We start from the raw sequence: 115,343 nt of genomic DNA, 5'->3' as shown, positions 1-115,343 counted from the left end.
GTAATTTTCGCCCTTTTCGGCATCAATTAAACCTGGCATACCCACACTACAACCAATTAGTTGTTTGTTGTCAATTCCTTCTGTTTGTAAAATGGCTTGGATTTGGGTATGGAGAAGCGCAAAAAAGTCAGTTCTACTTTTAGAAATGGGTAAAGCGATGGTTTTTACATCAAATATGAAGTTATAGTTGTTATCTAAAACGGCTATTTTGGTATGAAATAATTCAATGTCAATACAAAGGATCAGGATTTTTTTATCCTTTAGTCCATATAAATCAGGTTTTCTCCCACCCATCGATACCCCCAAGCCCTTTTTCTCTATCCATCCTTCCTCCATCAAGCTGATGATCAACTTCAAAACACTTGGTGTACTCATATCCATGAGTTCGCATAAGGTAGAAACAGAAGCGGCTCCCAGCTTAAAAAGATGTTTGATCAACCTGTGTTTGGAAACGATCTGCTTATCATTTGCATCCTTTATTATGTCATTTAATAGGTTAAGATTCATGGGTTTGATTATTCAAATTCATTAAATATAGAGAACTTATGTTAAAATTTTATGAAAGTTTTTTTAATGCATAAAAAAATGAATTATCTTTTGTCTTTGTCCTAATTTCTTATTAACATTATTCTACTAAGTGTATAATTTACATAACCAAAAGGATGAATAACCAACATCTGCAAATCAGCACTTATTAAACCTAAATACCAACCTACCACCACATTGTAGGTTTATTCCTATCTAAACAAAATGAAAACTAAACAAGAACCACAAAAAGAACAAAACTCCAGAAGAGATTTTATCAAAAAATCTGCAATCGCTCTCGCTACATTTAGCATTGTACCTCGGCATGTGCTGGGCGGGCAAGGTTTTTTAGCACCAAGCGACAAATTGACCAAAGCTGTAATCGGCGTAGGCGGAATGGGTAGAGGCCACTTTGGCTACGAAGGCACACAGGTAGTGGCCATTTGCGATGTAGATAGGAACCACCTGCAACAAGCCGCTGCCATGTTAGACAAAGGCGTAAAAACATTTAGCGATTATAGAGAACTGATTAAACTTCCAGAGGTAGACATTGTGCACATTGCCACCCCGCCACACTGGCACGGTATTATGGCTGTTGATGCTGCCAATGCAGGCAAAGACATTTGGTGCGAAAAACCAATGACCCATACCATTGGCGAAGGTAAACGAGTGGTAGAAGCTGTTAAGCAGCATGGTAGTATGTTTAGGTTAAATACTTGGTTCAGGTTTAAAGATACCTTTTACGGGATGGGCACAACCGTTAAACCAATTAAGAAATTGGTAGACAGTGGCATGTTGGGTTGGCCTTTAAAAGTGACCGTAAGCAAGCATACAGGTTACGATTGGAAATTCTATTGGGTTGGAAAAGACAACTTAGAGCCTCAACCCGTACCACCCGAATTAGATTATAACGCATGGCTTGGTCCAGCGCCTTATAAACCTTACAATGCACATCGGGTTCACGGAACCTTTAGGGGGTATTGGGATTATGACGGAGGCGGATTAAGCGATATGGGCCAACATTATATCGATCCTATCCAATATTTTTTGGGTAAAGATGATACCAGTCCAATCTCTGTAGAAATAGATGCACCTCAACAACATCCCGATGCCGTTGGAATTTGGCGAAGGATTACCTATACCTATGCCGATGGCTGTCAGATTATATTGGATGGCGAAGGAAAAGACACCAATGTGCCTTACATAGAAGGACCAAAAGGTAAACTATATCCAGGTTTCAAGTCTGATATTCCAGATCTTGAGCGTAAGTTGGCGCAATTCCCAGATCCCGATCCAGAGATTATCGAGTTCTCAGAATCTGTAAGAACCAGAAAAAAGTTTGCGCTTAACGAAGAGAATGGCCATCGTTCTTGCAACATTGTCAATATTGGGCTGGCGGCATTAAGATTGGGAAGATCATTAAAGTTTGATCCCGTAAAACAAGAGTTTATAAACGATGAAGCGGCAAACAAACTGATCAATCCAGTAATGCGTGCCCCATTTACCATTTAAGTTGTCCTATTAAAATTTCAAATCATCATGATAAAAAAAATACGTTTGATACTGTTGGCAGTGATCATGCTCTCCAATACATTTGTTGCAAACAGAGCTATTGCCCAAGATAAAAAAGACGAACGAACCACCACCACCCGTATTGCAGATTTACTAGCGCAATTGCCAGCCAGAAATGCAGCCCAACTAGAGCGCAATATGAAGGAAGTTGCCCAACTGGGTGAAGAAGGCTATGTAACGCTGATCAGTGGACTGAGTGCTCCCGGAAAAGGAAACAATGCCCTGATTGAATATGCTGTGAGTGGCTTTACCGCTTTTGCTACCAAAAATGATCAACAAGCCTCCAAAAATATGGCCATTAGTGCATACTGCAAGGCGCTAGCCAAAGTTTCCAATCAACAAAACAAGGCCTTTATCATCAGCCAGTTCGACCTGATAGGAAATGACAATGCGGTAGCTTGTTTAGAAAGTTATTTAACCAATGAGCAATTGGCCGACGAGTCTTCGAGGGCCTTGGCTAAAATTGGAACCCCTACGGCCGTAACCGCATTAATAAATGGCTTAGGTAAAGCCAATGGAAAAGCTAAAATGGCTATTGTTGAAGCATTAGGACACAGCAACTCAAAAGCGGCAGCCATTGCAATTTTACCCTTGGCAACCAGTGCAGACAAAGATTTAACAAAAGTAAGTTTATATGCATTGGCAAATATTGCAGATGCATCTGCAAACGATGTATTGATAAAAGCTGCTGAACAAGCAGGTTATCAATACGAGCAAACCAATGCTTTGGCTGCCTTATTAATTTATGCCGAAAAAAGAGTTGCAAGCGACAAAGCGGGTGTAGAAAAGATTGCCAAAACCATTCTCGAAAAGGCAACAGCCGATAACCAGACAGATCAACGCATTGCCGCATTAAAGCTGATTGCTCATACACAAACCGATCAACAGATTTTGTTGGCAGCCATGAGCGATAAACAATTTAAATACCGAGCTGCAGCCGTAAAATTTGCTGCCTTAGGTTTAACTGATGCCAATAGTGCGTTATGGGTGAAGAAATTAAAAACAGTTGATGCCCCAACTCAAGTGGCCATCTTAGATTTACTGGCTAATAGCAAAGCCAAATCGGCATTGCCAGAAGTATTGAAATTGGTAAAAACCGAAGATCCGCAAGTAAAACTAGCAGCCATTAACGCAGCAGTAAAAATAGGGCAAGAGGCCTCATTAGACGAACTGTTAAAATTAATGGACAAAGGAGATGTTGCACACATTACAGCCATTGCCAACGGCATCCTTCGCATGAAGGGAGAAGGTGTAACAGCTAAAGTTGCCACCTATATCCCTAAAGCAACACCTGAGGTGCAGGTAGCACTGATCAATATTTTGGCGGCTCGTGCCGCAAGCGCACAAAAAGACATTATTTATACCTCGCTCAATAGCAAAAACGCTGAAGTCAAAAAAGCGGCTTTTCTTTCATTGAAAGACATTGCTACGCCAGCACAAAAAACGCAGCTTTTCGATCTTTTAAAAACTACTACAGCGCCTAACGAGTTGAGCGATGTACAAAATGCTATCATTGCTTCAGTAAAAGGAAGCACAAATGCTGATGCACAAGCTGAAGAAATATTACAGCAAATGAGCGCAGCAACTGCCGATAAAAAATTGCTGTTTTATAAAATATTGGCTAGTATCGGAGGTCAAAAATCATTAAAAGCCGTGGCGAATGCCTATGCTACAGGAGATGATGCCACTAAAAAAGCAAGCATCGAAGCCTTATCTGCATGGACTGATGCGAGTTCGACTGAAGAGTTGATTAAAATTGCCCGTAGCACCAACAATGCCGAATTTTTAAATCAAGCCCTTAAAGGTTACCTGTATTTGGTTAAAAATGCCAATTATGCAGCCGAACAACGTTTGCTGTTGCTCCGCAATGCAATGGCCGTAGCCAAAGCCCCAATGCAACAACAAACCATCTTGAAAGATGCAGAACAGGCCAAATGTTTCAATGCCATTGTATTTGCTGGCCAGTATTTGGATAATCCAACCTTACAACAAGCTGCTGCCAATGCGGTAATGAACATTACCATGGCAGGAACTTACAATGGCGATATTGTAAAAGGTCTGTTAAATAAAACGATCAATGTGATCACTGGTGGCGATGCAGGTTACGAGAAAGAAGGCATGCGCAAGTACATCTCAGACATGAAGGCAGGAGAAGGATTTGTACAAGTATTTAATGGCAAAGACCTAACGGGATGGAAAGGTTTAGTGGCCGATCCGATCAAAAGAGCCAAAATGGATCCGAAAACATTAGCAGATGCACAAACAAAAGCTGATGCCGAGGCACAAGATAGTTGGAAGGTAATTAATGGCGAACTGCAATTTCAGAGCCATGGCAACAACCTGGTTACCACAAAAAAATATGGTGATTTTGAAATGTTGGTAGACTGGAAAATTATTGACGACAAAAAAGGAGAAGGCGATGCTGGTATTTACCTTCGTGGTACACCACAAGTACAAATCTGGGATCTTGCCCGCACTAAAGTAGGTGCTCAGGTAGGTTCTGGTGGTTTGTACAACAACCAAGCTAATGAGAGCAAACCACTTAAAGTGGCCGATAATAAATTAGATGAATGGAATACTTTCAGAATTCTGATGAAAGGGGATCGTGTTACTGTTTATTTGAACGGTCAATTGGTGACCGATAATGTAATCCTTGAAAATTATTGGGACAGGAGTCTACCTATTTTTGCCGAAGAGCAGATCGAGTTACAAGCACATGGATCGCCAGTAGCTTATCGCGATATTTACATCAGAGAAATTCCACGTCCGAAACCTTTTGAGTTGAGTGCAGAAGAGAAAAAAGAAGGCTATAAAGTTTTATTTGACGGTACCAACATGCACAGCTGGACAGGAAATACCACCGATTATGTGATCGAAGATGGTAACATCGCCATCAGACCTCAACCTGGTAAGGGTTCTGGAGGTAACTTGTTTACCAAAGAAGAATTTAGTGATTTTATTTACCGTTTTGAATTTCAACTTACCCCTGGTGCTAACAATGGATTGGGTATAAGGGCACCTTTAGAAGGCGATGCTGCTTATGTAGGTATGGAACTACAGATCTTAGACAATGATGCGCCAATTTATAAAGACCTTCATGTGTACCAATACCATGGCTCTATTTATGGCACCATTGCAGCCAAAAGAGGCTTCTTAAAACCTGTTGGCGAGTGGAATTACCAAGAAGTAATTGCAAAAGGGCCTAAAATAAAAGTGATCTTAAATGGAACTGTAATTTTAGATGGCGATATTACACCGTTTAAAAAGGATGGAACGCCAGATAAGCAGCAGCATCCGGGGCTACTTAGAGACAGTGGGCACATCGGTTTTCTTGGCCATGGTTCGCCAGTTCAGTTCCGCAACATCAGAATCAAAGACCTGAGCACAAAAGAAACGGGTGCCAAAACAGCAAATGATAAAAAATAGGGTTAAACGGAATAAAACAACAAGTTAAATGACAACTGAAGGTAAAGAACCAACAACCAATAATTCGAGAAGAAAATTTATTCAAACAACGGCACTTGCAGCAGCAGGATTTATGATCGTTCCCCGACATGTATTGGGAGGGAAAGGATTTTTAGCGCCAAGCGATCGCCTGCAACTGGCCGGTATTGGTGCCGGTGGAAAAGGGGAGAGCGACATTGCCAGCATTGTGAAGGGTGGTAGAACAGATGTAGCCTTTTTATGCGATGTTGATGACAGGAGGGCAGCTAATTCTATTAAAAACTTCCCAAAAGCAAAATATTATAAAGATTACCGCGAATTGTTAGATAAAGAAGCCAAAAACATTGATGCTGTAACGGTGTCTACACCCGATCATACCCATGCACAAATTGCCATGGCGGCGATGCAATTAGGCAAACATGTATACGTGCAAAAGCCATTAACGCACGATATTTACGAAGCAAGAATGTTAACCGAAGCTGCAAAACGCTACAAAGTTGTCACGCAAATGGGCAACCAAGGTGCTTCTGGCGATGGTGTGCGAAGGCTACAAGAGTGGTATGATGCGGGTAAAATTGGAAAAGTACATACGGTTTACTGCTGGACAAATCGCCCAGTTTGGCCACAGGGAATTGCCTGGCCAACTGCCAAAGCCGAAGTGCCAAAGGAGCTCGATTGGGATCTCTGGTTGGGTAGTGCACCTTATAAAGATTACATCGATAAAATGGTTCCTTTCAACTGGCGTGGCTGGTGGGATTATGGTACTGGAGCCATCGGCGATATGGGGTGTCATTTGGTAGAACCTCCATTTAGGGTGTTAGGCCTCGATACCCCAATTAGTGTAGAATGTAGTGTGGGCAGCGTTTATGTAGATGAATTTAAACGGGCTTATTTGCCCGAAAGCTGTCCGCCATCAAGTCATGTAACGATGACTTTTGCTAAAACTGAAAAGACAAAACACGACATACAGGTACACTGGATGGATGGAGGTATTAAGCCCGAAAGACCAGAAGAGCTGGGGCCAAATGAAAAATTTGGTGACAATGGAGTGTTATTTATCGGTACAAAAGGCAAAATGCTCTGCGAAACCTATGGTAAAAACCCAAAACTCTTGCCTTTATCACTAAACGAATCAGATCGTACTAAAATCAGTATTCCACGTATAGTTAACCAAGAAGAAGGTCATTATACACAGTTTGCCGAAGCGGCAATTGCGGGTTATGGTAAAATGGAGCTCAGCTCGCCATTTGAGATTGCCGGACCATTAACGGAAACTTTGTTGATTGCCAATTTAGCCATTAGAGGAATTGATGTGCAGCGCAAAGATGCAGCTGGTAAAATCAGTTACCCAGGCAGAGACATCAAAATGCTTTGGGACAAAGTGAACATGAAAGTGACCAATTTTGACGAAGTGAACCAATTTGTGAAAAGAACCTATCGCCAGGGTTGGACTTTAGGCGTTTAATAAGCAATGTCAATAGAAAATAAAAACTTAAGGGTATTGGTAGTAGGCTGTGGCAATATGGGTTCATCTCATGCAATGGCCTACCATACCTTAGATGGATTTGAAATATGTGGCCTGGTTTCTACCGGAAAAAGTAAAGAATTGCTTAATCAAAAATTAGGTACACAATATACTTTGTATAGCGACTTTTACGAAGCTTTAGCAACAACCAAACCTGATGCTGTTTGTATTTCTACTTATCCTGATACTCACGAAGCTTACGCTGTTAAAGCCTTTGAAAGTGGCTGTCATGTATTTATAGAAAAGCCATTGGCAGATAGTGTAGAGGGAGCTATTAGGGTAGCCGAAGCCGCAAAAAAGGCCAATAAGAAACTGTTAGTAGGCTATATTCTCCGGTATCACCCTTCGTGGGAGAAATTTACCGAGCTGGCCCAACAAATGGGTAAACCATTGGTCATGCGCATGAACCTGAACCAGCAAAGCCATGGCCGCAAATGGACCATCCACCGCAATTTGATGAAGAGCCTAAGCCCAATTGTAGATTGTGCGGTACATTACATCGATATCATGTGCCAAATGACCCGTTCAAAACCGATACAGGTAAGTGCCATTGGTGCCAGGTTAACAGACGAGATCCCAGAATGGAATTATAATTACGGGCAATTGCAGATCGGTTTTGAAGATGGCTCTATAGGTTGGTACGAAGCGGGTTGGGGGCCAATGGTAAGCGATAATGCCTTTTTTATCAAAGATGTTTTCGGCCCTAAAGGTTCGGTGTCTATCATGGCCAAACAGGCCAGTACCCAAGGCAATTCAGACAATATTGATGCGCATACAAAAACCGAATCTATTAAAGTTCACCATGCCGCGTTAGATGCCGATGATGAATTTAGCAAAGCTGACGAATGGATCGACCTAACAGACGAACCCAACCATCAAGAGCTATGCAGCCGTGAGCAACGGTATTTCTTGAAAGCGATTAGAGAAGATATCAACCTTGATGAAGCAACCGAAGATGCCGTAAATAGTCTTAAAATTGCATTTGCCTGCGATGAATCGGTGAAGAAAGGAGAAGTTGTGAAGTTACATTGATCAGATTTGAGTTTTCTAAAAAAAAAATGGCCTATTTATTTCAGTATTGATTGGATGTTTTTAGGGTAAGTAGAGCAGAATTTTTCAATGAAAACAATAATGTGAGGATAAAGCTTATTGAATATCAATAGGATATAATTTAATCTCACGAAATTTAAGTTTAATTTGCTTTTATACATTGAGGATTCTATCTTTGCCGCAAGTAAAAGGCTTAGTTCTTTAACTAAAAGGATCAAAAGTTGTATGTTTTACCAGATTAAAATCGTATCTTTGCAGTCCTTCAAAAGGTGATACCAATTTTCGGGGTGTAGCGTAGCCCGGTATCGCGCCTGCTTTGGGAGCAGGAGGTCGTAGGTTCGAATCCTGCCACCCCGACAAAAGTTAATCCACTTTTAAAACAGGGTTAAAAAAAGATCGATACCAAGTTCGGGATGTAGCGTAGCCCGGTATCGCGCCTGCTTTGGGAGCAGGAGGTCGTAGGTTCGAATCCTGCCATCCCGACTTCAGAGGGCAAAGTGAATTTATTTTCATTTTGCCTTTTTTTATTTCTCAATAATATAGAGAAATTTAAATCTACCGATGATCTTCTAATTTACCGTTATGCTAGCGATGGTGGTCGATTTGTGGAAATCCATATCTGAGGACTTTACTGTTGTTCATGATGCATCTTCAAATTTTCTAAGAGGAAGGAACCCTTCGCTCCACCAGTAATGGGGACATCTTGATTTAGCTCAATGAGAATAACAAACTTGCAGCCCCAGATAATGTTATTAAGTGATAGTCGGTTTTTTGGCAATTATTTGGTAATTTCAAGTTATGTATTAACCCCTCTAGTTCTAAGCACATGATTGGTATTTTCCATTCCTTCCCTTCTATTAGCGACCTTAAAAGAAATTTTCTTTTTTTTGAAGAACTGCAAACATCGGAAGCATTTCTAAAAGGCAATCTTGAACAACTCATTCGCTTTACTGGAAGCAGGGGAGAGGACAATGAATATCTTAACCGATTTTTGTGCGATATCGAATACCTGTTTGAGCTTGGAGTAATTAGTGCAAACGAAGACATCGAAACAAGAATACTCCCCGAGTATGGCGGATTCAACAATAATATAATCAATTTATACCTTGGGATGGGAAAAAGAAAGGTAGACAAAAATCTCATGGAATTCTATAAAAATGTCAAGAGCATAAAGGATGTTTTCGGGATAGAGATCATTGGACGTTCCAATTTTAACCAAATCCTAGCTCCTAGTTGGGATGGAAGCGAAAAATTTCCGCTTGAAGATTTTCTGTCTAATAGAACCTCTCTTCATTCGATTTTGGATTTCATCAATCATTTCTCAAGCCTATACTCCAGATATGCAACAGTTTTTTTGAATAAGAAATTTGATGATAAAGTCTATTCGCCGCTCGTTACAACCGATAGTGCTCCCAGGAAAATAAATCTAAGCTATTTGCATGACAGATGGGACGATGATTCCAGAAATCAACGCCTTATAAAAGTCATCATCGATAAGCTGCCCGTTCCTGACGACTCGACTAGTTGGGAACAATTGATAGACTTTAAGAACGACCGCCATTCTTTCGGGGCGTCGCTCGCACTGAGGAACTGGATTAACGAAATGGCTAGGAGCGATCTCAAGCTGTATGAGATCACAGACAAGCTCGAGGATCTGCTCTATAGGTACCAGGAGAATCTAGCCATTCACAAAATCAGATACAGGTCTGGACTATTTGAATCAATTGTCCTTCCTACTGCAGAATTTCTGGAGGACATGGCAAGCTTTAAGCCAAGCAAGGCAACCAAGGCTGTAATTGAACTGCACAAAAGGCAATATTATGCGCTAGAAGACGAACTCAAGCTTCCCGGCAGAGAGATTGCCTATATCCAGAAGGCGAATGATTTTTTCTGTAGGTCATAATTATTTTCAATAGAAGTACTCAATTATTATAGGAAAAGATGTGTTTCCTGATCTTTAAAAGCAATGACCATAATCCCCTCAACTCCATTTTAAGATGTTGAACTTATGCCACAGGATCATTAAAGATATGGCCTCCATGCTCTGAAAGCCTTTAGGCGAGCTAAACTCATTAGCGTTGACATCCTTTATTTGATTACGCTTTGAAGAATTGATAATGACTTCGCTTATCAATCTTTTAGAGCAATTGATAGGTACAAAGCCGATTGCAGCTCATGCAACCGGCTTTGTGTGAAGTGTAAAATAAAATTGATGTAAACGTTTATCTTTTTACCTGACTATTCGGCTTATAGGCGCTATACCATTTACCCAACGTAGTGAGGTTACCAAATTGGTCTACCAATGCCGATGGCCATAACCTAGCGCTTGTAGGAGAGCCAGAGAACCAAGAGTAACGCTCAACAAAAGGTAAGGCTTCTAATTTGGGCAGTAGGCGCTGCATAAAGGCTAAAACCATTTCTGGTGTATAAGGATTATCGCTCATTACCTTAGCCCCATCAGAAACAGTGGCGAATTCAGTAATCCAGATGGGTTTGCGGTATTTGTCATACAGATCTTGTAGTACTTTTACAAAGGCCACATCGTCTGTGCCTACGTACATGTGTACCGGAATAAAATCAACACGTTTACCTTGTGCAATGGCTTGATCCAAAAAATCGTAGCTCCATTGTCTAGTAGGCCAAGAAGTTACCGGGCTGCCCAATGGCAAACCTACAGTTTCCAATTGTGGCCATAAGGCCAATGCTTCGGCAACAGTCATGTTAGCTTGGTCGGCAAGGTCGGGCTCATTAAATGTCAACACATATTTGGCTTTTCCTTGTTCTTTGAGCTGTTTGGCCTGTAAAATATTGGGATCGGTTACCGTAGTTTTTCCCCAGAACATTGGAGCAAACTCACAGTTTTGAGGCGCCAGCTCTACCGGAACATTTAAGCCCCAGGTATAAAACCAATGGCTCTGTAGATTAATGGTATTGCCCCACCAGGTGCCATTTGTGGTATTGGTGCTAAAAGCCGCACCTTTTTTGCCGGTGGCTACAAAAGTACTTACTTTGGCTTTTGTAGGGACATATTCATTGCTTTTGGCACAGCTTAAAGTGAGCATGATACCACTTAAAAATAATAATCTTGAAAATTTCATATCTATGGAATCTAGCTGGGTTTAACGTTTGTATCCTTTAACAATAAGCGAATAAACATCCCGCCAGTTGGCCGAAGCTCTTGAGGCAGGAATCGTTTCATAATGGGTAACCGTCATTTCATTTTCTGAAATCGCCGTAATTTCATATTCAATTACATTGCTACAACCCCTATAAAAGAAAAAGAAGGCTCCATCATTTAATTTGAGGTAATGTTTTCCATTTCTGATCTCCATAGACCAGCTCTGCACCGGACTTTTGGGCGTATAATTGATCGTAAGGTCTCCACCATCAGCTTTTGGATTGGTGGCTACGCCCCAAACGGCATTCAGTTCTTTTAATCGGAATTGGGTAACGCCATCAATGGTGCCACCATGTACGTAAGAGGTATTGTTGTTGATGTAGGTACATTCTCTACCATTGAGCTTAAAGTTCATTTCATCATCGTACACGCCCTTGTTGGTTCTGGCCAACTTGTTCCATGGGGTGTTCGAACTGCTATTGATCAATCTCACATGCCCATCAACCAATGAATCCAATACCCAAGTTTTTCCGTTCGTGGCACTTGCACCACCAGTTAATAGGTTATACACCGGATCTAGACTTACATTATCTTGGTCTAAGGTAAGCTTGGTTGTTTTTTGTACTGCAGTAACGCCATTAAAAACGGTTAAAGCAATGGTGTAATCTCCTTTAAAAGGATATTTGGCAATTACGGTATCGCCAACAGCTTTTTCACTATTGCCCAAATCCCATTTGGCGGTGGCAGTTTGCCCCTTTTTACCGTTGATAAATCGATACACATTTTGAACATCTGTTTTTTGTACAATGATCTGAACATCGTCTACCGCAAATGGCTCACTTAAAGAGGGTGTGTCTTTGCTGCAAGAACCTAGCAATGTGGCCATCAGTGTGAAATATAATATATTTTTCATTTTCTTTAATTTTAGTTGAACACTTAATAACCTTTGTTTTGTACCAATGTGCGGTTAGAAACAATGATCTCTTGATCTGGTATAGGCAATAGTCCGTTGGCAGCAGCATTGAATTTACTGATGAATGGTTCGCCACGGTTAATGTCTATTTTGCTTTGTGCATAGGCATTGCCACGGCGCATTAAGTCCCAATAACGTACACCTTCCAATGCCAATTCCAAGTTACGTTCGTCGTAAATGGCATCTAGGCTTACTGCTGGACTAACGTAATCTGTTGGTCTAGGTCTTTTGGCCACCTTATCAAAATATTGTTGTGCCTTACCTGCGCTGCCTCCATGTAGCAATTGTAGTTCGGCAGCCATTAACAAGATATCCGAAAAGCGGATGGCGATAAAGTGGTTAGGGTAGTTCAGTGCCACATTTCCTTTTGAAGAGTTGTTTACTTTTAAAGCCGCCCATTTATTTGGAAATATCTTCGAATCTTGATAACCTGGGGTATAAGAAACAGATTGTGCCTGTGGAAGGATAAAAGTGATTGCCCTACGTGCATCATTAGCTTGAAATTTATTGTAAAACTCAGCATCAACAGGGGCAAAAGACCAGCCTGCTGCATATATGGAAGCAGCTGAAGGATCTCTCATAGACCATAACATGGTAGAAAGATTGCCATTGGCTTCTTCTCTATAGCTAAAGTTACCGCTGTAGGCCAAACTTGAATACTGGATCTCGAATACAGATTCTTTGTTGTTAAAATTGTATGGTGGAGTATTCACAAAAGCATCAGCAAAATTTGGTAATAAATCGTGTCCACTACTGTTGATCAAAGTTTCAGAAATCTCCAATATTTTAGTTGCTGGTACACCCGGAAGTTCTGGTTTGTTGTAATAACCAGTGTAATACAACCAAGCACGCATCATTAAACCTCTTGCCGCATCTGAAGTAGCCCTGCCCAATTCGGTTGTAGGCATGCTTTTGTAAGAAGGCAGTACTGCAATGGCATCCGTAAGATCTTGGGCAATTTGTTTGTAAACTTCTTCTGGACTACTTTGTTTTTGGTTGTACTCTGAAGAAGAAATGGTTTTTGTTAATAGCGGTACATTTCCAAAAAGTCTAACCAGGTCGAAGTAATAATAGGCCCTTAAAAACTTGGTTTCAGCGGTAAACCTATTTCTAAGTTCAGGCGAATCGAAGGTAGCAGCTGGCATCTTTTCTAACAAAAGGTTACAACGGTAAATCCCTGTATAGTATTTGTACCAAAATGCTTTTGGGGCAAGGTCATCTACACGGATTTGTCCTCTGTCTATTCGTAATGTGCCGGGAATATCTGTCGCATTTGCCCCTCCGGTAAAACAGTTATCGCCCAGTACTTCGCTGACCAGCTGAAATGGGATGTTCTGGTTTTGGGGAGCATCCCAAAGCAATACATTGTAAGCAGCGGTTAGGCCTTGTAAACAATCCTTTTGATCTTTATAAAAATTGGTTTCTACATCGCTGGTAATTGGATATAGGTCAATTTTTTTGGTGCAGGATACAGATATCAGTGTCAGTAGTCCTGCAATTAAACTCATTTTAGTATATATCGTTTTCATGTGTTTTTAAAATTAAAATCCAACAGTTGCACCAAAAATGAATGTTCTTGGTTGTGGGTAGTTTCCACGGTCAATACCTAATCCCAATGCGCTACCAGAAACTTCAGGGTCAAAACCGGTATACTTGGTCAATACGAAAAGGTTGGTGCCTGTAGCGTATAACCTTAGGGTTTTAACCTTAATCTTTTCTAAGTTTCTGATGGTATAGCCCAATGAAAGATTTTTCAAGCGCAGGTAACTGCCATCTTCCAAGAAGAAATCTGAAGGTTTGGAGAAGTTACCGTTCAGGTCGCCTGTAGAAACCCTAGGGAAAGTATTTGAAGTGCCTTCGCCATGCCACCTGTTCATTACCGAAGTAGGGTAGTTGGCAGTTGGTAAATCCCACCTGTGTAGGCTGTTGAATATTTTGTTGCCCGCTAAACCACTGAAAAAGATATTGAAATCGAAGTTTTTCCAGTTCATGCTTAAATTGAAGCCATAATTGTATTTAGGGTGTGGACTACCTACATTAGAACGGTCTAAATTGTCGATTTTGCCATCTCCATTCAGGTCTTCATACCTGAAATCTCCAGGTACAGCATTCGGTTGGATCAAGTTGCCATCTTTTCCTTTGTAATTATTCACTTCACTTTGGGTTTGGAAAATGCCCTTCGTTTTGTACAGCCAGAAGTAACCGATTGGTTGTCCTGCTTCCATACGGGTCACATCTGTCATCTGGTTACTTGCAGAGCTTCCGGTAATAAAGCCATTGGCATTACCTACATAAGTTACCTCGTTTTTGTTATAGGCACCGTTTACATTGAGGTTTACAGACAGTTCGCCAAACTTTTTGTGGTAACCTAAGGAGAGTTCGATACCCTTGTTGCTTACATTACCTGCATTGCCCACTGGTGCGCCGTTACCCACATAAAGTGGGATAGGAATGGTAACCAATAGGTCTTTTGTCTTTTTGTTGTAGAGTTCTAATGTGGCACTGAAATGCTCCATAAATTCCATATCGATACCGATATTGGATTGCTCGGAGGTTTCCCATTTTAGGTCTGGGTTGGCTACTGCATTAGGCGATGCCCCTACAAATTGTGTATTTGGGCCGAAATAGTAGTTTCTGGCATAGGTGTTAATGGTAGATACAAAGCGATAATCGCCAATGTTGTCGTTACCTGTTCTACCCCAACTGGCCCTTAATTTTAAGAAGTTGATCCAGTTGGTATTTTTTAGGAAATCTTCTTTTTTAACATTCCATCCGGCAGAAAATGAAGGGAAGTACCCAAATTTGTTTTTAGGCCCGAAACGGAAAGAACCATCTGCCCTAAAAATAGCACTGGCCATGTATTTGCCATCGTAATCATAATTGGCTCTGGCAAAATAAGAAAGAAATGCACTGTGGAAAGCACCGCCTGAAGCAGCAGCACTAAGGTTGTCTTTGGCTAAGTCAAGATAGGCAAAATCGGGGTTGTCGTATAACAATCCATTTTTTGAACCAGATAGGTTACTCCCTTTGCCTGTATTTAATGTATTACCGATCAATGCAGAAAAAGTATTTTTTTGAAGGGTTTTGGTATAGGTTAGCGTATTTTCAAAATTAAGGTATTTGTTTTCTGCTGATGATTTACTCGCACCCGAAGCCAGAGTGAAATTGGTAGCATTGAGGTAATAAATTGGGGTGTAACCATTGGCTACATCATATTGTAGGGTATAACCCAATGTACTGCGTAGTTTCAGGTCTTTTAAAATGTTCAATTCGCCAAAGGCATTCACATTAAAGCGTGAATAACCTGAGGTACCATTGCTGTAATAGGTTCTCGCAACTGGGTTCACTACTTCTTGCGATACATATCTAGAGATGGCAAAAGTTCCATCATCGTTCATTACCCGGGTAACTGGATCCATGTTAATGGCACTTAATATCGGGCCAGCATTGCCACTATTGGTGGTAATGGAAGCTCTTTTTACGTTGGTAAAGTTGAGGTTAACGCCAGTAGTTAAAAAGCCATCTAAATGTTTTTGTTCTGTATTGATACGGCCTGTATATCTTTCGAAGTTTGATTTTCCTTTGGCCAATGTGCCATCTTGGTTAAAATAAGAAAAGGAAGTATTGTAGGTCGATTTATCCGATCCACCCGAAAAAGAAACCTGATGACTTTGCACTGGCGCATTTTTATAAGATACTTCTCTTTGCCAGTCTGTTCCTTTACCCATTTTGATAATTTCATCTTCAGCAAAGGGCAGGGGTAGGTTAGAATTGAAATAGGCCTCATTCTGGATTCTTGCATATTGGGTAGCGTCTAACACATCAATGTATTTGCGTACATTCTGCATGCCATAATAATATTCGTAATCTATTCTGGGTTTACCGGCAATTCCTTTTTTGGTAGTGATGATGATGACACCATTGGCACCACGTGCCCCATAAATGGCCGCTGATGCGGCATCTTTAAGCACATCCATCGTTTCTACATCTCTTGGATTTAACGATTCGATATCTCCAACAGGGTAACCATCTACAATAAAAAGTGGATCGTTAGAACCATTGGTACCTATACCTCTAATCCTGATGCTTACACCAGCACCTGGTTGTCCACTATTCATCATTACTGTAACCCCTGCAACTTTGCCCTGTAGGGCCTGATCGGCTCGCATGAGCCCCGGAACTTCAAGGTCTTTCTTGCTAAGGGATGAAATGGCTCCCGTTACCAGGCTTTTCTTTTGTGTACCGTAACCTACTACCACTACACTGTTCAATAGCGATACGTTTGGACTAAGCAATACTTCCATTTCTCCACTTTTGGAGATTTGTTGCTCTTTTTCTGTATAACCTATACTTTTGAAAAGGAGTACGGTTGTATTGCTGTTAACAATGAGTTGAAATTTACCATCCTTATCTGTTGATACAGCAATGTTGGGACTTCCCTTTACCTGAACGGTTACCCCAGGGATAGGAAGGTTGTCTTCCATGCCCTTTACTTGCCCTTTTATGGTTTGATTTTGCTGCGCAGCAAGCTGTTCAGAAAAGCAACATAAACACAGGGCCAGCACAAGTAGGGCACTTAAGTTTTTAAGTTTTTTCTTCATCATACGGTTTATATAAATGGTTAATAAAATAGTTTGGCGACTGTTAGCACAGTCATTAGGTTTGTTTATTTTAATTTAAATCCTAAGGCTTTGATGTAGCCTTCATTTTGTTGGTTGTTTTCAAATTTGATGAGCTCCAGATAATCTTTTAGGGCTTTTTTGATCTTCGGTCGGTCAATTTTTAACTCTCGCATCTGTTTATAGCTGTTTCTAGGGCTTTCGGCATAGGCGATAATGAGGTTATAATTTTCTGGCATTTTAACCGAAGCGATATTCTTAGGGCTATCCATTTTTTTATAAGGCCAGAAGTGCCAACCGATCTGATGTTCGTCTAAAAGGCTACGGAACTTGAAGATCCATTCGTCTGTATTTTCGCCCGTTTCTCCGGCATAGATGGGGGCATTGTATTTATCCCTGAAGTCTAAAAAACGCTGGATGCTGCCTTTTACGGGTTGGTCTTTGTACAGGTGAAAGGTGTACACCACATTAGGATCTATCGGGGTATTGAACACACTAAAATTGGTATTCCATTGTGCACCACCCAGAAAAAGAATGTGGTTCTGATCTACCGATCTAATTTCTTTAGTCAGTTCTTTATAAAATGGTACCAACAGGTGGTTCAACGAATCTTTGTTGAAATAGTGGGCAATGGGTTCGTTTAAAAGGTCGTAGCCCAAAATAATAGGTTCATTGCTGTATTTACGGGCAATACTTTTCCAAATGTCTTTGGTCAATTTGCGGGCATCTTCACTCTCAAAAAGGAAAGGATAACCATAACTATCGTCAATATTGTCGCCTGTTTGCCCAGCTGGTGCACAGTGCATGTCTAAAATGACATAGATGTTCTCTTTTTTACACCAATTGATCACTTTGTCTAACAGTTGAAAGCCACGTGAAGCATCGTTTTGCCCCAAATAATCCTCATTGGTAAAAAGGCGGTAGTTAAAAGGCACCCTTATCGAATTAACCCCAATATTTTTAAGGTATTTGATATCCGCATGAGTAATGTAATTGTCCAAAAAGCGATCCCAAAAGAGTTTGGCTTCTGATGGGCCTATCAGTTGGGCAAAAGTCTCGTGAATGAGCTTTGGCGAATTGGTGTTCTGAAACTTGAACATGTAACCTTCTGGTACCAACCAATTGCCCAGATTGGTGCCTTTGATCAAGAAAGGTTTGCCATCTGTTCCAATAATATCCCGTCCCTTTACTTTCATGAATTTTGATTCTTGGGCCATGATTTGCCCTGTCGCACACCAGATACATGCGATGATTAAGCCTATTTTCTTCATTCTTACTTAAATTTTTGTTGCATTTGTTGGTAATAGTCCTTGAGGATAAAAAAGGCCTTTTTCTTGTTGCCGTTGTGGTCTATCAGTCCTTTGTTGTTCCACCCATCCTGATAAGTTGGGTTGTTTCTTCTCGGCGATCTAAAATCGGCCAATATCCATGGAGAGATTCCCGAATAATTGGCGGGCATGCGTTTGAGCATGTCTACCTGTTCTTTGTAGTACCATTCTTGAAACTCTTCCGACCATAGGGTATGGTCATCGGCATGGAAGCCACCAACGGCCTCAGCACCTGTTTCGCTAATAAAAAGAGGTTTGTTGTATTTGGTTGTCCAATTGGCGGTTCTACAGCTTTCTGGCGTACCACCATACCAGCCTAAGTATTGATTAAAGGCTACAATGTCTACAAATTCTCCCAATGGGTCGTCAATAGATCTCATATTTTCTTTAGAGTGGTAATTGACTTCTAAGGCAGCAGACACCAATCTTGAAGGGTCTTTTTTGCGGGCATAATTTAACAACGAATGCATAAAATTAGTACGTACCGTACTTACTGGTGTTTCGTTGCCTACCGACCAAACAATTACACTGGCTCTATTGTGGTCACGGGTAATCATGTCGGCTAACTGTTGTTCTGCTTTTTGAAGTACTTCTTTACTGCTAAAGTCTATGGTCCAATACACCGGTATTTCAGACCAAACCACCAATCCAAGCGAGTCGGCAAGTCTGGTCATTCGCTCATCATGTGGGTAATGTGCCAAACGGACCATGTTACAGCCCAATTCTTTGGCCCAGCCCAATAATTGTCTGGCATCTTCATCGCTATAGGCACGTCTGCCTTCTTGAGGTATTTCGGCATGAATACTAATGCCCCTAAGAAAGAGTTGTTTACCATTTAAAAGCAGTTTTGGCCCTTGGGTTTCTATGTTTCTGAAACCGATGCGCTCGCTTATCGTCTCTGTTGCGGTTTTTAAGGTAACGGTATAAAGTTTGGGGTTTTCTGTAGACCACGGCGTAAACTTAGTCATGGTAAAGTTGATTTCGGCTCTATTTCCAGAAATTGGGAATGTTTTTTTTAATTTAAGCTCAGGAATTTCAACGCTTACCGTTTTTTGGATCGATGGACCTTTAAGGTTAACAAAACCTTGTACTACCGTAGCCGATTTGGGCTGAAGTTGCACTACATAATCACTGATATAGTTTGCTGTCAGCTCAATCAGCTTTACATCACGGTTAATGCCACCATAATTCCACCAATCGGTATTGAGTGTGGGTACCTCATTGGCATAACGTTTATTGTCTACTTTAACCACCAAGAAATTATCTTTTGCTTTCAATACCGAATCTGGGATCTCGAAATTAAAAGGAGTGAAGCCCCCTTTATGGCTGCCCAATTTTTTGCCATTGAGATACACATGGCTGCTGTAGTTTACCGCACCAAAATACAGGTAAAGTTTATTTGAAGTTTGGTCTTTCACATAATCGAACGATTTTTTATACCATACCGTTCCTTCGTAGTAAAGGAATTTTGGATCTTGTGAATTCCAATCGCCCGGAACATTAAGGGTGTTCCGTTCGATATAACCATGTTCCTTTCGGTCCATTTTATTGGCAGGTTTATCTGTATTCCAATAAGCCTCTTTATCGGTTTCAGCACGTTCTTTGTAGCGGTAATCGTAAAAGCCGGTTTCATAGGCATCAATAATGTATTGCCATTTTCCATTAAGGCTGGTTACTTTGCGAGCATCAACATTGGTAATTAAATCAGTCTGTGCCTGTGCCTGCTGTAGTATACAACAGCACCATAACACTGCAATAAAAAGTTTGCGGAATAAATAGTACATAAAGGTTGGGTTGATCTATTTGGTTTTAACTAAGGCAAATCTATAGGATAGAAATTCAATGTGCAAATAAAAAATAACATAAAATACTGATATACATGTAGTTATGATTGTTTTAATACGCTTTGATCTCCATAAAAAAAGAAGCTTTATGCCTGTAAATGTGGCACAAAGCTTCTTTTACCGATAGGGGTGAATTTTTTTTAATACACTTTAAAAAGAGGTCGTTTTTTGTGCTTTTTTCTCTATTACGAGCTTGCTCCAGCCCATTTCGCCAGCACTTTTGAGTTCTTTTTTCTTTTCTTTGATGATTTTTTTGATCTTGTCGCTGAAAGTCCAGCAGGTACCCTGGCGTAAAGAGAGCATTTCGGAGAGTTTATAAGAGGAGATTTCTCCTTTGGTAGTGTATACCAGAAACACCATATAAAAGGCCTTATTGATGGGGATTTTAGTGTTTTGGAAGATGGTATTCATGATGACAGATTCCTGATAGTTACAGGTAGAACAGCGCCTGCTATAGGCCACACGACCTTTATAATAATGGGTACCCCCACATTTATCACACTGGTAACCATCATTCCATTTCAGTTCAGATAAAAATTTGAAACAGGCAATGTCATCAGGATAGGTTTTGCTAAATTCTTCAAAATTGACATTTTTAGATAGTACCCGAGCCTGTGTAACCACTTCGATATTGGTTTGCAAGGTTTGGTTGTCTTCGGCAAGTAGGGCATTCATCCGTTTGATCTCTTCGGCTTGTGCATTGAGCAGCTCATTCTGTTGCAGCAACTCTTCATTTTGTTTCTCTATAATATCAGATTTATGCAATACCTCTTTGGTTCTTTCAAATACCTTTTTTTCTAGGTCTTTGTTAATGTTGTCTTTTAATTCTTGACTGATCTTCATCTGTTGGATCATCTGCTGCTGGGCATTGTCCTTCTTTTTCTTCATTACCCTTACTTTATCGCCAATAGCAAACGAGAGGAAGAGCATTTCAATAATGAAACAGAAACTTAGGATATAGAAATTGGCTGGGCCAAAGGGTAAATTTACCGACAATACGGTTTGGAGTATCCTAACGGTTACCCCTAATAAAAGGAAAGAATAACCAGCCACAAAAAAACGGGCATAGGGGTAGCCCTTTCTCCAGATATGCCAGCCAGCATAATAACACACCAGTAAGGGCAGTATTTCGATGTATTTATAATTGAAGAAATGTTCATCAACCAACAAACAGTACAGAAAAAATAGTACTCTTAAGCTAATCACAGCAATCATCAGCTTATTCAATAAAGGTACCCTTGATTTGACCTGCAAAAACTCTCTCGTAAATAACAGAGAAGCACTGGTAGCAAAGAAAAGGGCAACGCCAAAGGCAATTTCATTCCATTCTGGAGCATTGGGCCAAAGGTATTGATAGGCAATTCCGTTAGAGCTCATCTCGAACATGGCAATGCTGATGTTGTAAAGAATGTAATAAAGGTATTGCACCTGCCTTACCGCAAAAAACATCATCAGGTTATAAAAACTAAAGATCAAGATCATTCCATAAAAAATGCCGAATAGTAGGTATTCTTTAAGGCCGTATTCAATGAAAGAACTGATTGGTTTAAGCGCCATCATTACATTGGCAGGTTGTTCAGATTTGATGGAGAAATAGTAAACATGGTCGCCAATAAAATTTCTATTGAGTTTAATGGTGAAGTTTTTATGCTTATAAAGACGATCCTTAAAAAGATATTTAGAACCACCCATAATCTGTTTGTACTGATGGTTGCCAATAGGTTCGTAAAAGGCAATGCTATCTATGCTCTGGTCGTAAAATTCGATTACTCTTGCTTCATCATCTATATGTTGATTACTTACTTTGATGCGAAACCAATAAGTGCTTTTTTCATTGTCATTTTTTGGAACAAACACCTTACTGGGTTTAAAGCGCTTGTTAAAAGCAGGAGCACTTACATCCGAAATGTTAAAATGTCCTGGAGGGTCTTCTAAGAATTCTATTTCGCCATAGCTGAGGATATATTTGCTGGTATGTTGGTCAATGCTAACTGATTTTTGTGCCTTCAGATTGATGCTAACAACCGAACACAAAATAAATAGGCACAGTTTCAAAAGAAGATCAAGTTTGACACAAATTTTCATGGTGTTTTGCAGTAAGCGGGTTATACAGTAAAGCATAATCCATAGGGAGATGGAACAGTCAAAAAGACTAATCGCCGTAAATATAATTTTTTATCAGGTATTTGTACCTATAAATAGAATTATGGCAATGCATATAATGTTGGAGCAGTCCCAGTCCAGCGCTTAAAAGCTCTTGTAAATGCGCTGAGCTCATTGTAACCAAGCATATATGATATTTCTTTTAGTTGATGCTCTCCAGATTCGAGGTATGTTAAGGCCAATTGTTTTCTGGCCTGATCTGCTATAAACTGGAAACTTGTTCCTTCATCTTCTAGTTTTCTTTGTAAAGTGCGTACGCTTAAATTAAAATTCCCTGCAATATCTTTTACTGATGGTATACCTAGATAAGATTTTGTCAAAAGCTGCTGGTAAACCACAGTTCCAAGTTTAGCTAACGGTGGTGCAGTGAGCTCATTAATTTGTTGGAGCAATACTTTTTGCATTGCATAATTACCAGTGATGATAGTTTCATGCCAATAGCTAATATCAAATTGGATAACATAAGATGAACCAATTGTTGGCTCGCAGCGCAATACCCGTTCATATTCTTGTTTGTTGCTAATGGCGGAGGCATAGGTTATTTCTTGAGGTTTTACTTTTTTTAACAACAGGCCGTCCAATTCGTGAATGGTAAAAGCCATAAAAAAATCTATGTTTTGTTTCAACACAAACTCGGTCTGTTTTACTTCTTCATGCAGATGGAAAATGACGCTAAACGCAAGGTCTTCTTTAATCACCTCCATACTGAACAGATCGGTGATCAAGTGTATGAATGTGGCTGCTTGAGTTATTGCTTCGCCTACAGTGCTACTTGTTTTAATGAGCTCGCCAACAGCACCTAATGCGGCAAGTTGCATAGATTCGCCAAAGTGGAGACCAAATAAGGGGTCTTTACTAATCTGCACAGCATTGAGCCATAGATCATTCATTTGTTTTGGTGTAAAACAGGTAGTTTTTCCTTCCAGTACTGCCTTTAAATCGATACCAGATAAAACACATAGATTTTCAGTGTCGAAATCTTTTTGTGGATAATAAGCCAGCAAACTGAGTATAAATCGATGTTGATGATTTTCCATAGATTAAAGTTAGAGAATTACTTTGTTGATCTGATCATGTTGGCGTGAAAAGGTAACAGCTTGTCATTTATTGGTAACAATTAGGTTCTCATTCGTCCCTTTCTTTGCAGTAGAAATTATTTACAATTAAAAATCAACGAAAATGAAAAATCAAGCAATGAACGTAGTAACAGAATTTTTAACTGCTGTACAAAAAGGAAATTTTGAAAAATTGGGTACTTTATTACATCCAAATGTGAGATGGTCTCAACCAGGTGATAATTTGGTTTCTGGACTTAAAAATTCGGCAGGTGAAGTATTTCAGATGGTGGGGCAAATGATGGAGCTCTCAGTCAACACACTAACTTTAACAGAGATCAAGCTATTGGCCGAAAATGAAAATCAAATTGCCTGTGTTTTAAACTGGAGCGTGCAACAAGCCAATGGCGATTTTTTAGAGATGATCAACATTGATGTGTACACTGTTGAGGAAGGTTGTATTACAAATGTGGTTGTTTTCTCAGAGAATCTCGATCTTGAAAATGAGTATTGGAAAAATTAGTTCAGACAGAAAATGGAAAAGTATAAAAGCCCGTAAGTTAAATACTTATGGGCTTTTTAGGTGTTGAATAAAAAACTAAAATAAAGGTTGTCCGAATGTAAGCAAGTTGCTATCTGGGTCGAGCACCGAAAATTCTCTTTGCATCCATGGTTTGTGTTCTAGTTCAGTACTGTTCACATCTTTATCTCTAACCAGGTCGTAAAATGCCTCAATATCATCCGTACGGATATAGACCTGACCATAATTTTCTTTCGGGTCGAGGGTAGCAAACTCAAAAAAGTGGATCTGGATCTGGTCTTTTTCTACCATTAGGTAGCCATCATAATCGGCACTGCCAAATTCCTGAAAACCCAATTTATTCAAATAAAAATCTCTGGTAATGGCTTTGTTGCGCATGGGTAATTTTGGGTTGATTGCTGTAAGCATAATGAGCTAAGTTTTTAAGTTGTGGTCTGATGATCAAACCTAAATAAATAACTTGTTATTTGCAAGTTGTTTTTGTATTTTTGAGTAGTGAAAGAAATTAAAAAGAGGTCTGGTTGTCCGATAAGTTCTGCCTTGGACATTATTGGTGATAAATGGTCGTTGCTGATCATTCGTGATATCATGATGAATGGCAAGAATACCTATAATGAGTTTTTGAAGTCGAAAGAGAAGATTGCTACCAATGTGTTGGCCGATCGATTGGTGATGCTAGAATCGGTTGGAATATTGGTTAAAGAAGAACATCCAGAAAGTAAAGCCAAAATATTATATCGTTTGACCCACAAAGGGATTGATCTATTGCCGGTTTTGGTTGAGTTGATCCTTTGGTCTGATGCTTATTTGCCTGTTGATCCAGATGCGCTCGCTTATGGAAAAGTGTTAAAAAAGGAGAAAGAAGCAATCATTAAACGGCTAACGGCCAGTATGAAAAAGAAGTAAGTACAGACCAATTTACTTAAATGATTTTTTGATTACATCGCTTTAGCTCAAGCTAACTATATTGGCATTATCTAAACATATACTTATTTAAAATGTCAATTATGGAAAAATTAAAGGTTTGCGTTGCTGGTGCCACGGGTTGGGCAGCTTCGGCACTTTGTAAAGGAATAGTAGCCACACCAGATCTTGAACTGGTTTGTGCCATAGCCCGTAAAAGTGCAGGACAAGATTTAAACCAAGTATTGGAATTGAATACTGACAATCCGATTCCCATTTTTGCTACTTTGGAAGAAACCTTAAGCATTCCTTATGATATATTGATCGATTATACTTCACCAGCAATTGCCGAACACCATATCGTTACTGCAATTAACAATGGCATTAATGTAGTGGTGGGTACATCTGGTGTAACAGACCAACAATATGAACAGATTGCAGCTTTAGCTACGCAGCAACAGCAATCGGTACTTGCAGTAGGCAACTTTGCCATTAGTGTAGTATTATTGAACAAATTTGCCGAAATAGCCGCCAAACACATGCCATCTTGGGAAATTATCGATTATGCCAGTAATACGAAGGTAGATTCGCCAAGTGGAAGTGCATTAGAGTTGGCAAACCGATTGGGCAAAGTAAACGAATCTGTTCTTACGGTTCCCGTAGCAGAAACCAAAGGGATTAAAGAAACAAGAGGAGCCGATATCAATGGCATGCAGGTACATTCGGTTAGGTTACCAGGTTTTGTGATTTCCTTAGAAGCCATATTTGGCATGGAAAGCGAAAAACTGACCATTAAACATGAGGCAGGGGCAAGTGCACAACCTTATGTAAATGGAGCCTTGTTGGCCATTAGAAAGGTAGGTTCGTTTAAAGGACTGAAAAGGGGGCTAGATCAAGTAATGGATTTTAACCTCTAAAACAGCATCAATTTTGTGGAAATCGGTTTTTTTGTTGATAAGAAAATTTGCCCTTCAGCATAAATAATGCAACCTTCGTGTATCAAATAAAAATATACAATGGAAGATTTAAAAGCATTAAGCCAAGTTGCGGAATTTCATAAAACCTTTAAACACCCTATTTTAGAACAGGCCACTATTCCTGCTAAGGAAAGATGCCAGTTAAGGATAGATTTATTAGCAGAAGAGTTGAAAGAACTACAAGAAGCTGTGAATGATGGAAATATGGTTGAAATTGCGGATGCGCTTTGCGACTTACAATACGTGCTTGCAGGTGCTGTTTTAGAATTTGGCTTGGGTAATCAATTCAAATCTTTATTTGATGAAGTACACCGCTCTAATATGAGCAAAGCCTGTAAAACGGTTGAAGAAGCAAATGAAACCATTGCACATTATAAAAATAATAGCAATGTAGATGCGCATTACAAAGAAATCGATTCTTTATTCTTGGTGTATAGAGATGGAGATCATAAAACTTTAAAATCAATTAATTATTCTCCTGCAGACTTAAAAGGTTTGTTGGTGAATACTGAAGCTTAATCCATTATATTTATGTTAATTATTAGCAACTACGAGGAGTTTGAAGCTTACTTGGGTAAAGAACTGGGTATTTCTGGATGGCATACCATTGATCAAGCACAGATCAGTAAATTTGCCGATGCTACCTTAGATCATCAATGGATCCATATTGATCAAGAACGTGCAGCTGTTGAAAGCCCGTTTAAGGCAACTATAGCCCATGGTTATCTTACGCTATCTTTAATCCCATACCTATGGAAACAGATTGCCGAAATCCGTAACCTGAAAATGGAAATCAACTATGGGATAGAAAGTTTCAAATTTGGACAAGCAGTAGTAGTAGATAGTGCGGTACGTTTAAAAACTAAACTGAAATCTATTGTAAACCTAAGGGGTACCACCAAAGTAGTAATTGAAGTAGTATTGGAAATTAAAGACCAACCAAAACCTGCGTATACAGGTGATGTGATGTTCTTATATCATTTTATAGCTTAAGCCACTTATTGGGTAACTTGGTTGTTTTGGGTGTGGCTAAAGGTATTGCCTGAAATTTGATTGTCAAATGGGGCCACATCTTGTAGGGTGCGTGAGGGATATTTAACCACATCAAATTTCCCTTTCCAATCGGTATTTTTACTGTCGCCAATTAAAATGCCTGTAGTGGCATTGGCAATCTGATTTCCTTTAATGGTGCAATTGCTTGCTGCAATATAAAACCCAACCTCGTCTTTTCCTTTTGCCATTCCGTACATTAACCTAATGGCCGTTTTAATGTGGTCAATTTTATTGTTGATGATTTGATGCCCAGTACCATTGATCCGGATGCCTCCGGTACCTCCTTCAAAAATGTTGCCTTCAATAAGGCAATCGTGGCCACCACGCATCACCAATTCGCCATCATTATCTTTAAAGTAGTTTTTGAGGTAATGGTTGCTGCTGCTTTTATTGCTGATCACTTCATTTTCTCCATTGCATTGAATGAACCTGTTGTTGCTCACGATCGATTTGGCTTCAATATTACCCAGCAGTACTGGATCTTGACCTATCTGCACACATTCTCCACCATTGCCATTGGGCCAGCTTACTTTGTTTTTATCAGTAAATAAATTTGCTGTAATGAGGGTGTATAAAGGGCAACTTTCTTTCGTAATCTTAACCTGCACATCTTGGTTATCTATATTGCCACTAAAAGTACAATGGTCTATTTGGTTGTGTTGCCCGTTTCCAGAAACAATAACCAAGGGCATAAACTGGGCATTTACCTTATTGCTTATAAAACTACAAGCCGTTAAACGACAGTTCTTGGTGTTTTTAAACTCTACCAATACACCAGTTTTTCCAGTTGTTTTATTAAGGTTACAATTTTTAAAGGTAAGTCCGTCTAACACAATAAAATTGCCAGTAATTTTGAAGATGGTTTGATTGACTTCGCCAGAAAAAATAACTTGGCCAGCTGTTTCAGCTTTAATTAGTATAGGTTTTACTTGGGTACCCTGATTGGTAATTTCTAGCATCCAATCTGTATAATTGCCATTTTTGATGATCACTTCATCACCAGGAACAAGTTTGCCGAGCAGGTTTTTAAACTCTGCTTCCGAACTGATGCGGTAAGTATTGGCTACAACAGTATGGCAAAAGCCTACTAAAAAAAGAAAGTATAAAGCGGTTTTTTTCATTTCTAAATTTAAACTTAGGTCACCTATAAAATGACAATGGAATCTTAATTATTTGTAATATATTTAAGTTTTGAAATTCGAACTTAATTCTAGATCTCTACGGGGTCAACTGTATGATTAAGATTTTAAATATAGCGACTAATCCTAGTATTTTTATCAGTTAATAATGTTAAAAAGGTTCACAAAATCTTTACTCTTTTTACTTTTTGTATTTGCTTGTAACCTTTCTTATGCGCAAAAATTAGTCGCCTTAGATGGCAAACTACCAGAACATATTTTTAAATCGGAAGAAGTAGTTTGGTTAGAAGACCCCAATGGTGGCTTAACTTTTAACGAAATTAGTAGTGCGGCTTATCAAAGCAAATTTATTCCCAACATCAATTACTATCCAAAAAACTATAACCGTTCTTCTGCGTATTGGTATCGGGTAAAGGTAAATTTTACTAAAGACCTTGACAAATCGGCTGTGATTGAATTTTTTGATCAGATTACCGATCAAATAGATGCCTATATGCCAGATGGGAAAGGCAATTACGTTCACAGTAAAGCTGGAGCGGATCTCAACTTTGAGGATAGGATGTTTCAGCATAAAAATTTCGAATTTTTAGTAAACAGCACCAAAAAGGGAGAACACATTTACTATTTCAGGGTAAAATCAAAAGATCAGGTTAACGTAATTATTGTGTTTAGAACCGTAGAAAGGTTTATTCAATACGGTTTAACAGAGTATTTTACTTTCGGCTTTTTCTATGGCATGATCGTGATTTTCAGTTTTCACAACCTGTTAATGTTTATTGCCGTCAAACGAAGACAATACCTTTATTATATCCTCTATATTTTAAGTGTGGGTATTTACGAAATGTCTACCGATGGGATTGCCTTTCAATACTTATGGCCAAATCACCCGGTGTGGAACGAATATGCTTATGGCGTTTCGCTCTATTTTCTGAGTACTTTTGGACTGATTTTTACCAAAGAATTATTACACGTTAAAATAAAGGCGCCTAAGATCAATCAATTGATCAACATTGTACTGATACTTCGTTTGGCATTCTTTTTAGCCTGTATGTTTTACAATAACGATTGGTTTAAATACAAGTTCTTAGAATTTATTCCTTTGTCGATCTGTTTTTTCACCGGTATCTACATCTGGTGGCGAAAAGAGTACAGGCCTGCACGGTTTTTTGTATTGGGCTATTTTTTCCTTTTCAGTGGTTTCATTATCAAAGTGATCCATATTTTGGGTTGGGCCCGACATATTCCGGGTGCTTTGGGCTATTATAGTTTAACATTTGGCTTTTTATTAGAAATGGTGTTCTTATCATTCGCTATCGGTGATCAGGTAAGAATCTTGAAAAGGAAAAAGGAAAATGCCCGTAAGCAGATCATCAAACAGATGCAGGTCAATGCCGACTTAAAAGACAGTATCAACAGAGATCTAGAGGTTAAGGTACAAGAGCGTACTCAAGAAGTACAACAACAATCTAGAGAGCTGCAACAGAAAAATATCACTATTGAGCAACAAAATGAAGAGTTGCTGTCTAAAAATACTTTATTAGAGCATCAGGCTGAAGAGATTTCTAGAATGAACATCCTTTTAGAAAAAGATAATATCAGTTTAAAAACAAATATAGAAAAGGTAACCGATGCGAGGGTAAATGCCACCGAACTTGATTTTGATGAGTTTAGTCAAAAGTACCCAGATCGCGATTCATGTTACAAATTTCTGGCCGATATGAAATGGGAGCATGGTTATGCCTGTATCAAATGTAGCAATACTACCTATTGTAATGGTAAGGTGCCTTTTAACCGCAGGTGTACCAAATGTGCCTACGAAGAGTCTGTATTGCACCACACTATTTTTGAAAATAATCGTATTCCTATCAACAAGGCCTTTTACCTCGTGTATCTCATGTACAACCATAAAGGGGCAATATCTTCTCATAAACTGTCAGAAAAGCTTGGTATCAGACAAAGTACCTGTTGGACCTACGCTTCGAAGGTTAAAAAAGTAATGGAAGAGCGCAAAAAAGACCTCAAAGGTGTCGGAAAATCTGGATGGAGTAAGCTCGTTCTGGATAAATAAGACCTCAAAACGCCTGTTTTATTATAGAAAGGCAATAAATTTAACTTTTTTTTAATTTTTTTTCGATGTGGTTAAAGCGTATCGACTAATTCTTTATTGCGTCACTAATCATGCAGTAAATCAACCGATTATCAATTTTATAGCTTGCGAATTAAGCGTATCAAAAATTTTATAACTAATTAATTATCAAGTATTTATGATATTTTTTTATTTGCAAATGTAAATCGCATTCGGCTATATTTACCTCACCAAATATTTTGGAATATTAACAAACCAACTTAAACTGTATGAGGAAAATTCTATTTAAAAGAATTTTGCAGAAGTTACCGACATTAGTACTGTGTTGTTTTTTTCTGCAAATCAATGCTTCAGCTATTTCTGCTAAAAGCAAAACCACCCCCAATTATCTCTCCAATTCAACAAGCAATTTTGCTTTGGCAAAGGCATTTTTAGATATTTCTGGAGTAGTAACCGATTCTAAAGGTCTGGCCTTGCCCGGAGTAGGTATTAAGGTTAAAGGAACCCAAAAGGTAGCAGTTACCGATGAGGATGGTAAATTCATGATCAGAGGCGTTGATAAAGATGCCATCCTTGTATTTACGAGTATTGGTTTTAAAACAAAAGAAGTTACCGTAGGTGAAGTAGCTTCATTAAAAATCACTTTAGAAGACGATGCCCAAGGTTTAAACGAGGTAGTTGTAGTAGGTTATGGTACACAAAAGAAGGTAAATCTTACTGGTGCAGTAACTGCAATTAGTGGGGCTGAATTAATGAATAGACCAGTGCCAAACGTAACCTCAGCACTTCAGGGTAGAGTAGCTGGTGTAGTAATTACCAGAAATAGCGGACAGCCTGGACAAGAAAACTACGGTTTAAGAATTCGTGGTACCAATTCAATTAACGGTTCTGCTGCATTGGTATTGGTAGATGGAATTGAGATGGATTTGAATCTCATCAATCCAGACGATGTAGACAATATTTCCTTTCTAAAAGACGCAGCAGCATCTGCTATTTATGGTGCAAGAGCGGCTGGTGGAGTTGTATTGGTAACTACAAAGAAAAGTACCAGTGGAAAAACTAGGGTAAATTTCAATTCTTATTACAGTATCAACGTAACAGCTAGACAGCCTCAACGTTTAAACTCATGGGATGAGCAGACTTTAATTGATGAAGCACGTTTCAATGCTACAGGTGCTAGAGAATTTACACCTGAGCAGATCGAATGGTTAAAAAATCCAAACTTTAATTACCGCCCTAACCTAACTTCTAACCGTTGGGAATATTTTGACAATACAGATTGGATCAAAGCGGGGATGAGTACAGTAAACCATGCGCAAAACCACTCTGTTTCGGTAGGCGGGGGCTCTAAAGAGTTAAATTACCTGCTTTCTGGAAGTTTCCAAACCAGAGATGGGGTGTTACGTTATGGTCCAGATGATAACTCTAGATACAACTTCAAGCTCAATTTGAATACCGAATTGAACAAATATGTAAATATTGGTTTGGTTGCTGGTTATATTGGCCAGGTTACCAATTCAAATTCGTTCTCTACCGGAAACATTGTAAGTGCACTTTATCGTGTGCGTACCAGACAATCTTTATATACACCACCAGAAGATACTACCGGGCAGCCTTATAACGGCGATTTACAGATCAATGCAGTAGATATTGAGAAAAATGCAGGTTTTACTAGATCCATTTACGAGAGTTTTACTGGTAAAGTAGATGTAACCGTAAAAAACTTTATCAAAGGTTTAAGCATCAATGCGGTAGCTTGGAGAAACCAAGATAACTATAATTACGAACAAGACAGAAGAAGCTTAAACTGGTACGGACGTAGCAATACTGAGGCTCCACGTTTCAGTGCCAACGTACCAAACGGCATCAGTTTAACTAAAAATCGTGGTTACCACGACAATTTACAAACTACGGCTACGTACGACTTTAAGTTAGGCAATAAACACAATTTCACAATTTTAGGCGGTGCAGCTTACGATCAATATAGGAAAGATGAAATCAGTGCAGGAGCAACCAACTTGTACAGTAATGATTCATTCAGCTTAAACTTTTCTGATCTTTTAAATCGAACAAATGGCGATAACGTAGAAACTTATGCTTTTGGTTCGTTGTTTGGCAGGTTCAACTATAATTATGATGAAAAGTATTTATTTGAAAGTACTGTTCGTTACGATGGAAGTTCTCGTTTGGCACCAAGCTCTCGTTGGAACCTGTTCCCATCGTTCTCTGCAGGATGGAGAATAAGCGAAGAAAACTTCTTTAAAGGTAATGTGCCTGTAGTATCCAACTTAAAATTAAGAGCATCGTGGGGCCAGGTAGGTAATGCAGTAGGTACAGACATTGGTAACTACGATTACATTGCCACTCTAAACAGTGGTAGTGCTTTAGTGCTGAATGGCCTAAAAACCAATTATTTCTTCCAAAATGTATTGCCTTCCTTAGGTAAAACATGGGAAACAGTACAATCGTCAAACATTGGTGTCGATTTAGGAATGTTCAAAGAGCGTTTAACCTCTACGGTTGAATTTTACAACAACCGCAACAAAAACATGTTGATCTTATTGAACAAACCAAACATTATTGGTATTGATGTATCAAAAACCAACTCTGGCGAATTAGAAAGTTGGGGCTGGGAAGCAGAACTGAAATGGAGAGATCGAATTGGAAACTTTGGTTATAATATTGGTGTTAACTTTTCAGATAACCAGAACAAGTTGATTAAAATGGCTGGTAAAAACCTGATCGGAACTGGTGGGGTAGTGAGTGCTATTGAGGGTTATCCTTTAAACAGTGTTTGGGGTTACAAAACTGATGGTATCTTCCAAACAGCCGAAGAAGCTAATGCTTACAAAGCTAAGGTGAGTTATCCATTTTTTGCCAATCCAACAGCTGGAGATATCAAATACCTTGACCTAAATGGCGATGGGGTAATTAATGCAGGCGGTGGTACACCAGAAAACTCTGGAGACTTGGTTTATTTAGGTAATACCAGTGCAAGATACTCGTATGGTTTTGACGTGGGCGCAAGCTGGAAAGGTTTTGATTTTTCGGTAGCTTTTCAAGGTACCTTAAAACGTTCTTTCTTAATTGCTACAGAAACTTTGGCACCATTAAATGGAACAGCGAATATGCCTTGGACCATCCACATGGACCGTTGGACACCAGATAATCCAAATGCATTTTTCCCTCGCATGTACCAAACCAGTGATCACAACTATAAACCTTCAGACAGATGGACCCAAAACGGAAGTTATATCCGCTTAAAGAACCTACAACTTGGTTATAAAGTTCCTTTCAACAAAAAATACATTCAAAATGTAAGGATATATTTCTCAGGACAGGATCTGTGGGAAAGCACCAAAGTGTTAAGTGTATTTGATCCAGAAGTAAGCAACGGAGTAAACTCTCAGGCTTATCCATTCTACAGATCATTTGCATTTGGTTTAAATGTTACTTTATAGTTCTAATTATCATGAAAAAAAATATATTAATCAGTTCGGTTTTTGCAGCACTCATCCTGTTAGGGAGTTGTGCAAAGCTAGATAGAGCACCCGAAACCAATTTCTCTGATACCGATTTTTGGAATACAGAGGTCGACTTAATGAATGCAGCCAATAGGTTATATCAACAAATGGGCGGATATGGCCCAGATAACCGTGCTGACGACAATACCAATCAAAATATTGATGCCATTAGTACAGGAAATAGAAGTGTACCCAGTACCGATGGCAACTGGAACAACCCGTACAACATGATCTTTACGGCCAACAACATTCTTGAAAAAGGAGTGAAGGCAAAAGTTAGTGAAAGTGTAAGGAACCGCTATTTTGCAGAAGCCCGTTTCTTTAGAGCTTATGCATATGCCCAATTGATCGAAAAATATGGAGATGTGCCTTTGGTATTGAAAACATTATCGGTTGATGATCCAGACTTGAATATGCCAAGAACAGCCAGAGAAACAGTAGCCAAAGCAATTTATGATGATTTGGACTTTGCATCGGTATGGTTGCCAACAAGAGCGGCTTTACCAGCGGCACAATATGGTCGTATTACCAAAAGCACTGCTTGGGCATTAAAAGCTCGTGTAGGTCTTGAAGAAGGAACCAGAGCTAAGTTTAATGGGGTTACTGGTTGGCAAGATCACTTAAACGTAGCGGTAGCTGCAGCCACTTCGGTAATGGGACAAGGACATACTTTGTTTGCTAATTATTTGGGTGAATTTACGCATTTAGGAGATGGCATATCAAACACGGAGAACCTGTTGATTAAACAATATTTATTGACTGTGCTTACCCACAATACTTCTCGTGATTTAGAAAACGGAAGAATTGCACCAACACGTAATTTAATTCGTCAGTTTTTGTACAGCGATGGACTTCCTGCATGGAACTCAGACCAGACACCATCGGCTACAAGATCTACTTTATTTGTGCCAGAGGCTAGCGAAGCCAGTTACAATACCATTTTAGATAACCGTGATCCACGAATTACCACATTGGTGTATAGGGCAGGAGAGCAATCTTACCAAAGAGCTTGGGTGCCACAAACTTCATTGGGCTCAAGAACAGCTTATGCGGGTAAAAAAGGTTTCGATGCGGCAGATTGGGCAAGCAATGGTAATGCTACAGTACAAAGAAACATTATCCGCTATGCAGAAGTATTGTTGATTTATGCTGAAGCTAAATTTGAATTGACAGAATCGATTAGCGATGCTGACCTTAACCTCACTGTAAATGCACTAAGAACCCGTGCAGGTTTTGCGCCTAGACTGAGCAATGCCTTTGTAACAACAAATGGCTTAAGCATGCGTGAAGAAATTAGAAGAGAAAGAACTGTAGAACTCTCCTTAGAATATTTCAGGTTTGGAGATTTGATTAGATGGAAAACAGCTGAAACCGTAATGCCAAAACCAATTCTTGGTGGAAAATACATTGCAAGTGAGTGGGTAGGCACCAATGCATCGGCCCTTAACCTTAATGCAGATGGAGTGCTTGTAGTTGAAGATGCAACCAAGCGCAAATTTAATGCAGCTAGAGATTATTTATATCCAGTGCCATTAAATGAAATCGCATTAAGCAATAACAATGTTAAACAAAACCCAGGCTGGCAATAAAATAAATAACGAAAAGATGAAAAAATCAAATATAGTTTTATCAATTATAGCATTCATATCGCTTGCTTTAGCTGCATGCGAAAAAGACGACCCAACAGGGCCTGTTGGCTTACCAGAGTATGAAAACTACTATTACGCAGGTTTCTTGCCATGGAACAATACAGGTACAGAATCTGTATTTAGAACCCAAACCACATTGGTGAAGTTTCCTGTACAGTTTCACTCTGCCTATGTTCGTAATTATGATGCAGAAGCCAAATATACCTTAGTGGCTACAGGTCTTCCCAATCCGGCAGTTGTTGGACAGGATTTCAATTTTGTAGATAAAAGTGGAAACATCATTCAAGGAAACAATGGAGTTTACACCTTAAAATTCCCACAGGCAAAAGCATTGATCGATACCATTTATGTGAAAGTATTGAACAGCAGCATTGCAGGAACGCGTAAAATAGAAATTAACATCATTAAAAATGAAACCAGCGATTATACAGTTGGGAATTTTTCGCAAGCGTTTAAACGTTTTTTAGAAGTTAAATAATACAAAACAGAATCACCAAAGTCGGCTCGCTAGAAATGATAAGCATAGGCTGATTTTGGTGATTTCTAAATCTTAAATTTTAACCCGAACCTTTTGGTTTCAATGGAGCTGAAGTTTAGCATCAACAGCTGTCAATTGATTTTTTACTTTTATAATGTACCAAGCTACCTGTTTGAAAAAAATTATCCCATTCCTTTTATTTTTTGCTTTCTCTTCTACTTTTGCCCAGAAACCAAAGGACATTTTACCCGCAAGGATATCCGTAAACCTAAATCAGAACTGGTCTTTTGCTAAAGATCCCAGTAAACAAGTTTCTAGTTTAAATCTAAAGGATTTAAAATGGGCTGTTGTCCATATTCCGCATACTTGGAATGCTTTTGATGTGATGGACGATGTGCCGGGTTATTATCGTGGCATAGGCTGGTATAAGAAAAAACTGAGCCTTAAACCAGAATGGAAAAACAAAAAAATATACCTCTATTTTGAAGGTGCAAATCAAGAAACTACCGTTTACCTCAATGGTAAAAAAGCGGGTTATCATGTAGACGGCTACAATGCTTTTCGCATTCCTTTAGAAAACCTAAAGTTTGATGGCAGCGATGAGGTAGCGGTAAAGGTTGACAATAGCTTTAATGAAAGTATTGCCCCTTTAACTGCCGATTTTACCTTTTTTGGAGGCATTTATCGCAATGTTTCTCTATGGGTTTTACAGCCTGTTCATTTCGAAGATAATTTGTATGCTTCTAAAGGAGTATATGTGCATGGCGACCGTGTTTCTAAAACTGGAGCCGAAGTAGTGGTAAATGGGAATTTGATCAATAGCTCAAAAACAGTTAAAAAATTAAGCATTGTAACTACATTCTCAGATGCTGCTGGAAAAAAGATCGAAGAGGTTAAATCTTCAGTTACGGCAGATTTGAATCAACTCATTTCGTTTAAACAACCTGTGATAGCTGTTAAACAACCTAATTTATGGTCGCCAGAAAATCCTTACCTGTATCAGGCCAGCACACGTTTGTTAGAGGCCGAAACGGGCAAAGTACTGGATGAGGTAAAGGTAAGTGTAGGTTTAAGATTTTTCAGCTTTGATGCAGAAAAGGGTTTCTTTTTAAACGGAATGCCTTATAAATTGATCGGCGCAAGTCGCCACCAAGACTTTGAAGGCATGGGCAATGCGGTTCCATCGGCCTTGCAGGTAAAAGACATTACGTTGTTGAAAGGAGTGGGGGGTAACTTTTTGCGTGTAGCCCACTATCCACAAGACCAGGCCGTTTTAGATGCTTGCGATCGGATGGGTATCCTCACTTCTGTTGAAATTCCTATTGTAAATGAAATTACCGAAACAGAAGATTTCTATCGCAATAGCAGAAACATGCAGTTGGAAATGATCAAACAAAACTATAACCATCCAAGCGTAATTATATGGGCTTATATGAATGAGGTTTTGCTGAAGATGAAATTTAACAATGATCCCGAAAGGAAACAAAAATATTTGACCAATATTGCCACATTGGCGCAATCGTTAGAAGACTTAACTAGGGCAACAGACCCTACTCGTTATACCATGATGGCTAACCATGGAGACATTAACGGTTATACCAAGGCTGGTTTAACAAAAATACCGATGCTCATTGGTTGGAATTTATACCAAGGCTGGTATGGCGGTAAGTCGGAAGACTTTGGGCCAAACTTGGATAAAATCCATCAATTGATGCCTGATAAACCAATTTTGGTTACAGAATATGGTGCAGATGCAGATCCAAGGATCCATGCAGCTGAGCCGATCAGGTTTGATAAAAGCTTAGAATATGCCATGCTTTACCATCAGATTTATATCAAAGACATTTTAAAAAGACCTTTTGTGGCAGGGGCTGCGGTTTGGAATTTATCAGATTTCAATTCAGAAACCCGTGAAGAAACCATGCCACATGTGAATAATAAAGGCCTGTTGACTTTGTCAAGAAAGCCTAAAAACACTTTTTACCTCTACAAAGCAAATTTTCAGACCAAACCATTTGTAAAAATTGGCGATGGGAGCTGGACATTAAGAGGAGGGCTTGCCAATACCGGTGCGAATCAATCTATCCAGCGTTTACAAGTGATTAGCAATACCGACACAGTTGAACTTTGGGTAAATGGCAAAAGCTTAGGCAAAAAGAACACAGTAGAAAGGTTAAGCAATTGGGAGGTAGCTTTTAAAAACGGTAAAAATGAAATCCGAGCTGTTTCTTTTGTGAATGGAGTGAAAATTGAAGATCGAAGTACCATTGAATTCCAAGTAATACCTAAGGCTTTGGCCAATTTTAAAGCCATCAATATTGTTTTGGGCAGCCAAAGACAATTTATTGATGAGCAAAAACAAGAAATCTGGTTTCCTAGTCAGCCTTATCAACCTGGTTCTTGGGGGCACAATGGAGGCGAAGCCTTTAAAATCAAAAATAGCGGTCGCCAAAGTTATGGTACCGATAAAAATATCAGGGGCACTTTTAACGATCCAATTTACCAAACACAATTACTTGGTTTAGAGAGTTATCAACTAGATGTACCTAAAGGAAAATATGAAGTGACTTTACATTTTGCAGAACTAATGGGCAATGGAATCCAATCGGTTTTACCTTATAATTTAGATAGCCTTATTGCAGTAAGCAAAGATGTGCCGGAGCAAAGAATTTTCGATGTGTATTTAAACGATAAATTGGTCATTAAAAATATCAATATCGCAGCCACTTATGGCATTGCCAATAGTGTGCAAAAGAAGTTCGAATGTATAGTTGCAGACGATAGGGGTATTAAAATTTTATTTAAGAGCATTAAAGGCAAACCAGTGTTGAATGCCTTACAGGTTAAAAAAATTAATTAAAGATTAAATTTTAAACAAAGCTGATCAAAATTCATGTTATCTTTTGGCTGAAAAATAAACCAGAAATAATGAAACAGTTACCCAAAAGGATTTTATCCATAGATGTATTAAGGGCCATCACCATGTTGCTCATGATCTTTGTGAACGATGTAGCTGGCGTGGCTCAAATTCCGAAATGGATTGAGCATACTGCTGCAGACTTTGATGGCATGGGTTTTTCTGATCTCATTTTTCCAGCTTTTCTTTTCATTGTTGGCTTGTCTTTGCCATTTGCCATCCAAGCACGGTTAAAGAAAGGAGATTCGACCATGGCTGTGCTGCTTTATATTTTATTGAGAGCATTGGCCTTAATTGTAATGGGATTTTTTCATGTCAATTTAGAGAATTATAATAGCGAATTGGCCGTTTTAAGTTACCCTGTTTATGTGATCTTGTTAACTGTGGGTTTCTTTTTAATCTGGTTAGACTATCCTCAGCAAATGGCTAAAACCATAAAGTTCTCCTTAATTGCTTTAGGGGTATTTGTAGTAGTTGCGATGGCTTATTTGTATAAAGGCGGTACTGCAGCAGCGCCAAAGGGTATGGAGCCACAATGGTGGGGTATTTTAGGGATTATTGGTTGGGCATACCTGTTTTCGGCCTTGGTCTATTTCATTACCAAAGGAAAATTGGTAGTGCTATTGCCTGCTTTTATCGTTTTTGCATTGATCAATATTACCAGTCATATGCACCTGTTAAATATAGACTTGTGGATGATTGGCGATGCATCTTCTATTACCTTGATGTTGGGTGGAGCAGTAATTTCTACTTTGTATTCGGTTTTAGTCGCTAAAGAGAAAGATAAAAACCTATGGCTAATCTTGGCATTGGCAGGTGTGTTGACGATTGTTTTTGGGCTGGTAATCAGACCTTATACTGGTGGTATCTCAAAAATTTATTCAACTCCAGCTTGGGTGTTCATCTGCATGGGCATTACCATTTTAATGTTCGAGTTGCTCATCTATCTCGTTGATGTGAAGGGGAAAAAGAATTGGTTCAATATGATCAAACCAGCGGGTACAAGTACTTTAACTTGTTATTTAGTGCCCTATGTTTTGTATGCAGTGTTTAATTTGGTAGATTTCAATTATCCACACTACTTTAATTTTGGCATTGGAGGGATCATCAGATCGATGTTCATCGCCTTTTTGGTCATTAGGGTAGTGGCATTTATGGAAAAGAAAAGTATCCGTTTAAAAATCTAAGGTCATGATCACATTTGTAAAACACAGAATCAACCAATGCTTTCTTTTGCTCATCGCAATCGCATTGTTATCCGCAACTCAAATTCCAGCACAAAAACCAGTTGTAATTGGTTATGTAACGGGTTTTAATGGGTTAACCAATACCACTTATATTGAAGCAGAAAAATTGACTCATATCAATTACGCTTTTGTCAATATCAAAAACAACAAAGCCTATTTAGAAAATTTAAAAACCGATACCGTAAATTTTGCCCGTTTAAATGCTTTGAAGCTTAAAAATCCGAGCCTACAGGTTTTAATATCTATTGGCGGTTGGGCTTGGAGTGAGAATTTCTCTGATGCGGTTTTAACCGACTCGTTAAGGAAAGGTTTTGCAGAGAGTGCGGTTCAGATCATTCGCAAATACAAATTAGATGGGGTAGATATCGATTGGGAATATCCAGGTATGCCGGGTGAGGAAGGGAATATTTATCGCCCTGAGGACAAACAGAATTTTACTTTAATGTTTGAAGCGATTAGAAAAGAACTCAATGTGTTGGAAAAAGAAACCGGGAAAAAGAAATTGTTGACCACAGCAACTGGAGGTTTTGCTTCTTTTTTAGATAAAACTGAAATGGGCAAAGCTTCGCAATATTTGGATTATATCAACCTGATGACTTACGATTATTATCCCTCAAAACAGGCCGCACACCATACCAATTTGTACGATTCGAAAAGTTATCCATCTAGTAATTCTGCCGATAGAGCTGTTCGTGCCTACGTCGAGGCAGGTGTGCCAGCATCAAAAATTGTAATGGGTATCGCCTTTTATGGCAGAAACTCGAAATTGAGCCCCAATGCACAAAAAGGGATAGGTGATACGGTATTGGTCGCAAATAGCTATGGAAGGGGCTACACCTTTACCAAAGATAGCTTGGTGAACAAAAAAGGATTTGTTGAGTACAAAGATGAAGCTGCTAAAGCGCCATTTCTGTTCAATGCAAGCACCAAACAATTCATTTCTTACGACAATGAATGGTCTGTAGTCCACAAATGTGACTATGTGCTCAAACATAAATTGGCTGGAGTGATGTTTTGGGAGTACAGCTCAGACAATAAAGGTTATCTCTTGAACCAGATTACCAAGAGTTTTAAATAATACACAGAAGAATGATAAAGAAGATCAGCGCTATTTTACTGCTTTTATTAGGTTTTAATCTGTTTTTACAGGCGCAGACCAGTAAACGTTTAAACAACAATTGGGAGTTTGTGAAACAAGACCTTGGTGGGGTTTGGGAAGCATTACGGCCAGTTAAGGCAGGAAATCCTGAAGAACTTCCATTTTGGCAAAAAGTAAGCTTGCCACATTGTTTCAATGCTACCGATGCGGTTGATCCAGATGTGAACTATTACCAAGGTCCGGGTTGGTATAGAACCTATATTGATATCGCCAACCCTTATGCCAATGGGAGAACATTGTTGCATTTTGAAGGCGCTGGTCAAAAAACACAAGTTTACATTTACAATACCAAAGTAGCTGAACATGTAGGGGGCTATGACGAATGGACTGCCGACATTACCGAAGCTGTGGCCGCATTTAAAAAAACAGCTGTTTTTAACAGTCAATATAAAGGAAAAATTCCGGTAGTGATCAGGTGCGATAACTCTAGGGATCTGGAAATGATTCCTTCAAGTTTGTCAGATTTTAATGTGTATGGAGGTATTTACCGCTACCTCAATTTAGTGTACACGCCGGAGCTTTCTGTTGATAAGTTGTTTGCAAAGGCTATGGTTGATGCAAAAGGTAGTTTGGGTAAATTGAGTGTTACAGCAAGATTACTTAATCCTGGGGCTTTAAAAGGTGCCACAGTTCAAATTAAGCTTACTGATCCATCTGGAAAAAGCATTGCTGATTGGAGCAAAGAGATTTTAACTTTTAAGGGCGATTCGTTGTTGATGGAAACTACCGTGAAAACACCAAAGCTATGGTCAACAGAGCTGCCTCAACAATATCAGGTTACCTTGAGCATCACTGCCAATGGAACCAAGTCAACCCTCAGCCAAAAAGTAGGCTTCAGAAATTTTGAATTTGTAAAAAAGGGACCTTTTATGCTCAATGGCAAACGTTTATTGTTGCGTGGAACCCATAGACACGAAGACCATGCTGGCGTAGCTGCGGCCATGACAGAAGAAATGATCATCACCGAGATGAAGATGATGAAGGAAATGGGGGTGAACTTTATCCGTTTGGGTCATTACCAGCAATCGAGAATTGTATTGGATGCCTGCGATAGTCTGGGTATTTTGGTTTGGGAAGAAATTCCGTGGTGCAGAGGTGGTTTGGGTGGGCCAATTTATCAGGCACAGGCCAAAAGAATGTTAACCAATATGATTGAGCAACATTATAACCATCCGTCCATCATCATTTGGGGCTTAGGCAATGAGAACGATTGGCCTGGAGATTTTACAGAATTTGACCAACAAAAGATCAGGGCATTTATGAAAGAACTGAATGACCTTTCTCATCAATTAGATCCATCAAGAAGTACAGCCATTAGGCGATGCGATTTCTGTAGAGATATTGTAGATGTCTATTCTCCATCTATTTGGGCGGGTTGGTATCGTGGCGATTATACCGAGTATAAAGATGTTTCCTTAGCAGAGTTCAATAAATCAGATCGCTTTTTACATGTAGAATGGGGAGGAGATAGTCATGCCCGCCGACATTCAGAAAACCCGGATAATGCCTTAAGCAAGATTAAAAAAGGCGGTGGTGCCGACGAAAGAGCTGGCGATGCTTCATTATATGGTGGTGCAGCAAGGGTAAGTAAAGATGGCGATTGGAGCGAGAGTTACATTGCCAATCTAATTGACTGGCATTTAAAAGAACAAGAAACCATGCCTTGGCTAAGTGGAACCGCTTATTGGCCATTTAAAGATTTTTCTACCCCAATTAGACCAGAAAATCCGGTGCCTTATGTGAACCAAAAAGGGGTAGTAGAACGAGATTTTACCAAAAAGGAAGCTTTTTATATTTTCCAGTCTTATTGGACAACCACGCCAATGGTTCATTTATATGGTCATTCGTGGCCAGTGCGTTGGGGAGAAGAAGGTGAAGAAAAAATGGTGAAGGTGTATTCTAACTGTGATGAAGCAGAGCTATTTGTGAACGGCAAGAGTTATGGAGTTAGAAAAAGAGATAGCCAGAATTTTCCGGCTGCGGGTTTACGTTGGCAAATACCCATGAACAAAGGTAAATACACTTTTAAAGTGGTGGCTAAAAAAGGAAAAGTAACGGTTACAGATGAAATTACGCAAGAATATCAAACAGAAAAGTGGGGCAAACCAGCAAAAATGACTTTGGCTAAAATTGATGAAAAAGATGGGATTGCTACGTTGGAAGTAAAGTTGTTTGATGCCAATAACGTTTTATGCCTAGATGCTATCAATTTGGTGTCTTTCAGTTTGGTAGGTGATGGTGAGCTGATCCGAGATCAGGGTACTTCTACAGGTTCTGCTAAAGTACAGTTGTACAACGGAAGGGCTATTATCAAAATGAAAACCAATCAGGCAAAAAGTGTGGTTGCTGTTCAAACCAAAGGTATCCCAACCGTATTTTTAAACCCATAAACCATGAAAAAAATCAAGCTGATCTGTTTATTTGTACTGTTGTCGTTTTTGAGTTTTGCTCAAGGAAATATCAAACAACAGGCAATTGCCGTATTAAAAAAACAGAGTTTAACCGAAGCAGATTGGGCAATGCAACAAAGCCCGATTACGGTAACAGCAGAAAGTTCGCCTCGAAGTGCGGGTGGTAAACACGATTTCTTTTCGGAAGCTGATTATTTCTGGCCAAATCCAGCCAATCCAGATGGCCCTTACATCAATCGAGATGGCGAAACCAATCCAAATAACTTTGTAGCTCATCGCAAGGCCATGATCCGTTTTAGTCAGGTTATTGGTGCATTGGCTTCAGCTTATCAGCTAACAGGCGATGAAAAATATGTAAAACAGGCCATTATTCATTTAAAGGCTTGGTTTGTAGACCCAGCAACATTAATGAACCCCAACTTGTCTTTTGCGCAAGCTGTTAAGGGCTCTTCAACAGGTAGAAGCTGGGGCATTATCGATACCATTCATTTTATGGAAGTTGCTCAAGGCATATTGGTGATGCAAAAGGCCAAAAGTTTTGATCAGCAAACTTTAAAGTCGATTAAGAAGTGGTTTGCCGATTATATGCTTTGGTTAGATACCAGTAAAAATGGAGTGGCAGAAAAACTATCCAAAAATAACCATAGTGCCTGTTGGGTAATGCAAGTGGCTTCTTTTGCTAAATTGTGTAATGATCAAGTAATGATGGATTCACTGTGTTTAAGGTATAAAAATGTACTCTTGCCTTTGCAAATGGCTACCGATGGAAGTTTTCCTTTAGAGCTGGCACGAACCAAAGCTTATGGTTATTCTATTTTTAATTTAGATGCCATGACCATGATTTGCCAAATTTTATCTACCCCAAAAGATAACCTGTGGCAATATGCAACAGCAGATGGGAAATCGATCGAGAAAGGGATCAAATACCTGTATCCTTTTATAGCAGATAAAAACAAATGGACTTTAAAGCCAGACGTAATGTACTGGGAGAATTGGCCGGTAGCGCAACCCTTTTTGTTGTTTGGAGCCAATACCTACCACAACCAAAGTTGGTTCAATACCTGGAAAAGTTTAGATTTAAAACCAACAGTTGAAGAAGTAATTAGAAATGTACCCATCAGACATCCATTGATTTGGTTGTAAGCATTGGATAGAGAAGAATAGTAACGGAAATAAATAAAAAATAAATTGTTATGAAGTTGAAAATTAGTTTAATAGCAGTATTTGCTTTGTCTTATAGTTTAAGTAGTGCACAGCAGGTCAATGTGTCGAAATCTTTTGCTGCTGCGGCCAAACAAACTGATGTGTTGATCAAAAATGTAGATTCGGCCAGGGTAATCAAACCTACTTTTGTATCGCCGAGAACGGTTGAAAATGGACAATTTAAAATGGTCATTTCCAGAGATTGGACGAGTGGTTTCTTTCCGGCAGAGTTGTGGTATTTTTACGAATATACGAAAGACAAAAAGTGGTTAAACTTAGCCAAAAAATATACAGAAGATATTAAAAAAGAACAGTTTAACAGAGGTACGCACGATCTGGGCTTTATGATCTATTGTCCCTTTGGTAATGGCTATAAATTGACCAAAGACACTGCTTATCGTTCGGTAATTGTTCAGGCAGCTAAATCTTTGTCAACAAGGTTCAATGCCAAGGCTGGGGTAATCAAATCATGGGATCACAATGGCGACAAATGGAAATATCCAGTAATTATAGACAACATGATGAATTTAGAGTTGTTGTTCGAAGCCACCAAGTTTACCAAAGACTCTAGTTTTTACAAGATTGCAGTAAAACATGCCAATACCACTATCAAGAACCATTTCAGACCAGATTTTAGTTCATGGCATGTAATCGACTATGATACCTTGACAGGAAATGTTCGTCAGAAATTAACCGCACAAGGTTATTCAAATGAGTCGGCATGGGCCAGAGGGCAGGCATGGGGACTGTATGGTTATACTTTATGTTACCGTTACACTAAAAATGCTGCTTATTTAGCTCAGGCTGATGGGATTGCGAATTTTATTTTAAGTAGCAAAATAACCCCTGCTGATGGCATTCCATATTGGGATTACAACGACCCGCAGATTCCAAATGTGTCAAGAGATGCTTCTGCTGCTGCAATTACGGCTTCTGCATTGTACGAGTTGGCTAAATATAGCAAAGAGGGCAAAAAATATAAGGCAGCAGCTGATAAAATTCTAGCTTCTTTAAGTACGAAATATACCAGTAAATTGGGTGCGAACTATGGTTTTATCCTCGAGCACAGTACAGGCCACCGTCCAGCTAAATCTGAAATAGATGTACCGATCAATTATGCCGATTATTATTATCTAGAGGCTTTGTTGAGGTATAAGAACTTTGGAAAATAGAAGGGGGGAATAGGGAATAGGTAAGATGTAAAAGGGAAATGTAAGAGGGGAAATAGGGAATGGGGAATAGTAAATAGGGAATAGGTAAGATGGAAAATGTAAGAAGGAAATAATGAATAGAGAATAGGTGGTGAAAACTGGCAACTGCTAAAATCTTAGTCTTTATACTTTTGTCTTTCTACTTAGAGCTTATTACTTAAAACGTACCACTTAAAACTTATTACTTTAAACTTTCTACTTTACGCTAACGTTTCCGTAACTATTTTTGGATATTTCAGCGGGTAGGGATCTTTTATTCCTTAATATTGGCTATCCATTATAATAAACAAGATGAGTACAAATAAGCATAAATTACTACAAACATGGCGTTGGTATGGTCCCAATGATCCGGTAAGCTTGCAAGATGTTAAACAAGCAGGGGCTACTGGAATTGTTTCTGCCTTGCACCACATTCCACACGGCGAAGTATGGCCATTAGAAGATATCAAAAAAAGAAAAGCAATTATTGAAGCTGCTGGTTTAACATGGGCAGTGGTAGAAAGCGTACCTGTTCACGAAGCGATTAAAACCCGACGAGCTGGCGCTGAAAAATATATAGAAAACTATAATACCTCTCTAAAAAACCTAGCAGCCTGTGGTTTAAAAACCATTTGTTACAACTTTATGCCAGTATTAGACTGGACACGTACCCAATTGGATCTGATCATGACCGATGGTTCTAAAGCCCTGTATTTCAACTGGATAGATTTAGCGGTTTTTGACTTGTATATTTTTAATCGAGTTAATGCAGCGGCGGATTATTCTGAAAGTATATTGGCTAAAGCCAAAATCAGGTATGAGGCCATGACAGCGGCTGAGTTAGACGAACTGCGTATCAACGTATTGATGGGTATCCCTAACGAAAAGGAGATCGAAATAGAAGCTTTGAGGGCAAGTATAGCTGAATATAAAAACATTGGTACAGAAGGTTTGAAAGCCAATTTAACCTGGTTTTTAAATGAAATAGCAGAAACTTGTACAACGCATGGTATCAAGATGACCATTCATCCTGATGACCCACCTTATCCTATTTTAGGTTTACCACGCATAGCAAGTACCAAAGAAGATCTTTTATATATATTAAATAGTGTAGATCAACCTTTTAATGGAATCTGTTATTGTACAGGTTCATTGGGTGCAGGCATGGATAATAACTTGGTTGAGATCTTTGAAGCCGTAAAAGAAAGAGTTTATTTCTTGCACCTTCGCAATGTAACCAAGGATGAAGAAGGCAATTTCTACGAAGCAGACCATTTGGGGGGCGACGTAAATATGTACGAAGTAATGAAAGTAGTAACAGCCGAGAATGCAAAAAGGCTAACACCCATTCCTTTTAGACCAGATCATGGCCATCAGATGTTAGATGATTTGAACAAAGTAACCAATCCCGGTTATTCGGCAATTGGTCGCTTGCGTGGTTTGGCAGAGCTAAGAGGCCTTGAAATAGGGGTAACTGGTAATTATTAACAAGACATAAAAAAGCCTTAGTATTTGCTAAGGCTTTTTTGCAATTAAAGTTCGCCAGATCAATTGAAATGTTTGGAAAGCGCTTGCTGCAGTTCAATTCCTCTTAAATTTCTGGCAATAATTTTACCACTACTATCCAGTAAAAAATTCATTGGAATTACCGTAATGCCATACAAGTCTTTAAGCTCACTTTTACCAGCTTTGAGGTCACTTAGTTGTAGCCAAGGCAATCCATCTTCTTTTACAGCACCTAGCCAGTTTTCTTTACTGCTATCCATTGAGATGCTTACAATGTCAAACCCTTTGCCTTTAAATTGTTGGTAGGCTTTAATTAGATTTGGGTTTTCAGCTCTGCAAGGACCACACCAACTGGCCCAAAAATCTACTAAAGTTGTCTTTCCCTTAAATAAATTTACAGACACTATTTTACCACTTGCATCAGGTATTTCAAAATAAGGGGCCTGTTTGCCTATACCTGTTCTGTTGCTGGCCATTAATTTTTTATGTATCAATCTACCATAGGGCGAGTTTTTTACTTCATCTGTTAAGGTGTCATAGCCTGTTTGTAGGTTAAGCTCGTTTGGATTATATAGATGCTCATTGATGATGTAAGCAGATACGGTAGAGTTAGGGTATTGTTTAGCTTGTGCAAGTGCAATTTGGTTCAATTTGTTTGCATTAATTTCGGTAGTCTTTGTTAAAGCAATCAGCAATTTATTATCCTTTTTTTTCTCTGCAGCTAATTTCTTACCATGTAAACTGTTCATTTCTTTAGAAATAGGATTAACTTTTTGTATATAGCTTGCAAATTCATCTTGGCCTTTTGTACCACTAGCTTTAAGTTTAGCTATCGAATCTTTATGACAGCTAATGGTCAGGCTTCCTTTATCTAACACAAATTTGGCTTGAAATACCAAACCACTTTTTTTGCCATTTTTGTCGCGTGTTCTAAGGCCCAGGTAGCAAAATTCGGGGTTGCTAACGCTGCCAGAAAAGCTAAACTTTTCATTGACCACCTCTGCCGAATCGATCTTGGAGAATCTGTTAGTCGTATCGCTATGTGCAATGTATACCCAGTCTGATTTCATACCTCGAATGGTTCCGCTGATCGTATAATTGGGATCTGGTATTTTAGTGGATACTTCTTTTTTTTCATCATTAAAGTAAAATGAAATAATGGATAGACCTAACAATGAAAATGCTTTAAAAATGTGGGTTTTCATATTTGTTTAGTTTTTATGATCTTATTGGAATAATTCCAATAACTATAAATTTAGGTATAAGATTCGTAAAATCAAATTATTTATAAAAAATGGATAGATAGGGGGTAACAGGAGTTGTCCTAGAGGCTGAATCCGATTGCTATGGATTTTAAATAAATTGAATATCAGCTTGTTAACTGTAAATTTTTAGTTGGGTTTTTATTCTTTAGAAAATAAAGCCTAATTTAAATTCCATTAAGTCGGTTGCAAGGCTTAGTAATCAAGTACTTATCTGTGTATGAAACGGATTTTTTTAGTAAATGTGCAGCCCAAGTTGCCGAGGCGTGATACGGCAACCCTACATAAATTAATTACTAAATCATGAAAAAATTTAATCAATTAAGTAAAGCCGAAATGAGAAAGGTGAACGGTGGAGTGCCACCGGTATGTAACCTGGATAACAGTTGTGCAGTCTTTGTTTTTGGGGTTGGAACGCTGTTTGCAAATTGTTCTAGTAGTCCAACTTTCGGTTGTCTATGTTCAAGAGAGTACAATGGATCTACCCTTTACGGAGATCCATGGATGTGTCAAAGTGTTTCTTAAAAATCTTTAAAGCTGCTCTTGAGGCAGCTTTTTTGTTGGTCGAGATTGTTAAGTGGCCAATAACTTATCCTTGTGTCGCTCTGTTTTCAGTACCCTGTACATCTGTAGTGTCAAAGAAAGAATAATCAACGATAGGCCTACATAAAAGGCTATAGAAAGACTTCTGTTTTCCTTATAGATGATAATTGCTAAAATAATGCTGTATAACGGTTCCAGGTTAAAACTTAAATTGACCGTAAAAGAAGAAATTTTATGTAAGGCCTGTGTAAGCAATAGATACATCAATACTGTACAAACCAAAGAGAGGATAACCAACCAACCCAGATCAGCTAAGCTTGGTAAGTAATTTTGAACGGGAGAGAAGAACAAGTAAATGGGCAAGATAAAGGTCAAGCCTAAACATCCACCTAACATTTCATAGAGTGTAATGGTCTGGCTATCAAATTTTTTGGTCAATCGTTCATTGTAAATCGTAAATAATGCAACCAGGATAGCCGAAATTACGCCCAGAATAATGCCGGTGCGGTAAGTGGCATCCAGACCGAAGATCAATGAAATGCCTACCAAGGTTAAACTGCTGAGTAATAATTCTTGGATATAGAACTTTGTTTTATTGATAATCGGTGCAAGAATAGCCGTAAAAAAGCTACAAAGTGAAAAACACACCACTCCAACCGAGATATTTGAATATTTGATGCTGCCATAAAAGAAAACCCAATGCACACCCAATAAAGTACCTGCTATTGCAATATTCAATTTATGCTTTATGGAGAGTTTGGTCAGCTTACCAGTTAGAGACAAAATGATGAGTAAGAGTAGTCCAGAAAAAAACAACCTGTACCAAGTGAGCAAACTCTCGTTCAAGGTAATCAATCGGCCAAATACCCCTGTAAAACCGGCCAATAAGATCGCAATATGAAGTTTGATAAACGCTTTTTTCATGAAACCTGTTAAAATTGCAATTTACCAATTTGCTTAACGTTACAAGGTTTATTTAATCAACAAAATTAACGATTGATGAAAGGATTACAATTGCTGATCTAAAAAGCCACTCTTTTATATGTGGTGATTTAGAAGTGTTTGAATTTTGTAAGTTATTGTTTCTTTTTCGTTAGCTCGGCCATCGATACGACCCTAATTTTGTGTTGACAATATAAAATGATGGATATGAAAATTCAAAAACGTAAACTTGGAAATAGTGGATTAGAGGTTTCCGCATTAGGCTTGGGTTGTATGGGAATGAGCTGGGGGCTTGGTGCTGCTGCCGATCCTAAAGAAATGATTTCGCTCATTCGTGCTGCTGTTGAACGTGGTGTTGATTTTTTTGATACTGCTGAAGTATATGGCCCCTTCATCAATGAAGAACTGGTAGGAGAGGCGCTTGCACCATTTCGTGGAGAAGTGGTGATTGCCACCAAATTTGGTTTCAAGGCCAACGCTGATGGTAGTGGCCAATGGCATGACTTAGACAGTCGTCCAGAACATATCAAACAAGTAGCAGAAGCTTCTTTAAAACGCCTTAAAGTAGAGGCAATTGATTTATTCTACCAACACCGTGTTGATCCAAGTGTGCCAATTGAAGATGTTGCCGGAGCTGTTGGCGAACTGATCAAAGAAGGTAAGGTTAAATATTTTGGTCTTTCTGAGGCTGGTGCTCAAACTATTCGCAAGGCACATGGTGTACAAGCAGTTACCGCATTACAAAGTGAATACTCACTTTGGTGGAGAGAACCAGAAATAGAGATTATACCTACATTGGAAGAATTGGGTATTGGTTTTGTTCCGTTTAGCCCATTGGGAAAGGGGTTTTTGACGGGTAAAATTGACGAGCATACCACTTTTGAGAGCAACGATTTCCGCAACATTGGTCCACGCTTTTCGCCAGAAGCTAGAAAAGCAAACCAAGCTTTAGTTGAGCTACTTGGTGCTATTGCTCAAAACAAAAATGCAAGCCCTGCGCAAATTGCCTTGGCTTGGTTATTGGCTCAAAAACCATGGATTGTGCCTATACCGGGTACCACCAAATTACATCGCTTAGAAGAGAATATTGCAGCAATAAACTTGCAGCTCAGCTTAGATGACCTTCGTGAAATTAACGAAGCTGCTTCAAAAATTACTGTACAGGGCGATCGCTATCCGGCACAATTCCAAAAATTGGTAGGTAGGTAAGCCATAAAGTTTTAATGAGATAGATGGAGATTAGGAATGTTTCTAATCTCCATCTATTTTATCAATGGTATTAGTGGGTGATTTGAACAGTCAAAATTGTATTTAACTATTTTGGAGCTCATTTAATATGTTAGTAATCTCTTTGCTGGATAATTTTGAAGGTAAAAAAACATGAGCCCCTGCCACCATCATCCTATTTATTGCAGCAATGTTGTTTTTACTTGAAAAAACAGCAACCTTGCAAAAGAAAACCGCTTTACTAATAAAAATCGCTAATTTTTCATTTCCAGGCATATCCACATCCAAGATCAATAGCTCATACTTTAGGTTAAAGATGCTTCTGAATACGCCATCAAAACTATTTACTTCTTGGATGAAAGCTTTTGGCCAGTTTTTTTTAACTATTTCATATAAAGTGAAATCTAAGGAAATTAAAATATTCATTTAAGAAAGCAGATGTTTTAACATATTGATATTCTTATTTTCAGTTACCGAATGCGATAAAAAAAAATATAATTTTCCTTGATCGATCAATTGATTTGACTTTTGATCATGCTGCTAAATTAAAGGCATTGGTAAGGAGATGGAATAGAAAGTGGGTAAAAAGGCTAAAACATGTTGTTAAAAGATAAATACTATCTTTTAAATTTAATTGACCATTTATTATTGTAAAAAAATTGATATCTTTCGATAAATCTAACCTATTTGAACTAATGAAGTGTTTAATTGTAGATGATCAGAAAGCTTTTCATTTAATTATAGGCAATTTAATTGGCCTCGACCCCTCATTGACTTTGATTGGTAGCTATGTTGATGCATTTATGGCACACAAAGTTATTGTAGAAGAAGAAATTGATCTGCTCTTTCTGGATATTGAAATGCCAGGAATGAATGGAATAGAATTAGCCAAAATAATCCAAGACAAAGGGCCTATGGTTATTTTCACAACTTCGCAAACAGAATATGCCTTAGAAGCATTTAATCTAAATGTGATTGATTATCTGATCAAACCTATAGAGCCAAGCAGGTTTCTGAAAGCCGTAGAGAAAGCAAAAAAAGTAGCTAAAACCAAGGATTTGGTAATGTCTAGCGAAAATGATGAATTTGTATTCATCCGTGATTCATATACCATTAGAAGAATTAAAATAGCTGATATTTTATACCTTGAGGCGAGTGTGAATTATGTAAACATTCACCTGTCGTCGGGCCAGAGTTATTCCATTCACTCTTCTATCACTTCTTTGGAAGAGAAGCTACCAAAGAATCTCTTTTTTAGAGTGCATCGCTCTTTTATTGTTAACTTAGGTAAAGTAGATACGATTGAGGGAAAAACATTGGTGGTAAATGGTCACATGGTACCGATTGCTGATGCCTACCGAACTGCTTTAAACAGACGCATGCCTATTCTCTAACATCGCTAAATAGGTTCTGGAAGCTCACAAGGATCAAGTTTGATTAAATGGTAAGTGAGCTAAGTGTGTGCTCATTTATTGAACGGTTGATATACTCAGTCGGTTTGTAATGAGTAGACTTGTCTTGAAATTTAAAAAACCATGTCAGGAATTAAATATTAACCTAAAATTACAATACGTAAATGTCCTGAGCATGGTTTAGTGTGTTTTTAAATTAGAGCTGACGCCATCTAAAAAAAACCATTGATTAAAGAAAAGCTATGCCAGAAGAATTTTTATCATCACCCATGAGTACTCCATTCTTCTTTAGGCATAGACATTTCTATTGATGGTTAATAGTGGGGTCGAGTTTGAAATAGATCCAACCCTAATTATGATTTAGTGTTTAGTTTATACGCTAAGATAACTGCGCCATAAATGGGTTCAAATAAAGATGGTGTAGAAAGGCAAAAAGAGGTGGTGAATGCAATGATAATGTTTTTAAAATCAATTAACTCGTCAATGTTGATTTATGCTATTTGCTGTGAAATTTCAGGTTGATGAACTAATAACTGAAAATAGAAATGGAGTAACATTAAAAGGCCATACCAGGAGAATAACAAATTAACTACTAATCTAAGAACAATATTCTGAACCCTAGTATGGCCTTAAAATAAAAAAAAATCATGTTCATGCACGGCGTTTTGATCATTACTTGCAAATGTCTTTATACGTTTGTGTGCACAAACACTTTTATGAAAAGACTACATAAACCGCTACCAATCAGCTTGTTTATGTAGTTTGAAAATATATAAATGAACAATAAAAACAAATGCAAATGGTGTAGAAAGGCTAAAACAAATGGCGAATGGACCAATACTGTTTTTGAACAGATTAACTTACTTTAAATTAAGGATGATCACGAAGAAAATATATAAAAAAAAGTTGGCCTGAGTAAACTCAGAACCAACTCTAACATAAATCATCCCTCTCGTTATTTGTTTTTCAATAGATCTCTAATCTCAGTTAAAAGCACTTCTTCTTTAGCTGGTGCAGGGGCAGCAGCAGGAGCAGCTGCTTCTTTCTTTTTCATATTGTTCATGGCTTTGATCATCATAAAGATCACAAGTGCAATAATGGTAAAGTTCACAACATTCTGAATAAATAGGCCGTATTTTACAGTTGCCCCATTTATCGTTGTGGTTAGTTTCTCGAAATCATTGCCAACAATTGTTCCAATAACCGGCATAATCAAATCGTCAACCGCCGAAGACACAATTTTACCAAAAGCCCCACCAATGATTACCCCAATGGCCAGGTCCATTACGTTGCCTTTAACAGCAAATTCTTTAAATTCTTTTACAAATCCCATAGTTAGTTTTTTAATTAAAAATATTGCTCAAAACCTACTTGTAAAATAGGGAGTAGGCAGAAAGGCCAAAACATGTGGTGAACCGATAGATACTTTGTTTGTACATTAAAGCTAAGTGGATATACATGATTTAATAATTCCAAATAAAGCGTCTTGTGCCAGCCGAAGGGTCTATTTTAAATGCGGTTTCAAATTTAACTTCAGCGCTATAAGATTGGCCCTTGTATTTGGCAGGTAGCCATTCTATATTAAATACTTTATCCTTTAAAAACAGAGTGCTTTGATGCGTTACTTGATCTAAAATATAGGTGGCTATATATTTTGCTTTACCATCTTTGTCTACCAATGCAGTAATGGATGCAGTTACCTTTGCTGCCTCAGATTTGTCTTTGGGAGGCATTTGATCTTTGAGCTCTGCAATCAGTATTTTTTTATACTGATCTATAGAGCAGATCGGTATGGCTACAGTTGCATTGTCATTTACTTCTGTATCATTGCTCAATACCTTAATGTCAACAGTAGCAATTGATTCTTGATCTAATGTCAATATTTTTTGAGTGGTGTAGTTGTATCTTAAAACTGTTTGCCCCTTAGCATCAAAGCAATACCAATCTCCTATTCTTTTATTCTCTTTGTAATTGCCTCTTATGCGAATGTTTTTTTGTTGGTCCTCAATAGTATATAATCCATTTAGCTTTTTATTTTCACCTATTTGATAGGTTACTTTAGACTGATCGATCAACATTGCTGTTTTTTCAATAAAGGATACAAAAGACAGACTTAATACCAAACTTGTTGTTAATAATATTTTCATAGCCTTGATTATTTTTTGATAAGATTAAGAAATATAAAAAATGACTTTATAGTTCAAAAAAGAGGATGCCCAAGAGCACCCTTTTTTTGTGAAGCATGTATTTGTATTATCGTTTTTTCAATAAAGTCCAAGTTTCATCCCAAGTTGTTCTAACATAAGGGGCGGTAGCAATAACACTTGGTTGTAACATGTTATATTTTACCTTAAATACGCCATTAGTTAAAGCAGTATTATCGCCTGTTGGATCTAAACGACCAGAACGCGTATTTGAGGCAGGCTCTCCAGCACGGTTAGTTACGCCTATTACCTTATTGGTTACTGGATCGAACTCGAATATGGCAGAAAATGAACCGTATTGTGAAGTTGCAGTTCCACTAGCTATTACGGCATAATAACCACCATATACGTAATTATCATATACAGCACATTTTGTAGCAGAGACTGTTCTCAACTCATACTGCATTGGTGCTTTAGTGCCCAAGGCATTGTTAACATGGGTTAAACTGGCTGCTGTTACATCAACCATAGTTCCTGTAACAGCATAAATACCATCGTATTTGTTCTTGGCGCTGGCGTTGATCAATATGGTTGCGAAATTACCGCTTAAAATGCCAGAAGATACCGAACTGATGGTTAAACCCAAAACCTCTGTTTTGCTGAAATCAAAATTTTCTGGTTTCAATACCACATTAAAGGTAGCCTTGCTGGTTCCTTTTTTGATGACCACTTCTGTAGTAGGTAATGAATAAGCATTTTGAGCAAAAGCTGTTAATGATGTTTTCTGTTCCGTATTATAGGCTGCAATCTTGGCATCATCACTAACCCCGAATTTTACAGTAATATCCTGTGGTGCTGCTGCCTCTGGACCAGAATAACTAACGGTAATGGGTAGATTGACAGATGGAACCGACTCGTAAGAGAAGGCGTATAGGGGGATAGACGAGCCATGCACAACAATGTCTGTTGGGTTTGAAAACTCTATCACGTTATGTCCTTTTGCAGGGTCTAGTATGGCGGTATCGTCTTTTAAACATGAGGATAGCCCAATTACTGCAAATAATAACAGGGGTATTTTATTGATATATTTTTTCATTTTTCAAATCATTTAAATCAGTTATTATATTAGTTTAAGTCCCAGAATATAAGTGAACTAAACTTATTTATATTGCCTGGTACATTAGATGGATTTAGATTAAATTCTTCCTGTGGATACAATATCCTTGTTGGCAACTTGTCTGCATGTGTAGAGATCGACTGTCTTGAAGCAAAAGTTGCAATTGGGTCTAAGGAACCATTTACAATAGTAGGATAGGTGGTGCGTCTAAATTCATTAAATGCCTCGTCATTGGCAATTTGGTTCAGGGCAATGTATTTCTGGGTAATAATGGCTTCAATCTTCTGTTCCCTGCTTATGGCCAATGCAAAATTAACCAATGGACTAGTGCTGTTGTCAGATAGATAGGTATTTACATCCGCCGTTACATTTTTAGAAGGATCTACCGTATTGTTTACATCCTTGTATAGGTAGGTAAACGATTGAGTAATGCCATTTTTAAACGCAGCTGCTGCATCGCCACTTAGGTAGCCATAAGTATAAGCTTCAGCCTGTAAAAAATAACTCTCTGCAGCCAGTAATACTGGTGTGCCTTGTGTTGGACCTTTAGACACGCCTAATACATTGGTGGCATTGGTGCCGGTGTTAAAAGCAGAGCCTGCTGCGGCTGCGGCTGGTACCCCTGCCGACTCATCACCCAATTGATTGATGATGGTTGAAGGAAATCCTCTGTAGATTACTTTTGCCCTGCCCGGGTCGATTAATTTAGCACCTGTATACCAGCTGTACATCCATTTGGTTGGGATATTGCTCGGGCTTACTACTGCACCATTGCTGGCAAAACCTAATGAACTATAAACAGGGTTAGGTCTAACTGTTTTTTCATAGCCTGGGTTAACTATAGCATCTGTACTTAAAAAACCAATGGTTGTAGTATTCATGCTGCTCATTGTAGTTGTAGCATAAGTTTTAAGATCCGGTACTCCTGCCATTTTGATCAGCATGCGTAGTTTAACTGTATTTGCAAATTTTTTCCAAAGGTCCATATCGCCTTTAAACATAGGGTCTGCACCGGCAGTTAGTTTATTGGTTACATTAGAGGCTTGCGCAGTGGTAATGTCTGCCATGGCCTTATCCAATTCGGCAATACATGCTTTATAAACATCTGGACCCTTATCATATTTCGGTGTTACGACACCGCTACCTGCTTTTAAGGCATCAGAATAAGGTACATCATTGTACTGATTTACCAAACGTTCAAAATCAAACGATTTCATGATTCTTGCCACAGCAGTAGAAAAAGCAAGTTTTGGATCGCCACTGGTCTCTGTGATTACGTATTGGAAATCGTTAGCATTGTCGTAAGTGCCAGACCACAAGCCAGCACCAGTGCCAGTACCAAAATCGTAGGTAACAAAGGCGCCAAAGGCACCATAGCCACCTGCATTTGCTACAGCGCCAGAAAAGGCATTGAAAGATTGGCTAAATGCATTACTGAGCCCAGCCGCCGAAACAATGGCCTGGGGCAAGATCAGTGATGGAGTAGCTTCTGTTAAGCTATTTGGGTTTGTATTTACATCTAAGAACTTTTTGCAAGAACTGGCCGCAACTATGGCCATGCTTAGCGCTAGATATTGATATATTTTTTTCATCTTATTTATACTTATAAGGTTAATGATAATGTCATGCCATAGAATCTTCCTGGAGGCGTTTGACTTAAAGTGGTAACACCAACTGCATTGCTGTCAGATCCAGCGTTGCTATACTCTGGGTCGGTGTAGATGTTGGTTTTAGGCGCCCATTGGAACAAGTTACGTCCCTGTATGCTGATGCTGGCCCCTTTAACAAATCTGATGTTTCTTAACACAGATTTTGGTAATTGGTATGCCAAAGAAAGCTCACGCATTTTCCAAAATGCAGCTGAATAGGTGTAATTGGTACCCACACCAAGATTTGTTGGTCCGTTACCCCAAAAATCTACCCCTCCTGTTCTAGTGGTAATGTTGGTGTTTTCAACATAAGTGTTGGTAGCAGGGTCTAAGTAAGAAGAATTAGGCACCACAAAACGTTCTCTGTTAAAATAGGTAGTTCTAATGCCTGCTCCAGAGAAGTCGAAACCAGTACTCACATTACTTAAAATTACATTTCCGGTACGGTACTCGAATACTGTGGCTAAGCGGAAGCCTTTATAGCTAGCACTTAAATCTACACCTAAACGATGGGTAGGTTCAGTAATGCCTACATTGCCACTTACAGTAGTTGCACTTGGCATACCTGTAGTGCGATCAACAATTACACGCCCTTGCGGATCTTTGTTATAAGTGGTGGTTCTTAACATTGGGAAAGGCAAGCCTTGTTCTGCAACAACGCCAGCGCCAATACTGATAAAACTTTGGTCTGAGCTAATGGAAACAACCTTGTTTTGTGTCCATGTAAAGTTGGCGCCAAGGCTTACTTCTAATCCCGATTGTGTACGAATTGGAATTAACCTAACGGTACTCTCCACACCCTTATTCTGCACATCGCCTGTATTGGTTAAAAAGGTGGTAAAACCTGTAGCACTTGGAATATTTACACCAATAACCTGATCGGTTGTGCTTGTTTTGTACACCGTAACACCAGCAATAACCCTAGATTTTAACATTTCTATATCAAAACCTGCTTCAATACCTTTGGTTAACTCTGGTTTAATTGATGGGGCAACTACAGTGCCGCCAATGCCATATCCAGGTATGCCAGCGTATGGATAACCGCCTTGTTGCCCAAATGTAGGTGTTAGTGCGTAGGGGCTTAGATTTACAAAACCAACCTTAGATACACCACCCCTTAACTTTAAAATTTGGATAACTTTAGAATGCTTCAAAAATTCTAAAGCATCGGAAGCAATAAAAGAGATGTCGGCTGCGGGATAGAATAATGATCTATTTTCTTTAGTGAGCACCGAATGCCAATCGTTTCTGCCGGTTACGTGTAAGAAAAGGTAATTTTTATAACCTAAACGAGCATCGGCATATACGCCTAGCTGTCTTCTTCTAGAAATAGACTCAGTACCAGAAGTATTGCCTGTGGTATTGCTCACATTGTATAGTCCTGGTACTACCATTACAGACGAAGATGCACCTACGTTTTTTGTCCAGTTGTCACGCAAGCTTGTGCCGGCCACAACATTCAATGAAAGATTATGACCCAAATTTTTATTAAATAAAGCCTGGAATTCTGGTGTCAATTGGGTGTCAACCAATTCCGAATCAGAGATGCTACCTGTTCTATTGGCAAAGCCTGAGGTAATACTTAGCCTGTAATCAGAATAGGTATATTTATCAGACCAGCTTTTTGTTGCTGCATTTCTATTGGTCATGTTTACACGTAACAATAAAGACAAAGGTTGGATAGGAGAGAACCTAAATTCTAAGTTGCCATTTAAGTAATTGTTCTTTGTTAAGGTTCTGGCATTTCCTAAAGTAAAGTAAGGGTTGTCAAAATACTCATTGTAATAACCATCAGGGGTCGAGTATTTGTCATTTTTCCAGTCACTATACCTGGTTAGCGGAATTTGTCCAGGAGACATTAACACATTTTGAAAAGCAGTGCCTGAATTTCCTCTATCGTAATTGTTTTGGATATAATTGGCGTTAAAGGCAAAACTGAACTTTTTGCTCAATTGCCTTTTTCCATTTAAACGAATAGAAAATCGGTTGTATTTATCGCCCGGTACAGTACCTGTTTGGTTAAAATATTGGCTAGAAAAATAATACGAACCTAAATCATCACCAGAAGAAAGGCTGAAATCTGATTGACTGGCTGCACCAGTTTCCCAAAAGTTATCCTTCCCTTCGGTTTTGTTGTACGAATAAGGTACCATCTGTATGGACCCATCAGAAATTGGTTTGCCAATTGGTTTGATGGAGCCATCAAAGGCAGGTCCATATTGTTGGTTTTCAAAAGGGGTATATGTAGGGACATCGTCTGGGCTGGTACCAGAACCGTATTTTTTTTGTAATTGCGGTAAGTATGAAACTGTTTCTATTGCAGTTGTCTGTTGTAAAGTGATGGATGTTACACCTCTTTTTCCGGTCTTGGTAGTAACGATCAATGCACCATTTGATGCTTCAGAACCATAAAGGGCAGCAGCTCCTGCTCCATTTAACACTTCAATGTTGTCAATATCTTCTGGGTTTAGGTTGCCCAGCATGGCAGTAGGTACAATTGAATTGTCAACTACCAATAAGGCTTGGTTATTGCCTAATAAGGAGCGGTTGCCACGTAGTACCAAACGAACGCTTGGATTAACACCAGAACTTACTGCATTAACCTGTAAGCCGGCAACTTTACCTGTGAGTGCACTGGCAACGTTAAAAGCTTTGGCTTGAGTTAACTCTTGCGATTTAATGGTAGTAGCTTGGTTACCCTGTTGCCGACGTTTGATGCTTACACCACCAGCAGTGATCACTACTTCATCAAGATTTGTAGCAGCATCGGGTTCAAGCTTTGCATTTACAACACGGTTATTGCCAATGGTTAATTCTTTAGTGATAAACCCTAGATAAGTAATTACCAATGTTTTTCCGTTAGTTGGCACTCTTAACGAAAATTTTCCATCTGGGCCAGTGGCTACAACGAGGGTAGGCACTTCTTTCACTCTTACGGATGCACCTGGAATGGGCAAGCCGTCTTCACTTGATGTTACAGAACCTGTTATTGTCCGTTCTTGAGCAGAAACTACAATAGTTACAGCACACCAAATGAATAAACTTAGTACAAGTTTTTTCATGGATTAATAAATTTTAGAATTGGTTAATAATATAGTTTTGTAATAAAAATATTGTTTGCGATAGCGCTATTGAATAGAGAGTTGATGGGAAGGCTAAAACTTGTTGTAAACAAGGTGATACTTTATTTGTGCCATTTAAGAAAGGGATGCTTTTGAGCAACAGCACATTGGTGAAGTTGATTGATGAAGTTGTGATTGAAATTTAACACTCACCTTATATTTTGAAACAGAATAAAGCAATAGCTTTCAATTACGCAAAATTTAAAGAATGTTGAATAGAATAGGGTTCTTGCGAAATACAAGTGGCTGAAACAAAAAAAAACCTCTTCACGTATTGTGAAGAGGTTTTGTACCCCCAATAGGATTCGAACCTATGACCTACGGTTTAGAAAACCGGTGCTCTATCCAGCTGAGCTATGGAGGCAACTCAAATAAAAAAGATAGGATACCTGTTTTTATTTCGTTTGCAAAGATATAATTTCAAAAGGATAATTTGATAAAATTTTAAAAAATATTGCTTTATGGTATGATAGTGCCTGTTAACCAATTTGATAGCGCGTAAAAAACGGTTAAACTAAAGGTGTTTGCATCATATTAATTTAAGTTAAAGGGGGGGGGGAAGTTTAATCGATAGCTTAATCAATAAACCTTTTGATATCTGAACTTGTCCATTTTGTTCAAAAGAGTTTACGCTTTGGTGTTGCCACTTGTTTTGTTTTTGTTTACGGTTGTATTTTCATTTTTTCTGCTGGTAGCATTTCTTTACGCTAGTCTCACACAGGAACAGGTAGTGTTTGAAAATTATTTGACAAAAAAGAAATTTCATTTGACTGATTGAATCGAATGGATTTGTCGAATTTATTCGATTTAAATAGCTTGATATTTAATGATATCTTAACGTGGAGTAAATGATTCCACAATACGGGGATATAATTCTACAATATGTGTAAATAATTTCTCATAAGCTTGTCATACCAATATATGTCATTATAGTGTTGAAAAATATTTTTTTAAAACATTTTTATAGTTAAAATGTTAATAATTAGTTGGTTTGTTATAAAATTTAGCTAATTTTGTCGGTGTTAAAGAAAAATATTTTTTTAAAAAAGTTGAAAATTATAAAATAATTACACTAGATTAGATTTGTGGCACGCAATAAATGAAAGATTGAAAATCATTTATAACAGACAAGCAAGATACTCACCCTTAAAATTCAAATATGAAAAACAATTACACCTTTTCGTCTAGACGAAAAACCTATTTAAAAAGTACTGCACTGTTTTTCTTAACTTTTGTAAGCACAATGGTTTTTCAACAGGCCAATGCTCAGTCAACTTATAAGATAGAAGGAGACTCTCAGATTAAAGTAGCTGTTGATTCTATTAAAAATAACTTTACGGCAGTGGGTAGTACCAATGCCATTAATGCAGAAGGAAATTTTATCATTAAAGATGGTTCATTAGATCATATCAGCTCATTTAAGTTGAAGATGCCAATGGTCAATTCAAATATGTCTCCATCAGAAACCTTAACAAATGATAGTATTGGTTTTGAGTTAACCCATGTAATGGTTTTACCTACCATGAGATTGATCCATATTGTTGGAATGCTTGATGTTGGTGGTGTAAGCAGTAGAACGGAACTTGATTTTAGTTTTACAGTTAACGAAGACCAAACGATTTCACTTTTCGGAACAAAATCAATCAAACTGAAAGATTATAACAAAGATTCTAAATTCAGCTCTGCAGTTTTAAAAGACAATGCAGAAGTTAAATTGGATATGAACTTGTTGTTCAAAAATAATCAACTGAATTTGGCAGTTGTAAGTCCAGAACCAGAAAAGAAATAATATATAGGGTATTTGATATCCTATTGATATAAAGAAATTAAGATCTACCTATGATTTTAATCCGGTGGAATTAGAAGGGTTGTTATTTAGTGATCTCAATTGGGGTGTCTTGAAAAACAATCTTTCTAAATTCTATCATATCGCTATTGGATAATCCAATGCAGCCATTTGTCCAATCCTTCTTTTTCTTGATTCCTTTAGAAGTACCATGCACCATGATATTGCTCCCTGGGGTTAATCCTTTGCTTTTAGCACGGTCAATGTCTTGTTGGTTGGGATAAGAGATATGGAAAGAATGAAAAACAGGAGTTTCCCATCTTTGCCAATCTAAAGTATAAACACCCTCTGGTGTTTTGCCATCACCCTCGTATTGTTTTTGTCCTACCGGATTTGGTCCTAGTGCAATAGCAAATGTTTTAATGGTTTTTCCATCCTTTTGCAGATACATTTTTCTTTCACTTTTAACCACCAGCACTTTATTGACCATGTTTTTAAGCTCAAAAAATGCTTCTGACTTTTTGATCGCCTCTTCGTATGGAAGATTACCCTGGCCTTTTACATTAGCAAAGTACCCGGACATTCTTACTTTTGCATTTCTGATAATCTTCAGGTAATCTAAAGTTTTGCCAGTAGTGTCTGTTAGCTTTTTATAGTCAATATATTTGTCTAGGTCGCTTTGATATACATTTATTTTAAGTACAGTATCTGCAAAAAGTACTTTATCGGTTTGGGCATTGGAACAAGAAGAAAACCCAATGCCAAATAAAAAGCAGAAAATATATTTGTTCATAAAGTGGAATTAGATCTCTTCGTTGAGTTTTAATAAGAAATCTTTTAACTTTTCTAAAGAAGCAATTACCTTTTGGTTTTCTTTAACTTCACTATTGTTGTTTTTTAAATGTTCTTTTGCGCCTTTTAGGGTGAAGCCTTTGTCGTCTACCAGGTGAAAAATAATCTTCAAGTTTTCGATGTCTTCTGGGGTGAAAAGTCGGTTTCCTTTTTTGTTTTTCTTAGGTTGAAGTACGTCAAATTCTTTTTCGTAAAACCTGATTTGTGAAGCATTTACGCCAAACATTTCGGTAACCTCGCCCATTGTATAATACATTTTATTAATTTCTCTTTCCTTGTATGGCATGTTCTGATCTGATTATGAATTGTTTGTAGGTTTTACTTAAAGTATTCAAATGTAAAGGGATTTTAGTAGAATACCGCAATAAAATTTTAATTTTGTTCTCTTAATTTTCCAAAAGAATGACAGCAAAAGAAATTAGACAGACCTATTTAGATTTTTTTAAAAGTAAACAACATCATATTGTAGCATCAGCGCCTATTGTGGTTAAAAATGACCCAACGCTCATGTTCACCAATGCAGGGATGAACCAATTTAAAGATCTGTTTTTAGGAGAAGCTGCCATTAAGTACGCCCGTGTTGCCGATACCCAACGTTGTTTGCGTGTGTCGGGTAAACATAACGACTTAGAAGAAGTGGGTATTGATACCTATCACCATACCATGTTCGAAATGTTGGGCAACTGGAGTTTTGGCGATTACTTTAAAAAAGAAGCCATTGCTTGGAGCTGGGAGTTATTAACAGAAGTATATCAAATTCCTAAAGACCAATTGTACGTTTCTATTTTTGAAGGAGACGAAAAGGAAGGTTTACCAAGAGATACTGAAGCTTTTGAACTTTGGAAACAATTTGTGCCAGAAGACCGCATTATTTTAGGTAATAAAAAAGATAATTTTTGGGAAATGGGCGATACCGGACCTTGTGGACCTTGCTCAGAAATCCATGTAGATTGTCGCCCTTTGGCAGAAAGAAATGCCATCAGTGGAAAAGACTTGGTTAATGCAGACCATCCTCAGGTAATTGAGATCTGGAACAATGTATTTATGCAGTTCAATAGGGTTAAAGATGGTTCACTCAAACCTTTACCAGCGCAACATGTAGATACAGGAATGGGTTTTGAGCGTTTGGTACGTGTTTTACAGGGTAAAACCTCAAATTACGATAGCGATGTTTTCCAACCTTTAATTCAGTTTATTGCAGAAAAATCTGGTTTTGAATACAGCAGCAGTGCTGAACCTGGAGAGCAGGGATGGAATGAAGCTGTAGCCATGCGTGTAATGGCTGATCATATCAGGGCCATCTCTTTTGTAATTGCCGATGGGCAGTTGCCTTCAAACAATAAAGCAGGTTATGTGATCCGTCGTATTTTACGTAGGGCTGTACGTTATGCCTATACCTTCTTAAATTTAAAAGAACCTTTCTTAAACCAATTGGTGCCTGTTTTGGCCGATCAGTTTAAAGGTGTTTTTGATGAGCTGTACCTACAGAAAGAATTTGTACAAAAGGTAGTATTGGAAGAAGAGGTTTCGTTTTTAAGAACTTTAGCTACAGGGATACAACGTTTTGAGAAATATGAGACTACAAGTTCAATTGATGGAAATTTCGCTTTTGAATTGTATGATACTTTCGGTTTTCCGATAGACTTAACAGAGTTGATGGCTCGTGAAAAAGGGTGGACGGTAGATATGGATGGTTTTAATTTGGCCCTTGCCGAACAAAAGAACCGTTCTCGTGCTGCAACAGCAATTGATACTGGAGATTGGGTAATTGTAAACGAAGATAATGATACCGAATTTGTTGGTTATGATGATTTTGAAGTAGAAACTGAGATTTTAAAATACCGCAAGGTAAGTGCAAAAGGTAAAGAGCAATACCAAATTGTATTGCGTCAAACTCCTTTTTATGCAGAAAGCGGTGGTCAAGTTGGTGATACTGGTCGTTTAGAAGACCATAGCCGTCAGTTTTGGGTAGAAATTACAGATACCAAAAAAGAAAATGGCGTAATTGTTCATTACACTGATACTTTACCTACAGATGTAGATGGTAAGTTTTGGGCTGTAATTGATGAGGATAGAAGAGTGCTAACAGAGGATAACCATTCGGCAACTCACTTATTACATGCTGCTTTGAAAAAGGTATTGGGTACGCATGTCAATCAAAAAGGAAGTTTGGTAAATGCAGATAACTTACGTTTTGACTTTTCGCACTTTGCCAAGATAAGTGAAGAGGATCTTGCTGAAATAGAACACATCGTTAATCAAAAAATCAGAGAGAATATCCACTTAAAAGAACAACGCAATGTGCCTTATGAAGAAGCAATTAGCTCTGGTGTAACCGCGTTATTTGGTGAGAAATATGGAGATTTTGTTCGTGTAATTACTTTCGATGATCATTTCTCTAAAGAGCTGTGTGGAGGTACCCATGTTAAAGCCACCGGACAGATCGGTTATTTCAAGATTGTTTCTGAAAGTGCAGTGGCAGCTGGCGTTCGTCGTATTGAGGCTATCACAGCAGCTAAGGCAGAACAATTTATTGTCAATCAGAGTAAAGAGCTCAATCAGTTAAAGGCTTTATTAAAGGGTAACCAGAACATCAGTGCAGCTGTACAAACTTTGATTGAAGAAAATACACGTCTTAAAAAAGAAGTAGAGAAAAGTATTTTAGCCAAAGCAGGCGATATGAAACAAGATATTGCGGCCACAGCAACCAATATCAATGGGGTTAATTTTATTGCTGCTCATGTAGATCTTCCAAATGCCGAGGCCGTTAAAAATCTGGCCTTTGAAGTTAAAGCTTTGGTGCCAGATCTATATTTGGTGTTTACTACTTTAATTGATGATAAACCAGGTATCACAGTGATGATTGCTGAAGATAAGGTAAGTGAGCAGTTAAATGCTGCCAAAATTGTACGCGAACTAGGTAAAGAAATTCAAGGTGGTGGTGGTGGACAAGCATTTTATGCTACTGCAGGTGGTAAAAATGCCGATGGTTTAGCCCAAGTATTGGTTAAGGCAAAAGACTTTTTAAAATAAAACGATGCATGCTGTTGCATTTTTCCTATTTTAATCGTTTTGTTAAAATAAACCAAGTATAACCAAAACTAAGAAATGAAGAAACTATTACTTTGTAGCCTATTGATGGGTGCTACATTGCTGGCGTCTGCACAAACAGATAGCTTGTCTAAAAGCATCCAAAAAAGATCCGAAGCCATTGGGCATGGTGGAAATAACGAGATCAAAATCAATTTGTTGATGACCGTTATTGGCATACCTGAAATTACTTATGAACGTTTGATAGGCGATAACATGGGTTTAGGGATTAGCGGAAGCGTTGCCCTAGAAGATAATGTGGATTATCGATTCGCCGTTACCCCGCATTACCGTCTCTATTTTGGAACTAAAAAGGCCAATGGTTTTTTTATTGAAGGAAATATGGCATTAATTGGTACCAGAGAGAATATTTATTTTGTGTCTGAAAGCTCCTATTATAGTGGCGGATTTTACGGCAGAAGTGGTAAAACGCATACCAATTTTGGCCTAGGAGCTGCTGCAGGTGCTAAGTTTTTAACGCGTAATGGTTTTTTAGGCGAAGCTTATTTAGGTGTTGGACGTATAATGGGCGAAAGAAGATATATTAGAGAGTACCCACGGATTGGAATTACCATTGGTAAAAGATTTTAAAATAAAAAGGCTTCCAATTGGAAGCCTTTTTTGTTAGTGTCTATCACGGTCACGACCTCTTCTATTGTCGTGTTTATCTCGTTTTGAATAATAGTGTTTGTCTCTGCCTCTTACCTCATAACGTCTGTCTATCCTCGAATAATTGGTTTGATAAACGTGGTGCTCTAAGTAAGGTCTTGGTCTATTAATTACAATTTTTCTACCTTGGTAAAGATCATAGTTACGGTATCTATTGGGTAACGATTTACGGTGTACCCATCTGTTTCTATCTAAGTAAACAAAGCGCCTTGTAGGTACATGGTAATAACTCTGTACCTCTGGTAGGTAATAATAGTCTACATAATCGTAACCCCTAGGACCCCATTGTGGTTGCGAACCGATGTTAATGCTTACGCTAACTTGAGCTTTTGCGGGTTGGTAGCTAGCTGCTGCAATTCCGAGCGCAGCTAAAAGGATGAACTTTTTCATAGTAATTTAATTTTGTGTGTACTTCATTAAATCCAATTCTGTGCCACAAGCATATTGTTACCCTTAGTGCAATAGATTTGATACATAATTCTTTATCTTTGGCTAGTCTTAAATGACCCTTTTAACAGATATTACCCATTAATGAGTACAAAAACTGCAACTGAAAATGTTACATTCGAACTGGTTTCTGGTTTAGAAATACATGTACAGTTAAATACACAGTCAAAAATATTTTCTTCAGATAGTGCAGCTTTTGGTGCAGGACCAAATGAACACATTTCTGCAGTATCATTGGCTTTGCCCGGTGCTTTGCCCAAACTCAATAAAGAAGTAGTGGCAAAGGCCATCAGAATTGGTTTGGCCTTAAACTGCGAAATCAATCAGCATAATTTTTTCGATCGTAAAAACTATTTTTATGCTGACCTGCCAAAAGGTTATCAGATTACACAAGACAATAGTCCTATCTGCAAAAATGGTTACCTCAATGTTACCTTGGCCAATGGCGAAGAAAAAAGGATTGGAATCAATAGAATCCATTTAGAAGAAGACGCCGGTAAAAGCTTACACGATCAAGATCCAAAATATTCTTATGTAGATTTAAATAGGGCTGGAGTTCCATTGATTGAAATTGTAACAGAACCAGATATCCGCAATGCAGAAGAAGCATCGGCATTGTTAACAGAAATTAGACAATTGGTACGTCATTTAAATGTGAGCGATGGCAATATGGAAGAAGGTTCATTGCGTTGTGATGCCAATATCTCTATTCGCGAAAAGGGAACCACAGCATTTGGAACACGTTGTGAGGTTAAAAATCTGAACTCCATTCGCAATGTACGAAGAGCCATGGAATTTGAATTTAACCGTCAGGTTGAAGTCATAAATGAAGGTGGAAAGATCATTCAAAGTACACTAAATTTCGATGCAGATAAAGGCACTACTTCGCCCATGCGTACCAAAGAAGAAGCAAATGACTATCGTTATTTCCCAGATCCAGATTTACAACCAATTGCCATTAGCGACGAATGGTTGGCCGCAATCAGATCGGCCATGCCTGCACTACCCAAAGAACTGGCTAAACAACTGGTTGCCGAATTGGGCATTACCAATGCGGAGGCTAATCTTTTGGCAGAAGATACAGATCTGTATGTTTATTTTACAGCGGCCAAAACAAACATCAAGAACCCAAAAAGTTTAGTTAATTGGTTGCTCGGACCGATTAGGGCTTTATTAAATGAACAAAACAGCTCCATTGCTGTTTATCAGGTTAAGCCTGCCCAATTAGGTGCTGTAATTAACTTGGTTGACGATAAAAAAATAAGCCAGGCCATTGCTTTACAAAAACTGTTACCAGCTTTATTAACGTATGTTGATGTAGAAGTAGAAGCATTGGCATTACAACTGAATTTGCTGATTGTGGAGGACAATGAAGCATTAGATGGATTTATTGAAGAGGTATTGGCGAAATACCAAGCACAGGTACAAGCATACAGATCTGGCAAAAAAGGCGTTTTAGGTTTGTTTGTAGGCGAAGTGATGAAATTGGCCAAAGGAAAAGCAGATGCAAAAAAAATAAGTGATTTATTAATAGAGAAATTAAAATAGATGGTTTTGCCTGTGGTAACAGGATACCCAGACCATTAAAAACAAATAAATACAGATTACATGAGAAAATTAGGTTATCTACTATGTATGGTTGCAATCTTTGCAGCTTGTAAAGACAAATCAAAGTTTACCGTTGAAGGTAAATTTGAGAACCCAGGCACTGAAAAGAAAGTATACCTATATGGTATGGCGAGTAGTAGCATGCAAGTATTGGATTCTACGGTATTATCAGAAAAAGGAGAGTTTAAGTTTACTAAAGTAGCACCAGAAGCAGATTTCTATCGGATCAATGTAGGTTTGAACGAATACCTGATCATTGCCAAAAATGGTGATGAAGTGAAGTTAACAGCCGATTTAAATAATAAAAACCACGATTATAAAATCAGTGGTGCAGAAGATGCTGATAAATTAACTGAATTTAATGCCTTGAAGTTTAAATATTCTTCAGCTATCGAAAAGGTAAAGGCAGATTTTGATCAAAAAGTTGCTGCAAATCCAGAGCAACGCGAACAATTGGTTGCCCAACTTTCGCCAACCTATATGAAAGCGATTGAGGATCTGAACAAAGCTGTAATTAAATTTGCACAAGAGAATACCAAATCTTTAGTGAGTTTTTACGCCATCAGCATGGTTAATCCTTCAGGCAATGAAAATGCAATGATTGCCTATGCAGAAAAAGTAGACGAAAACTTAAAGAAAAATACTGCAGTTAAAACATTTATAGAAGGAATTAATAAATTAAAAGCAGTACAAGTTGGACAGCCAGCACCAGATTTTACGATTAATTCTATAGATGGTAAAGCGATAAAATTAACAGATTTTAAAGGTAAATATGTATTGATTGATTTTTGGGCTTCGTGGTGTGGACCATGTAGAAAAGAGAACCCAAATGTGGTTAAAGCCTACAATACCTTTAAAAATAGGAACTTTACCATACTAGGAATTTCTTTAGATAAAGATAAAAATGCTTGGCAACAGGCCATCAAACAAGATGGCTTAAACTGGGCTCAGGCTGGTGAATTGGCTGATTTTGAAGGAGCTACAGTAAGGCTTTATCAAGTGCAGGCTATTCCTAGTTCTTTCTTGGTTGATCCTAACGGAAAGATCATTGCTAAAGATTTAAGAGGCGAGGCTTTGGATGCTTTTTTAAATAAAACCTTACCTTAAAACATATTTAATGTTAAAATAATTAAGCGGTTTAACAATTTGTTAACCTGATTTTAACTCAATATTGCAATTGTATACTTACTTTCGTAATAAATAAAACAAAGCAATGAGCACAGCCAAGCAAAAAATATTAATTGTTGATGACGAGCCAGATATTTTAGAGCTGATTGAGTATAACCTTAAAAAAGAAGGTTATCAGGTATTTTTAGCAAATAACGGTCAGGATGGCATTTCGGTTGCGAAAAAAGTACATCCAGATTTAATTATTTTAGACATTATGATGCCTAAAATGGATGGGATAGAAGCCTGTCGTTTAATGAGGGCAATTCCTGAGTTTAAAAATACGTTTATGGTGTTTTTAACGGCTAGGAGTGAAGAGTACTCTGAAATTGCTGGATTTAATGTGGGTGCCGATGATTATATCGCTAAACCAATTAAACCAAGAGCATTAGTGAGTAGGATCAATGCCATTCTGCGTAGAAACTCGAGTGGTGAAGAGGTTTCGGATAACAAGGTTGAAATAGGCGATTTGGTAATTGATAGAGAAGCTTATTTGGTTTTCCAAAATGGAGAGAAAGTAGTTTTGGCCAAAAAAGAATTTGAACTATTGTATTTATTGGCTTCTAAACCAGGAAAGGTATATACCAGAGAATCGATCTTGAAAAATATTTGGGAAGATTCAGTAGTAGTCACCAACCGTACCATCGATGTTCACATCAGAAAACTACGTGAAAAATTAGGCGAAAACTATGTAGCCACTGTAAAAGGGGTAGGTTACAAGTTTGAACTGAGTTAATTCCAATTTTAAAATATTAAAAAAGTCTCGACATTTGTCGGGACTTTTTTTTGTGCTATCTTGTCGAATAAATTTCTTTTTGGAACCATTCTTCTAAACCTTATAAATGCTAAATCTAAAATCCAAACTACAGTTTATAATTATAGGCTTAGGTATCCTTTCATTGGTTGTTGGTATTAGACAAATGTTGCAGACACGAACAATGATACTTCCTTCTTGGTTCTTGGTATTATTGTTTACTCCCAGCATGATGTGTGTTTCTGTTATGTTAGGCTATCTAACAAAGAAAATAACGAAATCAAAATGGTATATACTAACTCATGCCGCTATATTTGTAATTGTCTTCAGCTCTATCTTTTATATAAGTGAATATAGGCCAAACAAAAGTATTATTGTTCCAGAAAGCTATGTTGGAGAGGTTAGACTATTTGTATCTAATGAGAATGATTTTATGATTAATAAATATGGTGTTGGTTATATTGAAAGGAAAACCTTTATTAAAGGTTTTTATCCAAAAATTATCAAAGGGAGTAATGATATCACAAAACAAATCAAAGAATACAGTAAGGGAGCCTTGGCAACAACAAAAGAAGATCTACATACTTATGAATATTTAACCTTTTTTGTTCCAATTAATGGACAGAATATAGAAGATAAAAATATTGAAGAGCTCATAAAAATTAAAGCAATAGATACTGCCCGCTTATACAAAAAGGTTCATTATTAACCTACACCTACTTTCCGAGCTATATTTCCCCTCAATCCCCTTAAATATTTGTACTTTTGTACTTTATTTTAAGAACACAGCGTGAAATACCCAAACTTTAAAGACCTTATCCTATTCGAAAGCGATGATTACATCGTGGTAAACAAACCTCCATTTATTGCTTCATTAGATGAGCGTGGTGCTGCAGGCGAGGTAAATATCTTACGTTTGGCCAAACAGTATTCAGCTGATGCACAGGTTTGCCACCGCTTGGATAAGGAAACTTCTGGAGCAATTGTGATTGCCAAAAACCCTGAAGCTTATCGACACCTTTCTATGCAGTTTGAACGCAGAAAGGTAAAGAAGATTTATCATGCTGTGGTAGATGGTCAATATCAATTCGACAATCTTTTTGTTGATCTTCCGATCTTGAACGATGGCAATAAAAATGTAACCATTGATCGGGCAGAGGGAAAACGTGCCGAAACCTATTTCAATTCCTTAAAATACTACAAACATTATACTTTGGTAGAGTGTAAGCCAGTAACAGGCAGAATGCACCAGATCCGTATCCACTTGGCTACCCAACGTGCAGCTATTTGTGGCGATCATATGTATAAAGGTAAACCCGTGTATTTGTCGGCCATTAAAAAAGGTTACCGTTTATCGAAAGACGAAGAAGAGCAACCCATTATGAAACGCTTTGCCCTACATGCTAAAGAAATTACTTTTAAAGGCTTAGACGAACAAGATATCCATATTGAAGCACCTTATCCAAAAGATTTTACCACGCTGTTAAAGCTGTTGGATAAATTTGATGCCTAAAGAAAAACGCTTTCAATTTTCTTTGCACTAAATCAAATGATGAATGTATATCAGATTAGTAAATTACATTGATAAACTAAATCTATATAGAAAAACCAAAATCTCTAACCGGAATTTTCTAGTCATTGCAGCGCTTATTGTTGGTGTTTTGGCAGGTTTAGCGGCTGCTTTACTCAAAACATTAACCCACCATATCGAAGAATTTTTACAGACTGATCTTCATTGGCAATATAAATACTATTTGTACCTGCTGTTTCCATTGGTTGGTATTCTACTTTCGGTAATGTATGTGCGAAGGTTTATTCGGAAGGGCAAGTTTGAAACAGGTTTAACCCCTTTATTGTATACCATTTCCAAAAAATCGAGCAAGGTAGAACCACATAACATCTATTCGCAGATTATTACAGCGGCATTAACCGTAGGTTTTGGTGGTTCTACAGGTTTAGAAGCGCCAATTGTAACCAGTGGTTCTTCTATTGGCTCTTCAGTTGGTCGTTTTTTAGGCCTATCGTACAGAGAAACTACACTTTTGTTGGCTTGTGGGGCAGCAGCAGGTATTGCAGGAGCATTTAATAGCCCCATTGCAGGTATTGTGTTTGCTATCGAAATTTTATTACCAGAATTTACCATTCCCGCTTTTATTCCTTTATTGCTCTCATCTGCAACTGCTGCCGTGGTAGCCCGGTTTTTTTACAATGAGCAGTTGTTCTATTTGGTAACAGAGGGCTGGAAAACCTCATCAATTCTCTATTATGTGGTTTTGGCGTGCTTGGTTGGTTTATTTTCTGTCTTTTTTGGGAAGGCCAATTATGCCATCAAACAATTTTTTTACCGCATCAACCATCCTTACAAAAAAGTAATCTTAGGTGGTTTAATGCTTGGTGCTTTGGTGTTTTTGTTTCCAACCCTATACGGTGAGGGATACATTACCATTAAGAACTTATTAAAAGGCGACCCTACAGCTGTAATTAGGAACAGTATTTTTTCATCTTACAGCAGTGTTCCAGGGCTAATTATCTTATTTACATTGTTTACCATTTTTGCTAAATCTGTGGCCACTTTGGTTACACTAGGTGCTGGTGGTAATGGTGGTATTTTTGCGCCAAGCTTAATTGTGGGCGGCTTAATGGGTTTTATTGTAGCATTTAGCATCAATACTTTAGGTTTTGCCCAGGTTAATGTGGCAAATTTTATTGTGGCTGGTATGGCGGCCTCTTTGGGGTCTATTATGCATGCGCCATTAACGGGTATTTTCTTAATTGCCGAAATTACCGGAGGTTATGTACTCATGGTGCCTTTAATGATTACCACAGCTATTGCCTACCTGATCAATAGAAGTGTAAATAAATACTCCATTTATACCAAACCATTGGCAGATAAGGGACAACTGTCTCATCATGAGGATAAAGATACAACCGTATTGAACATGATGAAATTGAGGTATCTCATTGAAAAAGATTATCTCATACTCCACGAAAATGAGTTGATTCTTAATAAGATGCCAGAAATTCTACAATCGAAAAGGAATATTTTTCCTGTGGTAGGAGATGGGCAACAATTTAAAGGCCTCTTGTATGTAGAAGAATTGTTAAAGAAATCTTTCAATTCGAGTTCGGAGATGCAACATACAGTTGAAGAGCTGATGGAAATGGCGCCAGCAGTAATTCATGTAAATGCAGAGCTTAAAGAGGTTTTAGCGTTGATGGAGACCGAAAATGTATGGATTTTGCCAGTAGTAGATGAGGCCGAGAGGTATATTGGCTTTGTTTCTAAAACAGCTATTTTTAATAAATATAGGGCAATGTTGAGTAGACAGGCAGATTATATGAATTAGAAAAATGTTGTAGGTGATGTTTTTTCATCACCTACAACAATGCTATTATTCTGCTCTTTTCAGTCCGAATTTTTCAATTTTACTGTAAAGGTGACTGCGTTGGATTTCAATATCATCGGCAGTTTTGGAAACGTTCCAATTGTTCTTTTCTAATTTATACTTGATAAATTCTTTCTCTGCATGATCTTTATAATCTTGAAAATTGGAGAACTTTTCATAGTTCAATGCCGTTCCATGCTGTGCAGTTGATACCGAATGTCCGTTTGCTGCGCCAATGTTAGTTCCACCAGTTGGGTTGGCAAAAGCAATCACATCATTTTCGGTGATGGTTTTATCACTCAATATGATCAATCGCTCAATCATATTGTGCAATTCACGTACATTTCCTGTCCATGGTAAGGTTTTTAAAGCCTCCATTGCGCTGTCGCTGATTTTTTTAGCGGGCATGCCATAATCGCCACAAATTTCTTCTAAAAAGCTTTGTGCAATTACTGGAATATCGTCTGTACGTTCGGTAAGGTGAGGTACATGGATGTTGATGACATTTAAACGGTGGTACAAGTCCATTCTAAAGTTGCCATCTTCAATCTCTTTAAGAAGATCTTTGTTAGTTGCGGCAATTACACGCACATTTACATCCAATTCTTTTTCGCCACCTACACGTGTAATTTTATGTTCTTGTAAGGCACGCAATACCTTTGCTTGTGCAGAAAGGCTCATGTCGCCAATTTCATCTAAGAATAAAGTACCACCGTTGGCCAGTTCAAATTTTCCGATCCGTTGTTTAACAGCCGAAGTAAATGAACCTTTCTCGTGCCCAAAAAGTTCACTTTCAATTAATTCTGACGGGATAGCCGCACAGTTTACCTCAATTAAGGCACTTTCTGCTCTGTTCGATTTTTCATGGATCCAACGAGCTACTAATTCTTTACCACTTCCGTTGGCACCAGTAATCAATACACGGGCTTCGGTAGGGGCTACACGTTCTATGGTTTCTTTAATTTTTGCAATGCTATCAGATTCGCCTAAAATATGACGGGTTTTACTTACACGTCTTTTTAATACCTTGGTTTCGGTAACAAGGGTTCCACGGTCTAGGGCGTTGCGAACTGTAATTAATAACCTATTGAGATCTGGTGGTTTAGATACGAAATCGAATGCTCCTTTTTTACTGGCTTCGATGGCTGTTTCTACGGTTCCATGTCCAGAAATCATAATAAATGGAAGGTCTGGTTTTAAGATCAGTGCATTTTCTAACACTTCCATGCCATCCATCTTATTCATCTTGATATCACACAGTACCAAGTCGTAATTGTTCTTTTTGATGAGATCTAGTCCATCTATACCATTATCGATATCATCAACTTCGTAGCTCTCATACTCCAAAATTTCACGTAAAGTGCTTCTTATCGCTCGCTCGTCATCTATTATTAGCAGTTTAGCCATAGCTTATGTTTGATTTATAGTAGTACTAATATATTATTTTTTGTTTAATGTATAGTTTTTTATACAATTTGTTACGCTATAAACCAGAAAACTCCTAAAAGGTTTTAGCTGATTTAAAAACATCAATATTAATAATCAATATCGTTGATGTTGAGACAGGCTTTTACTAGGAGTGTAAGCGGCTGTAAAATAAAAAAATGCAAGCCTATAAGCCGGGTTCTGTTCTCTTCTATCATTAATCTAGTATAAACGTTGCCATTTATCTCTAACGACCTACCCACTAACATCGAGCGAGCAGCCCTACATGCGTTAGCCTATTTGGTCTTTCAACTCCCGGGGTTTACCAAAACACTAATCACTTAGCGAGTTCGTGAGCTCTTACCTCACGTTTTCACCCTTACCTCGATTAATCGAGACGGTATATTTTCTGTGGCACTTTCCGTCATTCAGGTCTTCAATCCCAAATTCCTTCCCGTTAGGAAGCGAGATGCTCTATGTTGCCCGGACTTTCCTCCTTTCTGATTGCGCAGAACGGCGATAGAATGGCTTGCATTTTTTACAAAGATAAGGTTTTTAGTCTATAAGTTTGGGGTGAATAGGAAATAGGGAATAGTCTGAAGTTGGAGTGAATAGGAAATAGGAAATAGGAAATAGGGAATGGGTTGGAATGTAAGCCATGAACTATTGACTATTGACTTTCTAACTAAAGACTATTTACACTTTTCCAGATCAAAAGGAACCTGTTCGTATTTGTACATGCCTTGTTTGTTGCCAAAAGAATTAGTGATGTAAACAATAACCTGAGCAACGTCAATGTCGGCCATTTTTTCAAATGCAGGCATTTTACCTTCATACTTTTTGCCATGAATGGTAACTCCTTTGCTAGAACCATTTTTAATGATACATGCCAATTGGGATTTATTAGCTTTTAAAAATATAGTATCAGTAAGTGGTGGAGCGAGTTCTCCTAAACCTTCTCCATTAGCTCCGTGACAATTCTGACAGTTTTTAATATAAATGTCTTTGCCACTAGTGAGGTATTTGGCCTGCTCTATTTCTCCAGCACTTTGGCAAGAATAAATGATGCAACAAACGGTGATCGAAAAAAGTGCAAATAAGATAATCTTTCGCATGTTTATTTCTTTTCTTCGGCCAATAAAGTAGCGATATCCTTTTTAAGTTGTTCTACTTGATCTGTTTTGGTGCCATCATAAGCCCCACGCATTCTTTTCTCTTTGTCTATTAAAACCAACCAACCTTGGTGGATATAACCATCTCTGGCTGTACTATCTTCTTGAACGGCCACCAGATAATCATGTTCTGCTAAATGATAAACTTCGTCTTTGCTGCCGTAAACAAATTGCCATTTGGCACCATCAACACCTAATTTTTGAGCATATTTTTTCAAAACAGATGGTTTATCGTATTTAAAATCAATGGTGTGCGATAAAAACATGACTTCTGGATTGTCTTTATATTGATCGTATACCGTTTTTAAATTTCTGTGCATAGTTGGACAGATCGTAGTACATGAGGTGAAAAAGAAATCGGCAACATATACTTTACCCTTAAAATTATCTTGAGTAATAGAGGTGCTATCCTGGTTTAATAATTTAAATGCAGGAATAGTTTGATAAATGGTATCTACTTTTTGGCTTCCATCTGCTGCAGTTACTATTTTAGCTTCGCGATTGCCATAAATGGGAAGGGTTTTGTTGTTATTACAAGCACTAACAATACCAACTAATAAAGTTAAGACTGGGAGAATAATTCTTTTCATAATTTTCAAATTGTAAAGGTAATATAAAATTAGCAAGCCACCTTAAATTCTATACTTTGTGACAGCGCAATTAATAAACTCCAGCCAGCCAATTGGCCAACTGGAGTGACAGCTATTGTACCTAAATATTACGATTTAGGTTTTTTGATGTACTTAGTGGGTTGAGCTACAAACTTGCTTTTGCAGCTGGCAGAGCAAAAGGTATAGTTTACTTTCTCATATAGGTAAGTTTCGTTCATAGAAGATTTAGCCTTGATCTTCATTTTACAAACAGGGTCTACTAGTTCTTTTTTTACCGTGTCTGTTGTTTTTTGCTGACTTTGTAGGCTTTCATTAATGGTAAAGGTTGAAAGTTTCATTCCAAATGCCAGTATGGCTACAATGATAATTGTTTTCATGTTTAGTATTCTTTTAAAAGGATGTCTATATCTGTCATTAATTTTTGTACATCGGCATCAACTGTACCATCGTAAGCGCCACGGATACGTTTTTGTTTGTCGACCAAAATGAGGTAGCCTTGATGTACAAAACCCCCAGGTGCCTTATTGTCTTCGGTAACTGCTACCAGGTAATTTCGTTCGGCAATAGCATAAATTTGGTCGCGGGTACCCCATAAAAACTGCCAATTGTTGCCTTTAATGCCTAATTTTTTAGCGTAGGCCTTCATTACCGATGGTTTATCATATTTCACATCAATGGTGTGCGAGGCAAACTTAACTGTAGGGTTGTGCTCAAATTTTTGATAAACTTTAAACAGGTTCCGATGCATGGTAGGGCAAATGGTTGGGCAGGTGGTGAAAAAGAAATCAGCTACATAAATACTGTTGTTAAAATCTTTATCGGTCACTTCTACACTATCCTGGTTAAGAAATTTAAATGTAGGGATTGTTCTAAAAATGGTGTCTTCTACCACTTTTCCATCTACTGTTTTTTGAGTGGTTTCCATTTGTAAAAAAGGCAAGCGTTTAGGCTCATCTTTGCATCCAATACCAAAAATGAAGAGGATGGGAAGGTATTTAAGTAAGTTTTTCATTATTTCTTTTGATTTAAATAAGCATTTGATGAATTGATTTCTTGCTGATAGGCATTGGCAATAGCTGCAATTTTTTCTCGTTCTGCCTTAAAATATTGGAGGGTAGCTTCTGGAGAAGGGTCTTTAAAATCTGCATTGAAGTTGTGCATCCAATCGTTCATTTTGTCTTCTACTTGAGTTAATCTCTTCAACATTTCGTTGATGTTGGCTTTCTCTTTTACAGTATCTATGGCTGGATATTTGACTTTTAATCCTTTGAGATCTTTCAGTAAAGTATCTAGTTTCATCTGATTGCCAATGATGGCCTCATTGTCCATCATCAATTGATCGTGGAACTTCATTAGTTCTGCACGTACATTTTCATTGTTTTCTTTTGGTGTGCAAGACATCATCATGCCAAGCAACACTAATACTTGAATTATATTTTTCATATTTTTTTGTTTAAAATGGGATGGATACATGAACCATTAATCTGTTACCGGCATAAGCTCTACCGCCTGCCAAATTTTGCGACCTTACGTTTTGATAATTAGCACCAAAAGAAAATCCTGTCAATGCAAACTCAGCACCCATTACCGCCGATAAAGAGTGCCCGCCTGATACAGCAACCTCATATTTTTTGTTTTCAACATCCTTTTGTGCAGTTTCATATAATAAACCTGCATTGGGTGCAACAGTAAATGAATGGGCAATACGGAATTTGTAATAGGCCAATAAATTAGACGAAAACTTATTCCCATACCTATAGGCATACTTGTTTTCGGTATTGAGCTTATAGTTTACATTGGCATTGATCCCGAAGTCTTGGTAACGGATATCGTAGGTTGCATTGATGGTAAAATCGACACTGGCTGTACCCAATTGAAAGTTGTTCGGAGATTCTTGAACAGCTAATCTTTCTTGTTGCTCGTACTTTCCTGTAGGTACTTTGATACCAGCGCCAAACCATAACGATTGGATGAGCAGTTTACTACCCAACATGCCTTCGTGGTTGAGCAATTTGTAATAGCCCATTAAGGCAATATCACCAAGGCCATTTTTATTGCCACTGGCCTCTTGACTTTTGCGCTCATTAAAGTTATAAGGCAATATGGCCAATACCCTAAATTTGTTGCCAATGTTCCATCCGCCCCAAAGTTCTGCACTTTGATAGGTTTCGTTGGTGGTTAATGGAGTACGCTCGCCAAATGGCCCTAAATGGGTTTGTAAGGTTTTGTATTGATAGCGTAGGCCCAAAAACCTTTTGTTGTATTCTGGTAAGATTCCTACATAATAGCTGCCTACACCACAACCGCAGATATCGCAAGCTTTAGCTGCAAATGAGATTAAAAGGAGGGATAAACTGAGCATGATTTTTATTTTCATCACTGTAATTATTGTTCAGCTAAACTGCTGTTGTTAATAAAAGTTTCATCATTCAACGTATTCAAAAATGCGAGGATCTTGGTTTTATCTGTAGTGGATAAAGCAATTCCCAAATTGCCATTCTGCATTAATATTGGATCGAGATTGGGCAATTGTTGCACCTGCGAATTGTAGTGTCCCAGTACGGCATTTAGCGAAAAATGTCGGCCATCGTGCATGTAAGGTGCGGTATAACGCAGGTTTCTTAACGATGGAACCTTAAATTTATAGCGATCTGCATCATTCAATGTAGCGGTGTATAAGCCTAAGTCATTTACTGGACTAGGTGCCAATCCGTTGTTTCTAAAAGATCCATCCGTAAATAAAGGTTCAGTATGGCAAGTAGCACATTTCTGTTTAAAAAGTGTATAACCTTCCTGTTCTTCTGTACTAAAAGAGGTGTTATTTTCTTTTCGCATCACTTTATCGTACTTTGAATTACTGCTGATACACATTAACATAAATTGCGACAAGGCTTTCATCATTCTTGCGGTATTGATTTCTGAGGTGCCAAATGCATTTTTAAATAGCGTAGTGTATTTAGGCATTACCCGAAGTTTGCTCATTACATTTTCTAGATTTTCGTCCATTTCTTCATGAGCCGTAATTGGGGCTATGGGCTGCAAATCAAGATCATAAACACCACCTCCCCACATAAAAGCTTTATTCCAGGCTAAATTCATGATAGGGGGAGAGTTTCGGATGCCTAAACGATCGTCAATGCCATGGCTTACATCGTGGCCGTGTTGTGTAAAAGCAGAAGATTGGATATGGCAAGAACCGCAAGTGATGGAATTGTCTCTAGACAATCTACCTTCATAAAACAGACTTCTTCCCAATTCAAAACCTTCTTTTGTAATCTTGTTGTTGGCAAAATTATAAACTGGTTCAGGGAAATTGACAGGTTTTTGAAAGCCCAAAAATGAGCCAATCTGATCAGAAATCTGCTCCGATTTTTTGCATGCAAGAATAAATAAGCAGCAAATGAATGCTGCTATCCAATGATTTCTTTTCATCGATCCTAATTTTCGGTATGGTCATGTTTGAACATCTCTGTCAGGTTTTTTGCAATAGTGGTACTATATTGACTAAACATAACGGTTGGATGTGCGGCGATACTGAAGTTATTGCTGCCGTTAAAAAACTTCATCACATCAACAAAAAGATGAACATTACTTTGTCTATCCTTTCTTACTTTCGCTATACCAGCTTTATTGAGGTCGATGGTAACGGTTTTGATGTTATTGATGGTAGGTGAACTGTAACCGCCAAAGCCCCCAATATGGTATCTGAATGCCTTTTTGCCAGTAGGATCGCCATTTACATCATCTGAGATCACATTTGAATTTCCTTCAAACTTGAAGAAAATGTAACCCGAGTTCCAGCCCCAGTACATGCCATCGGTCATGCCCCCAGCAGGATCAAGTACACCTTTTCGTTGCGCAATATCCATCGTACTGCGTAAGCTATCTACCCCAATGGTAAAGGTAAGTTTGGTATAATCGCTTTCTGGAACATTTACTTTAGCAAAACGGGTGGTTTTGTCACTAGACTTGATCAGGAAATAGCTTTCATCTTGTTTTACAGTATATGTTTTTCCTGTAGCCGTAGTAAGTTTAATATTGCTAATGAAATATTGCAATTGCGAAACAGAAAACTGTTCTCCGGCAGCATTGGTATAAGGGGTAGCGGTATTATTTAAGCTTAATGTTCTGTCGCCCATAATATTGTCAAACTCTATAGAAAATGGGGCGAGGTTTGTTTCGTCAAAATCGGGTGTAGGATCGCTATTTTTAGAACAGGCAGTAGCTATAATGGTAATGATGGTTAATAAGAAAATTGATTTTAAATTTTTGATATGTGTTTTCATGTGAATGAATAAAAATTATAAATAATAGGGTTCTTCTTCCATTACCGAAACACAAAGAAGTAGACCCGATATGTTAATCAAATCGGTAGCTATACTTATTGCAAGGCAATGAAAAAATAGGTTATAAGGTCATTAACACTAGATTTGTTAGTAACATTATAAGCTTAATAAATGAATTGGATTTTAAACTAAAGGCATACCAATGCCAAGCACTTTTGTTGTAAAGCGCATTCTAGTTCAAAGTAAAATGTTTAGGCCTGTTTTGGCGGATGGAAGATTCCGATAGCAGTTTTGATCGGTTTTTGCTGTAGGTAGTGGGCAGCAACTGGGGTCAAACTGATTTCGTAAACTGGGATCAATAGACTAACAGTAACTGGCGCTACTGTTTCTATCATCCTTTTTAAATTTTCTTGGTCCTGCTTGTTCTTTTGCTCCAATTCTTTCAACTTGATGTCCATAAAACATTTACCCTCACAGTGCAGTTCGGGTTTGTCTTTGTTAGAACAGAGTACAGATGAAATATAGGCTTTGTTAAATGCATAAGAAGAAGACAGGACCCAATAATTCAAACAATTGGTAAGTATACCAAAAAGTAAAAATAGGGCAATAAGTCTTCTGCAGATTGTCATCGGGGCAAAACTAAACATTTTTAGATCAGATTTACAGCAAAAATTGTATATTAATTTCCAAAATTATTTAACCAATAACCGATAGAAAACTTGGCTATTGATATCTTTACCAATCAAATCAATTAAATAATGTTCAATAAGCTACTTTTAACCTTTGGGTTAACACTTTTTCTAACTTTTAAAGCAGATGCACAATTGGTTGCTCAGAAACTCACTTCAAACTGGGTTTTTCAAGAACAAGATGAAGCCAAATGGTATCCTGCAAAAGTTCCCGGAGAAGTGCATGTAGATTTGTTGGCCAATAAATTGATTCCTGATCCTTTTTACCGTGACAATGAAAAGAAATTGCAATGGATAGAAAGAGAAAATTGGGATTATAAAACTACCTTCTCTGTTTTACCAAATGTGTATCAAAAAGCAAATATCGAATTGGTATTTGATGGACTGGATACCTATGCAGATGTGTATTTGAATGGTAAACTGATTTTAAAAGCAAACAACATGTTTCGCCAATGGAAACTGAATGTAAAAGCTTTATTGAAAGAAAAAGACAATAAACTATGGATCAGGTTTCACGCTGCACAAAATGTGGTCGACTCGTTGGCCAAAGCAGACGCGCCTTATATTATTCCTGATAATCCACGTGCTTATGTGCGCAAAGCACAGTTTCATTTTGGTTGGGATTGGGGACCAAAATTGACAGGTTGTGGTATTTGGAAAGAATTGAGGTTAGAAGCCTATAACCAAAAACCAAGAGAAAAAGCTTTTGTGCCGCCAATAAAAGTAGAATTGGTTCAAAAACCAGATGAAAAGGGGAGCTCTTTTTACTTCAATATCAATGGCAAACCCACATATATGAAAGGGGCCAATTATATTCCTTCTGATGCTTTTGTGAGCAGAATGACCAAAAACGATTACCGAAAAATGTTAATGATGGCCAAAGAAGCCAATATGAACATGTTGAGAGTTTGGGGTGGTGGTATTTATGAAAGTGATGATTTTTACGATTTGTGCGACTCATTAGGTATCCATGTTTGGCAAGATTTTATGTTTGCTGGAACCATGGTGCCTGGCGATCAGGCCTTTTTTGCAAATGTGAAAGAAGAAGTGAAATACCAAGTGAAGCGCTTAAAACACCATAAAAGTATTGTAGTTTGGTGTGGTAACAATGAAATTGATGAAGCTTTTAACCGTTGGGGATGGCAGAATCAATTTAGGATCAAACCAAAAGATTCGGCCAAACTTTGGAACGATTATACCAGATTATTTAGAGACAGCATTCCGAAATGGTTGAATGAAGTAGACAATAGCAGACCTTATGTCAGTACTTCGCCAAGGTATGGCTGGGGCGTAAAAAATAGCTTTACCGAAGGTGATAGTCATTATTGGGGTGTTTGGTGGGGTGGAGAAGATTTTGAGGCATTTGAAAATAAAACAGGCCGTTTTGTAAGCGAATATGGAATGCAGGCGATGCCCAACTATTCGAGCATTTTAAGGTTTACACAACCGCAAGATCGATATTTGTCTTCTGATGTAATGAAAAACCACCAGAAAGCAGGGAATGGCTATCAGAAATTGGATGGATACCTGAAAAGTTATATGATGGACGAGGAGAAAATAAAGAAGCTATCTATATCGGATTATACTTACCTCACACAATGTGTACAATATTATGGGTTTAAGAACATGATCCTGATTCACCGCAGTAAAGAACCTTATAACATGGGCACCTTGCTTTGGCAATTGAACGACTGTTGGCCGGTGGCCAGTTGGAGCATTACAGATTATTACGATAGGGCACCAAAAGCGGCATGGTATGCGGTTAAAGAAGCCTATCGGGATGATATACGATTGGAAAGAGATGTAGTTAAACCTAGGGATTTAAAATTGAGCAATCCTCAACTTACCTATCAAATTAAAGGCAATAAAATGATATTCAAATCAGCAGCCTTTGCTAAATATGTATATGTAGATATAGTTGGTTATACAGGCAAATTAAGCGACAATTACTTTGATTTAGAAGCTGGGAAAGAAAAGGTCATCACTTTTGATCAGAAAGATATGAAAGCGAAAGCTGTTACAGTAAAACTGAAATCACTTTGGGACGTGATTGGGAAATAACTATGTTAGTCGGGATTACAAATCCCGACTAACGTTTAGAGTTGGTCGAGAAATGTTTTCTCGACCAATATAATTGTGGATTTTAAATCCACCTTAATTCAATTGTTAAGGCTAATTCTTTTTCCCATTTTCTACCCGTTTAACTTCTTCTCTTCTGTCTTTTTTAAGATCGAAAGCGGCAAACTCTTTGGTTTGTGGTAAGGCTACAGTAAAACTATTGAGCAGGTCTATTTCTATAGTCACAGCATCGGTTAAGAGCTCGATGATATGGCCACCGCTTTTTTTGTCTGCAGATAGAAAATGGAAATGATAGCCACTAATGTTTGCACCTTCCATATGTGCAGGAATTCGATAACCTACCAAATCTCCTTTTATATTTTTAAAAGAAAAAAACTGTTGTAATGGAAGCATTTCTGCCAGTGGTAAATAAGGTTTTTCTTTTACTGGAGGGAAAGCCCTGGTTTTGATTTCTTTAAATGTTCCCTTAATATGAATGGCATAAATGGCATTTTGATTGGGTAAAATGCTGTCGAGAAAGGCATATAACTTTTCTTTTGTTAAGCTGTTAGTCGTTTTTAGAGTCTGATCTGCCTTAAAGAAATTGACTACAGCAAAAGGAGTAAGGGTATTGTCCTTAATTTCGAAGGTTTTACCACTGGCTTGTGTTTGGTAAATTTTGCCATTTAAAATTAACAATTCTCCATCCAGTAGATCTGGTGCACCTAAACCAAAATCGCCATGCAATTTAAGTTGGCTATAAGGATAGAAGGCATTGTATAAGCCGCCAATAAATGCACTGGCATGGCCTGCGGTATATAAATTGTTAAGTTTTGGATTTGGCTTGGTCTGCGCTTTTGCATTCGATAGCACGAAAGCTAAGAGCAGCATCAAACAGGTTTTAATTCTATACATGAGAGCGTTTGGGTTGATCTAGACTTTAAAAGTAAATAAAAAAGGTTGGTACTTACACCAACCCCTTTTAAAAATATGCTTTACTAAGTTCAAGTTGCCAGTTAATTAAGCCTGCAAATCTTCCATTATGGTTTTAATTTTTTCCGCCAGTTTTTGTTCTGTTTCTTTAAAATCAGCAGCGCTTGCCAATGGTGCATTTACACTGCAATAAAACTTGATTTTAGGCTCAGTACCACTTGGACGGGCAGAAATAATGCTGCCATCTGCAGTAAAGAATTGCAGTACATCAGATTTAGGGAAACCTAGTTCTTTACTCGAATTACCCTTGATATCGGTCTCTTTATTAAGCTCGTAATCTTTTAAGGTAACCACTTCAGAGCCTCCCAATTTTGCAGGTGGATTGTTTCTGAATTTCTCCATCATTGCCTTGATTTCTTCCGCTCCGGTTTTACCTTTTTTGGTAATCGAAACCAGGTCTTCTTTATATAAACCGTAGGTTACGTACATGTCGATCATGGCTTGGTATAAACTGCTGCCTTTATCTTTATAAAACGCAGTCATTTCGGCAATAAATGCACAAGAAATTACGGCATCTTTGTCTCTCACTAAATCGCCTACTAAATAACCATAGCTTTCTTCGCCACCAACAATAAAAGTCTTTTTACCTTGGAGGCTGGTCATCACCTGTCCAATCCATTTAAAGCCCGTTAAGGTGTTAAAATACTCCACATTTTTAGCGTCACAAATCGCTTTGATCAAACTGGTGGTTACAATGGTAGAAACTACATATTCATTGCCTGTCAGTTTTCCTTTTTCTTCCCAGGCAGTTAAAATATAATTGATCAATAAACTACCTGTTTGATTGCCATTTAAGAGTACAAACTCTCCATCATTATTTTTAACAGCAATACCTACACGGTCAGCATCAGGGTCTGTAGCCAGCACCAGATCTGCATCAATTTCTGCTGCCTTTTTTAAGGCCAGTGTTAAAGCTTCTTTTTCTTCAGGATTTGGATAGACAACTGTTGGAAAATTACCATCAGGTTTACTTTGTTCATCTACAATGGTTACGTTGGTAAAGCCAAATTGTGTTAAAGCCTTTGGTACCAGCGTAATTCCTGTACCGTGGATAGGTGAGTACACTATTTTAAGATCGTGCTCACGTTTAATGGCATCAGGCGACACTGAAAGCGCAGTAATCTGGTCTAAGTACAATTGGTCTATTTCTTCACCAATTAGTTCGATATTGCTTTCAACACGGTTAAATTTAACCTCATCTATGCTGGCAATCGCGGCAACCTCATCCATTACCATTTTGTCGTCTGGTGTGGTAAACTGTCCACCATCATTGCCATAGGCCTTATAACCATTGTATTCTTTAGGGTTATGTGAGGCAGTTAACATTACCCCACTTTTACAGCCTAAATGGCGAATGGCAAAAGAAAGCTCAGGAGTTGGTCTTAAGGCCGAAAAGAAATAGACATGAATACCATTTGCCGAGAATACGTTTGCTGTAATTTGAGCAAAATAATCAGAATTGTTTCTGCTATCGTGAGCAATGGCTACACTGATTTTCTCTCCTGGATACTTCTTATTTAGGTAATTGGCCAAGCCTTGTGTAGCTGTTCCAATGGTATATTTGTTAATGCGATTGGAGCCTGCTCCCATAATTCCACGCAAACCACCAGTGCCAAATTCTAAACTTCTGTAAAATGAATCTGTCAATTCTGTATAAGCCTCAGAATCTAATAGCGCTTGGATACTTGTTTTTGTCTCTTGGTCGTAATTACCGTTAAGCCATTGATTTATAGTTGCTAAGGTTGATTGTTCTAGTTGCATATGCGATTAGGTTGAAGTTGAGCTATCGGGCAAAACAGAATTAAAATTGTTCAAATCATTTTTCGAGAACGATATCAGAATTTTATTTTGCCATTAAAGCGAAAATTAGCCGTCTTTTCGTTAATTTCACGCCCCGTTACAATAATAAGAAAAATACCAATTCTATAAATTAAAAATGAAAATATTAAAATTTGGTGGTACATCTGTAGGTAGCCCAGAGCGCATGAAAAAATTGTTGGATATTATTGATCCAACCGAAGAGCAAATTGTTGTATTATCGGCCGTGTCTGGTACTACAAATAGTTTAGTAGAAATTTCAGCCAAGTTACTGAAGGAAGATAAGCAGGAGGGTACCAAATTAATTAATGTTTTACATCAAAAATACAATGAATTTGTAATCGAACTTTTGCCAGAGGGCGATTTTAGGGAGCAAGGACAAGAAGTGGTGGATTATCATTTCAACTTCTTGACTTCGTTAACAAACGATATGTTTACGCATATAGAAGAAAAGGTGGTTTTGGCGCAAGGCGAACTGCTTTCTACTACTTTATATCACATTTATCTCAAATCAATTGGGGTTGCATCTGTTTTGTTGCCTGCTTTAGATTTTATGAAGATTGATGAGGATAATGAACCAGATATCTTATTTACAACCGAACATTTGATGCCTATATTGGCTCAACATAGCGAAAATAAGCTGTTCATTACTCAAGGTTTCATTTGCAGAAACAGTTTTGGCGAAGTAGATAACTTGCGTCGTGGGGGGAGCGATTATACCGCTTCTCTATTAGGTGCAGCGATTATGGCCGAAGAGGTACAGATCTGGACAGATATTGATGGCATGCACAATAACGATCCTAGGATTGTAAAAGGTACCAAACCGATTTCTCACCTGTCATTTGATGAAGCAGCAGAGTTGGCTTATTTTGGAGCGAAGATTTTGCATCCACAATCAGTTTTCCCTGCTCAGAAATATCAAATCCCAGTACGTTTGTTAAACACAATGGAACCCAAAGCTTTAGGAACTGTAATTAGTACCGAAAGTGAAAAAGGAAAGATCAAATCTATTGCAGCTAAAGATGGTATTACAGCCATTAAAATCCAATCGAGCCGAATGTTATTGGCTTATGGTTTTTTAAGAAGAATTTTCGAGATTTTTGAAAGATATAAAACACCAATTGATATGATTACCACTTCGGAAGTTGCGGTATCATTAACCATTGATTTTACAGATAACCTTGAAGAAATTATTAAAGAATTAAATTCGTTCGGTAGTGTAGAGATCGATAAAGACCAAACCATTATTTGTGTGGTTGGCGATTTTGGGGCAGAAAAACATGGTTATGCTGCTAAAGTTTTAGATTCGATCAAACATATTCCGGTAAGGATGATCTCTTATGGTGGTAGTGCTTATAACATTTCGCTATTGGTAGGTACACCTAATAAAGTAGAAGCTTTAAGAAGTTTGCACGATAGGATATTTGAATAGCTTATCGCTTTCTAAGGTAGAAATAGAGAAAGATAATAATTAAAAAGAGGAGCAGAGAGAGGCGAATTCTTCTTTCAAATTCCATGCGGCTAATGCGCTGATTTTTGTAATCAATATAGTTGCCGATATAAATAACGGTCATAACGACCAAGAAGATAATAAATAGAAATTTCAAGATATGTTTTCCGATAAAGATAGAGCACATTTTTCTAAATTAGAAACCCCATTTTATTATTACGACCTAAATCTGCTGAAAAGTACGTTAGAGGCCTGTCATAAAGCCGCTAGCGCCTATAAATTTCATGTGCATTATGCCATGAAGGCGAATTTTAATCCAATTGTATTAAAAGAAATCGAAAAAATAGGTTTTGGTGCCGATTGTGTAAGTGGTAATGAGGTTAAAAAAGCGATCGAAATTGGTTTTGCTAAAAATAAAGTAGTTTTTGCCGGGGTTGGTAAATCTGATAAAGAAATTAACGATGCCCTAGATAATGATATCTTTTGTTTCAATGTAGAATCTGTTCAAGAACTTTCGGTTATTAACGAATTGGCAGAAAAGAAACAGAAAATTGCAAAGGTAGCCATTCGGATCAACCCAAATGTTGATGCACATACCCATGCCAATATTACTACTGGTTTAGACGAAAATAAGTTTGGTGTAAATTCATGGGACATGCCTGCTTGTGCTGATGTTTTAAATATTTCTGCAAATCTTGAATTTATTGGAGTCCATTTTCACATTGGTTCTCAAATTACCAATATGGAGGTATATAAAAACCTTTGCATCCGTGTAAATGAATTTGCAACATGGTTTGAAGATCATGGCTTTAAAGTTACCGTACTGAATGTAGGTGGTGGTTTAGGTATCGATTACCATAAGCCTGATCAGCAAATTCCAGACTTTGAAACCTATTTTAAAATCTTTGCAGATTTCTTGGAAGTGAAACCTTACCAGGAAGTTCATTTTGAGTTGGGTAGGGCATTGGTAGGTCAAAGTGCCTCCTTAATTAGCAGGGTGCTTTATGTTAAAAACGGTAAGAAAAAGAACTTTATCATTTTAGATGCGGGCATGACAGAATTGATGCGCCCTGCATTGTACCAAGCTTATCATCAAATAGAGAATATCAGTAAGCCGTTGTCGGTTGACAGTTCACAAACTTCCAACCCTGTTAAGTATGACGTGGTAGGGCCAATTTGCGAAAGTACTGACTGTTTTGGTAAAGAAGTACAATTGCCAGAAACTTTTAGAAACGATTTGATTGCCATTAGAAGTACAGGTGCGTATGGTGAAGTAATGGCATCGCATTACAACCTTAGAGAGACTGTTCAGGTAGTTTCTAGTGAAGATATTTAATGGATTGTTTGCTCAGTATAGCAAAGATTTACAAATAAAAGAATAAAAAAAGCTCGAGAAATATTTCTCGAGCTTTTTTTATTAAAATGTTTACTGCCAATTAAGGTTATTTCTTTTTAGTGCCAAGAAATACAATTATTCCAGCAATTAACACAATACCACCTGCATAAGGTGGCCAGTTTACAGATTTTTCTTTATCGGCAGAAACCTGAATAGGACCAGCATCGATTACTTTTTCTTTTTTGGTATAAGTAAAACCAGTCCAAACTAACAGTACTATACCTAGTACAATTAACATTATACCTATTGATTTACCCATGTTCTTGTATTTAAATGATTTATTACAGAACATTTATAACCGTCGAAAGTTTTCTTTATGGTTAAAATGAATAACCTAAGCTTAATTTATTAGAGAAACCCCTGTTACCTCCAGAACTTAAAATTCCATAAAACTTATTCAATTTGAAGTAAAACGTAAAGTCTAAATATGTTCCCCGTCTTTTTTGGTAGTCGAAATTTGTTTTTATAGATTGGTTCAGTCCAGGAGTAAAACCATAGAAAAACCTAAAAGCAAAATGGTTATCAAGGTTTCTTTTGGAGTGGAAAATGATTTCTGTAGCACCCCCAGTAGTATATAGGGTCGTTTTTGTTGAGCTAATGATATTAGGGTCATTTAAGGTATTCATCCTTTTTCTGAAATCCGCATAAGCTCCACTTTCAAAACTAAGTGCATTTTCCCAGCTCAATATCCTAAATTCTACTGGTCCGGCATAGTCATAATAACCAATAGAGGTTCTTAACCCACCACCAATAAGGCCTTTTCCATCAAATTCGGGTATAGTTGTTTTTTTGTGATATCCACTTTCGTAATTGGTTTCTCCGGCAAAACCGAAAACCCCGTAAGCAATATTGAGGTGCTTTGTGGTGTGGGCACGACTAAAATTCACAAAGCCCATATTGATATCTCCAGTTGCGTAGGGTAATGCCAAACTAGCTAAGCTTGCACTTACATAGTTTCTTGTTTTAATGCTATCTGAGCCCATTGGTTTGGGCAAATAGGATACATCATTTCCGGTAGCAGCAGGTATAAAATAAGATGGTGAACTACAAGAGCTGATAGAAAAGACGATAGCGATACCAAATAAGAAAAAGAGCGATTTATTCATGTTGGAATTGAAAATTTTAAACTATTTCTTGTAAGTGTTAAGGGCCAGTTTTAAAATGGCATTAATTTTTTCAATAGGCAGGTCTTCGTTTTCATCTATCAACAATATTTTCATTCGAGAACGCTTCTCAACCAGTAAGTCTGGATCATCAATTAAATACCCATTGGCAAAACCAATATATGGTTTTTTGTATTTTTTATGTATCCATAAATAACAGAGCATTTTGCTCTTATAATAAAAGAATGGAAGTTTGTACTTCCATTCTTTGGTAATGTGTTCGTTATGGTCGACGATAATATCTCTCAATGCTAATAAGCAAGCTCTTAGCGGTTCTTCTTTTTCGAGGTAGAATCTGTCCAAGTCGCTTAACATGATTGCTTATTCTTCTTCAAAAAAATCGGCTAGTCCACCAAGAAAATATTCTTCAATGCCTGCAGTAAAATCATCGTAATCTTCATCAGGGATATTGGTTTGAACAAACTCTAAAGAGGTTCCTTTTTTATCTTCGTGCAATTTAATGGTCACGATAGACGGTTCGCCCTCATCGCCAAAATACCATTGTTGTACAATTTTTTTACCCGGTACCAATTCAATATTCTTCCCTACAATATCGCCATCCCAAAAAGAAAATTCTGTGCCCACCTCTTCAGTAAACTCTGCTTCTGCACCCGTCCATAATTGGATGCTTTGTGCTTTGGTTAAACCTAGGTAAACCTCATCAGGAGGTGCCGGAAGTGGTAAATATTTTTTATAGTTCTTCATCAGGATTTTAAGATTTTAGGATTAATGAGGATAATGACGTTTATAGTATTAAGTATATTTAAGGTTGTTATTGTAAACTTTTTTAAACTGAAGGCTTGTTGATCCAAAATTAATTAATAAACCAATGGGAAATTTATAGGCAACAACATAATTTTTGGCTTGTGCTAAATGTACATTTTCTAGATTAATTACAGCTTTGACTTCAACAACAACAATGTTCTCGACAATAAAGTCTGCTCTTCTTTTGCCAACTTCAATGTCTTCGTAAAATATAGTCTGCTCTATTTCTCTCCCAAATGTTAAACCAGCCTTACTAAGCTCTATGGCTAAACATCTCTGATAAATTACTTCTTGAAAACCATTACCTAAAGTGTTGTGAACTTTCATAGCACAACCATTAATTTTATAGGTGATTTCTTCAATTTCCATTTAAGTTTACCTTATTGCAGTATAATCTTGCTAATCCTTACATCCACAAATCTTGTTCACTATTTGAAAGCATTCAATCCGGTTACATCCATACCTGTAATTAATAGATGTACATCATGTGTGCCTTCGTAAGTAACTACTGATTCTAAGTTCATCATGTGGCGCATAATCGGATATTCTCCTGTAATACCCATTCCGCCTAACATTTGGCGGGCGTTACGAGCAATATCTAAAGCAATTTCAACACTGTTGCGTTTGGCCATAGAAATCTGTTCGGCAGTTGCTCTGTTTTCACTTTTCAATACGCCTAATCGCCAAACCAAAAGTTGTCCTTTTGTAATCTCGGTAATCATTTCGGCTAATTTCTTTTGTTGCAATTGAAAGCCACCAATTGGTTTGCCAAACTGGATACGTTCTTTAGAATAGCGAAGCGCAGTATCATAACAATCCATAGCTGCACCCAAAGCACCCCAGGCAATGCCATAACGGGCTTGGTTTAAACAACCTAATGGACCTTTTAATCCACTAATGTTTGGGAAAATGTTCTCTTTTGGAACTTTTACATTATCGAATACCAATTCGCCAGTAGCAGAAGCTCTTAAGCTCCATTTGCCATGGGTCTCAGGCGTAGTAAATCCTTCCATGCCACGTTCTATCACCATTCCACGGATTTTACCTTCTTCGTCTTTTGCCCAAACTACAGCAATATCTGCAAAAGGAGCATTAGAAATCCACATTTTAGCGCCATTTAATAGATAGTGGTCGCCCTTATCTTTAATATTGGTAACCATGCCACCAGGATTAGAACCATGATCTGGCTCCGTAAGGCCAAAACAGCCCATTAACTCGCCTGTGGCTAATTTTGGTAAATATTTTTTACGTTGTTCTTCGCTTCCATACGCATAGATCGGGTACATTACCAAAGAACCTTGCACCGATGCAGTAGAACGAATACCAGAATCGCCTCGCTCAATTTCTTGCATAATAATGCCATACGCTGTATAATCTAAACCAGCACCACCATATTCAACCGGAATTGTTGGTCCAAATGCACCAATCTCTCCTAAGCCTTTAATTAAGTGTTTAGGGAATTCTGCTCTTTGTGCAAAATCTTCTATTACAGGACTAACTTCTTTTTTTACCCAATCTCTTACTGTAGAACGGATTAAAAGATGTTCTTCAGATAAAAGTTCGTCTAATTGATAATAATCTGGTGCTTCGTAAAGGTCTTTTTTAGCTGATTTGTTCATGTTTTACACTATATTTGGTTACACGTTGTGACAATTCCAAAGGTAATAATTTAGTGTAATGACTAGTAAAAACCGTGCAAAAAATTAATTTTGTTGCAGATTGTTGCTTTAAATAATTTAAACCTAATGTTTGTACAAACTGTAGCCTTAAAAGAGGTGAAATTTTATGCTTTTCATGGCTTTTATCCCGAAGAACAGTTCACGGGAAATCATTTTTTGGTAGATGTGGAGGTAACTTTTGTGCCAAATGGCGATTCCGAAGATTTAGATCGTACGGTAAATTACGAGGTGATCAATACCGTGGTAACCGCTGCGATGAAACAAACCCAAAAATTATTGGAAACGGTGGTTAAAAATATAATTAATGAACTGGTTGCTATCTATCCATTTATCTTAACGGCAACTGTTGGGATTAAAAAACTTCATCCGCCCATGCCCGGCGAAATAGGGCACTCTTTTGTACAACTTTCTTATACTTCTCCAAAATAAAATGGAATACACTAAAATTACGAGCGCTATTTTAGCTGAAATAGAAACAGCTATTGGTGCGGCAAACGTTTTTGTTGATGATGAATCTCTACAGCATTATGCGCACGATGAAACAGAAGACCTACGCTACTTTCCTGAAGTAGTAGTTAAGCCTTTAGATACGGCAAGTGTTTCAGCTTTGCTTAAAATCTGTAATCAATACCATATTCCAGTTACCCCTAGAGGTGGTGGTACTGGATTGAGTGGAGCGGCATTACCTATTTATGGTGGGGTTTTATTGTCGATGGAAAAATTTAAGGCAATTATTGATATCGATACAGAGAATTTGCAGGCTACTGTAGAACCAGGGGTGATTACCGAAGAGTTTATGAATGCTGTTGCCGAAAAGGGATTGCTTTATCCAGTTGATCCCAGCAGTAAAGGTTCTTGTTTTATAGGTGGTAATGTGGCACATGGATCTGGTGGACCGAGAGTGGTAAAGTACGGCACCATTCGTGAATATATATTAAACTTAGAAGTTGTTTTGGCTAATGGTGATGTAATTTGGACGGGTGCCAATACCTTAAAATATGCATCTGGTTATAATTTAACCCAATTGATGATTGGTTCTGAGGGTACTTTGGCTGTAGTGACCAAAATTGTAACCAAACTGATCCCAGCGGTAAGCCAAAGTGTATTGATGTTGGGTTCTTTTACAACCAATGATGTAGCCTGTGCTGCTGTATCTGCTATTTTTAGAGCTGGAATAACGCCTTCGGCTCTAGAATTTATGGAGCGAAAAGGAGTGGAGTGGGTAATTCAATTTGATGACATTAAATTTGATCTGAAAGCTGATGTGAATGCTTTTTTAATGATCGAGTTTGATGGTGACGACCTGGATGCGATTTTTGCTGCTTGTGAAAAAGTAAACATGGTATTGGAAGAATTTGGTTGTACCGAAGTTCTTTTTGCCGATACAGCACAACAAAAGGAAGATTTATGGCGCATGCGCAGAACGATGGCCGAATCGGTAAAATCTAACTCCGTTTATAAAGAAGAAGATACAGTAGTACCAAGAGCTGCCTTACCAAAACTGATCAATGGCATTAAAGAAATTGGTGCCAAATATGGTTTTGAAAGTGTATGTTATGGACATGCTGGCGACGGTAACCTGCATATCAATATCATCAAAGCCGGAATGAGTGATGAAGATTGGAAACACAAACTAAAAGATGGTATTGTAGAAATTTTTGAATTGACTACTGCTTTGGGTGGTACTATATCTGGCGAACATGGAATTGGACTGGTGCAGAAAGATTACATGCCAATCAAGTACAGTGAAATCCATTTGAATTTAATGCGCAACATTAAAAAGGTATTTGATCCGACAGGAATTTTAAATCCTGGTAAGATTACCCCTACGGTTTAAATATATCAATAAGTCGTTGGCGAGGACACCAACGACAGCTATTGTTTGCTGTTTTGCTTTTTGCGTTCTGTTGGCAAGGATGCCAACTAAGGCTATTGTTGCTTTCTATCAACGGCCCTTTTCTGCTTCTGCTTTCTGTTGGCGTCTCCGCCAACAGATTGATATTTTAAGATGCTAGCTGTTCAAATACCAACATTTTATTCCTTTCCTTTTCAGGTATGGCTGCTGGTCTTTTAGTGCCGTAGTCGTAAGCCACACAAACTGTTTTGCCTTTGCTACAGGTAACTTCTTTTCCGTCTACCTCTTTTATAATCATATATTCTAAATCAAAACTGGTATTGCCAATTCTGGAGGTGCGTACATACATGCTTACCTTATCTTCTAAAAAAATTGGAGTAATATAATCTATAGAGGCCTGGCCAATCACTACACCAGTTGTTTTCCAATCCCAATTAATGGCGTGTTTCCAGTATTTCGTTCTACCAATTTCCATGTAGGTAAAATAGACGGCATTGTTTACATGACCCATCATGTCTAGGTCTGCAAAACGCATTTCGATAGTGGTTTTGTACTTGAAACTGTCGATGTGGCCAACTGAAACTGACTTTTTGTCTTGTTGTTTTTCTTTTTTGCGCCAAAATGTCTTAAAAAACATAATTATTTACTTTGGAATAGGGTTTGAACATGGACAATTATAATTTAAAAAATAAAATAACGGAGGAATATAAAATGACTTTAGTAAAATTCAACAACAAAACAAGAAACACTGCACCCTACTTTAACAATGTTTTCGATTCTTTGTTTAGCGATGCGTTAAATAAAAATTATGGTGTAAACAAAGTACCTCATGTAAACATTTACGAAAGTGCAAACGAATACAAAATTGAATTGGCTGCACCTGGTTTAAGTAAAGAAGATTTTAAGATCGACCTTAAAAAAGATAACCTTTCTGTTTGGGCAGAGAAAAAAGTAGATGAGAATGAAGTGCAGAAAGATTTTACCCGCAAAGAATTTGAGTATAGCTCATTTGCTAGGTCATTTGTATTGCCAGAAGGTGTTGATGTAGACCAGATCAGTGCGGAATATATCAATGGTGTTTTAAATATTACCATCGGTAAAAAAGACGAAGCCAAATTGACACACAAAGAGATTGTAGTTTCATAATACGATAATAAGTTTGATTTTAAGTTTAGGGTTGGTAAGGGCACATCGAGAGGTGTTGCCCTTATCTTTTTTAGACTGATTCTATAATATGAATGCAACCTAAACAATCCTTTGATTTTTGTACTTTTGCAAAATGGAAAGAGAAATCCTTGATACCAAGCGTAAGGCATTAAAAATAAATTTGAACGAGCATATTTACGGAACATTTGCAGAAATTGGCGCCGGACAGGAAGTAGCTCGTAATTTTTTTACAGCTGGTGCTGCTTCAGGTACGGTTGCTAAAACCATGTCAGCTTATGATATGACTTTTAGCGATGCCATTTATGGTGCTGAAGCTTCTGGTAGATATGTAAGTCAAAATAGACTGTTGCGCATGTTAGACCATGAATTTGGTTTGTTAAATGAGCGTCTCTCTGGTGAAAAATATGATACTAGAACTTTCTTTGCCTTTGCAGATACGGTAACTACTTTAAATTTTAAGCGTACAAACGAACCACACGGTTGGGTTGGTATCCGTTTTCAGACCGTACCGGGAGGTTTACCAAACGAAATATTTTTCCATGTTCGCCTGTTAGATACCGATGTAAATATGCAACAACGAGTGTTGGGTATTATTGGTGTAAACTTGGTGTATGCTGCTTTTTATCATCATGAAGATCCAAAATTGATGATTGAATCACTTGCAGATAATTTAACTGTAGGATCTGTAGAAATTGACTTGATTTCTGTAAAAGGTCCAGCTTTCGGAAAAGTGAACAACACGTTACTGAATCTTTACCTGATCATGAAAGATTTTTCGGCAGCAGCTATCTTCGATGAAGATGGACATCCACGTCAGGCCAAAGACCTATTGTATAAAAAGGATATCATGATTTTACGAACCAAATACGGTCAGAAATCAAATCCGAACTTCAACTTATTCAATAAAGCAACAGAGCAGTTTACACGCACCAATAATGTAGAACCTGGTAATTTGAGTGTGATGATTGAGATTTTGTTAACCAATGTGTTAACAGACGAACAAGAAACACCAGATGATATCGACTTAGAGGCAGTGGCAAAAAGAGCTGAGGATATGTGTAAAACAGGTAATTTGGTCATCGTTTCTAATTTTACCCGTCACAATAGATTGGCTAAATATTTAGGCCGTTGTAAACCTAAAAGTGTGGGTATTTCAACCAATATCAATAACCTTAAATTCGTATTCAACTCTAAAAACTTCGGAGAGAACTATTCTAGTCAGTTGTTGGCTTATGTAAGTGATATGTTTACGCAGAATGTGAAACTGTTTGCCTATCCTTTTATGGATAAGAAGAGCAATACGGTTATTTCTACAGCGAATATGCCAGTTACTGCTGATGCTAAACCTTTGTTCGAATTTTTGCTGATCAATGGTTACATTACCGATATTAAAGATTATAGTGAAGAGGATGTTAAAACGGCCTAATGGAAAAGGCTGGGTCGGAAAAAAGCACTTTACACCTTAGAAATAAACATCGTTCTAGGTACGATTTCAAAACTTTAATTGAAAGCTGTGCGGAGCTTGCTCATTTTGTGGGTGTAAATAAATATGGAGATGAATCGATAGATTTTGCCAATCCAGATGCAGTTAAAATCTTAAATAAAGCTTTACTCAAACATTTTTATCAGATCGATTTTTGGGATATTCCTGAAGGTTACCTTTGTCCACCAATTCCGGGTAGGGCAGATTATATCCATTATATAGCTGATTTATTGGCTTCTTGTCATCAACAGAATATCCCAACTGGTAAAAAGGTAAAGGTATTAGATATTGGTGTGGGCGCTAATTGCGTATATCCGATTATTGGTCATCAAGAATACGGTTGGAGTTTTGTAGGTTCTGATATTGATGAAGTAGCTATTCGTTCTGCAAAAAATATAGCTGATGTTAATCCATCTTTAAAAAACGCTATTGAAATTAGATTGCAGTCTTCTAAATCCGCAATTTTCAAGCACATTATTCATAAAGAAGAACGTTTTGAGCTGACCATTTGTAATCCTCCATTCCATGCTTCAGCGGCCGAAGCCCAAGCAGGCTCACAAAGAAAGGCCCGTAATCTTGGTCATAAAAATTATGCAAAACCAATACTTAATTTTGGTGGTCAGCATAGCGAATTGTGGACAAAAGGAGGGGAGCTTGCATTTGTAGGGCAGATGATTGAAGAAAGTAAGTTGTTTAAAAACCAATGTTTCTGGTTTACCAGTTTGGTTTCGAAAAGCGAAAACCTACCGGCCATCTATGCCATGCTAAACAGGGCAGGAGTTGCAGAAACCAGAACAAACAACATGAGTACAGGTAATAAAATAACCAGAATTGTAGCCTGGACTTTCTTAACAGCAGCCGAGCAAGCGGCTTGGTAATGGCAATTTTTGTTAAATTGGTGCTAATTTTTATCTTGCAGTATGAAATTATCCCACTTCAGTTTGTTAATTTTTTTAGTATTTCCTTCATTTGCTCAGGCACAAACTTCAGGTAATCCTTTGTTCCCAGGCTGGTATGCAGATCCAGAAGGGATTATTTTTGGTAAAACCTATTGGATTTATCCAACCTATTCGGCTAAATATAAAGAGCAGGTTTTTATGGATGCTTTTTCTTCTGCAGATCTAATTACTTGGAAAAAACACGAAAGGATTATTGATACAGCTGCCATTAAATGGGCAAAAAAAGCGATGTGGGCACCATCAATAACCCAAAAAGATGGGAAGTATTATTTGTTTTTTGGAGCAAATGATATTCAAAGTGACCAAGAAATAGGTGGGATTGGTGTAGCAGTAGCCGATCGGCCAGAAGGCCCATACAAAGACCATTTAGGTAAACCATTAATTGATAAATTTTATAACAAGGCGCAACCTATAGATCAATTTGTATTTAAGGATAAAGACAATCAGTATTATTTAATTTATGGGGGCTGGTCGCATTGCAACATTGCCAAACTGAATAAAGATTTTACAGGTTTTGTGCCTTATACAGATGGTAGTACTTTTAAAGAAATTACGCCAGAAGGTTATGTAGAAGGTCCTTTTATGTTTATTCGGAATGGAAAATACTATTTTATGTGGTCTGAAGGTGGTTGGACGGGGCCTGATTATTCAGTTGCCTATGCCATTGCCGATTCGCCTTTGGGTCCATTTAAACGGATTGGAAAAATCTTGAAACAAGACCCTGCTATGGCCACTGGAGCAGGGCACCACTCTATCATCCACGATGCAAAAAAGGAACGCTATTATATTGTTTACCACCGTAGGCCACTAGGCGAAACTGATGGGAACCACCGTGTAACTTGTATGGAAGAGATGCATTTTGATAAAGATGGACTAATTATTCCTGTTCAGCTTACAAAAGAAGGAGTGAAGAAGAACAAACTTTAAGGGGAAAATGGAAAATGTATGAGGGAATAGGTAATTGTAAATAGGTAATAGGCACGTCTTTAAATATTAACCTATTTTCTATTCTCATTTATTATTCCCTATTTCCCATTCCCTATTTACTTTCCCCCATTTCCTATTTCCCCTCTTTCTCATAAATATCTTTCCCTACAATAGCCATCTGTCTTTCTGGGTTCTCTAATGCTTTAAAACCAAATTGTTTGTATAAGCCATGAGCGTCCAGTGTTGCTAAATGGTATCGTCTTAAACCTTGCAAGTCTGGGTGAAATAACATCAGTGACATTAACTTTTTAGACAAACCTAGGCCACGATATGTAGTTTCTACATAAACATCACATAAATAGGCATAAGTGGCCCTATCGGTTATCCAACGTGCAAATCCTGCTTGTTTTCCATCTTTATATACACCAAAACACAAAGAATTGTCGATGGCTTTTTGCACTAAAGCCAAGGGGATGTTTTTAGCCCAATAAGATTCTACACTCAGGTAATGGTGAACAGCATTTACATCTATCAGATTGCTGTCATCAGAGAAAACAAAACCATTCTCGATAATTTCCATCTTAAAATATTAGTTCATTGTTTAAATAGTTCAGTAGTTCATTTGTTTACTTGTTCTATTGAGCATAAAGGACCATCGGTAAAATTATACGGCTAGTTTTACTAATGCACTGATGAACTAATGAACCGTTGAACCAGATTAGTTTCGCATGTTGATAAACTGCAATGGCTGTCCAAAATCTTCACCTCTACATAAAGAGATTACTTTTTGTAGGTCATCTATGTTTTTGCTTTGTACCCTAACTTGGTCATCCATCATCGAAGCTTGTACTTTTAACTTGCTGTCTTTGATTTTGGCTACAATTTTTTTAGCGGCTTCTTTATCAATTCCTTCTTTAATTTTGAGCTCTTTTCTAATCATATTGCCAGAAGCTTGATGTTCTTTTCCAAAATCCAAACTTTTTGGGTCTAAATTTTGTTTCATCATACGAGAGATGATTGAATCGGTAATGGCCTTTAAGCGCATATCGTCTTCAGTTACAATTGTGATCACATTGGTTTTTTTATCCAATTCTACAGTGCTGTTGGAGCCATTGAAGTCATAACGGTTTAAAATCTCTTTTTTTGCATTGTTGATCGCATTATCTAATGTTTGTGAGTCTACTTTGCTAACGATATCGAAAGTGGGCATGATTTTGGCTTTAATTGATAAAAAAATAATAGATTTAAGTAATTATAAATTACCATACAAAAAACGCTAAAAAATATATGAAAACCAATAAAACTAAACCTCAGAAAAAAACCACTAAAAAAGCGGTTAAAAAACAGATTGAGCAAAGCTTAACGGACAGATTTTTAGAAGCGGTTAAAGGCTTAGGGCATAATGCCGAATTGATTGCCGATGATGTGGCCAAATTGAGCAAAGCAGCTGCAAAGAAACTTTCTAAGAAGTTTAAAGAGGTTAAAACAGCAGTTGCTGATAAAATAGATAATGTAACTACGGCAAAAAAACCGGTAGCTAAAAAAGTGAAACTCGCTAAAAAAGATGCATCTAAGCTGATGAAAAAGGTGGATAAATCTGTAACCAAAGTGGTTAAAAAAGCAGTTTCGAAAGCTAAACCTGTAGTAACCAGCGTAAAAGTTGAGGGTATTGCCACAGCAGAAAAAGCAGCAGCTGCCATTAAAACGCCTGTTAAAAAAGCTCCAGTTAAAAGTACAGCGGTAAAAAAAGTAGCAGCTAAACCTGCTGTTGTAGAAAGTAAAAGTACCACAGCGGCAAAAGATACCAAAACTGCAGCTGTAAAGGCGATAGCAAGTACGCCTGTAAAGAAAGTTGCTGCCAAGGTTGCACCTGCTAAAAAAGACACTACGAGTAAGAAGTAAATTTTAGGTGTCAAATTAGCTGATAATTAACACTAACTTAACACTAAAATATGCAGATTTGAAAATCTCCGGATCTACCCTGGAGATTTTTTTGATTTTTATCCATGGCTAAAAAGAAGCTACCGTTTTTAAATAGGGAATTAAGTTGGTTATACTTTAATGAAAGGGTATTACAGGAAGCTGCAGATGAAACTGTTCCATTAATTGAACGGATTAGATTTTTGTCTATTTTCTCTTCAAACCTAGAAGAATTTTATAGGGTAAGAGTAGCAACCTTGAGTCGTTTAGTCAATTTAAACGATAGGGCTAAGGCATTATTGGGTTTTAATCCTAAAAAGGTATTAAACGAAATCAAAAATATTGTAGTTAAACATGAACGTAGGTTCGAAAACCTATTTCAAGCTACCTTAATTAACGAACTCGCTCAAAATCGTATTTTTATCTTGAATGATACCCAGCTGAATGTTGCTAGGGGCGAGTTTGTGCGCAATCATTTTAGGGATAAGATCTTGTCTAATTTGGTTCCGATTATGATCGATCTGGAACAACCTTTTCCAGAATTAAAAGACCGAACGCTATACTTCTTTGTTCGTTTAACCAAAAAGGGATCTAAAAAGAGTGAAAAATATGCATTGATTGAACTGCCTGATAACTTACCCCGTTTTTTGGTTTTACCAGAAACGAACGGACTAAAGTTTATCATCTTGGCTGAAGATATCATCAAATACTGTTTGGATGATATTTTCTATGTGTTTAATTACGATCATTTGGAAGCTTTCTCTATTCAGCTAACTAGGGATGCCGAGCTTGACATTGATAAAAATGTAAGTGACAAGTTTATAGAAGAATTGAAGACCAGTTTAGATAAACGTAAAAAGGGCAAGCCGATGCGTTTATTGTACGATACAGAAATGCCTTTTGAAATGTTGAGCGTTTTAGTAACCAAAATGAAAATTGAGGCTGAAGGTTTAATTCCGGGTAACCGTTACCACCGTTTTGGCGATTTTATTGGTTTCCCTAATGTGGGCTCTAAAGATTTGGAATATCCGCCGGTTGAGCCACTTAAAGTGCAGGGCTTGCATAGAACGGAAAGTATTTTTAACAAATTGGCGCACCGCGATTATGTGGTTAATTTGCCATACCAATCTTACGATTATATTATCCTATTCCTCCGTGAAGCGGCGATAGATCCAAAAGTGACAGAAATTAACATCACTTTGTATCGTTTAGCAGAAAATTCTAAAGTGATCAATGCCTTAATCAATGCAGTTAAAAATGGTAAAAAAGTGAACTGTGTGGTAGAGCTGAAAGCTCGCTTTGATGAAAAGGCCAATATCTTTTGGACCAATAGATTAATGGAAGAAGGTGTAAATGTAAACTATGGTTTAACTGATTATAAAGTGCATTCTAAAATATGCTTGGTAAAGCGAATAGAAAAGGGGAGAGCAGTTTATTATGCCAACCTAGCCACAGGAAATTTCAACGAAAAAACCGCCAAAATTTATTGTGACCACAGCATATTTACAGCTAAAAAAGAAATTACTGCCGATTTATTGAAATTGTTTAATGCTTTAAACAAAAAAACGGTAGCCAAAGATTTCAAACACCTTATCGTATCTCCATTAGATTCGAGAAACAAGATCTATGCTTTAATTAACAGAGAAATCAAATTTGCCAAAGCTAAAAAGCCAGCTTACATGATTTTAAAGGTAAATAGCTTAGCTGATGAAGGCATTGTAGAAAAATTGTACGAGGCAAGTAATGCTGGTGTACAGATTAAATTAATTGTAAGGGGAATTTGCTGCTTGGTACCTGGTGTGGCTGGTTTTAGCGAGAACATTACCGTAATTAGCATTATAGATAAATTTTTAGAACATGCACGGGTTTTCATCTTTGGTAACAATGGTAAAGAAGAGATGTTCCTTTCTTCTGCCGATTTGATGAGCCGAAACTTTGAACATAGGGTAGAAGTAGGATTTCCGGTATTGGATGAATTGGTAAAACAAGAAATTAGAGATATTATTGAGTTTCAATTACAGGATAATGTAAAAGCTCGTGATATCAATAGGCTAAATAACAATAAATATCATAAAAACCGTTTAACCACTAAGATAAGAGCCCAAGTACAAACATATAACTACCTTAAAAATAAACACCACTAAAAATGCTCCGATACGCCGCCATAGATATAGGCTCAAATGCAGTTCGTTTGTTAATTGCTGATATCACTCAAAATGAAAAAGGATATGGATTTAAAAAGAACACATTGGTTAGGGTGCCATTGCGCCTTGGTGATGACGCCTTTTTAGATAAAAAAATATCGCCAAAAAAAATCGAAGATTTGGTGAAGACCATGAGTGCTTTCAAAAATTTGATGGATGTTTATCATGTGTCTAAATATTTGGCCTGTGCAACATCAGCCATGCGTGAGGCAGATAATGGCAAAGAAATTATCAAAAGATTAAAAAAGGTAGCTGATATAGACTTAGAAATTATTGAGGGACAAAGAGAAGCCAATATCATTTATTCCAACCATATAGAACAAAATTTAGATGCTAAAAAGAGCTATCTCTATATTGACGTAGGTGGGGGAAGCACTGAACTTTCGGTATTTGTAAACAAACAACCTGTTGCCTCTAGGTCATTTAATATTGGTACCATCCGGATTTTGGATAACCAGGATAAAGACGAAACTTGGGAAGAGATGAAGGATTGGGTGAAGCTACATACTAGAGACCTAAAGAATTTAGCAGGAATTGGTACTGGTGGAAACATCAATAAATTGTTCCGCATGTCGGGCGAAAAGGAAGACATGCCACTTTCGTTTTTGAAGCTGAAAACGATGTACAATGAGCTGAATGCCTATTCTTTAAAAGAACGCATTACTTTGATGAAGTTAAACCAAGATAGGGCAGATGTAATTATTCCAGCTTGTGAAATCTACCTCACACTAATGAAATGGACTGGAATTAAACAAATCTATGTGCCTAAGGTGGGTATGGTTGATGGAATTATCAACTTATTGATTGAAGAAAACTTGGAGATTTAGTTTTCGTACTCTCGTTGGCGTCTTCGCCAACGGTTAAGTTGGAGTTTTATCGGATCTGGCTGTTGGTGGGGATGCCAACAACAGCTATCTATACTTACTTAATTTTAGCACTTTCTTGGCCTCTACTACTCTTGTTGGTGCCCTCGCCAACGACTGCAGATAGCTAAGCAATTCTAATATTTAACCAAGCCTTGTCTCTTCGCCAACGGTTACAATGCTCCTAAAAGTAAGGTTAATTCTGGGTTTTTGAATTGTTTTGGTTGGTGGTAAACGATGGAGCCAATTGGTTTGGGTTGTATCCTTCATGATCAATAGACTTCCATTTTCTAAGGTTAAGGATATACTTTCTTCGGTGGTTTTGTGTTTGAAGGAAAATTTTCGCTCTGCACCAAAACTCAATGATGCAATAGCGCCATTTTTCTTCAGGTCTTTTTCAGCATCGCTATGCCAAGCCATTCCTTCATCGCCGTTATGGTATAAATTGAGTAGACAAGAGTTAAAATGTTCTCCAGATTTTTCTTCTGCCAGATTTTTAAGCTCCAATAATTCTTTGGTCCATATTAAAGCTTGTTTGGTCACATTTGAATAAGTGTATTCAAAAGGATTGTCGCCATACCAGGCTACTTTTCTTTTGGTTAAAATGTGTTTGCCAAAAATAATAGCTTCATCATTCTTCCATTCAATGTCGTTTAATAAACAATTATAGTATGCTGCTGCTTGTTGATAGGACATGATCTTCCCATAATAATTTACGGTACCATCTTTTGGTAACAGATTTATATTTTGGGGCAATTCGCTGCTAAATAGATCCATCTTTCCATTTTTTATAGTCAACCCTTAAACAATGTCCACAAGGTCGATAACCCAAATTTAAAGCTTCATTTGTTGAAACGAAGAAAACACGGTTGGTTATTTTCATTCTTTTTCCAGAAGTACAATTTAAGGTGCCATATATTTTTAACCTGCTGTTTCCTGCAAATTGGATTTGTTGCTGAGCAATAAGTTTAACCAGTTTCCTGTTTACCTCAAAAACAGCAGTGCCTAAGTCAGTATGTAAGATCATCTCCTTACGTTAATGCATCATGAAATATAATTCCTAAAGTATGTCTTTCGCCCCAAAGAACCTCGCTTACGCCATGTTTCATGGTGGCTCTGTAATAACCCTTTGAACCTTTTACGGGTCTATAATTTGTAGTAAAGATTAAAATATCACCTTTTTTAGGTTTCAATACAATAGCTTTAGATTGCGCCCTTACATTTTGCTGGGTCAATACAAACTCTCCACCAGTATAATCTATTTCAGGTTCATTTAAAAACAATACCATTTGGATAGGGAAGTACACATCGCCATATAAATCCTGATGTAAAGTATTGAAACCACCCTTACCATATTTTAAAACTAAGACAGTTGCCTTGTTTTGTCCGTTAGCTTTACAAAGCTCAATCAGTTCTTTATGTTCATTTGGAAAGGAAAGTCCGGTATTTAAAGCTTTCATCCAATGGTTGGCTATGGGTGCTAATAATGGGTAGCAATATGTTCTTAAGGCTTGTAAAATAGTAGGTAAAGGATAATTAAAATACTTATACTCGCCTAAACCAAAACGGTAACGTTCCATTACCACTGTTTTTCGATATAGTGCTGGTTGATTGTAATTGACAATAAGTTCATCGCATTGTTCTGTTGTTAATAATTGTTTTAAAACCGCATAGCCATTTTGATGCATTTCTTCTGCCAAACGCTCTCTATTAATGTTTGCCAGTTTGTTGAATAAGCTTTGCATATTTAGCTGGTAATGAGGTTAACTTGTGCTGCTTCCCAGCCTAAAATAACCGATTTACGTACTTGACCCCAATGGTACTGCCCAAAATTACCAGTAGATTGGATGACCCGATGACAAGGAATCAAAAATGCAATTGGGTTATCGCCTATGGCAGAACCCACAGCCCTTGATGCATTGGGGTTGCCAATGGTTTGCGCTATTTTTCCGTAAGTTGTAAAATTACCTTTGGGAACTTTTAACAGGGTTTCCCAAACTTTTAATTGAAAAGCTGTGCCTTTGAGATGGAGTTTGATCTCGTTGGGTTCATTCCAGTTTTGATTAAAGATATGCAATGCACTTTCTTGTAAACTGTCTTTTTGTTGGTTGAATTTGGCTTGTGGAAATTGTTGTTTCAATTCTTCAAATACTTTGTTCTCCTCATCGGCGAAAGCCATGTGGCAAATTCCTTTGTTTGTGGAGGCAATCAATAACTTACCGAAAGGAGTGGTGGTGAAATTGTAGTTGATGCTTAGGTTTTCTCCACCATTTTTAAACTCGCCGGGGGTCATTCCTTCAATATTCACAAAGAGATCATGTAACCGCCCTGTTCCTGATAGGCCAGTTTCGTAAGCGGCATCGAACAATGTCAATTGTTGGTCTCTTAAAATGTCTTTCGCATAAGCTAGACTAAGGTATTGTAAAAACTTTTTAGGACTTACACCAGCCCATTCAGTAAATAAGCGTTGAAAGTGAAAGGGGCTAAGGTTGATTTTTTCTGCTATTTGATCTAAGTCGGGTTGTACTTTGAAGTTTTCTTGCAAATAGCCAATTGCACTTGCAATACGCTCGTAATTTAATTGCTCTTGTGTACTCATGTTGTAGTTTTTTAATACACCAAAGGTAATATGCCCCTAGCTTTGCTTAAACCCGAAAGTTGCTCACTTATTTCGCATTCATATCATTTACAATACTATCAATTAATTGATTGGCATCAGTATATTTTAATAAAGGTGCTGCTTGGCCACTCCAATACGATTTAAATTGAGGATTGTTTTCTGTATTGGCAGGATAGGCACCCAATTGACCTGTAATTTTACCTTGAAGCGGGTAGGGGGCCAATGAATTTTGAAAATCTTTTAATTCTTCTGTCAAGCGGTTTTTAATTCCCCTTGATAAACGACCAGTAAATACCTTAGTTAACGTAGTATAACGGGCATCTTTGGCAAATAACAATGCTCTGTGTTTGTTGCTCGTTCCCGATTGTTGAGTGGCTAAGAAAGCTGTTCCAATTTGTACAGCATCGGCTCCTAAATTAAAAGCCGCTTTTACACCTCTACTGTCAACAATTCCACCTGCCGCAATAATTGGAATACGAACGGCATCAGCAACTTGTGGAATTAAAGAAAAAGTACCTACCAATGATTCTTCTGCTTTATCAAGAAATGATACACGATGACCACCAGCATCAGAACCAGTAGCTACTACTGCATCCACACCCGCATTTGCTATGGCTATAGCTTCATCTAAAGTGGTTGCTGCACCCACAGTTTTAATGTTGAGTAGACGGCATTTTTCTAGAATATCAGCAGAGGGAATACCAAAAACAAAGCTGAAAATAGCGGGCTTAATCTCAAAGATCGCTTCTATCTGATCTTCAAAACTTGGGCTTTTTGGTAAGGGAAAATGGGGTACTTCTGCACCAACTTCATTAAAATAAGGTTTGAAAATATCAATTACCTTTTGAAATGCCGTTTCATCAAAATCATCAATGTTTTCATCTTTATCATTTACCCAAAGGTTCAGGTTAAATGCTTTGTTTGTTTTGTTTCTGATTTCTTGGGCAATAGTAATGATTTCAGTACTTGTAAAAGGTTGACAACCATAAGAACCTAAGGCCCCAGCATTAGAAACCGTTGAAGTTAATTCGACAGAAGAAATTTTACCGCCAAAAGGGCCTTGAACAATAGGCAAATCAATGCCAAATGTTTTCGTAAATTTTGTGTTTTTCCACATTGACTTTTAATTTATTTTTGACCGATTAATTTGAACTGTAAAACAAAATCATCATAAATTAGTTTGTCTCCTAAGTTAGCCAAAAATTTTCCGGAGCCATACTTGATATTGTAAAGTGTACGGTCAATGACCACTTCTCCCAAAGCATGTAGAAAGTCGGTAAATATTTCGATGGTAGCACTAAAACTGATGGGGTGTGTAATGTCTTTGATGGTTAAATTGCCCTTGATGTGGTATTTCTGTGCTTCTTTTTGTGCAGAGGTAATGGTCAATTGAGCCGTCTTGAATTGATCAACAGCAAAGAAGTCATTGTTGTTCAAATGTTTGAAAAAATCGTTGCTTAAGATAGGGTCGGCAATATCAGTGATGATAATTGTGGTCATGTCGATGTTAATCTCGCCATCCACCAACTCATTATCTTTAAAACTAAGAAAGCCATCCTTTATTTTGATGCTCCCAGTATGTAGCCCTAAAACTTTTTTGCCGGTCCAGTTTACTGTACTGCTTTCTGGCTGAATGTTAAATTTCGTCATTGTGTTTATTTTTAATGTTTCACAACACAAAATTGAAGATAGCTGATACTAAATCGAAGGACCTAGGTCACAAAATAAAGGTGAGCTAAGTCACAAATTAATTGGAATAAAGTCTGCTCAATGTTTCTCTTGAAACGCCTAAATAAGCTGCCAATAGCTGTTTTGGTAGTTTTTGGACAAGACTTGGATATTCTGCTAAGAATTTTTCATAACGTTCTTTGGCACTACTACTTAAAAGCGTGAGGATTCGTTGCTGAAGTGCAACATTTCTACGGTTGGTCTTTTTTCTGAAGAAATGTTCTATTTTGTGAAATTCACGACAAAGTTTTTCTCTGTTTTCATTGCTTAGGCACAATACTTCTGTATCTTCTATACAATCGATGTTTACTTGAGCTGCTTTTTGGTAATAATAGGCTTCGTAATCGGTAATCCACCAATCTTGTATGCCAAACAAGATGATATGCATCTTGCCATTCTCATCTGTATAATAAGATTTTGCACAACCAGAGATTACAAAATAATCATAAACTACTGCTTGTCCTTCTTGGACAATAAATTGATGTTTTTTGAATTTTTTATAAATAAAATGCCCCGAGATATAATCCAATTCTTCCTCACTGAGTTCTACGATCTTTAAAAATTGATTTTTTAATAGCTCACTCATTTTAGCATTTTTATATTGCTTACTACAAATTCAAAAAAACAGTGGCTTGCTCATCAACAAACCAATCTAACTTTCCATCTAAAGGTTTGATTAATTGCGCAGGATAATTGGCAAAGTCTTTCTCTTCATCGCCAATTACATGCTGAAGTGCATTGGCTTTATTCTCCCCAAAAGTGATAAAAGCCACATTTTTTGCTTTATTGATCAGTGGAGCCGTTAGGCTAATCCGAAAAGTATCTAATTTCTCAACCCAAACAGCTGCAACATCTTCGGTTTGGTTTTGAACAAGGTCTGTATGGGGGAAAATAGAAGCAGTGTGGGCGTCATCACCCATACCTAAAAGGATAAGATCGAATACTATTTCATTACCTGCAAAGTGTACGTCTAATGCTTTTTTATAGGCTTTTGCTGCTTCGGCTGGAGCCAAAGTAGTATCCATATAAAAGATATGGTCTGCCGGAGTTTGCAAAAGGTTAAACAGGTTCTCTTTGGCCATTAAACCATTGTAGTCTTTATGGTCAGGTAAGACATTCCTTTCATCGCCAAAGAAAAAATATACTTTACTCCAATCAATTTTATCTTTATAAGTAGTAGCCAATTCTTTGTAGAGTTGCTTAGGAGAATTTCCTCCAGTTAATACGAAGTCAAAACGACCTTTGGTTTCTATTGCTTTGGTAGCAATGTTTACCACATAGGCAATTAGGTTTTCATTTAATTCTGTTACTGATTTAAAGATATGTAGATTCATGGTGCTGGTATAATAGAGAAACCCTGTTGAGTTTATCGAAATATGAAAACTTCAACAAAATCAACAGGGTAGTTTTAACGATTTATTCTTTGTCTTTTAAGGGCAGGGTAAACCAATGGAAACCATCTCTGGCAATTAATGCTTCGGCTTCTTCTGGTCCCCAACTATCTGCAGGGTAATTAGGGAAATTTAATGATTTTTTGTTTTCCCAAGTATTGATAATTGGCATTACCAACTCCCAAGCAGCTTCCACTTGGTCGCCACGCATAAATAAGGTTTGGTCGCCATTCATGGCATCTAGCAATAGCGTTTCATAAGCTTCTGGGGTATCGGTATCATAAGTACCTTTGTAATCGAATACCATATCTACAGGATTAAGTACCATTTTTAGTCCAGGTCTTTTGGCTTGAACTTGTAAACGGATGCTCATTTCTGGTTGGATGCTGATGATCAGGCGGTTTTGTTGCCAAGTTTCTGTTGCACCGGCAGCAAAAATATGATGTGGAACATCTTTGAACTGAATGGTGATAATAGAAGAGGTTTGGTTCATACGTTTGCCTGTACGCAAGTAAAACGGAATGCCTTGCCAACGCCAGTTGTCGATAAAGAACTTAACAGCTGCAAAAGTTTCGGTATTTGAATGTGGATCTACGCCTTGTTCATGTCTGTAACCCGGTACTTCTTTTCCTTCAACCCATCCTTTGCTGTATTGACCCCGTACCGCACTTGCACTGATCTCTTCTGGTTTAAAAGGGCGCATGGCTTTCAATACTTCAACTTTTCTATCTCTAATTTCGTCGGCATCAAATGTAATTGGAGCTTCCATACCTACCAAACATAACAATTGTAGCAAGTGGTTTTGGATCATGTCTCTTAATGCTCCAGCACCTTCATAATAACCGCCACGATCGCCTACGCCCAATTGCTCCGTTACAGAAATTTGGATGTGCTCAATATAGGTTCTATTCCATAAGGGCTCAAACAATGAGTTGGCAAAACGGAAAGCCATCATGTTCTGTACGGTTTCTTTACCTAAATAATGATCTATACGATAGATCTGTTTTTCAGAAAAGATTTTACTTAACAATAAGTTGAGTTCTTTAGCACTTTCTAAATCATGTCCGAAAGGTTTTTCAATAACAATACGGCTATTGTCTTCGTCTTGAGTTAATTTGTATTTACATAAAGCTTCAGCAATCAATGGGAAGAAGTTGGGCGCAACAGCCAAGTAATAGATCACTTGGGTTTCTTTGCCAAATTGGCCCTGTAATTTTTCTACTGTTTCTTTTAAATTTTCAAAGGTTTTTGGGGTATTGATATCAGTTGGGCAATATTTAACGTTTTTACTGAATTGATCCCAAGATTCTTTTTTTACTTTACCGTTTCTAGAGAATTCGTTAATGTTTTCTAAAATTACTTCCTGATATTTTGCATCGGTAAACTCCGTTCTTCCAGTTCCAATAATTGAGAATTTTTCTGGCATATAACCTTCAGTAAATAAGTTATATAGGGCAGGAGCGAGCTTGCGTTTATTCAAGTCGCCAGTGCCACCAAAAATTACAAATATGGTTGGATTAAGATTACTCTTCTTTTTCATCAGTCTATTTTCTTTTGTTCAATTATATTTTCTTTTGGTTCCAATCTGCATGGAAAACTCCTTCGCTATCGATGCGCTCAAAAGTATGGGCACCAAAGAAATCTCTTTGTGCTTGTGTTAAATTAGATGGCATTCTGCCAGTTTTCAAAGTATCGAAATAAGTTAATGCAGCAGCATAACAAGGAATAGCGATACCAGCTTGGATCGCTGCACTTATTACATTTCTTGTTCCTTTTAAGCTTTGTTTAATTTTCTGTTGCACATTGGCGTCTGCAAATAAATGTTCTAAATTGGCCTGTTTTTTATAGGCTTGATAGATATCTTCTAAAAATTCTGCTCTGATAATGCAACCACCACGCCAAATTTTAGCAATTTCGGCTAAATTCAATTCGTATTCGTACTGGATGGATGCTTGCCATAACAAGTGCATGCCCTGTGCATAAGCTCCAGCCATTGCAAAGTAGAAAGCTTCTTCTAGGTCTGCTATGAAGTCTTCATTTGCATTGATTTTTGTCGATGAACCAAATGCGTCATTCAATTGTACACGTAGTTTTTTAAGCTTAGAAAGATTTCTGGTAGAAACAGCAGCATCTATAGTTGGAATAGGCATCTCAATGTCCATCGCTACTTGCGAAGTCCATTTCCCTGTACCTTTAGATTTTGCCTCATCCTTGATCTCATCAACTAACAAATTGCCTGTTTTAACGTCCTTAAATAAGAAAACATCTTTAGTGATTTCCATTAAGAAAGATTTTAAACGTCCGTTATTCCATTTCTCAAATACTTGTTGAATTTGCTCATTGTTGTAACCCAATCCATTTTTAAGGATTTCATAAGTTTCGGCCAACAACTGCATAATGGCATATTCGATACCATTGTGGGTCATTTTAACAAAGTGGCCAGATGCACCAGGACCAATATAAGTTACACACGGCTCGCCATTTACTTTGGCAGAAACAGCCTCTAACATTTCTTTAACTACTGCATAAGCCTGTTTATCGCCACCTGGCATCATACTAGGTCCAAATCTGGCACCTTCTTCGCCACCAGAAATGCCCATGCCGAAGAAATGAATACCTTTTTCTTTAAGCTCAACTGCTCTTCTGCTGGTATCGGTAAAGTGTGAGTTTCCACTGTCTATAATGATATCACCCTTGTCTAATAAGGGTTGCAGTTCTAAAATTACACTGTCAACAATTGCGCCAGCTGGTACCAAAAGAATAATGGTGCGGGGCGATTGTAAACTAGCTACAAAATCATTAATGTCGGCAAATCCCTTTAGGTTATGGTCTTTTCCTTCTTCTTCAAAAAATTGAAGCATTTTCTCACTCTTATCGTAACCAGTAACTGCAAAGCCATTATCGGCCATATTCAATAGCAAATTACGACCCATGGTACCTAAACCAACCATTCCGAAGGCGTATTGAGCTTTTCTATCGTTATTCATTTGATGATTTATTTATACTTTCTAAAATTGTTTTACTCTGTTCAAAGCTGTAGTGTACATGAGCATTGATGCCCATTTGTTTGGCAATGGCTACATGAATTGCCCTATCGTCAAAATATAAGCAGTTTTGAGGTTCTTCTTGTACAATGCCCAAAGCTAGTTTAAAAATTGATGGGTCGGGTTTAGAATAACCTACTTCGCAAGAAGAAATGAAGGCATCGAAACATTCGTGTAAGCCAAACTTCTTGATCCGATAATCGTTAAATTCTTTACCTTCATTGTTGATAGAGAATATTTTAATGCCCGTTTTCTTTTTCCAATCAATTAACCAAGGTAAAAATTGGGGCAATTGTTCGGATTTGGAGAACATAAATTCGCTAAAGTCTTTTTTAGAAAAAGAGCGGTCTATATTAAAAATTACCGAATCTAAATATTGTTCTAAATTTAGTTTGCCGTTTTCAAATAGAGGAAAAGCTACTGCATGGTCTTTTTGGAATTGAATTGGCTCTAAACCAAATTCATCAATGGCCTGCATTCTGGCTTTATGGTTCCAACCATCACTCAATAATACACCTCCAATATCCAAGAAGAGTAGTTTAATGTTTTTCATCTATTTTTTTGTTGGGTAGGTGGTGTGTATATGGTATTTTTCTTTAGCAAGCCATAGTTTTGCTCCACCTTTAATGCCATCTTTATTAGAAACAAGTTTGATGTTTTTCTCTAACTCAAAATTTATTTCATTTGAATTTCCACCACCAATGTATAGTTTATCGTAATTGAAAACCGTTTTATAAATTTCGATCAGGTATTTTAAACGTTTATTCCATTTCTTTTTACCTACTTTTTCGAAACCTCTGTCGCCAATAAAATCGTCGTAATCGTCTGTTTTATTAATAGGTAAATGGGATAGTTCTAGGTGAGGGAGCAATTCGCCATCAAATAACAGCGCAGTGCCGAAACCTGTACCAAGGGTGAACACAATTTCAAAGCCCTTTCCACTTACAATTCCCAAGCCTTGTTGGTCGGCATCGTTGATTAAGCGTACAGGTTTGCCAAAGAGGTTACTTACTTGTTGTGCTAAATCTACATTAGCCCATTTATTTTCGGCTAAGTTAGGAGCGGTTTGTACAATACCTTCTTTTACATAACCAGGAAATCCTATAGAAATCTTTGTAAAGGACTTAAAACCTGTGGTTAGTTCTTTAATTGCCTTTAGTACTTCTGCAGGAGTAGAATTTTTAGGCGTAGGTGTTTTTTTGAAATCAGTTAATAATTTCCCTTTTGGGCTTAATAAACAAGCCTTGATATTGGTGCCACCGATGTCTATGGAAAGAATATCGCCTGCTGGAACCTTGGTT

Annotated in this window: 99 protein-coding genes, 3 tRNA genes and 1 other RNA gene (2 of these 103 only partly in view); 46 read left to right on the top strand and 57 right to left on the bottom strand. The window is 37.8% G+C overall.

Annotated elements, in window-relative coordinates:
• A protein-coding gene (locus tag AQF98_RS11110; RefSeq protein ID WP_055132001.1) for an ROK family protein crosses the window boundary here: on the bottom strand, positions 1-507 show its 5' portion. 747 nt of this gene lie to the left of the window's left edge; the window shows 507 of its 1,254 coding nt (coding positions 1-507); it begins with the start codon at positions 505-507; its stop codon lies off the left edge, out of view.
• 243 nt (positions 508-750) lie between these two features.
• Here AQF98_RS11110 and AQF98_RS11105 point away from each other — a divergent pair, with 243 nt between their 5' ends.
• The 7 genes from AQF98_RS11105 to AQF98_RS11075 all read left to right on the top strand — a co-directional run bounded on the left by AQF98_RS11105 (position 751) and on the right by AQF98_RS11075 (position 10,019).
• The gene (locus AQF98_RS11105) at positions 751-2,037 is read left to right on the top strand and encodes a Gfo/Idh/MocA family oxidoreductase (protein WP_055132000.1); all 1,287 of its coding nucleotides are present in this window, start codon (positions 751-753) and stop codon (positions 2,035-2,037) included.
• Between the two features lie 27 nt (positions 2,038-2,064).
• On the top strand, positions 2,065-5,523 hold the full coding sequence (locus tag AQF98_RS11100) for a DUF1080 domain-containing protein (RefSeq protein ID WP_055131999.1): 3,459 nt from the start codon (positions 2,065-2,067) through the stop codon (positions 5,521-5,523).
• A gap of 28 nt (positions 5,524-5,551) precedes the next feature.
• The gene (locus tag AQF98_RS11095; RefSeq protein ID WP_055131998.1) at positions 5,552-7,006 is read left to right on the top strand and encodes a Gfo/Idh/MocA family protein; all 1,455 of its coding nucleotides are present in this window, start codon (positions 5,552-5,554) and stop codon (positions 7,004-7,006) included.
• Between the two features lie 6 nt (positions 7,007-7,012).
• The gene (locus AQF98_RS11090; RefSeq protein ID WP_055131997.1) at positions 7,013-8,098 is read left to right on the top strand and encodes a Gfo/Idh/MocA family protein; all 1,086 of its coding nucleotides are present in this window, start codon (positions 7,013-7,015) and stop codon (positions 8,096-8,098) included.
• Positions 8,099-8,399: 301 nt separating this feature from the next.
• Positions 8,400-8,473 (top strand) — tRNA-Pro (locus tag AQF98_RS11085).
• Positions 8,474-8,525: 52 nt separating this feature from the next.
• Positions 8,526-8,599, top strand: a tRNA-Pro gene (locus AQF98_RS11080).
• Positions 8,600-8,942: 343 nt separating this feature from the next.
• A complete protein-coding gene (locus AQF98_RS11075) occupies positions 8,943-10,019 on the top strand; it encodes a hypothetical protein (RefSeq protein ID WP_055131996.1) in 1,077 nt (358 codons plus the stop codon).
• A 319-nt stretch (positions 10,020-10,338) separates the two neighbouring features.
• Here the strand turns inward: AQF98_RS11075 and AQF98_RS11070 are convergent, their stop codons facing one another.
• From AQF98_RS11070 to AQF98_RS11035, 8 genes are all read right to left on the bottom strand, one after another.
• Positions 10,339-11,214, bottom strand: a complete 876-nt coding sequence (locus tag AQF98_RS11070) for a glycosyl hydrolase (RefSeq protein WP_055131995.1) — start codon at positions 11,212-11,214, stop codon at positions 10,339-10,341.
• A gap of 21 nt (positions 11,215-11,235) precedes the next feature.
• Positions 11,236-12,147, bottom strand: a complete 912-nt coding sequence (locus tag AQF98_RS11065; protein WP_152969696.1) for a PKD domain-containing protein — start codon at positions 12,145-12,147, stop codon at positions 11,236-11,238.
• Positions 12,148-12,170: 23 nt separating this feature from the next.
• Positions 12,171-13,736, bottom strand: coding sequence for a RagB/SusD family nutrient uptake outer membrane protein (locus AQF98_RS11060; RefSeq protein WP_082434987.1), 1,566 nt, complete (start codon positions 13,734-13,736; stop codon positions 12,171-12,173).
• A 12-nt stretch (positions 13,737-13,748) separates the two neighbouring features.
• Complete coding sequence (locus AQF98_RS11055; protein ID WP_082434986.1) at positions 13,749-16,811, bottom strand: TonB-dependent receptor; 3,063 nt, start codon at positions 16,809-16,811, stop codon at positions 13,749-13,751.
• Between the two features lie 62 nt (positions 16,812-16,873).
• Complete coding sequence (locus AQF98_RS11050; RefSeq protein ID WP_055131991.1) at positions 16,874-18,097, bottom strand: glycoside hydrolase family 5 protein; 1,224 nt, start codon at positions 18,095-18,097, stop codon at positions 16,874-16,876.
• Between the two features lie 2 nt (positions 18,098-18,099).
• A complete protein-coding gene (locus tag AQF98_RS11045; protein WP_055131990.1) occupies positions 18,100-19,938 on the bottom strand; it encodes a glycoside hydrolase family 2 protein in 1,839 nt (612 codons plus the stop codon).
• 210 nt (positions 19,939-20,148) lie between these two features.
• Entirely contained in the window at positions 20,149-22,053 is a 1,905-nt protein-coding gene (locus AQF98_RS11040) for a 7TM diverse intracellular signaling domain-containing protein (protein WP_235524216.1), read from the bottom strand.
• A 149-nt stretch (positions 22,054-22,202) separates the two neighbouring features.
• Positions 22,203-23,198, bottom strand: a complete 996-nt coding sequence (locus AQF98_RS11035) for an AraC family transcriptional regulator (protein ID WP_055131988.1) — start codon at positions 23,196-23,198, stop codon at positions 22,203-22,205.
• Between the two features lie 142 nt (positions 23,199-23,340).
• Between AQF98_RS11035 and AQF98_RS11030 the strand changes: the two genes are divergently transcribed.
• Complete coding sequence (locus AQF98_RS11030) at positions 23,341-23,739, top strand: nuclear transport factor 2 family protein (protein ID WP_055131987.1); 399 nt, start codon at positions 23,341-23,343, stop codon at positions 23,737-23,739.
• A 75-nt stretch (positions 23,740-23,814) separates the two neighbouring features.
• Here the strand turns inward: AQF98_RS11030 and AQF98_RS11025 are convergent, their stop codons facing one another.
• On the bottom strand, positions 23,815-24,165 hold the full coding sequence (locus AQF98_RS11025; protein WP_055131986.1) for a VOC family protein: 351 nt from the start codon (positions 24,163-24,165) through the stop codon (positions 23,815-23,817).
• Between the two features lie 87 nt (positions 24,166-24,252).
• Between AQF98_RS11025 and AQF98_RS11020 the strand changes: the two genes are divergently transcribed.
• The 4 genes from AQF98_RS11020 to AQF98_RS11005 all read left to right on the top strand — a co-directional run bounded on the left by AQF98_RS11020 (position 24,253) and on the right by AQF98_RS11005 (position 26,630).
• Positions 24,253-24,663, top strand: a complete 411-nt coding sequence (locus tag AQF98_RS11020; protein WP_055131985.1) for a helix-turn-helix domain-containing protein — start codon at positions 24,253-24,255, stop codon at positions 24,661-24,663.
• A 101-nt stretch (positions 24,664-24,764) separates the two neighbouring features.
• Positions 24,765-25,577, top strand: coding sequence for a 4-hydroxy-tetrahydrodipicolinate reductase (gene dapB, locus AQF98_RS11015; RefSeq protein ID WP_055131984.1), 813 nt, complete (start codon positions 24,765-24,767; stop codon positions 25,575-25,577).
• A gap of 99 nt (positions 25,578-25,676) precedes the next feature.
• Positions 25,677-26,156 (top strand): nucleoside triphosphate pyrophosphohydrolase family protein, encoded by a 480-nt coding sequence (locus tag AQF98_RS11010; protein ID WP_055131983.1) that lies wholly within the window; start codon positions 25,677-25,679, stop codon positions 26,154-26,156.
• A 12-nt stretch (positions 26,157-26,168) separates the two neighbouring features.
• Positions 26,169-26,630: a MaoC family dehydratase gene (locus AQF98_RS11005; protein ID WP_055131982.1), complete on the top strand. Its 462-nt coding sequence runs from the start codon at positions 26,169-26,171 to the stop codon at positions 26,628-26,630.
• Positions 26,631-26,635: 5 nt separating this feature from the next.
• On the opposite strand, the gene AQF98_RS11000 is transcribed toward AQF98_RS11005, so the two are convergent.
• Positions 26,636-27,811, bottom strand: coding sequence for a chondroitinase-B domain-containing protein (locus AQF98_RS11000; RefSeq protein WP_055131981.1), 1,176 nt, complete (start codon positions 27,809-27,811; stop codon positions 26,636-26,638).
• A 166-nt stretch (positions 27,812-27,977) separates the two neighbouring features.
• Here AQF98_RS11000 and AQF98_RS10995 point away from each other — a divergent pair, with 166 nt between their 5' ends.
• From AQF98_RS10995 to uxuA, 11 genes are all read left to right on the top strand, one after another.
• A complete protein-coding gene (locus tag AQF98_RS10995; RefSeq protein WP_055131980.1) occupies positions 27,978-29,897 on the top strand; it encodes a 7TM diverse intracellular signaling domain-containing protein in 1,920 nt (639 codons plus the stop codon).
• A gap of 287 nt (positions 29,898-30,184) precedes the next feature.
• Positions 30,185-33,376 (top strand): TonB-dependent receptor, encoded by a 3,192-nt coding sequence (locus AQF98_RS10990; protein ID WP_055131979.1) that lies wholly within the window; start codon positions 30,185-30,187, stop codon positions 33,374-33,376.
• An 11-nt stretch (positions 33,377-33,387) separates the two neighbouring features.
• Positions 33,388-35,028 (top strand): RagB/SusD family nutrient uptake outer membrane protein, encoded by a 1,641-nt coding sequence (locus AQF98_RS10985; protein WP_082434982.1) that lies wholly within the window; start codon positions 33,388-33,390, stop codon positions 35,026-35,028.
• A 16-nt stretch (positions 35,029-35,044) separates the two neighbouring features.
• The gene (locus tag AQF98_RS10980; RefSeq protein WP_161805863.1) at positions 35,045-35,566 is read left to right on the top strand and encodes a hypothetical protein; all 522 of its coding nucleotides are present in this window, start codon (positions 35,045-35,047) and stop codon (positions 35,564-35,566) included.
• A gap of 172 nt (positions 35,567-35,738) precedes the next feature.
• Entirely contained in the window at positions 35,739-38,426 is a 2,688-nt protein-coding gene (locus AQF98_RS10975; RefSeq protein ID WP_235524215.1) for a glycoside hydrolase family 2 TIM barrel-domain containing protein, read from the top strand.
• Between the two features lie 68 nt (positions 38,427-38,494).
• Positions 38,495-39,670 (top strand): DUF5009 domain-containing protein, encoded by a 1,176-nt coding sequence (locus AQF98_RS10970; RefSeq protein WP_055131975.1) that lies wholly within the window; start codon positions 38,495-38,497, stop codon positions 39,668-39,670.
• Positions 39,671-39,674: 4 nt separating this feature from the next.
• Positions 39,675-40,808, top strand: a complete 1,134-nt coding sequence (locus tag AQF98_RS10965; RefSeq protein WP_055131974.1) for a glycoside hydrolase family 18 protein — start codon at positions 39,675-39,677, stop codon at positions 40,806-40,808.
• A gap of 11 nt (positions 40,809-40,819) precedes the next feature.
• The gene (locus tag AQF98_RS10960) at positions 40,820-43,279 is read left to right on the top strand and encodes a glycoside hydrolase family 2 TIM barrel-domain containing protein (protein ID WP_055131973.1); all 2,460 of its coding nucleotides are present in this window, start codon (positions 40,820-40,822) and stop codon (positions 43,277-43,279) included.
• Positions 43,280-43,282: 3 nt separating this feature from the next.
• Positions 43,283-44,443, top strand: coding sequence for an alginate lyase family protein (locus AQF98_RS10955; protein WP_055131972.1), 1,161 nt, complete (start codon positions 43,283-43,285; stop codon positions 44,441-44,443).
• 50 nt (positions 44,444-44,493) lie between these two features.
• Positions 44,494-45,675 carry a glycoside hydrolase family 88 protein gene (locus tag AQF98_RS10950; protein WP_055131971.1) on the top strand — a complete coding sequence of 394 codons (1,182 nt, stop codon included), beginning with the start codon at positions 44,494-44,496 and terminating at the stop codon, positions 45,673-45,675.
• A 330-nt stretch (positions 45,676-46,005) separates the two neighbouring features.
• On the top strand, positions 46,006-47,181 hold the full coding sequence (gene uxuA / locus AQF98_RS10945) for a mannonate dehydratase (protein ID WP_055131970.1): 1,176 nt from the start codon (positions 46,006-46,008) through the stop codon (positions 47,179-47,181).
• A 59-nt stretch (positions 47,182-47,240) separates the two neighbouring features.
• On the opposite strand, the gene AQF98_RS10940 is transcribed toward uxuA, so the two are convergent.
• Positions 47,241-48,404: a TlpA disulfide reductase family protein gene (locus AQF98_RS10940; RefSeq protein ID WP_055131969.1), complete on the bottom strand. Its 1,164-nt coding sequence runs from the start codon at positions 48,402-48,404 to the stop codon at positions 47,241-47,243.
• A gap of 630 nt (positions 48,405-49,034) precedes the next feature.
• Positions 49,035-49,928, bottom strand: coding sequence for a DMT family transporter (locus tag AQF98_RS10935; RefSeq protein ID WP_055131968.1), 894 nt, complete (start codon positions 49,926-49,928; stop codon positions 49,035-49,037).
• Between the two features lie 225 nt (positions 49,929-50,153).
• Here AQF98_RS10935 and AQF98_RS10930 point away from each other — a divergent pair, with 225 nt between their 5' ends.
• Positions 50,154-51,155, top strand: coding sequence for an aldo/keto reductase (locus tag AQF98_RS10930; RefSeq protein WP_235524214.1), 1,002 nt, complete (start codon positions 50,154-50,156; stop codon positions 51,153-51,155).
• Positions 51,156-51,257: 102 nt separating this feature from the next.
• On the opposite strand, the gene AQF98_RS10925 is transcribed toward AQF98_RS10930, so the two are convergent.
• The gene (locus AQF98_RS10925) at positions 51,258-51,599 is read right to left on the bottom strand and encodes a hypothetical protein (protein WP_055131967.1); all 342 of its coding nucleotides are present in this window, start codon (positions 51,597-51,599) and stop codon (positions 51,258-51,260) included.
• A 269-nt stretch (positions 51,600-51,868) separates the two neighbouring features.
• On the opposite strand from AQF98_RS10925, the gene AQF98_RS10920 reads away from it, so the two are divergent.
• Positions 51,869-52,567: a LytTR family DNA-binding domain-containing protein gene (locus AQF98_RS10920; protein ID WP_055131966.1), complete on the top strand. Its 699-nt coding sequence runs from the start codon at positions 51,869-51,871 to the stop codon at positions 52,565-52,567.
• Between the two features lie 973 nt (positions 52,568-53,540).
• On the opposite strand, the gene mscL is transcribed toward AQF98_RS10920, so the two are convergent.
• The 6 genes from mscL to AQF98_RS10890 form a co-directional block, all read right to left on the bottom strand.
• Positions 53,541-53,918 (bottom strand): large-conductance mechanosensitive channel protein MscL, encoded by a 378-nt coding sequence (mscL, locus tag AQF98_RS10915; RefSeq protein WP_055131965.1) that lies wholly within the window; start codon positions 53,916-53,918, stop codon positions 53,541-53,543.
• Positions 53,919-54,048: 130 nt separating this feature from the next.
• Positions 54,049-54,732 (bottom strand): hypothetical protein, encoded by a 684-nt coding sequence (locus AQF98_RS10910; protein WP_055131964.1) that lies wholly within the window; start codon positions 54,730-54,732, stop codon positions 54,049-54,051.
• 106 nt (positions 54,733-54,838) lie between these two features.
• The gene (locus AQF98_RS10905; RefSeq protein WP_055131963.1) at positions 54,839-55,825 is read right to left on the bottom strand and encodes a DUF1735 domain-containing protein; all 987 of its coding nucleotides are present in this window, start codon (positions 55,823-55,825) and stop codon (positions 54,839-54,841) included.
• Positions 55,826-55,854: 29 nt separating this feature from the next.
• Positions 55,855-57,438: a SusD/RagB family nutrient-binding outer membrane lipoprotein gene (locus AQF98_RS10900; RefSeq protein WP_055131962.1), complete on the bottom strand. Its 1,584-nt coding sequence runs from the start codon at positions 57,436-57,438 to the stop codon at positions 55,855-55,857.
• An 11-nt stretch (positions 57,439-57,449) separates the two neighbouring features.
• On the bottom strand, positions 57,450-60,557 hold the full coding sequence (locus AQF98_RS10895) for a SusC/RagA family TonB-linked outer membrane protein (protein ID WP_055131961.1): 3,108 nt from the start codon (positions 60,555-60,557) through the stop codon (positions 57,450-57,452).
• Positions 60,558-60,907: 350 nt separating this feature from the next.
• Positions 60,908-60,981 (bottom strand) — tRNA-Arg (locus AQF98_RS10890).
• A 795-nt stretch (positions 60,982-61,776) separates the two neighbouring features.
• On the opposite strand from AQF98_RS10890, the gene AQF98_RS10885 reads away from it, so the two are divergent.
• Positions 61,777-62,406, top strand: coding sequence for a hypothetical protein (locus AQF98_RS10885; RefSeq protein ID WP_055131960.1), 630 nt, complete (start codon positions 61,777-61,779; stop codon positions 62,404-62,406).
• An 82-nt stretch (positions 62,407-62,488) separates the two neighbouring features.
• Here AQF98_RS10885 and AQF98_RS22220 read toward each other — a convergent pair whose 3' ends face one another.
• Both AQF98_RS22220 and AQF98_RS10875 read right to left on the bottom strand, forming a co-directional pair.
• Entirely contained in the window at positions 62,489-63,196 is a 708-nt protein-coding gene (locus AQF98_RS22220) for a murein L,D-transpeptidase family protein (RefSeq protein ID WP_055131959.1), read from the bottom strand.
• A gap of 9 nt (positions 63,197-63,205) precedes the next feature.
• The gene (locus AQF98_RS10875; protein WP_055131958.1) at positions 63,206-63,541 is read right to left on the bottom strand and encodes a MerR family transcriptional regulator; all 336 of its coding nucleotides are present in this window, start codon (positions 63,539-63,541) and stop codon (positions 63,206-63,208) included.
• Positions 63,542-63,657: 116 nt separating this feature from the next.
• Here AQF98_RS10875 and alaS point away from each other — a divergent pair, with 116 nt between their 5' ends.
• Positions 63,658-66,288, top strand: coding sequence for an alanine--tRNA ligase (alaS, locus tag AQF98_RS10870; RefSeq protein ID WP_055131957.1), 2,631 nt, complete (start codon positions 63,658-63,660; stop codon positions 66,286-66,288).
• A gap of 75 nt (positions 66,289-66,363) precedes the next feature.
• Positions 66,364-66,936: a hypothetical protein gene (locus tag AQF98_RS10865; protein ID WP_152969695.1), complete on the top strand. Its 573-nt coding sequence runs from the start codon at positions 66,364-66,366 to the stop codon at positions 66,934-66,936.
• A gap of 33 nt (positions 66,937-66,969) precedes the next feature.
• Here the strand turns inward: AQF98_RS10865 and AQF98_RS10860 are convergent, their stop codons facing one another.
• Positions 66,970-67,404, bottom strand: a complete 435-nt coding sequence (locus tag AQF98_RS10860) for a hypothetical protein (RefSeq protein WP_055131955.1) — start codon at positions 67,402-67,404, stop codon at positions 66,970-66,972.
• Between the two features lie 141 nt (positions 67,405-67,545).
• On the opposite strand from AQF98_RS10860, the gene gatB reads away from it, so the two are divergent.
• The 6 genes from gatB (at position 67,546) to AQF98_RS10830 (ending at position 74,337) form a co-directional block, all read left to right on the top strand.
• Positions 67,546-69,009 carry an Asp-tRNA(Asn)/Glu-tRNA(Gln) amidotransferase subunit GatB gene (gene gatB / locus AQF98_RS10855; protein WP_055131954.1) on the top strand — a complete coding sequence of 488 codons (1,464 nt, stop codon included), beginning with the start codon at positions 67,546-67,548 and terminating at the stop codon, positions 69,007-69,009.
• Positions 69,010-69,069: 60 nt separating this feature from the next.
• The gene (locus AQF98_RS10850) at positions 69,070-70,176 is read left to right on the top strand and encodes a TlpA disulfide reductase family protein (protein ID WP_055131953.1); all 1,107 of its coding nucleotides are present in this window, start codon (positions 69,070-69,072) and stop codon (positions 70,174-70,176) included.
• Positions 70,177-70,282: 106 nt separating this feature from the next.
• Complete coding sequence (locus AQF98_RS10845) at positions 70,283-70,972, top strand: response regulator transcription factor (protein ID WP_055131952.1); 690 nt, start codon at positions 70,283-70,285, stop codon at positions 70,970-70,972.
• A gap of 106 nt (positions 70,973-71,078) precedes the next feature.
• Complete coding sequence (locus tag AQF98_RS10840; RefSeq protein ID WP_055131951.1) at positions 71,079-71,699, top strand: hypothetical protein; 621 nt, start codon at positions 71,079-71,081, stop codon at positions 71,697-71,699.
• An 81-nt stretch (positions 71,700-71,780) separates the two neighbouring features.
• Entirely contained in the window at positions 71,781-72,503 is a 723-nt protein-coding gene (locus AQF98_RS10835) for an RluA family pseudouridine synthase (RefSeq protein WP_055131950.1), read from the top strand.
• 43 nt (positions 72,504-72,546) lie between these two features.
• Complete coding sequence (locus AQF98_RS10830) at positions 72,547-74,337, top strand: chloride channel protein (protein WP_055131949.1); 1,791 nt, start codon at positions 72,547-72,549, stop codon at positions 74,335-74,337.
• A 45-nt stretch (positions 74,338-74,382) separates the two neighbouring features.
• On the opposite strand, the gene AQF98_RS10825 is transcribed toward AQF98_RS10830, so the two are convergent.
• From AQF98_RS10825 to AQF98_RS10780, 11 genes are all read right to left on the bottom strand, one after another.
• Positions 74,383-75,783: a sigma-54 dependent transcriptional regulator gene (locus tag AQF98_RS10825; RefSeq protein WP_055131948.1), complete on the bottom strand. Its 1,401-nt coding sequence runs from the start codon at positions 75,781-75,783 to the stop codon at positions 74,383-74,385.
• Positions 75,784-75,975: 192 nt separating this feature from the next.
• Positions 75,976-76,337, bottom strand: an RNA gene (gene rnpB / locus AQF98_RS11570) — RNase P RNA component class A.
• Between the two features lie 156 nt (positions 76,338-76,493).
• Positions 76,494-76,916, bottom strand: coding sequence for a cytochrome c (locus tag AQF98_RS10820; protein ID WP_055131947.1), 423 nt, complete (start codon positions 76,914-76,916; stop codon positions 76,494-76,496).
• Between the two features lie 2 nt (positions 76,917-76,918).
• Positions 76,919-77,563 carry an SCO family protein gene (locus AQF98_RS10815; protein WP_055131946.1) on the bottom strand — a complete coding sequence of 215 codons (645 nt, stop codon included), beginning with the start codon at positions 77,561-77,563 and terminating at the stop codon, positions 76,919-76,921.
• Between the two features lie 128 nt (positions 77,564-77,691).
• The gene (locus tag AQF98_RS10810; protein WP_055131945.1) at positions 77,692-77,961 is read right to left on the bottom strand and encodes a YHS domain-containing protein; all 270 of its coding nucleotides are present in this window, start codon (positions 77,959-77,961) and stop codon (positions 77,692-77,694) included.
• A 2-nt stretch (positions 77,962-77,963) separates the two neighbouring features.
• Positions 77,964-78,596 carry an SCO family protein gene (locus tag AQF98_RS10805; RefSeq protein WP_055131944.1) on the bottom strand — a complete coding sequence of 211 codons (633 nt, stop codon included), beginning with the start codon at positions 78,594-78,596 and terminating at the stop codon, positions 77,964-77,966.
• A complete protein-coding gene (locus AQF98_RS10800) occupies positions 78,596-79,027 on the bottom strand; it encodes a hypothetical protein (RefSeq protein ID WP_055131943.1) in 432 nt (143 codons plus the stop codon). Before AQF98_RS10800 ends, AQF98_RS10805 begins: the two co-directional genes overlap by 1 nt.
• Before the next feature lie 10 nt (positions 79,028-79,037).
• Positions 79,038-79,961, bottom strand: a complete 924-nt coding sequence (locus tag AQF98_RS10795) for a transporter (protein ID WP_055131942.1) — start codon at positions 79,959-79,961, stop codon at positions 79,038-79,040.
• Positions 79,962-79,969: 8 nt separating this feature from the next.
• A complete protein-coding gene (locus AQF98_RS10790) occupies positions 79,970-81,016 on the bottom strand; it encodes a cytochrome-c peroxidase (RefSeq protein WP_055131941.1) in 1,047 nt (348 codons plus the stop codon).
• 5 nt (positions 81,017-81,021) lie between these two features.
• Positions 81,022-81,870 (bottom strand): MbnP family protein, encoded by an 849-nt coding sequence (locus tag AQF98_RS10785; RefSeq protein ID WP_055131940.1) that lies wholly within the window; start codon positions 81,868-81,870, stop codon positions 81,022-81,024.
• Positions 81,871-82,121: 251 nt separating this feature from the next.
• Positions 82,122-82,499 carry a hypothetical protein gene (locus tag AQF98_RS10780; protein ID WP_152969694.1) on the bottom strand — a complete coding sequence of 126 codons (378 nt, stop codon included), beginning with the start codon at positions 82,497-82,499 and terminating at the stop codon, positions 82,122-82,124.
• Between the two features lie 129 nt (positions 82,500-82,628).
• On the opposite strand from AQF98_RS10780, the gene AQF98_RS10775 reads away from it, so the two are divergent.
• Positions 82,629-84,620: a glycoside hydrolase family 2 protein gene (locus AQF98_RS10775; RefSeq protein ID WP_055131938.1), complete on the top strand. Its 1,992-nt coding sequence runs from the start codon at positions 82,629-82,631 to the stop codon at positions 84,618-84,620.
• A 111-nt stretch (positions 84,621-84,731) separates the two neighbouring features.
• Here AQF98_RS10775 and budA read toward each other — a convergent pair whose 3' ends face one another.
• Both budA and AQF98_RS10765 read right to left on the bottom strand, forming a co-directional pair.
• Entirely contained in the window at positions 84,732-85,532 is an 801-nt protein-coding gene (budA, locus tag AQF98_RS10770) for an acetolactate decarboxylase (RefSeq protein ID WP_055131937.1), read from the bottom strand.
• Between the two features lie 105 nt (positions 85,533-85,637).
• Positions 85,638-87,371 carry a phospho-sugar mutase gene (locus tag AQF98_RS10765; protein ID WP_055131936.1) on the bottom strand — a complete coding sequence of 578 codons (1,734 nt, stop codon included), beginning with the start codon at positions 87,369-87,371 and terminating at the stop codon, positions 85,638-85,640.
• Between the two features lie 175 nt (positions 87,372-87,546).
• On the opposite strand from AQF98_RS10765, the gene AQF98_RS10760 reads away from it, so the two are divergent.
• Together AQF98_RS10760 and lysA are read left to right on the top strand one after the other, a co-directional pair.
• Entirely contained in the window at positions 87,547-88,860 is a 1,314-nt protein-coding gene (locus AQF98_RS10760) for an aspartate kinase (protein WP_055131935.1), read from the top strand.
• Positions 88,861-89,038: 178 nt separating this feature from the next.
• The gene (gene lysA / locus AQF98_RS10755) at positions 89,039-90,214 is read left to right on the top strand and encodes a diaminopimelate decarboxylase (protein ID WP_055131934.1); all 1,176 of its coding nucleotides are present in this window, start codon (positions 89,039-89,041) and stop codon (positions 90,212-90,214) included.
• Between the two features lie 106 nt (positions 90,215-90,320).
• Here lysA and AQF98_RS10750 read toward each other — a convergent pair whose 3' ends face one another.
• The 6 genes from AQF98_RS10750 to AQF98_RS10725 all read right to left on the bottom strand — a co-directional run bounded on the left by AQF98_RS10750 (position 90,321) and on the right by AQF98_RS10725 (position 93,821).
• Positions 90,321-90,533, bottom strand: a complete 213-nt coding sequence (locus AQF98_RS10750) for a hypothetical protein (protein ID WP_055131933.1) — start codon at positions 90,531-90,533, stop codon at positions 90,321-90,323.
• 61 nt (positions 90,534-90,594) lie between these two features.
• Positions 90,595-91,380 carry a hypothetical protein gene (locus AQF98_RS10745; protein WP_055131932.1) on the bottom strand — a complete coding sequence of 262 codons (786 nt, stop codon included), beginning with the start codon at positions 91,378-91,380 and terminating at the stop codon, positions 90,595-90,597.
• Positions 91,381-91,401: 21 nt separating this feature from the next.
• Entirely contained in the window at positions 91,402-91,740 is a 339-nt protein-coding gene (locus AQF98_RS10740) for a DUF1801 domain-containing protein (RefSeq protein WP_235524213.1), read from the bottom strand.
• Positions 91,741-91,758: 18 nt separating this feature from the next.
• Positions 91,759-92,142, bottom strand: a complete 384-nt coding sequence (locus AQF98_RS10735) for an SRPBCC domain-containing protein (RefSeq protein ID WP_055131930.1) — start codon at positions 92,140-92,142, stop codon at positions 91,759-91,761.
• 48 nt (positions 92,143-92,190) lie between these two features.
• Entirely contained in the window at positions 92,191-92,571 is a 381-nt protein-coding gene (locus AQF98_RS10730) for a GxxExxY protein (RefSeq protein ID WP_055131929.1), read from the bottom strand.
• Positions 92,572-92,630: 59 nt separating this feature from the next.
• Positions 92,631-93,821, bottom strand: a complete 1,191-nt coding sequence (locus AQF98_RS10725; RefSeq protein WP_055131928.1) for an acyl-CoA dehydrogenase family protein — start codon at positions 93,819-93,821, stop codon at positions 92,631-92,633.
• Positions 93,822-93,947: 126 nt separating this feature from the next.
• On the opposite strand from AQF98_RS10725, the gene AQF98_RS10720 reads away from it, so the two are divergent.
• The gene (locus tag AQF98_RS10720) at positions 93,948-94,310 is read left to right on the top strand and encodes a dihydroneopterin aldolase (RefSeq protein ID WP_055131927.1); all 363 of its coding nucleotides are present in this window, start codon (positions 93,948-93,950) and stop codon (positions 94,308-94,310) included.
• 1 nt (position 94,311) lies between these two features.
• Positions 94,312-95,718 (top strand): FAD-binding oxidoreductase, encoded by a 1,407-nt coding sequence (locus tag AQF98_RS10715; protein ID WP_055131926.1) that lies wholly within the window; start codon positions 94,312-94,314, stop codon positions 95,716-95,718.
• A gap of 166 nt (positions 95,719-95,884) precedes the next feature.
• Here AQF98_RS10715 and AQF98_RS10710 read toward each other — a convergent pair whose 3' ends face one another.
• On the bottom strand, positions 95,885-96,373 hold the full coding sequence (locus AQF98_RS10710) for a thioesterase family protein (protein WP_055131925.1): 489 nt from the start codon (positions 96,371-96,373) through the stop codon (positions 95,885-95,887).
• A gap of 29 nt (positions 96,374-96,402) precedes the next feature.
• Here AQF98_RS10710 and AQF98_RS10705 point away from each other — a divergent pair, with 29 nt between their 5' ends.
• The 4 genes from AQF98_RS10705 to AQF98_RS10690 all read left to right on the top strand — a co-directional run bounded on the left by AQF98_RS10705 (position 96,403) and on the right by AQF98_RS10690 (position 100,272).
• A complete protein-coding gene (locus tag AQF98_RS10705) occupies positions 96,403-96,882 on the top strand; it encodes an Hsp20/alpha crystallin family protein (protein WP_235524212.1) in 480 nt (159 codons plus the stop codon).
• A gap of 133 nt (positions 96,883-97,015) precedes the next feature.
• On the top strand, positions 97,016-98,329 hold the full coding sequence (locus AQF98_RS10700) for a hypothetical protein (RefSeq protein ID WP_055131924.1): 1,314 nt from the start codon (positions 97,016-97,018) through the stop codon (positions 98,327-98,329).
• Entirely contained in the window at positions 98,329-99,264 is a 936-nt protein-coding gene (rlmF, locus tag AQF98_RS10695; RefSeq protein ID WP_055131923.1) for a 23S rRNA (adenine(1618)-N(6))-methyltransferase RlmF, read from the top strand. The genes AQF98_RS10700 and rlmF overlap by 1 nt, the downstream gene beginning before the upstream one ends.
• 42 nt (positions 99,265-99,306) lie before the next feature.
• Positions 99,307-100,272 (top strand): glycoside hydrolase family 43 protein, encoded by a 966-nt coding sequence (locus AQF98_RS10690; protein ID WP_055131922.1) that lies wholly within the window; start codon positions 99,307-99,309, stop codon positions 100,270-100,272.
• Positions 100,273-100,405: 133 nt separating this feature from the next.
• On the opposite strand, the gene AQF98_RS10685 is transcribed toward AQF98_RS10690, so the two are convergent.
• Positions 100,406-100,852: a GNAT family N-acetyltransferase gene (locus tag AQF98_RS10685; protein WP_055131921.1), complete on the bottom strand. Its 447-nt coding sequence runs from the start codon at positions 100,850-100,852 to the stop codon at positions 100,406-100,408.
• A gap of 138 nt (positions 100,853-100,990) precedes the next feature.
• Entirely contained in the window at positions 100,991-101,482 is a 492-nt protein-coding gene (locus AQF98_RS10680) for a YajQ family cyclic di-GMP-binding protein (RefSeq protein WP_055131920.1), read from the bottom strand.
• A 77-nt stretch (positions 101,483-101,559) separates the two neighbouring features.
• Here AQF98_RS10680 and AQF98_RS10675 point away from each other — a divergent pair, with 77 nt between their 5' ends.
• From AQF98_RS10675 to AQF98_RS10665, 3 genes are all read left to right on the top strand, one after another.
• Entirely contained in the window at positions 101,560-102,174 is a 615-nt protein-coding gene (locus AQF98_RS10675; RefSeq protein ID WP_055131919.1) for a hypothetical protein, read from the top strand.
• A gap of 104 nt (positions 102,175-102,278) precedes the next feature.
• Positions 102,279-104,336, top strand: a complete 2,058-nt coding sequence (gene ppk1, locus AQF98_RS10670; RefSeq protein ID WP_055131918.1) for a polyphosphate kinase 1 — start codon at positions 102,279-102,281, stop codon at positions 104,334-104,336.
• A 2-nt stretch (positions 104,337-104,338) separates the two neighbouring features.
• Positions 104,339-105,223 (top strand): exopolyphosphatase, encoded by an 885-nt coding sequence (locus tag AQF98_RS10665; protein WP_055131917.1) that lies wholly within the window; start codon positions 104,339-104,341, stop codon positions 105,221-105,223.
• A 180-nt stretch (positions 105,224-105,403) separates the two neighbouring features.
• Here AQF98_RS10665 and AQF98_RS10660 read toward each other — a convergent pair whose 3' ends face one another.
• From AQF98_RS10660 to AQF98_RS10605, 12 genes are all read right to left on the bottom strand, one after another.
• Positions 105,404-106,036, bottom strand: coding sequence for an alpha-ketoglutarate-dependent dioxygenase AlkB (locus tag AQF98_RS10660; RefSeq protein ID WP_055131916.1), 633 nt, complete (start codon positions 106,034-106,036; stop codon positions 105,404-105,406).
• Complete coding sequence (locus AQF98_RS10655) at positions 106,023-106,286, bottom strand: Ada metal-binding domain-containing protein (protein ID WP_055131915.1); 264 nt, start codon at positions 106,284-106,286, stop codon at positions 106,023-106,025. Before AQF98_RS10655 ends, AQF98_RS10660 begins: the two co-directional genes overlap by 14 nt.
• Before the next feature lie 4 nt (positions 106,287-106,290).
• Complete coding sequence (locus tag AQF98_RS10650; protein ID WP_055131914.1) at positions 106,291-107,004, bottom strand: 2OG-Fe(II) oxygenase; 714 nt, start codon at positions 107,002-107,004, stop codon at positions 106,291-106,293.
• A gap of 2 nt (positions 107,005-107,006) precedes the next feature.
• Positions 107,007-107,858 carry a methylated-DNA--[protein]-cysteine S-methyltransferase gene (locus AQF98_RS10645; protein WP_055131913.1) on the bottom strand — a complete coding sequence of 284 codons (852 nt, stop codon included), beginning with the start codon at positions 107,856-107,858 and terminating at the stop codon, positions 107,007-107,009.
• Positions 107,859-107,925: 67 nt separating this feature from the next.
• Positions 107,926-108,996: a nitronate monooxygenase family protein gene (locus AQF98_RS10640; protein ID WP_055131912.1), complete on the bottom strand. Its 1,071-nt coding sequence runs from the start codon at positions 108,994-108,996 to the stop codon at positions 107,926-107,928.
• An 11-nt stretch (positions 108,997-109,007) separates the two neighbouring features.
• Complete coding sequence (locus AQF98_RS10635) at positions 109,008-109,529, bottom strand: YceI family protein (RefSeq protein WP_055131911.1); 522 nt, start codon at positions 109,527-109,529, stop codon at positions 109,008-109,010.
• A 97-nt stretch (positions 109,530-109,626) separates the two neighbouring features.
• Complete coding sequence (locus AQF98_RS10630; protein ID WP_055131910.1) at positions 109,627-110,193, bottom strand: Crp/Fnr family transcriptional regulator; 567 nt, start codon at positions 110,191-110,193, stop codon at positions 109,627-109,629.
• A gap of 22 nt (positions 110,194-110,215) precedes the next feature.
• Positions 110,216-110,941: a 6-phosphogluconolactonase gene (gene pgl / locus AQF98_RS10625; protein ID WP_055131909.1), complete on the bottom strand. Its 726-nt coding sequence runs from the start codon at positions 110,939-110,941 to the stop codon at positions 110,216-110,218.
• An 82-nt stretch (positions 110,942-111,023) separates the two neighbouring features.
• Positions 111,024-112,538, bottom strand: a complete 1,515-nt coding sequence (zwf, locus tag AQF98_RS10620) for a glucose-6-phosphate dehydrogenase (RefSeq protein ID WP_055131908.1) — start codon at positions 112,536-112,538, stop codon at positions 111,024-111,026.
• A gap of 22 nt (positions 112,539-112,560) precedes the next feature.
• Positions 112,561-113,985 (bottom strand): NADP-dependent phosphogluconate dehydrogenase, encoded by a 1,425-nt coding sequence (gndA, locus tag AQF98_RS10615; protein WP_055131907.1) that lies wholly within the window; start codon positions 113,983-113,985, stop codon positions 112,561-112,563.
• Positions 113,978-114,595, bottom strand: coding sequence for an HAD family hydrolase (locus tag AQF98_RS10610; RefSeq protein WP_055131906.1), 618 nt, complete (start codon positions 114,593-114,595; stop codon positions 113,978-113,980). Before AQF98_RS10610 ends, gndA begins: the two co-directional genes overlap by 8 nt.
• A protein-coding gene (locus AQF98_RS10605; protein ID WP_055131905.1) for an ROK family protein crosses the window boundary here: on the bottom strand, positions 114,596-115,343 show its 3' portion. Its footprint extends 11 nt past the window's final position; only the last 748 of its 759 coding nucleotides appear in the window; its start codon lies beyond the right edge, outside the window; the stop codon is at positions 114,596-114,598.

Source organism: Pedobacter sp. Hv1, from assembly GCF_001412215.1.
In the GTDB taxonomy this organism is placed as follows: domain Bacteria; phylum Bacteroidota; class Bacteroidia; order Sphingobacteriales; family Sphingobacteriaceae; genus Pedobacter.
This window is presented reverse-complemented; position numbering and strand designations above follow the sequence as displayed.

Excerpts from the sequence above, each read along its gene's own strand:
- AQF98_RS11105 (WP_055132000.1), top strand. The coding sequence starts at position 751 with ATGAAAACTAAACAAGAACCACAAAAAGAACAAAACTCCAGAAGAGAT.
- AQF98_RS11100 (WP_055131999.1), top strand. The coding sequence starts at position 2,065 with ATGATAAAAAAAATACGTTTGATACTGTTGGCAGTGATCATGCTCTCC.
- AQF98_RS11095 (WP_055131998.1), top strand. The coding sequence starts at position 5,552 with ATGACAACTGAAGGTAAAGAACCAACAACCAATAATTCGAGAAGAAAA.
- AQF98_RS11090 (WP_055131997.1), top strand. The coding sequence starts at position 7,013 with ATGTCAATAGAAAATAAAAACTTAAGGGTATTGGTAGTAGGCTGTGGC.
- AQF98_RS11075 (WP_055131996.1), top strand. The coding sequence starts at position 8,943 with ATGATTGGTATTTTCCATTCCTTCCCTTCTATTAGCGACCTTAAAAGA.
- AQF98_RS11070 (WP_055131995.1), bottom strand. The coding sequence starts at position 11,214 with ATGAAATTTTCAAGATTATTATTTTTAAGTGGTATCATGCTCACTTTA.
- AQF98_RS11065 (WP_152969696.1), bottom strand. The coding sequence starts at position 12,147 with ATGAAAAATATATTATATTTCACACTGATGGCCACATTGCTAGGTTCT.
- AQF98_RS11060 (WP_082434987.1), bottom strand. The coding sequence starts at position 13,736 with ATGAAAACGATATATACTAAAATGAGTTTAATTGCAGGACTACTGACA.
- AQF98_RS11055 (WP_082434986.1), bottom strand. The coding sequence starts at position 16,811 with ATGATGAAGAAAAAACTTAAAAACTTAAGTGCCCTACTTGTGCTGGCC.
- AQF98_RS11050 (WP_055131991.1), bottom strand. The coding sequence starts at position 18,097 with ATGAAGAAAATAGGCTTAATCATCGCATGTATCTGGTGTGCGACAGGG.
- AQF98_RS11045 (WP_055131990.1), bottom strand. The coding sequence starts at position 19,938 with ATGTACTATTTATTCCGCAAACTTTTTATTGCAGTGTTATGGTGCTGT.
- AQF98_RS11035 (WP_055131988.1), bottom strand. The coding sequence starts at position 23,198 with ATGGAAAATCATCAACATCGATTTATACTCAGTTTGCTGGCTTATTAT.
- AQF98_RS11030 (WP_055131987.1), top strand. The coding sequence starts at position 23,341 with ATGAAAAATCAAGCAATGAACGTAGTAACAGAATTTTTAACTGCTGTA.
- AQF98_RS11025 (WP_055131986.1), bottom strand. The coding sequence starts at position 24,165 with ATGCTTACAGCAATCAACCCAAAATTACCCATGCGCAACAAAGCCATT.
- dapB (WP_055131984.1), top strand. The coding sequence starts at position 24,765 with ATGGAAAAATTAAAGGTTTGCGTTGCTGGTGCCACGGGTTGGGCAGCT.
- AQF98_RS11010 (WP_055131983.1), top strand. The coding sequence starts at position 25,677 with ATGGAAGATTTAAAAGCATTAAGCCAAGTTGCGGAATTTCATAAAACC.
- AQF98_RS11005 (WP_055131982.1), top strand. The coding sequence starts at position 26,169 with ATGTTAATTATTAGCAACTACGAGGAGTTTGAAGCTTACTTGGGTAAA.
- AQF98_RS11000 (WP_055131981.1), bottom strand. The coding sequence starts at position 27,811 with ATGAAAAAAACCGCTTTATACTTTCTTTTTTTAGTAGGCTTTTGCCAT.
- AQF98_RS10995 (WP_055131980.1), top strand. The coding sequence starts at position 27,978 with ATGTTAAAAAGGTTCACAAAATCTTTACTCTTTTTACTTTTTGTATTT.
- AQF98_RS10990 (WP_055131979.1), top strand. The coding sequence starts at position 30,185 with ATGAGGAAAATTCTATTTAAAAGAATTTTGCAGAAGTTACCGACATTA.
- AQF98_RS10985 (WP_082434982.1), top strand. The coding sequence starts at position 33,388 with ATGAAAAAAAATATATTAATCAGTTCGGTTTTTGCAGCACTCATCCTG.
- AQF98_RS10980 (WP_161805863.1), top strand. The coding sequence starts at position 35,045 with ATGAAAAAATCAAATATAGTTTTATCAATTATAGCATTCATATCGCTT.
- AQF98_RS10970 (WP_055131975.1), top strand. The coding sequence starts at position 38,495 with ATGAAACAGTTACCCAAAAGGATTTTATCCATAGATGTATTAAGGGCC.
- AQF98_RS10965 (WP_055131974.1), top strand. The coding sequence starts at position 39,675 with ATGATCACATTTGTAAAACACAGAATCAACCAATGCTTTCTTTTGCTC.
- AQF98_RS10960 (WP_055131973.1), top strand. The coding sequence starts at position 40,820 with ATGATAAAGAAGATCAGCGCTATTTTACTGCTTTTATTAGGTTTTAAT.
- AQF98_RS10955 (WP_055131972.1), top strand. The coding sequence starts at position 43,283 with ATGAAAAAAATCAAGCTGATCTGTTTATTTGTACTGTTGTCGTTTTTG.
- AQF98_RS10950 (WP_055131971.1), top strand. The coding sequence starts at position 44,494 with ATGAAGTTGAAAATTAGTTTAATAGCAGTATTTGCTTTGTCTTATAGT.
- uxuA (WP_055131970.1), top strand. The coding sequence starts at position 46,006 with ATGAGTACAAATAAGCATAAATTACTACAAACATGGCGTTGGTATGGT.
- AQF98_RS10940 (WP_055131969.1), bottom strand. The coding sequence starts at position 48,404 with ATGAAAACCCACATTTTTAAAGCATTTTCATTGTTAGGTCTATCCATT.
- AQF98_RS10935 (WP_055131968.1), bottom strand. The coding sequence starts at position 49,928 with ATGAAAAAAGCGTTTATCAAACTTCATATTGCGATCTTATTGGCCGGT.
- AQF98_RS10930 (WP_235524214.1), top strand. The coding sequence starts at position 50,154 with ATGAAAATTCAAAAACGTAAACTTGGAAATAGTGGATTAGAGGTTTCC.
- AQF98_RS10925 (WP_055131967.1), bottom strand. The coding sequence starts at position 51,599 with ATGAATATTTTAATTTCCTTAGATTTCACTTTATATGAAATAGTTAAA.
- AQF98_RS10920 (WP_055131966.1), top strand. The coding sequence starts at position 51,869 with ATGAAGTGTTTAATTGTAGATGATCAGAAAGCTTTTCATTTAATTATA.
- mscL (WP_055131965.1), bottom strand. The coding sequence starts at position 53,918 with ATGGGATTTGTAAAAGAATTTAAAGAATTTGCTGTTAAAGGCAACGTA.
- AQF98_RS10910 (WP_055131964.1), bottom strand. The coding sequence starts at position 54,732 with ATGAAAATATTATTAACAACAAGTTTGGTATTAAGTCTGTCTTTTGTA.
- AQF98_RS10905 (WP_055131963.1), bottom strand. The coding sequence starts at position 55,825 with ATGAAAAAATATATCAATAAAATACCCCTGTTATTATTTGCAGTAATT.
- AQF98_RS10900 (WP_055131962.1), bottom strand. The coding sequence starts at position 57,438 with ATGAAAAAAATATATCAATATCTAGCGCTAAGCATGGCCATAGTTGCG.
- AQF98_RS10895 (WP_055131961.1), bottom strand. The coding sequence starts at position 60,557 with ATGAAAAAACTTGTACTAAGTTTATTCATTTGGTGTGCTGTAACTATT.
- AQF98_RS10885 (WP_055131960.1), top strand. The coding sequence starts at position 61,777 with ATGAAAAACAATTACACCTTTTCGTCTAGACGAAAAACCTATTTAAAA.
- AQF98_RS22220 (WP_055131959.1), bottom strand. The coding sequence starts at position 63,196 with ATGAACAAATATATTTTCTGCTTTTTATTTGGCATTGGGTTTTCTTCT.
- AQF98_RS10875 (WP_055131958.1), bottom strand. The coding sequence starts at position 63,541 with ATGCCATACAAGGAAAGAGAAATTAATAAAATGTATTATACAATGGGC.
- alaS (WP_055131957.1), top strand. The coding sequence starts at position 63,658 with ATGACAGCAAAAGAAATTAGACAGACCTATTTAGATTTTTTTAAAAGT.
- AQF98_RS10865 (WP_152969695.1), top strand. The coding sequence starts at position 66,364 with ATGAAGAAACTATTACTTTGTAGCCTATTGATGGGTGCTACATTGCTG.
- AQF98_RS10860 (WP_055131955.1), bottom strand. The coding sequence starts at position 67,404 with ATGAAAAAGTTCATCCTTTTAGCTGCGCTCGGAATTGCAGCAGCTAGC.
- gatB (WP_055131954.1), top strand. The coding sequence starts at position 67,546 with ATGAGTACAAAAACTGCAACTGAAAATGTTACATTCGAACTGGTTTCT.
- AQF98_RS10850 (WP_055131953.1), top strand. The coding sequence starts at position 69,070 with ATGAGAAAATTAGGTTATCTACTATGTATGGTTGCAATCTTTGCAGCT.
- AQF98_RS10845 (WP_055131952.1), top strand. The coding sequence starts at position 70,283 with ATGAGCACAGCCAAGCAAAAAATATTAATTGTTGATGACGAGCCAGAT.
- AQF98_RS10840 (WP_055131951.1), top strand. The coding sequence starts at position 71,079 with ATGCTAAATCTAAAATCCAAACTACAGTTTATAATTATAGGCTTAGGT.
- AQF98_RS10830 (WP_055131949.1), top strand. The coding sequence starts at position 72,547 with ATGTATATCAGATTAGTAAATTACATTGATAAACTAAATCTATATAGA.
- AQF98_RS10825 (WP_055131948.1), bottom strand. The coding sequence starts at position 75,783 with ATGGCTAAACTGCTAATAATAGATGACGAGCGAGCGATAAGAAGCACT.
- AQF98_RS10820 (WP_055131947.1), bottom strand. The coding sequence starts at position 76,916 with ATGCGAAAGATTATCTTATTTGCACTTTTTTCGATCACCGTTTGTTGC.
- AQF98_RS10815 (WP_055131946.1), bottom strand. The coding sequence starts at position 77,563 with ATGAAAAGAATTATTCTCCCAGTCTTAACTTTATTAGTTGGTATTGTT.
- AQF98_RS10810 (WP_055131945.1), bottom strand. The coding sequence starts at position 77,961 with ATGAAAACAATTATCATTGTAGCCATACTGGCATTTGGAATGAAACTT.
- AQF98_RS10805 (WP_055131944.1), bottom strand. The coding sequence starts at position 78,596 with ATGAAAAACTTACTTAAATACCTTCCCATCCTCTTCATTTTTGGTATT.
- AQF98_RS10800 (WP_055131943.1), bottom strand. The coding sequence starts at position 79,027 with ATGAAAAATATAATTCAAGTATTAGTGTTGCTTGGCATGATGATGTCT.
- AQF98_RS10795 (WP_055131942.1), bottom strand. The coding sequence starts at position 79,961 with ATGAAAATAAAAATCATGCTCAGTTTATCCCTCCTTTTAATCTCATTT.
- AQF98_RS10790 (WP_055131941.1), bottom strand. The coding sequence starts at position 81,016 with ATGAAAAGAAATCATTGGATAGCAGCATTCATTTGCTGCTTATTTATT.
- AQF98_RS10785 (WP_055131940.1), bottom strand. The coding sequence starts at position 81,870 with ATGAAAACACATATCAAAAATTTAAAATCAATTTTCTTATTAACCATC.
- AQF98_RS10780 (WP_152969694.1), bottom strand. The coding sequence starts at position 82,499 with ATGACAATCTGCAGAAGACTTATTGCCCTATTTTTACTTTTTGGTATA.
- AQF98_RS10775 (WP_055131938.1), top strand. The coding sequence starts at position 82,629 with ATGTTCAATAAGCTACTTTTAACCTTTGGGTTAACACTTTTTCTAACT.
- budA (WP_055131937.1), bottom strand. The coding sequence starts at position 85,532 with ATGTATAGAATTAAAACCTGTTTGATGCTGCTCTTAGCTTTCGTGCTA.
- AQF98_RS10765 (WP_055131936.1), bottom strand. The coding sequence starts at position 87,371 with ATGCAACTAGAACAATCAACCTTAGCAACTATAAATCAATGGCTTAAC.
- AQF98_RS10760 (WP_055131935.1), top strand. The coding sequence starts at position 87,547 with ATGAAAATATTAAAATTTGGTGGTACATCTGTAGGTAGCCCAGAGCGC.
- lysA (WP_055131934.1), top strand. The coding sequence starts at position 89,039 with ATGTTTTCCGATAAAGATAGAGCACATTTTTCTAAATTAGAAACCCCA.
- AQF98_RS10750 (WP_055131933.1), bottom strand. The coding sequence starts at position 90,533 with ATGGGTAAATCAATAGGTATAATGTTAATTGTACTAGGTATAGTACTG.
- AQF98_RS10745 (WP_055131932.1), bottom strand. The coding sequence starts at position 91,380 with ATGAATAAATCGCTCTTTTTCTTATTTGGTATCGCTATCGTCTTTTCT.
- AQF98_RS10735 (WP_055131930.1), bottom strand. The coding sequence starts at position 92,142 with ATGAAGAACTATAAAAAATATTTACCACTTCCGGCACCTCCTGATGAG.
- AQF98_RS10730 (WP_055131929.1), bottom strand. The coding sequence starts at position 92,571 with ATGGAAATTGAAGAAATCACCTATAAAATTAATGGTTGTGCTATGAAA.
- AQF98_RS10725 (WP_055131928.1), bottom strand. The coding sequence starts at position 93,821 with ATGAACAAATCAGCTAAAAAAGACCTTTACGAAGCACCAGATTATTAT.
- AQF98_RS10720 (WP_055131927.1), top strand. The coding sequence starts at position 93,948 with ATGTTTGTACAAACTGTAGCCTTAAAAGAGGTGAAATTTTATGCTTTT.
- AQF98_RS10715 (WP_055131926.1), top strand. The coding sequence starts at position 94,312 with ATGGAATACACTAAAATTACGAGCGCTATTTTAGCTGAAATAGAAACA.
- AQF98_RS10710 (WP_055131925.1), bottom strand. The coding sequence starts at position 96,373 with ATGTTTTTTAAGACATTTTGGCGCAAAAAAGAAAAACAACAAGACAAA.
- AQF98_RS10705 (WP_235524212.1), top strand. The coding sequence starts at position 96,403 with ATGGACAATTATAATTTAAAAAATAAAATAACGGAGGAATATAAAATG.
- AQF98_RS10700 (WP_055131924.1), top strand. The coding sequence starts at position 97,016 with ATGGAAAGAGAAATCCTTGATACCAAGCGTAAGGCATTAAAAATAAAT.
- rlmF (WP_055131923.1), top strand. The coding sequence starts at position 98,329 with ATGGAAAAGGCTGGGTCGGAAAAAAGCACTTTACACCTTAGAAATAAA.
- AQF98_RS10690 (WP_055131922.1), top strand. The coding sequence starts at position 99,307 with ATGAAATTATCCCACTTCAGTTTGTTAATTTTTTTAGTATTTCCTTCA.
- AQF98_RS10685 (WP_055131921.1), bottom strand. The coding sequence starts at position 100,852 with ATGGAAATTATCGAGAATGGTTTTGTTTTCTCTGATGACAGCAATCTG.
- AQF98_RS10680 (WP_055131920.1), bottom strand. The coding sequence starts at position 101,482 with ATGCCCACTTTCGATATCGTTAGCAAAGTAGACTCACAAACATTAGAT.
- AQF98_RS10675 (WP_055131919.1), top strand. The coding sequence starts at position 101,560 with ATGAAAACCAATAAAACTAAACCTCAGAAAAAAACCACTAAAAAAGCG.
- ppk1 (WP_055131918.1), top strand. The coding sequence starts at position 102,279 with ATGGCTAAAAAGAAGCTACCGTTTTTAAATAGGGAATTAAGTTGGTTA.
- AQF98_RS10665 (WP_055131917.1), top strand. The coding sequence starts at position 104,339 with ATGCTCCGATACGCCGCCATAGATATAGGCTCAAATGCAGTTCGTTTG.
- AQF98_RS10660 (WP_055131916.1), bottom strand. The coding sequence starts at position 106,036 with ATGGATCTATTTAGCAGCGAATTGCCCCAAAATATAAATCTGTTACCA.
- AQF98_RS10655 (WP_055131915.1), bottom strand. The coding sequence starts at position 106,286 with ATGATCTTACATACTGACTTAGGCACTGCTGTTTTTGAGGTAAACAGG.
- AQF98_RS10650 (WP_055131914.1), bottom strand. The coding sequence starts at position 107,004 with ATGCAAAGCTTATTCAACAAACTGGCAAACATTAATAGAGAGCGTTTG.
- AQF98_RS10645 (WP_055131913.1), bottom strand. The coding sequence starts at position 107,858 with ATGAGTACACAAGAGCAATTAAATTACGAGCGTATTGCAAGTGCAATT.
- AQF98_RS10640 (WP_055131912.1), bottom strand. The coding sequence starts at position 108,996 with ATGTGGAAAAACACAAAATTTACGAAAACATTTGGCATTGATTTGCCT.
- AQF98_RS10635 (WP_055131911.1), bottom strand. The coding sequence starts at position 109,529 with ATGACGAAATTTAACATTCAGCCAGAAAGCAGTACAGTAAACTGGACC.
- AQF98_RS10630 (WP_055131910.1), bottom strand. The coding sequence starts at position 110,193 with ATGAGTGAGCTATTAAAAAATCAATTTTTAAAGATCGTAGAACTCAGT.
- pgl (WP_055131909.1), bottom strand. The coding sequence starts at position 110,941 with ATGAATCTACATATCTTTAAATCAGTAACAGAATTAAATGAAAACCTA.
- zwf (WP_055131908.1), bottom strand. The coding sequence starts at position 112,538 with ATGAAAAAGAAGAGTAATCTTAATCCAACCATATTTGTAATTTTTGGT.
- gndA (WP_055131907.1), bottom strand. The coding sequence starts at position 113,985 with ATGAATAACGATAGAAAAGCTCAATACGCCTTCGGAATGGTTGGTTTA.
- AQF98_RS10610 (WP_055131906.1), bottom strand. The coding sequence starts at position 114,595 with ATGAAAAACATTAAACTACTCTTCTTGGATATTGGAGGTGTATTATTG.